The 92955-nt window shown below is 40.3% G+C and carries 84 protein-coding genes and 2 pseudogenes (1 of these 86 cut by a window edge); 63 read left to right on the top strand and 23 right to left on the bottom strand.

All coding sequences use genetic code 11. The features are described 5' to 3' along the window. From PSF67_RS02420 to PSF67_RS02300, 25 genes and pseudogenes are all read left to right on the top strand, one after another. The coding region (locus PSF67_RS02420; RefSeq protein ID WP_272676466.1) for a winged helix-turn-helix domain-containing protein at positions 1-445 on the top strand (445 nt) is incomplete at its 5' end. Beyond that, the gene (locus PSF67_RS02415) at positions 442-1806 is read left to right on the top strand and encodes a heavy metal sensor histidine kinase (protein WP_272676465.1); all 1365 of its coding nucleotides are present in this window, start codon (positions 442-444) and stop codon (positions 1804-1806) included. The genes PSF67_RS02420 and PSF67_RS02415, both read left to right, overlap by 4 nt. An 85-nt stretch (positions 1807-1891) precedes the next feature. Continuing rightward, entirely contained in the window at positions 1892-2902 is a 1011-nt protein-coding gene (msrP, locus tag PSF67_RS02410) for a protein-methionine-sulfoxide reductase catalytic subunit MsrP (RefSeq protein WP_195697835.1), read from the top strand. Beyond that, a complete protein-coding gene (locus PSF67_RS02405) occupies positions 2902-3510 on the top strand; it encodes a sulfite oxidase heme-binding subunit YedZ (protein WP_102138146.1) in 609 nt (202 codons plus the stop codon). The genes msrP and PSF67_RS02405 overlap by 1 nt, the downstream gene beginning before the upstream one ends. 874 nt (positions 3511-4384) lie before the next feature. Then, positions 4385-4705, top strand: coding sequence for a helix-turn-helix domain-containing protein (locus tag PSF67_RS02400; RefSeq protein WP_102138145.1), 321 nt, complete (start codon positions 4385-4387; stop codon positions 4703-4705). Positions 4706-4904: 199 nt separating this feature from the next. Then, on the top strand, positions 4905-5447 hold the full coding sequence (locus tag PSF67_RS02395; RefSeq protein ID WP_102138144.1) for a fimbrial protein: 543 nt from the start codon (positions 4905-4907) through the stop codon (positions 5445-5447). Positions 5448-5530: 83 nt separating this feature from the next. After that, positions 5531-6070 carry a fimbrial protein gene (locus tag PSF67_RS02390; RefSeq protein WP_166264108.1) on the top strand — a complete coding sequence of 180 codons (540 nt, stop codon included), beginning with the start codon at positions 5531-5533 and terminating at the stop codon, positions 6068-6070. Between the two features lie 70 nt (positions 6071-6140). Beyond that, on the top strand, positions 6141-8618 hold the full coding sequence (locus PSF67_RS02385; protein WP_102138142.1) for a fimbria/pilus outer membrane usher protein: 2478 nt from the start codon (positions 6141-6143) through the stop codon (positions 8616-8618). 83 nt (positions 8619-8701) lie between these two features. Next, entirely contained in the window at positions 8702-9412 is a 711-nt protein-coding gene (locus PSF67_RS02380) for a fimbrial biogenesis chaperone (RefSeq protein WP_229597622.1), read from the top strand. Positions 9413-9422: 10 nt separating this feature from the next. Beyond that, a complete protein-coding gene (locus PSF67_RS02375) occupies positions 9423-10037 on the top strand; it encodes a fimbrial protein (RefSeq protein ID WP_102138140.1) in 615 nt (204 codons plus the stop codon). Between the two features lie 2 nt (positions 10038-10039). After that, a complete protein-coding gene (locus tag PSF67_RS02370) occupies positions 10040-11161 on the top strand; it encodes a fimbrial protein (RefSeq protein WP_102138139.1) in 1122 nt (373 codons plus the stop codon). Positions 11162-11169: 8 nt separating this feature from the next. Further along, complete coding sequence (locus PSF67_RS02365) at positions 11170-11733, top strand: fimbrial protein (RefSeq protein ID WP_229597489.1); 564 nt, start codon at positions 11170-11172, stop codon at positions 11731-11733. An 11-nt stretch (positions 11734-11744) separates the two neighbouring features. Further along, entirely contained in the window at positions 11745-12764 is a 1020-nt protein-coding gene (locus PSF67_RS02360; RefSeq protein WP_272676464.1) for an O-antigen ligase family protein, read from the top strand. Positions 12765-12781: 17 nt separating this feature from the next. Continuing rightward, entirely contained in the window at positions 12782-13420 is a 639-nt protein-coding gene (locus tag PSF67_RS02355; RefSeq protein ID WP_272676463.1) for a Wzy polymerase domain-containing protein, read from the top strand. Positions 13421-13530: 110 nt separating this feature from the next. After that, positions 13531-13728, top strand: coding sequence for a DUF4762 family protein (locus PSF67_RS02350; RefSeq protein ID WP_102138136.1), 198 nt, complete (start codon positions 13531-13533; stop codon positions 13726-13728). 79 nt (positions 13729-13807) lie between these two features. Continuing rightward, a complete protein-coding gene (locus PSF67_RS02345; RefSeq protein WP_229597488.1) occupies positions 13808-14494 on the top strand; it encodes a DsbA family protein in 687 nt (228 codons plus the stop codon). Continuing rightward, positions 14491-15447: an ABC transporter gene (locus PSF67_RS02340; protein WP_272676462.1), complete on the top strand. Its 957-nt coding sequence runs from the start codon at positions 14491-14493 to the stop codon at positions 15445-15447. The genes PSF67_RS02345 and PSF67_RS02340 overlap by 4 nt, the downstream gene beginning before the upstream one ends. 6 nt (positions 15448-15453) lie before the next feature. After that, a complete protein-coding gene (locus tag PSF67_RS02335; RefSeq protein ID WP_231068762.1) occupies positions 15454-17655 on the top strand; it encodes a peptidase domain-containing ABC transporter in 2202 nt (733 codons plus the stop codon). Beyond that, the gene (locus PSF67_RS02330; protein ID WP_272676461.1) at positions 17652-18836 is read left to right on the top strand and encodes an efflux RND transporter periplasmic adaptor subunit; all 1185 of its coding nucleotides are present in this window, start codon (positions 17652-17654) and stop codon (positions 18834-18836) included. The genes PSF67_RS02335 and PSF67_RS02330 overlap by 4 nt, the downstream gene beginning before the upstream one ends. 5 nt (positions 18837-18841) lie before the next feature. Continuing rightward, positions 18842-20806: pseudogene (locus PSF67_RS02325) on the top strand (ABC transporter permease). A gap of 2 nt (positions 20807-20808) precedes the next feature. After that, entirely contained in the window at positions 20809-22221 is a 1413-nt protein-coding gene (locus PSF67_RS02320; protein ID WP_272676468.1) for an efflux transporter outer membrane subunit, read from the top strand. Next, positions 22218-23471: a beta-ketoacyl-[acyl-carrier-protein] synthase family protein gene (locus PSF67_RS02315; RefSeq protein WP_102138131.1), complete on the top strand. Its 1254-nt coding sequence runs from the start codon at positions 22218-22220 to the stop codon at positions 23469-23471. Before PSF67_RS02320 ends, PSF67_RS02315 begins: the two co-directional genes overlap by 4 nt. Further along, positions 23468-24277: a protein dehydratase gene (locus PSF67_RS02310; protein WP_272676460.1), complete on the top strand. Its 810-nt coding sequence runs from the start codon at positions 23468-23470 to the stop codon at positions 24275-24277. Before PSF67_RS02315 ends, PSF67_RS02310 begins: the two co-directional genes overlap by 4 nt. Positions 24278-24296: 19 nt before the next feature. Then, positions 24297-24548: an acyl carrier protein gene (locus PSF67_RS02305; protein WP_102138129.1), complete on the top strand. Its 252-nt coding sequence runs from the start codon at positions 24297-24299 to the stop codon at positions 24546-24548. Between the two features lies 1 nt (position 24549). Beyond that, positions 24550-25290, top strand: a complete 741-nt coding sequence (locus PSF67_RS02300) for an SDR family NAD(P)-dependent oxidoreductase (RefSeq protein ID WP_102138128.1) — start codon at positions 24550-24552, stop codon at positions 25288-25290. 135 nt (positions 25291-25425) lie between these two features. Here the strand turns inward: PSF67_RS02300 and PSF67_RS02295 are convergent, their stop codons facing one another. Both PSF67_RS02295 and PSF67_RS02290 read right to left on the bottom strand, forming a co-directional pair. Next, the gene (locus tag PSF67_RS02295; protein ID WP_166264124.1) at positions 25426-26766 is read right to left on the bottom strand and encodes an MFS transporter; all 1341 of its coding nucleotides are present in this window, start codon (positions 26764-26766) and stop codon (positions 25426-25428) included. Positions 26767-26834: 68 nt separating this feature from the next. Next, positions 26835-27713 carry an SMP-30/gluconolactonase/LRE family protein gene (locus PSF67_RS02290; protein WP_231068765.1) on the bottom strand — a complete coding sequence of 293 codons (879 nt, stop codon included), beginning with the start codon at positions 27711-27713 and terminating at the stop codon, positions 26835-26837. Between the two features lie 531 nt (positions 27714-28244). On the opposite strand from PSF67_RS02290, the gene PSF67_RS02285 reads away from it, so the two are divergent. The 4 genes from PSF67_RS02285 to dmsD all read left to right on the top strand — a co-directional run bounded on the left by PSF67_RS02285 (position 28245) and on the right by dmsD (position 32866). Beyond that, positions 28245-30689: a DMSO/selenate family reductase complex A subunit gene (locus PSF67_RS02285; RefSeq protein WP_195697826.1), complete on the top strand. Its 2445-nt coding sequence runs from the start codon at positions 28245-28247 to the stop codon at positions 30687-30689. Positions 30690-30700: 11 nt separating this feature from the next. Beyond that, the gene (locus PSF67_RS02280) at positions 30701-31318 is read left to right on the top strand and encodes a DMSO/selenate family reductase complex B subunit (RefSeq protein ID WP_102138125.1); all 618 of its coding nucleotides are present in this window, start codon (positions 30701-30703) and stop codon (positions 31316-31318) included. 1 nt (position 31319) lies between these two features. Continuing rightward, on the top strand, positions 31320-32171 hold the full coding sequence (locus PSF67_RS02275; RefSeq protein ID WP_272676459.1) for a DmsC/YnfH family molybdoenzyme membrane anchor subunit: 852 nt from the start codon (positions 31320-31322) through the stop codon (positions 32169-32171). 62 nt (positions 32172-32233) lie between these two features. Next, positions 32234-32866: a Tat proofreading chaperone DmsD gene (gene dmsD, locus PSF67_RS02270; RefSeq protein WP_272676458.1), complete on the top strand. Its 633-nt coding sequence runs from the start codon at positions 32234-32236 to the stop codon at positions 32864-32866. A 66-nt stretch (positions 32867-32932) separates the two neighbouring features. On the opposite strand, the gene PSF67_RS02265 is transcribed toward dmsD, so the two are convergent. The 15 genes from PSF67_RS02265 to yghU form a co-directional block, all read right to left on the bottom strand. Continuing rightward, positions 32933-34339, bottom strand: coding sequence for a cytochrome-c peroxidase (locus PSF67_RS02265; protein ID WP_239979444.1), 1407 nt, complete (start codon positions 34337-34339; stop codon positions 32933-32935). A 635-nt stretch (positions 34340-34974) separates the two neighbouring features. Beyond that, positions 34975-35820 (bottom strand): hypothetical protein, encoded by an 846-nt coding sequence (locus PSF67_RS02260; protein ID WP_231068768.1) that lies wholly within the window; start codon positions 35818-35820, stop codon positions 34975-34977. Positions 35821-35857: 37 nt separating this feature from the next. Then, positions 35858-36391 carry a fimbrial protein gene (locus tag PSF67_RS02255; protein ID WP_210848265.1) on the bottom strand — a complete coding sequence of 178 codons (534 nt, stop codon included), beginning with the start codon at positions 36389-36391 and terminating at the stop codon, positions 35858-35860. Positions 36392-36399: 8 nt separating this feature from the next. Next, a complete protein-coding gene (locus PSF67_RS02250) occupies positions 36400-36918 on the bottom strand; it encodes a fimbrial protein (RefSeq protein WP_306804475.1) in 519 nt (172 codons plus the stop codon). Then, a complete protein-coding gene (locus PSF67_RS02245) occupies positions 36915-37409 on the bottom strand; it encodes a fimbrial protein (RefSeq protein ID WP_272676457.1) in 495 nt (164 codons plus the stop codon). Before PSF67_RS02245 ends, PSF67_RS02250 begins: the two co-directional genes overlap by 4 nt. Before the next feature lie 11 nt (positions 37410-37420). Then, a complete protein-coding gene (locus PSF67_RS02240; RefSeq protein WP_210848263.1) occupies positions 37421-37903 on the bottom strand; it encodes a fimbrial protein in 483 nt (160 codons plus the stop codon). Positions 37904-37915: 12 nt separating this feature from the next. After that, a complete protein-coding gene (locus tag PSF67_RS02235; protein WP_231068770.1) occupies positions 37916-38431 on the bottom strand; it encodes a fimbrial protein in 516 nt (171 codons plus the stop codon). A 9-nt stretch (positions 38432-38440) separates the two neighbouring features. Beyond that, positions 38441-39043, bottom strand: coding sequence for a fimbrial protein (locus PSF67_RS02230; protein ID WP_210848262.1), 603 nt, complete (start codon positions 39041-39043; stop codon positions 38441-38443). A 30-nt stretch (positions 39044-39073) separates the two neighbouring features. Next, the gene (locus PSF67_RS02225) at positions 39074-39862 is read right to left on the bottom strand and encodes a fimbria/pilus periplasmic chaperone (RefSeq protein WP_231068771.1); all 789 of its coding nucleotides are present in this window, start codon (positions 39860-39862) and stop codon (positions 39074-39076) included. A gap of 98 nt (positions 39863-39960) precedes the next feature. Then, positions 39961-42483, bottom strand: coding sequence for an outer membrane usher protein (locus PSF67_RS02220; RefSeq protein ID WP_272676456.1), 2523 nt, complete (start codon positions 42481-42483; stop codon positions 39961-39963). 89 nt (positions 42484-42572) lie between these two features. Continuing rightward, complete coding sequence (locus tag PSF67_RS02215) at positions 42573-43010, bottom strand: fimbrial protein (protein ID WP_231068773.1); 438 nt, start codon at positions 43008-43010, stop codon at positions 42573-42575. A 167-nt stretch (positions 43011-43177) separates the two neighbouring features. Continuing rightward, on the bottom strand, positions 43178-43714 hold the full coding sequence (locus PSF67_RS02210) for a fimbrial protein (RefSeq protein WP_210848259.1): 537 nt from the start codon (positions 43712-43714) through the stop codon (positions 43178-43180). Between the two features lie 136 nt (positions 43715-43850). Further along, entirely contained in the window at positions 43851-44114 is a 264-nt protein-coding gene (locus PSF67_RS02205) for a helix-turn-helix domain-containing protein (RefSeq protein WP_210848258.1), read from the bottom strand. A 38-nt stretch (positions 44115-44152) separates the two neighbouring features. Further along, a complete protein-coding gene (locus PSF67_RS02200) occupies positions 44153-44419 on the bottom strand; it encodes a helix-turn-helix domain-containing protein (protein WP_210848257.1) in 267 nt (88 codons plus the stop codon). Positions 44420-44971: 552 nt separating this feature from the next. After that, on the bottom strand, positions 44972-45811 hold the full coding sequence (yghU, locus tag PSF67_RS02195; RefSeq protein ID WP_272676455.1) for a glutathione-dependent disulfide-bond oxidoreductase: 840 nt from the start codon (positions 45809-45811) through the stop codon (positions 44972-44974). A gap of 495 nt (positions 45812-46306) precedes the next feature. Here yghU and PSF67_RS02190 point away from each other — a divergent pair, with 495 nt between their 5' ends. The 7 genes from PSF67_RS02190 (at position 46307) to PSF67_RS02160 (ending at position 55254) form a co-directional block, all read left to right on the top strand. Beyond that, positions 46307-47824: a class I adenylate-forming enzyme family protein gene (locus tag PSF67_RS02190; RefSeq protein WP_102138113.1), complete on the top strand. Its 1518-nt coding sequence runs from the start codon at positions 46307-46309 to the stop codon at positions 47822-47824. 67 nt (positions 47825-47891) lie between these two features. Beyond that, positions 47892-49460, top strand: a complete 1569-nt coding sequence (locus tag PSF67_RS02185; protein WP_272676454.1) for an acyl CoA:acetate/3-ketoacid CoA transferase — start codon at positions 47892-47894, stop codon at positions 49458-49460. 26 nt (positions 49461-49486) lie between these two features. After that, positions 49487-50224 (top strand): 3-oxoacyl-ACP reductase FabG, encoded by a 738-nt coding sequence (fabG, locus tag PSF67_RS02180; protein WP_102138111.1) that lies wholly within the window; start codon positions 49487-49489, stop codon positions 50222-50224. Between the two features lie 9 nt (positions 50225-50233). Beyond that, positions 50234-51418: a thiolase family protein gene (locus PSF67_RS02175; RefSeq protein WP_102138110.1), complete on the top strand. Its 1185-nt coding sequence runs from the start codon at positions 50234-50236 to the stop codon at positions 51416-51418. Positions 51419-51547: 129 nt separating this feature from the next. After that, positions 51548-52888, top strand: a complete 1341-nt coding sequence (locus PSF67_RS02170; RefSeq protein WP_166264150.1) for an MFS transporter — start codon at positions 51548-51550, stop codon at positions 52886-52888. Between the two features lie 33 nt (positions 52889-52921). Further along, positions 52922-54073 carry a glycerate kinase gene (locus PSF67_RS02165; protein ID WP_272676453.1) on the top strand — a complete coding sequence of 384 codons (1152 nt, stop codon included), beginning with the start codon at positions 52922-52924 and terminating at the stop codon, positions 54071-54073. 26 nt (positions 54074-54099) lie between these two features. After that, positions 54100-55254, top strand: a complete 1155-nt coding sequence (locus tag PSF67_RS02160) for a CdaR family transcriptional regulator (protein ID WP_166264154.1) — start codon at positions 54100-54102, stop codon at positions 55252-55254. A gap of 9 nt (positions 55255-55263) precedes the next feature. Here the strand turns inward: PSF67_RS02160 and narL are convergent, their stop codons facing one another. After that, positions 55264-55923, bottom strand: coding sequence for a two-component system response regulator NarL (gene narL, locus PSF67_RS02155; protein WP_166264156.1), 660 nt, complete (start codon positions 55921-55923; stop codon positions 55264-55266). Between the two features lie 21 nt (positions 55924-55944). After that, complete coding sequence (gene narX / locus PSF67_RS02150; protein ID WP_272676452.1) at positions 55945-57687, bottom strand: nitrate/nitrite two-component system sensor histidine kinase NarX; 1743 nt, start codon at positions 57685-57687, stop codon at positions 55945-55947. 331 nt (positions 57688-58018) lie between these two features. Between narX and PSF67_RS02145 the strand changes: the two genes are divergently transcribed. The 19 genes and pseudogenes from PSF67_RS02145 (at position 58019) to PSF67_RS02055 (ending at position 79428) form a co-directional block, all read left to right on the top strand. Continuing rightward, positions 58019-59419 carry a NarK family nitrate/nitrite MFS transporter gene (locus PSF67_RS02145; protein ID WP_272676451.1) on the top strand — a complete coding sequence of 467 codons (1401 nt, stop codon included), beginning with the start codon at positions 58019-58021 and terminating at the stop codon, positions 59417-59419. A gap of 67 nt (positions 59420-59486) precedes the next feature. Then, positions 59487-63248, top strand: a pseudogene (locus PSF67_RS02140) (nitrate reductase subunit alpha). After that, the gene (narH, locus tag PSF67_RS02135; protein WP_272676450.1) at positions 63248-64789 is read left to right on the top strand and encodes a nitrate reductase subunit beta; all 1542 of its coding nucleotides are present in this window, start codon (positions 63248-63250) and stop codon (positions 64787-64789) included. The pseudogene PSF67_RS02140 and the gene narH overlap by 1 nt, the downstream one beginning before the upstream one ends. Beyond that, positions 64786-65508, top strand: a complete 723-nt coding sequence (narJ, locus tag PSF67_RS02130; protein ID WP_272676449.1) for a nitrate reductase molybdenum cofactor assembly chaperone — start codon at positions 64786-64788, stop codon at positions 65506-65508. The genes narH and narJ overlap by 4 nt, the downstream gene beginning before the upstream one ends. Further along, positions 65505-66182 carry a respiratory nitrate reductase subunit gamma gene (gene narI, locus PSF67_RS02125; RefSeq protein WP_004907792.1) on the top strand — a complete coding sequence of 226 codons (678 nt, stop codon included), beginning with the start codon at positions 65505-65507 and terminating at the stop codon, positions 66180-66182. The genes narJ and narI overlap by 4 nt, the downstream gene beginning before the upstream one ends. A gap of 1243 nt (positions 66183-67425) precedes the next feature. Next, complete coding sequence (locus tag PSF67_RS02120) at positions 67426-67956, top strand: fimbrial protein (protein WP_148241605.1); 531 nt, start codon at positions 67426-67428, stop codon at positions 67954-67956. 79 nt (positions 67957-68035) lie between these two features. After that, positions 68036-68587 carry a fimbrial protein gene (locus tag PSF67_RS02115; RefSeq protein WP_102138102.1) on the top strand — a complete coding sequence of 184 codons (552 nt, stop codon included), beginning with the start codon at positions 68036-68038 and terminating at the stop codon, positions 68585-68587. Positions 68588-68607: 20 nt separating this feature from the next. Further along, the gene (locus PSF67_RS02110; RefSeq protein WP_102138101.1) at positions 68608-71298 is read left to right on the top strand and encodes an outer membrane usher protein; all 2691 of its coding nucleotides are present in this window, start codon (positions 68608-68610) and stop codon (positions 71296-71298) included. A 35-nt stretch (positions 71299-71333) separates the two neighbouring features. Next, the gene (locus PSF67_RS02105) at positions 71334-72086 is read left to right on the top strand and encodes a fimbria/pilus periplasmic chaperone (RefSeq protein WP_102138100.1); all 753 of its coding nucleotides are present in this window, start codon (positions 71334-71336) and stop codon (positions 72084-72086) included. 13 nt (positions 72087-72099) lie between these two features. Further along, positions 72100-72681: a fimbrial protein gene (locus PSF67_RS02100; protein WP_102138099.1), complete on the top strand. Its 582-nt coding sequence runs from the start codon at positions 72100-72102 to the stop codon at positions 72679-72681. Further along, a complete protein-coding gene (locus PSF67_RS02095; RefSeq protein ID WP_272676448.1) occupies positions 72674-73228 on the top strand; it encodes a fimbrial protein in 555 nt (184 codons plus the stop codon). Before PSF67_RS02100 ends, PSF67_RS02095 begins: the two co-directional genes overlap by 8 nt. 43 nt (positions 73229-73271) lie before the next feature. Continuing rightward, a complete protein-coding gene (locus PSF67_RS02090) occupies positions 73272-73724 on the top strand; it encodes a fimbrial protein (protein ID WP_229597487.1) in 453 nt (150 codons plus the stop codon). Then, the gene (locus PSF67_RS02085; protein WP_272676447.1) at positions 73724-74254 is read left to right on the top strand and encodes a fimbrial protein; all 531 of its coding nucleotides are present in this window, start codon (positions 73724-73726) and stop codon (positions 74252-74254) included. Before PSF67_RS02090 ends, PSF67_RS02085 begins: the two co-directional genes overlap by 1 nt. Before the next feature lie 17 nt (positions 74255-74271). Further along, a complete protein-coding gene (locus PSF67_RS02080) occupies positions 74272-75114 on the top strand; it encodes an MrpH family fimbial adhesin (protein ID WP_195697809.1) in 843 nt (280 codons plus the stop codon). 14 nt (positions 75115-75128) lie between these two features. Next, positions 75129-75401: a helix-turn-helix domain-containing protein gene (locus PSF67_RS02075; protein WP_102138095.1), complete on the top strand. Its 273-nt coding sequence runs from the start codon at positions 75129-75131 to the stop codon at positions 75399-75401. A 362-nt stretch (positions 75402-75763) separates the two neighbouring features. Continuing rightward, positions 75764-76732 (top strand): siderophore ABC transporter substrate-binding protein, encoded by a 969-nt coding sequence (locus tag PSF67_RS02070; RefSeq protein ID WP_272676446.1) that lies wholly within the window; start codon positions 75764-75766, stop codon positions 76730-76732. Between the two features lie 3 nt (positions 76733-76735). Further along, positions 76736-77698: an ABC transporter permease gene (locus PSF67_RS02065; protein WP_102138093.1), complete on the top strand. Its 963-nt coding sequence runs from the start codon at positions 76736-76738 to the stop codon at positions 77696-77698. Further along, positions 77685-78668, top strand: a complete 984-nt coding sequence (locus PSF67_RS02060; protein ID WP_195697808.1) for an iron chelate uptake ABC transporter family permease subunit — start codon at positions 77685-77687, stop codon at positions 78666-78668. The genes PSF67_RS02065 and PSF67_RS02060 overlap by 14 nt, the downstream gene beginning before the upstream one ends. A gap of 1 nt (position 78669) precedes the next feature. Further along, positions 78670-79428 (top strand): iron ABC transporter ATP-binding protein, encoded by a 759-nt coding sequence (locus PSF67_RS02055; protein ID WP_102138091.1) that lies wholly within the window; start codon positions 78670-78672, stop codon positions 79426-79428. A 163-nt stretch (positions 79429-79591) separates the two neighbouring features. Here the strand turns inward: PSF67_RS02055 and PSF67_RS02050 are convergent, their stop codons facing one another. From PSF67_RS02050 to PSF67_RS02035, 4 genes are all read right to left on the bottom strand, one after another. After that, positions 79592-81058, bottom strand: a complete 1467-nt coding sequence (locus tag PSF67_RS02050; RefSeq protein ID WP_272676445.1) for a hypothetical protein — start codon at positions 81056-81058, stop codon at positions 79592-79594. Positions 81059-81274: 216 nt separating this feature from the next. Then, entirely contained in the window at positions 81275-81778 is a 504-nt protein-coding gene (locus tag PSF67_RS02045) for a RidA family protein (RefSeq protein WP_102138089.1), read from the bottom strand. 123 nt (positions 81779-81901) lie between these two features. Further along, positions 81902-83320 (bottom strand): NAD(P)/FAD-dependent oxidoreductase, encoded by a 1419-nt coding sequence (locus PSF67_RS02040; protein ID WP_102138088.1) that lies wholly within the window; start codon positions 83318-83320, stop codon positions 81902-81904. Between the two features lie 918 nt (positions 83321-84238). Next, positions 84239-84901 (bottom strand): DUF1028 domain-containing protein, encoded by a 663-nt coding sequence (locus PSF67_RS02035; protein ID WP_102138087.1) that lies wholly within the window; start codon positions 84899-84901, stop codon positions 84239-84241. 163 nt (positions 84902-85064) lie between these two features. Between PSF67_RS02035 and PSF67_RS02030 the strand changes: the two genes are divergently transcribed. The 8 genes from PSF67_RS02030 to PSF67_RS01995 all read left to right on the top strand — a co-directional run. Continuing rightward, positions 85065-86624 carry an ABC transporter substrate-binding protein gene (locus PSF67_RS02030; RefSeq protein WP_272676444.1) on the top strand — a complete coding sequence of 520 codons (1560 nt, stop codon included), beginning with the start codon at positions 85065-85067 and terminating at the stop codon, positions 86622-86624. A 51-nt stretch (positions 86625-86675) separates the two neighbouring features. After that, the gene (locus PSF67_RS02025) at positions 86676-87623 is read left to right on the top strand and encodes an ABC transporter permease (RefSeq protein ID WP_195697804.1); all 948 of its coding nucleotides are present in this window, start codon (positions 86676-86678) and stop codon (positions 87621-87623) included. Further along, a complete protein-coding gene (locus PSF67_RS02020) occupies positions 87620-89434 on the top strand; it encodes a dipeptide/oligopeptide/nickel ABC transporter permease/ATP-binding protein (RefSeq protein ID WP_102138084.1) in 1815 nt (604 codons plus the stop codon). The genes PSF67_RS02025 and PSF67_RS02020 overlap by 4 nt, the downstream gene beginning before the upstream one ends. Further along, positions 89434-90237 (top strand): ABC transporter ATP-binding protein, encoded by an 804-nt coding sequence (locus tag PSF67_RS02015; protein WP_166264184.1) that lies wholly within the window; start codon positions 89434-89436, stop codon positions 90235-90237. Before PSF67_RS02020 ends, PSF67_RS02015 begins: the two co-directional genes overlap by 1 nt. 30 nt (positions 90238-90267) lie before the next feature. Then, on the top strand, positions 90268-91038 hold the full coding sequence (locus PSF67_RS02010) for a FadR/GntR family transcriptional regulator (protein WP_272676443.1): 771 nt from the start codon (positions 90268-90270) through the stop codon (positions 91036-91038). 4 nt (positions 91039-91042) lie between these two features. Further along, positions 91043-92098, top strand: coding sequence for an osmoprotectant NAGGN system M42 family peptidase (locus tag PSF67_RS02005; RefSeq protein ID WP_102138081.1), 1056 nt, complete (start codon positions 91043-91045; stop codon positions 92096-92098). A 248-nt stretch (positions 92099-92346) separates the two neighbouring features. Then, positions 92347-92634 (top strand): type II toxin-antitoxin system TacA family antitoxin, encoded by a 288-nt coding sequence (locus tag PSF67_RS02000; protein WP_102138080.1) that lies wholly within the window; start codon positions 92347-92349, stop codon positions 92632-92634. Then, positions 92631-92955: the 5' portion of a GNAT family N-acetyltransferase gene (locus PSF67_RS01995; protein WP_272676442.1), read on the top strand. The gene runs 188 nt beyond the window's last position; 325 of the gene's 513 nt are visible here — the first part of the coding sequence; it begins with the start codon at positions 92631-92633; the stop codon falls past the right edge of the window. The genes PSF67_RS02000 and PSF67_RS01995 overlap by 4 nt, the downstream gene beginning before the upstream one ends.

Genomic DNA, 92955 nt, shown 5'->3' with positions numbered 1-92955 from the left:
GAACACTGCGCGGGATGCCGTTGATGACAGAATTAAAGGTTTAGAGCTTGGTGCCAATGACTATCTGGTTAAGCCGTTTTCGTTTTCTGAATTATTAGCTAGGGTTAAAAACCAATTAAAAGTTAACCAACCAGCCTCAACCACCATGACTATTGCGGATTTAAAAATCGACTTAACTCGCCATGATGTTGAGCGTGCGGGAAAGAAAATCACCTTAACGCGGCAAGAGTTTTCTTTATTGCTATTCTTCGTTCTACATTGCGATGAAATTTTACCTAGAACTTTAATTGCTAGCGAAGTTTGGGGCATTGATTTTGAAAGTGACACGAATATTATTGATGTGGCTATCCGTCGGTTGAGAAAAAAAATCGATGATGAGTTTGACGTTAAACTCATCGAAACCATTCGAGGGATGGGATACCGTTTAAATAGGCCTATAGAATGAAAAAGAAGTCACTTCGCTTCAAACTTATTTCTCTGTTTATCGTTCTTATGGTTACTAATGCTGGGGTGGTGACATGGGTTTTGTATCATTCACTCAAAAATGAACTATCTGAACAAGATAATAATTTACTGGTTAACCGTGCGGAGCAACTTGCTAAGCTCATCGCTGGTGGTATTGATATCAAAACACTTCCCATGTATTTCCAAAGCATGATGGACATGCGTCAAGACTTGATCCAAATTTCTGATGCAGCAGGGAAAATACTGGTTACTACCAAACAAGAGTTATTGGGCTCCCAACCTCTTCAGTTAGTCAACCTTGAGCAGCTAAATATCAATGCCATTAACCATTGGCAAACTGCTCAAGGTATCCCTATTTCTGCGGTTTATTTCTCGATGAATTCCCCAATAGGGCCGCTCCATGTCGTTCTTGGTAAAGTTTCTGTCGACCGTAGTGGCGTGTTGACTCAATATCTCATCCAAAGCGTAGTGATTTCTATTTTCTCAATTTTGCTGATGGGGCTACTCAGCTTATGGCTGTTGAAAAAAGGATTATCCGACATTCAAGCATTGAGCCAGATAACGGTCAAAACAGACGTTCACGCATTAAATGATCCAATTGATATTGACCAGTTACCACAGGAGTTGAAAGAGTTGGGCGAATCAATGAATACGATGCGCCAGCGGTTAAAGCATAATTTTGTCAAACTTACTCAATTTGCCGATGACTTGGCGCATGAGCTGAGAACCCCAATTAATGCGATCCGGGTACAAAATGAAATAACACTTCAGCGTTCGCGCAGTGTTAGCGAATATGAAGGGATGATAGTCAGTAATATTGAGGAGCTCGATAAACTGTCACAAATGATACAAAGTACTTTGTTTATTGCCCGTGCTGAAAATAAAAATATTACCTTAAATCGAGAAAACCTTTCTTTATATACGTTAGTTAACGATGTCTATGAGCTCTTTTCTGCCTATGCAGAAGAAAAACAGATTGAGCTGCATAGCGAGCCCTCATCCCTGACTCTTGATGCTGACCCTGTATTACTCAGCCGAGTTTTAGTGAATATTGTCTCCAATGCGATTAAATATTCTCACCCGGGCACCTGTGTCGTTACCCAAATTATAGCGCTGCCGCAACAGAGAGAAATTAAAATGACTAACCAAGGAGAACCTCTACAAAATAGTGATGAAATTTTCACGCGTTTTTGGCGTGGTGATAATGCTCGAACTACAGAGGGAACAGGACTTGGGTTAGCGATTGTGAAAGCGATAGTCGAATTACATGGCGGGTCAGTGAGTTTTGAGCACCATGCAGGAACCAGTACCATTACCCTGAAATTTCCTACAATTAAGTAAGATGACAAATTTGTCATCTTACTGTCAGCCACTTTTACTGCGCTTTCGGTATAACTAATTTCATATCCTTTTTGCTATGGAGCGCATGATGAAAAAGTTACCTAAAATTCCCACATCTCAAATCACGGATGAAACCCTCTTTTTTATGAAACGCCGTCAGTTACTTAAGGCTTTAGGCATTGGAGCTGCAGGTTTAACCGTTGCGGCGACAGCTAATGCCGGGCTGTTTTCTTGGTTTAACGACGATACGCCAACAACTCCGATGACGCCAAGAAAATCTCTGACATTTATTCAACCTGAAGAGTTTCAGCCATCTTTAACCCTCACACCAGAAGATAAAGTGATTGGTTATAATAATTTTTATGAGTTTGGGCTCGGTAAATCCGATCCTGCTGAGAATGCTCATACTTTAGTCACGGATGAGTGGACGGTGACAATAGACGGCGAAGTGAATCGTCCTCTTACGCTTAATTTAGATGATATAAACACTAAGTTTCCCTTAGAGGAGCGCATCTATCGCATGCGCTGTGTTGAGGCTTGGTCGATGGTTATTCCATGGGTTGGTTTCCCTTTAGCGAAACTATTGGCTTTAGTCGAACCCACTAGCAAAGCCAAATATGTGGCTTTTGAAACACGCTACGCACCAGAACAAATGCCAGGACAAAAAAGTCGTTATATTGGTGGTGGTTTATCGTACCCCTATGTTGAAGGGCTACGCTTAGACGAAGCCATGAATCCACTGACTTTGCTGGCGACTGGCGTTTATGGAAAGACATTACCCAACCAAAACGGAGCACCGATCCGGTTGGTCGTACCATGGAAATATGGCTTTAAAGGGATTAAATCTATCGTCAAAATTCGCCTTACTGAGCAAATGCCTGACACGACATGGAACCTATCAGCGCCGAGCGAATATGGCTTTTTTGCCAATGTGAATCCAGGTGTAAACCATCCTCGTTGGTCACAAGCCACTGAGCGTTTTATTGGTGCAGGAGGCTTAGGCCAAGTGACCCGACAGCCAACATTGTTGTTTAATGGATATGGCGAGCAAGTGGCAAGTTTGTATCAAGGAATGGATTTGCGGAGATATTATTGATGCCCCAAGACAATAAGTTCATCGTTGGATTAACCAAAGGGAGTTTTCACCTTATTGCTTTGCTCCCTCTAGTATGGCTAATTTTTTTAGTCGAGACCCAACGGCTTGGAGCCGACCCAGCTAAAGATATCCAACATTTTACAGGAATAGCTGCTTTGCGTTTGCTCATCATTATTGTATTGATCCCACTGGTTGCAAAATTATTGCGATTTACCGTATTGTTTCAGATGCGAAAATTACTGGGGGTATGGTGTTTTTTCTGGGCTGCGCTGCATTTAAGTAGCTATCTATTACTGGAAATTGGCGTAAATAATTTGGCGTTATTTTTCGAAGAGATTTTTTCGCGGCTCTATTTAGCAATTGGAGCGATAGCTTGGTTGTGTTTATTGTTAATGGCAGTTAGTTCATTCAACCGTATACGCCTTTATTTGGGCGTATGGTGGAAAAGAATTCATATGCTGCTTTACCCTACGCTCATATTGGCGCTTTGCCACTATACTTTGTCACTAAAAACCTTAACGCCTGAACCATTTATCTATTTAGCCGTTGTGGGGAGTGCGTTTGCTTATCGCATGCGGAGCCAGCAAACACAACGAATAAAACCTTAATAAAGGGTGACGCGCTTTAATCGTATTCTTTCCTGATACTATCAAATGCCAGTACTGAAGTTTCTCAGTATTAGGTATTTGGTATGTATCTCAATATTGTGTAAAGCAAATCTGTACATCGTTTTATGATAAGTGCTTGTCGTCTTGCTCATCCCCTTCTTGTGGTAACGGTTATATCGTTACTATTTGAATTGAACCCAAACTTAGTGTGACTCGGCTAAATTCTTATTTTTCTACAGGGATGAAATGTTTAAACGAATCTTTCATGTACACTTTATTAAAGTATAAAATTAACAAATATGAAATATAATATCTTAATACTCATTATCGGAGTAATAAATATTCTGGTTTTTTATATTGTGTTGGAATTTATTGGGTGTTAGTGATGTTTTCTATGGTCTATAATTCTGGTGATAAACTTTACGGTAATTTATAATTAATTTGTTGGTGTTTATAAATAACAAAGCTCAGATAAGTCTTAAAAAAAATTCATATAATTTACAAACGCAAAATTCGAGTAATGCTGCATTCTTAAGTTGTATTTTGCGATTGAAATTTCACCATAAAATACATCTCATTAGTAAAATCTGTGTTTCAATATTTTAAAATGTACCAAAATGTAATTTCCAATATGAGTAAATCTAATTTTGCATCCATAACATATTGTTATTTATATTATTAATTTTACTGTTGAGCTGTTTTGTTACATTTACTTCGTATTAATAGGGCAATAAATTGTTTTTAATAGCAATCAATTTGCCTTATCGATTATACAAAACAAATAATCAACCATATAATCATTAAAAATTTTAGGACGGTATCTATGGTTCAGATTGGTGCCTATAATTAATTTTTAATACAAAGGTTGAATTAAATGACTTATTTTTCTAATGAGATAAATAAAGAGATAGGACAGTATTTGAGAGGAATTAGAAAAGAGCAAAACTTAACTGGTGGAGAGTTAGCAAGAAGATTGAATATTAGCCAGCAGCAGATATCTCGATACGAGACGGGGAAAACAAAGCTAACATTTGAAATGATGGATACAATCCTAATCATATTCAATAAGTCTTGGAGAGATTTTTTTAACCACGTAATAGATAAATATGATAATGAAAGATTACAGTACACCATGAAAAATGGGAATAATTATTTTTCTATTTTAGATAAAGATATTAAGAAAATGTGGCGATAATTCGGTTAATAAATAGTTTAATTCGTTTAGTGAAGGGAAATTGTTAAACATAACTAATGTAATATATTAAAATGAAAACTTTATTAAAAATAATCATTAATTAATTTTAAAGTTAATGATTATTTTTATCTAAAGTTGTTATTAACAACTGTTACGTTGAAACATACATCATGTAAGAATTACACAGGATTAAATAATCATGAAATTGAATAAATTTGTAATGGGTGCCGTATTTGCATCAGGTTTTGCTTCATTCGCAGCAATGGCTGCTTATACTGGTACTCCTACTAACGGTACTATCGAATTTTCAGGTGAGTTAGTGAATTCTGCTTGTGGTTTAAGTCAAGAATCAAGTCCTGTAAAAGTTAACTTTTATCAGATCCCTATTTCTAATTTAAAAAATGGTGAGCGTGCAGGTAATATCAAGAAAGATATCGTTCTGCAAGGGTGTGATACTACCGTTGCACAAACAGCAACAGTAACTTACACACCATCAACTATTAACCCTAATGATAATACATTAGCAGCGTTCACTTCAGGTACTGCAAGTGGTGCTGGTATTGGTTTAAGAGACAATGGAAATAAAGATGTTGTTTGGGGACAAGCTTCTTCTTCTGTTAACTTATCTAATGGTAAAACTGCAATTCCATTCGTTGCTTATTTAAAATCTGATAATGCATCTAATGCAGTGACTCCAGGTAGCTTTGATTCAACTATCAATTTTAAAATTGATTACCAATAATTTGTAATTGGTTTTATATCAATGTGCGGAGTATTTAATACTCCGCATTAATAAAACCTACCAATAACTAAATGGTATTGTCCATGATAAGTCGGGTTGCAAAAATAACACTAGGCTCTAGTTTGTTATGGCCTCTATTAAGTTGGGGAATGACCGGCAATAACACCCCTGGTGATATTGTAATGCAAGGTGAATTAATAGAAGCCTCATGCACGATTGATCCTGAAAGCCGAGAGCTTTGGGTTAATTTTGGTGAAATTAGTGCCCGAGAGATTACCCCAGAAATCAATATTTTGGTGAGTAAGGATTTTGATATAAAGCTCGTTGGATGTACGTTGCCTTCTAATGACAAAGGTAGTGCATCGCGCGCGCAAATAACCATGATGGGAACCTCTGTTAATGATGACCAAATTTTACAAGTGAGTGGTGATTCAGAAGGATTTGGAATTCAATTTAGAGATTCTCACGGAGAAATACTTAAGCTTAATAGAAAAATGCCGGATTACACATTATTAGAAGGGCGCAATAGATTAGATTTTACTGCTGTTTTAGTTGCTTATCAAAAGCATATTAAGGCAGGTGATTTCGAAGGGGTTCTAAGGTTTAGGATGGATTATTTCTAAAACTAATAATTACATATAAAAGAGAATTGAACTAAATCTCTAGCCAACGAGTGAATACTGAGTAATTAAAATGATTATTTTAAATGGAAATATAAATAATATAAAAAGACTATTTGCAATATATATTGCAGTACTTTGCTATTCACCAAATATGTCTGCAAATGATCTTGTTGAGTTTAACGTTGACGTATTAGATGTTGGTGATCGTAACAATATTGATTTAACTCGATTCTCTAAAGATAACTTTGTATTTCCTGGGACTTATTTATTAGATGTCTATATTAATGGACAATCATTGTCGCAGCAGAAAGTCACTTATATTACCGATCCTCAAGATAGTGAAAAATCATTAGTTTGTTTTACTCCTAAGCAAATTGAAATGTTAGCGCTCAAAGAAGATGCGTTAAAAAAAATCCAAGCCATATCCCCTGAATGTTCAAATATTTTACCTATTTCAGGCGTTAAAATTAATAATAATGAAGGCAAACTGGATATCACTATTCCACAGGCATGGATGAAATATTCCGATCCTAGTTGGGTACCGCCTGAGCGTTGGGATTCAGGGGTTTCAGGCCTTATATTTGATTATAACCTGACAGGGTCAATTTCTCGTTCTTTGACGACAAATACAAACAAGCACTCATTGTCAGCATATGGCCAAACCGGGTTTAACTTAGGGGCGTGGCGCTTTAGAGCTGATTATCAAGCTAATTATAACGAGCGCGGTGATAGAAAATTCGATTGGAACCAGTTTTATGCATATCGTCCTCTGATCCACATGGCGGCTAAGCTGACACTGGGGGAAATTTATTTAAATTCTCAGGTTTTTGACACAATCCGCTTCACCGGTTTTAACCTGGCCAGTGATGAACGTATGTTACCACCGAATCTACGGGGATATGCGCCACAGATTAATGGTATCGCGAAAAGCAATTCAAAAATTGTTGTGACTCAAGCTGGGCGTGTCGTTTATGAAACGACGGTACCTGCGGGGCCATTCAGTATTCAAGATTTGCAAAGCTCCGTTCGTGGAACCTTGGATGTCAAAGTTGAAGGTGATGACGGCGAGGTATCGACTTTTCAAGTTGATACGGCAAATATCCCTTATTTAACGCGCCCAGGTTATGTGCGTTATAACGCTTCGGTCGGTAAGCCATCTCGATTTAATCACAAGCTTGAGGGGCCAATGTTTGCCACGGGAGATTTCTCTTGGGGACTGAGCAATAACTGGTCACTCATTGGTGGGCTACTTTTTGCTGGTAGGGATTACACCGCAATATCTGCTGGGTTAGGGCGTGATTTATCTATATTTGGTGCGCTTTCTGCAGATGTCACACAATCCATTAGCAGAATGCCAGGTGATAACACGCAAACGGGTTCTTCTTATCGCCTGAGTTATTCAAAATCATTTGATGAACTTAACAGTACGATTACTTTTGCGGGTTACCGCTTCTCGCAGGATAAGTTTAGAACGCTGTCGCAATATTTAGATGAGCGTGAGAACAGATATCTGGGTATTGGCCGTCAAAAAGAGATGTATACCGTGACAGGGAATAAAACTTTTTGGGCTGATGATCCTGATTGGAGAACGACGGTATTCCTAACTTATACCCATCAGACTTTTTGGGACCAAACATCCCAAGATAGGTATGGCTTATCTGTGGGTCGAACATTTCGTCTAATGGGTATCGATGGTGTCTCAACCAATATTGCGGCTTACCGTTCTGACTATCGAGGCCGACGTGACGATAGCATTTCACTTTCGGTTTCAGTACCTGTTGGTGATAGCCGTTGGGCAGGATACGACTTGCAAAACAGCGGCAGTAAGACCAGCCACATGCTCTCTTACAGTGATAACAGGGACATGAATAACTTATGGCGAGTTAGAGCCGGCCGAAGCAGCGATGATCGCGTGCGGTTTGATGGATATTATCAAAAACGGACGCAACTTGCTGAAGTTAATACCAATGTCAGCTATCAAGAAAGGCAAACGGCATCGATCAACGGGACATTACGCGGTGGTTTTACTGCTACCAAACATGGCTCTGCATTACATAACAGTACTGGTACAACGGATACAGCAAGAATTATGGTCGATACCAACGGTGTTGGTGGCGTGCCGTTTAACCATGAAAAAACGCGGACTAACTGGGCTGGTATTTCTGTTGTGCCTGACATTGTCAGCTATTACAGCTTCGACACACGTATTGATGTCGATAAGTTAAAAAATAACGTTGATACCAATAAGGCGATAGCAACATCGACATTAACAGAAGGTGCAATCGGTTATCAGCGGTTTGATGTAGCAGAAGGTGAAAAGCTCATCGCAACTATTCGTTATAACGATACGGTACCTCCGTTTGGTGCTGATGTGACAAACGCTGATGGTATTAATATTGCCATGTTAATGGAAAATGGATTGGCGTATTTGATGGCAGTAAATCCTAAAGAAACATTAACGGTATCTTGGGGCGGAAAAGCGCAATGTAAAATTCAACTGCCTGAAAAAATTAATTCGGGTATGTCAGTTTTGCTGCCTTGCCAATAATGTAATGACAGTTTGAAAAAGTATCTTATAAGGTAGAGAAAATGGCGATTCGTATAAATAAATGGGTAGGTGGTTTGCTAGTTATGATGGTTGGCGTAGGGCAATCATATGCAGGTATTTCACTAGATAGAACACGACTGATCATTAAAGGCGATGAAAATTCTGCGAGTGCTAATTTATCAAACACCAGCTCAAGTATTCCTTTTCTTGCTCAGTCATGGGTTGAAGATGCCAATGGGAAAAAAATTACATCGCCATTAGTTGTATTACCTCCATTACAACGCATTAATGGTGGGCAAAAAGGCGTTGCTCGTGTTTCAAAAACAGCCGAAATAGATAAGCTCCCCCAAGACCGAGAAAGTCTGTTTTATTTAAATGTGCGTGAAGTTCCACCGAAGCCTGATAAACCAAATGTTTTACAGCTAGCGATGCAATCGCGCATTAAATTATTTTATCGGCCGACAGCTATTATTCCTGAATCTAAAAGTGCGGTTTGGCAAGACCAAGTGACATTTTATAAACAGGGGAATAATTGGCGTGCTGAAAACCCAACACCTTATTTTGTAACCATTATTAGCCTGAATAATAAACTTGTGGCAGACGGCGGAAAAAAACTGACTGATTTTCCTGGCGTAATGATCGCCCCTAAATCTAATCTCGATATTAAGGTCAATAGCTCAGCTGATAGTTTCACCATGATGTATGTGAATGATTATGGTGGTCATCCAGAACTGAAATACAGTTGTAGCGGAAATACGTGTAAAGCGTTACCACCAGAACAACAGATTCGCTAGGAGTATTCATATGAACATTAGGTGCTTAGGGATCGTATTGTTAGGGCTAGGAAGTTTCTCTGCGGTTGCAGATATTGCGGATGAAAAACTATCACGCCAAACGTTGCTAGACGTTCATAGTACTGTGCATTTTACAGGGAGCGTTTATGCATCACCTTGTGTCCTCGAATTGGAGACTCAAGAGCAATATATTGATTTAGGTGAGATTAATGCTAGAGCGTTTCGTCGTATTGGCGATAGAAGCGCGCCTGTTGCATTTAATATTCGACTAAAAGATTGTCAGCGGGGAGCATCTAAGTCATTTGTGAATGCTGCTGGAGAGTCAACTCAAAATGCGCAGCGTTACTACCTAACAGGTGAAAGTGCTGTTTCATTGAGTATTGCAGGAGATTCGAATTTTTTTAACCCTGAGCTCGTGCGAGTTACAGGTGATATTCGAGGCGCAGGATTACGTATTTCCAGTAAGGAACATCAAAACCTAATGGTCAATCAGCCAACAAGCTCATGGGTGATCAAACCTGGTGATAACAACATTACACTTAATGCCTCATTAGAATCTACAGCACAGTCTGTTTCAGCGGGAACTTTTAGTGGGTTAATTAGGCTAAAACTGGAGTATTTATAACCATGTTTGTATCCAACAACAAAAAACTAAAAGATATGACTCTTGTGGCTGGTTTACTGACAATAGGGGCTTTCCCGTTATCTGCTTTGGGCTTTCCTCACGGCTCGGTTATACCTACTGGGGGGACTTATACATTCGAAGCAAGGATGAATAATCAGATACTTGTCAATGAGAAGGATGCCGAAACAGTATTCAATTTTGATGTAGGTAACTGGCCTTTTTTCGATATTTATTGCCAAAAAAAAATGAATACAGGAGGGTCTGGGAGTTCAGATCCTGATTCAGGAATGACATTTGATTTAATGTCAACCATTCCTACATCAATGCAAAACCCAGGGTATCTGAACCTTAATGAATATTTTGATGTAAAAGTTGAAATTCAAATTGGGGGAACGATTGGTCAGAAAGTTCCTGTTCCTGTTAAAGATATATGGAATGGGGGATCTGAGCCAATAGAGTGTATTCCACCGAGTGTCAATAGTCGTGATTATGGCGTCGAGTTACGGACGGGATCGAGCGGAACAATCACGTTTAGACTGAAAAAACCGATTATAAATGGTATTACCATCAACCAAGCTGAACTGGTACAGGTTTTTGCTAAAAAAGGCAGCCCAGCGAATGGCAGTACAGCTTATGCGTCAATCCCTTCAACTCGGGTTGTTTTAGGTGCAGGGATTATCACAGTTGCTGACGAGTGTACGATTAATCAAGGTAACCCAATTAATATTGATTTTCTTGATGTAGCAAATACGAGTGAACGGTTAAATGGAGTTAATTATGCTCAGCCCTTTAAGATCCCAGTCAAATGTAGCGGTGGGAGTTTTACGACAGGTGATTTAAATATCAAGCTGTCACTCTTACCAGGGGCGTCAGGTAGTGCGGATTTTAACCCTGCTTATTTCGGTACATTAAAAAATGGTGTGAAACGCACAAATCTTGGCATTGTGGTGACTGATAATGTGACGGGTACATTGGTAAAACCGAATCAAGCATACCAAGTGCCTAACTTTATTAATAACCAAGGTACTTGGAACTTAACGGCTGCGCCAATAGCAGCGCCTGGAAGTAGTGTGGAAGAAGGTGAGTTTACAAGTACCGGAACCATTCTTGCTGAATTCCAATGAGGCCGATCATGCGAAATAATAATCAGTTAAAACGTACAAAATATTTATTGTCGATTGGCTTATATTTATTAGTCTCGGGGGCGGTGAGTGCGAGTGTGATCCCGAGTAATATGGGTAGCTATTCATTCAAAGGCATGGTTGTTGCTACGCCATGTCAGATAGCGCCTGGAAGTGAGAAGGTCTCTGTTAGTTTTCAACAAATCTCGGTTAAAGAACTTTATAAAGAAGGCAAATCGAAACCTTTAAATTTCTCAATTCATTTAGCGAATTGTAATACGACTATATTTAAATCGGTGACAGTGACATTTAATGGAATTGAAAATGGGAATCTTCCTGACCATCTTGCGATTAGTGACCAAAGTGAAGCTAGCGGTATTGGTATTGGGTTATTAAATTTAAATGAAACACCCATAGAATTGAATACGCCATCACTAGCGCAAAACTTGGCAACAAATAATACGGAAATTCAATTTAAGGCTTATGTCGAGGCTGAGCCTGAAGCGAGAGTTAACCAAACTATTACTTATGGGAATTTTTATAGTACAGCATACTATACATTAAATTATCAATAACGAATGAAAATATGATTTTTGCAATAAAAAATAAAAATAATAAAAAAGAAAGTTATCCATGGGGGCTTTTAGGTTTTGTTATAATATTTTTTGGTATTATATTGCATATTTATTTGCCGAATATGGGCGGAACAGGTTTGTCATTACCATTTAATATAATTAGTAGTTTTTTTATTGCTTTTTTTATTATAGTGGTTAATATTACACAAATTAAAAATTCAAAATTATATTACTCTAAGTCGAGTAATTATATTACGCTTGGGTTGGTGTTATTATTATGTTTATGTTTTTTTTCACCTGAAGATTACCAGCTTAATGCATACTTGACTGCATATTGGTTATTGGGTGCGTTATTTTTTTATCAAGTTTTATTGCAAATAAATATTTCAGAATCCGTATTGAAAATAATTGTTTGCAGTGTATTATTTGCTGCTATTATTGAGAGTCTATATTCAATAGCACAAGTTTTTAAATTTTTCCCAATATCAGGGGATAGGCCATATGGCGTATTCCAACAAGTTAATGTTCTTTCTAGTTTTATTTGTGTTGGCATTGCCAGTGCAATAGGTATGTTTATTTTAATAAGAACCATCACATGGTATGCGTCTACTATTATCATTGTGAGTCTCATTTTAATGAGCACCGTATTATCGTTGTCTCAATCATTAACTGGATATTTAAATTTATTATTAATTGTTGTTGTTTTTTATTTTTTTGCAAAGTATCATCGTAAATATATTTTTTATTCTGTAATAGCGATTGTTATCGGTCTTATTGTTGGTTATGGAATAAAAGTTGCTTTTAATATTTCTGACTTTTCTGAAAGTAAATTACAGACATCGCATATTAGATGGGTATTGTGGCAGCATAGTTTATATTTATTCAGTGAGAATGTTTTATTTGGTACGGGTGTTGGTAGTTTTGAATCTGTATTTTTAGAGCGCTTTGGTGGTGGGTTACTAGAAACCAAAGTAAGGGGCATGTCACATCCACATAATGAGATATTACGTTGGATGGTTGAAGGGGGTTAGTTGGCATTGCTGCGATATTGTTAGTTATTATTGGTGGTGGGTATCTACTTTATTCTTCATTAAAAAATAAAAATAAAAATAATAATTATGTTTTTTTAGTTATTGCATTACCAATTGTTTTACACATGATGACAGAGTTTCCATTGTGGCTATCAATACCTCATGGGGTGGTACTGATACTGCTAATACGTTGTGCTGATATTCCAACTAAAAAATATCATTTGAATAAAGTTGTAGGGTATTGTTCTAAAATAGTTATTGCGTTAGGTGGTTTTTTATCAATGGGGTTGCTGTATTTTACTTTGCAAACGCAGCAATATTTAACCTATATAGAAAAAACAGGGCAACAGTTTCTTCTTTCGAGAAATGAGCCTGATTATAGCGAATGGAAATATTACTTAATCGATGATCGTTATAAATTAGATCTCAATATGGGATATTTATTACGCTATAATGAGACGCAAGACCCTTATTATTTGAATTTGTTTTCATCTTGGGCTGAAAGTTATTCACGTTCTTGGCTAGATGTTAATGTTTATTTTTCTTGGATCCTTGTTTTAAATGAATTAGGTGAGAGAGAGAAAGCGAAAAGTGTCAAAGAAAAAGCGATTTTTTTATTTGATAATAATGAAAAATTAGAAGAATTGAATTTTTAATTATTCATGTGGTACTTCATGTGTTAATTAAAAATCTAAAGAATTTATTGATGTCCATTATCAATAAATAGGGTGTTTTATTAATTTAAATCTATATAAAAGGAAATAACATGAAAAAGTTAAATGCTATCGAAGCTGCTGCTGTAATTGGTGGAACAGAACAAGTTTGTACTGATACTTATGAGAGCATCACTATTGGTGGAGTTAAATCTTGCCAATTAGTAACAACTTGTACTGATAAGCACGGTAACAAAACATACTCAGCGAAAGCTGTTGATGCACCAAACTGTGATGTAACAGCTCCATAATATTAAATTTAATTTTTATTAGTTGATACATGGGGAGCTATCCCCATGTATTTTTCGTACCTGAATGGAATTAACTGTTATGAATACTCGTTTTAAACCAATAACTATTACACTTTATACTCTATTTGTTATTATCGTTTCTTCACTCATGACGGTTTTGTCCTATCATATTTTTGTTTTTAATACTTTCTCAAATGATGATGCACAAGTTTCTTCTTTTATTGAATTTAATAGTGAACAAGCTCTGTTGAGTCCAATAAAAGAAAATAATAGCATCATAGAAGTTGTTTCTTATGGTTGCCATTATTGTGCAGTAAATCATGACAATGTCAGCCAATTCGAAAAAACACTCCCTGAGAATGTCAACTTTAAAGTCATTCATTTAGCCAAGGATAATAATCTAGGGCTGGCTGCCTATGCGCCTATTTTTGCGACATTGGAAGAGATGGGTGTGGAATCTCAATACCGTCAGGATCTTTATACTGCCGTTATCAGCGATAAGCTTGATTTAGCTAACAAAGATGTCTTAAACCAATGGTTAAAACAGCACAATATTGATTCTACTCAATACCTAAAAACCAGTGAAAGCCAAGCCGTTCAAGAACGTCTTAAATATATGCTTGAAATTAGCAAATTTTATCAAATCACTGGAACACCTGCCTTTATTATCAATAAACGCTATGTTGTTTATCAAGACCGCGATTTTGCAGACTTTACTACCTATATGCTTGAGTTATTAGATAAAAGTAATGAGGAGTTACGGTGATCCGGTTTTTCATTGTTTGGACGGTATTTACAGCGAAAAACTGTTTGATGCCGTTTAAAAAAGGATATCAAAAACTTAATCATAGTGGGCTTGCCTTTTTACGGTTGTTATTGCGTCGGGGCTATATCACATCGGTATTATTTGTTTCTAATTTATTATGTCGCGCTGGTTTATTAGGCCGTCAATATCGTAATCGTAATAAAGTCGCCACGGAAAACTTTCGTAGTTTAATGGAAACGAAAGGGCATATTGATATGAGCTGGATAGCTATTCGACGCTTCATTTTGGAAGAGGCAGCCACATGGGGACAAAACCAAGAAATCATGGCGCAAGTTCGAGTTTGTACCCTTGAACTTGATAGCGTTGTTGCGCCTTTGCACCAACAAAATAAACCCGTTGTACTTGCTCCGTTGCATATGGTTTCTGATGTTTTAGCCACAATGGTTGGGGCGGGGGTGACTCCTGGCAATGCGACGGTGGTGGTTTCGTCGAGCGCAGAGCAGCAAAAGTATAACGCTTCGGCACGTGAGCTAGGTCAGGTGAATTTATCTTATTGCTCTATTCATCAGGGAAATAAAGTATTAGCTAGCCAATTAATGACCACGATGACAGAAACGGCGACAGGGCAAAAGAATATGATTGTTTTCCCTGATATTACCCCTGATTACACGGTTCAAACTGAGGAAGGGGCGTCGAGCAAATTATCGTGCCATTTATTTAACCGTGCAGCAAAGTTACACAATGGTGTCGTGCGTTTATCCAGTGCGATTTCGGCACAGGTAGTTTTTTATCATCTGTACTACCAAAACGGTTTACAAATCAAAGTTTATCCGCCTGTTGCAGCAAAAGATGTTGCAACTCAAATGCCAGCCATTATTGAAAATGCAGTTCGTCATTATCCCAATGATTGGCTTTTATGGCATAGCCATTCACTTTATTTTATTAGCCATTAAATAATAATGAAAAATATTATTCCAAATTTTGTTTCTCAAGAAGAAACCAATGAATGTGGCTTAGCATGTATTGCGATGTTAGCACAAACCCAAGGCCTCAACGTTTCTCTTGAAACGCTGCGAGAGATGTATCCGGCATCGGATCATGGAACTTCTTTGATTGATCTCTCGTCCATCTTAGCTAATTACGGTGTTGCGACGACACCGGTGCTATTTGAGCACCAAGAGCTCAATAGCTTACCGCTTCCCGCTATTTTACATTACGGAGCAAACCATTTTGTGCTGCTTGCTTATCGTAAGGGAAATAACGTGTGCGTGATGAACCCTGCAATTGGGCAGCAATGGTTACCTTTCTCTGCATTAAAAGCGGAAATCAGCGGCTATGCATTAATTTTAGAGCCGGATACCGCGCTGGAAAGAATTGAATCGCTAGCACCAGAAGACAAAAATGATGGGGATGGGAAAAAAGCTCCTCATGCAATGAGCCTGAAAGAAACCTCAGAGATTCGCGGTGTTTATTGGTTGATGATATTCGCTTTTTTGGTTTCTTTAACGCTATTTTTAATGCCAGCCATGGTGAGCAATGCGATTAACCAAGCCTTTTCCGACGCTAAAAATGCCATTTTCCCTTATGGCTGGTTTATTGTTGCCTTTGTGGTTGCAACACTATTAGCCCTTGGCGTGAGAATGCTCAGCGAGCGTTTCGTAAAACACTTTGTGTTGATTAAAAGCGGGGTTGGCTTTTCCCGTTTATTGAGTAATCCATTGCGCTTTTTTGAAAAACGCGCACCCGGGGATGTTTTTAGCCGTTTTGTTGCTTGGCAGAGGGCATTAACCGAAAAAATTGAGCTGGATAACGGGTTACGAACGGATTGGGTTATTTGTGCAATCGCATTAGGTACCATGTTTTGGATTGCCCCCGTGTTAGCCGCTATTTCGGCTGCGGGTGTTACCGTGATGGGCTTAATTAGTGTATGGGCGATTATTCGTGACCGGTGGTATACCCAGCAGTTACAGCTAAAATCAGCAGAATTAAATGACTTTTTTATGGAGACGCTGCAAGGCATTCTGACCATAAAAACAGCAGGGATAGAAAATCAGCGTAAGGCGCAATTTGCATGGTTAAACCGTGAATTGTTTACCTGTATGCAACGCAGAAATGTGTATCAACAAATTAAAGATGGCATCTATCAATTAATCGGTAGTTTGGAGATGGTCATTTTTATGTTGGTGGTTCTACCTATGGTGGCCAATGAGTTAATTTCGTTGGGGGATTTCTTTGCTTATAGTTTCTTACGTCAAATTTTCACCAATTATGTGACGCGTATTTTTTATGCGATTATACATAAGTCACAACTGCATATTATTGATACACGCGCCCATTCTTTATTCCCTAAGAAAAGCGAGCAGGACACCGAACCATTCCACGAGAAACAAGCCTCAGTGCAAGGAAATGCACCACACTTATCTTTCAAGGGGATTCATTTCTGTTATGACCCTGCAAAACCGATTTTAAATAATGTGTCATTAGACTTACCTTCAGGCTCACAGGTTGCCATTGTTGGGGAATCTGGGGTAGGAAAAAGCACGTTATTACGCACCATTGCGGGTTTATTCAGCCCACAGCAAGGAATATGCGAATCCAATGGGGAAGCCGTCAGTGTGCAGCAGCTTACGCAATTGGTTTGCTTGCAAAGCCAAGAAGATATTCTATTCAATGCGAGAGTCTTAGATAACATTACGCTATTTGACCCTAATTTCCGTGAAAAAGATAAAAAAAGAGTCGAAGTGCTGCTCGATAAATTGGCACTCGGTGCAGTGATTAATCAATTACCTGGTGGAGTGAATGCGTTAATAAGAGAAAGCCATGCGGCACTGTCACTTGGGCAACGCCAACGTTTGTTATTAGCTCGTTCGTTGTACAGTGCCCGTCCTATTTTATTATTGGATGAGCCCACTGCCAATTTGGATGAAGAAACAGCAAAAATAGTCATGGCGACTATTCAATCACATTGCCAGAAAACAGGTAAGACATTGATTGTCGTCACTCACAGTGAAGAGCTAGCGGCTAATTTTGATGCACTTTACCGAATCGTGGATGGGAAATTAAGTCTTGAGATAAGCACCAATAAAGACCTTTCTGTCACCGCAGGCACGCCTCAATCTGAACCTTCTTTATTAGCGGTAATGGAAGGTACTCCCTTATGACCTCTCGTCACGTAACACCAATATTGGGTTTAACGGCCCGACGATTACGCACTTTAGGTGGGCTGGTGGCACTGCTTGTGTTGATCGTGGTGATCGGCCGTTTTGTTTGGCAACCACCCGCCCCTGTATTGTATGAAAACGTAATTTTATCGGTGGAACGTGGCGATATAGAAAAAATCGTTATGGTAACGGGGAAATTAAAGCCCTCAATGCAAGTTAACGTAGGGGCTCAGGTTAACGGGCAAATCAGAAAATTGTATGTAAAACAAGGCGACAAAGTAGTTAAAGGGGAGTTATTAGCAGAAATCGACCCGACTATCCAACAGTCTGAGCTCAAAAATGCAACTGCCCGGTTATCCAGTGCTCAGGCGCAAAAACGGGCTGCAGAAGCAACTTTAATACAGTACATCAAAGCCTATCGGCGTCAGGTAGTGATGCAGCGAGATGGTTCTGGTATTCGCAGTGAATATGAACAAGCGCAAGCACAATATGAGGCGCAATTACAGCAGGTTAATGTCAATGAGGCGTTAATCACGCAATCAGAAATGGACGTACAAACTGCACAAGCTAACCTCAATTTTACACGGATCGTCGCGCCGATCAGTGGTGAAGTGCTGGGTATTGTGGCGAACGAAGGGCAAACCATCGTTTCTTCACAGACAGCACCAACCATTTTAGTGTTGGCGAACCTGGATAAAATGCAGGTTCAGACACGAATTTCAGAAGCGGATATTCAAAAAATTAGCCCAGGCCAACCCCTCACGTTCTATGTGATTGCAGACCCGGAAACGCACTACGAAAGTACGATGGGGTATGTTCAACCCATTCCGCCCGAAGCGCTTGATGAAAATAACAATAATTCTGGAGGGCAACAGAACAGCGCAATTTACTACAACGGAACGTTCGAGGTTGATAACGCTGATCGTGCATTAAAGACATCAATGACAGCGCAAGTATTTATTCGTGTTGCACAAGTAAAAGATGCCATTCGACTCCCTACTAGTGCGCTGGGGCGTGCGATGGGTGCAAACCAATATGAAGTGACCGTGATCAAAAATGAAAAACCGGAAACGCGCACCATCAAAGTGGGCATTAATGACCGCCATTTTGTCGAAGTTCTTGAGGGAATTAGTGAGGGTGAACAAGTTGTTATTCAATCAGATAATGTGGCGAGTGAATAATGGCGATGACACGAAATGTATCTTTAACTCGTCCTCTGATTGAACTTCATCATGTTTATCGTGAGTTTTCAGCTGGTACACAAACCATTCCTGTTTTGAATGATATTTCGCTATCAATTAATCAAGGAGAGATGGTCGCTATCATTGGCGCATCAGGTTCAGGTAAATCAACTCTGATGAACATCATTGGTTGTTTAGATAAGCCCTCTCAAGGGGAAGTATTTATTAATGGGATTGCGGTTCATGAGGTGAATAGCGACCAACTGGCGGAATTACGTAGCCAATATCTTGGGTTTATTTTTCAACGTTATCACCTAATGCCCTACCTGACTGCAGAGGAAAATATTGCGATCCCCGCTTTGTATACGGCAATGCCAGAAGATGAGCGGAGCGCTCGAGTTGCTTTATTAGCAGAAAAGCTAGGGTTACAAACGCGCTTGGATCACAAACCTTATCAATTATCTGGTGGGCAACAGCAGCGTGTCAGTGTCTGTCGCGCCTTGGTCAATGGTGCGCAAATTATTCTTGCGGATGAACCTACAGGGGCATTAGATAGCGCTAGTGGTCACGCATTGATGGATATTTTACATCAACTTCATCTCGATGGGCACACTGTTGTGATTGTGACCCACGATAAAAATATCGCTCAGCAAACTCAGCGAATTATTGAAATTAGTGATGGAAAAATTGTTTCTGATAAGCAGAACCAAGCGCAGAAAGGCACAAAACAATGACACCAGCTTCCTACTGTTGAAGATAATGGCCGTGCATCGGTGTGGCGCAATATTATTGAGTCTATTCGTATGGCATGGCGGGCCTTACTCGGTCATCGCATGCGTGCATTTTTGTCGATGTTGGGAATTATCATCGGTATTTCTTCTGTGGTGTCATCAATGGCCGTGGGGGAAGGAGCAAGACGCTCCATCATGGATGAAATCGGGAAACTCGGCAGCACGACTCTGGAAATTCGCCCAGGCACTGGGTGGGGGGCTAAGCGGCCTGATATGGAGCGTGCGTTATCGTTAAATGATGTCAAAAGCCTAAAGCAGTTGCCATGGATTGAGTCTATTTCCCCCGTCACGAGTAGCATGACGATGGTCGTTAATAAAGGCTTGGATAACTCAATCATGCTTAATGGGGTTTCAGAAGAATATTTTGCGGCACAAGGGTTTCAGCTTTTACATGGTAGCTTATTCAGTACGCTCGATATGGCAGACAGTGAGCCCGTTATCGTGTTGGATGAAGGAAGCCGAGAGGTACTTTTTCAACCAGAAGAAGAACCATTAGGGCAAATTGTGCAAATTGGCCATTCACCATGGCGAATTATTGGTATTGCCCGTAAACCGGGGCCCAAAATGTCGAGTGGCTTTGTTATGGGGTGGGTGCCTTACTCATCCTTACAGCAACGTGTGGTCGGGGACAAACCCATTGAATTTATTTCGTTGCGTTTCCCTGAAAGCTTAACTTCTCAACAAGCTAAATTACAGGTTGAGCGTTTGTTATTACGCGAACATGGTAAAAAGGATTTTTTTATTCAGTCGGATGACCAGCTCGCAAATGCATTACAAAAAACATCCGATTCTATGTCATTACTGATCACCTCGATTGCTGCTATTTCCTTATTGGTTGGCGGCGTTGGGGTGATGAATATCATGCTGGTTTCTGTGACGGAACGAACTCATGAAATCGGGATCCGCCTTTCGGTCGGAGCGCGTCCTCAAGATATTATGAACCAATTTCTGATAGAAGCCGTGATGATTTGTTCGCTTGGCGGGTTTATTGGTATTGTCGGTGCATGGTTAGCGGGGTGGGTTTTTTCTTATCTCACCACTGAATTTACGATGGTGTTTACTCTGTTCCCTATTTTATTAGCGTGCGGTTTTTCCGCTCTAATTGGTTTTGTTTTTGGCTATTTTCCTGCTCGTCGGGCTGCCAAACTCAACCCAACGGAGGCATTGGCACGCGAATGAATATCAAATCGCTTTATATCATTTCTGCTTTATTTTTGCTAAATGGCTGCGGCAGTTTTACGCGTACGGAATACCAACGTCCTGAGCTCACATTGCCACAGCAGTGGGATGATAAAATACACCAATCCGGTGCAAATGACGTAGTGAAGTCAGTTCAGTCATTGAACCTAACTGAAAATTGGTGGGATAACTTTAAAGATCCTCAGCTATCTCAACTGATCAACCAGGTACTAGAGAATAATAATGATTTAGCCGCAGCGGCAATTAAGTTAAAGCTGGCGCGAAGTACGGCCGGGCTAGCAAACACTAATATAACCCCAAATGTCTCCCTTGGGGGCTCTGCAAGCAATACAAAATCTATTCGCAATGGAACCTCTCCTCAAGAGAGTTATAGCTCAAATCTAAACTTAAATTATGAAGTTGATTTATGGGGAAAGCTTGCACGTATTCGTGAAAAGAATGAGTGGGAAGCAATAGCAACCGAACAGGATTACCATGCAACAGCATTAGTGGTTATTAATACGACAGCACAATTATATTGGAATATTGCACTGTTAAATCAACAGATTGATAACCTGATAGCGAGCCAAAAGATTGCAGAAAAAAGTCAGCAGCAAATTAAGTCTTGGTATTTGGCAGGAAAAGTTAGCCAACTGGATTTTTTACAATCGCAGCAAACTGTGATTAGTCGAAAAAATGAATTGCGACGAATCATTAAAGAACGTGACAGTTCCCGTAATGCGCTAGCCCTATTGTTGAACCGCCCTGCAGAGCAGCATGCCAGTGAGCTCACCGCACTTAATCGAAATCAACGAATTGAAATTCTTAACGCGACACCGTTGTCCGTATTAGCACAGCGGCCAGATATTCAAGCTGCCGAGTCACGTCTTCGTTCCGCGCTTGCTGACTCTGACGCTGCTAAATTGAGTTTCTACCCGACACTGTCTTTGCAAGGTGCGCTTAATGCGGGTAGCCAATTGTTTTCTCAATGGTTTAGTGACCCGACACGAGTTGTTGGAGGTTCGATTTCTCTGCCTTTTATTCAGTGGAACACGGTGAAATTGACCATTGAACAATCCGACTTACAAGTGCAACAAGCTGCGGTGGCATTTCGTCGTGCGGCTTATACCGCATTATCAGAAGTCGATAACGCGATGGAAGCCCGTTTTGCCGCGGATGAAATTCGTCAGCAATTGCAACAGTCATTATCACTTAGCCAGCAGCGGTTAAAGCTCACTAGCAGCCGTTACCGAGCTGGTGCCGCGAATTATCAAACACTGCTTAATGCGCAAGATGACCTTTTAACTATTGAGAACACATTAGCTCAAAATCAATACGATTATCTTTATGCAACGCTGCAACTTTGGCTAGCACAAGGTGGCGGTAGCGCCCGACAAGAGGACAACCCATTATGAACCAAAAATCTCACTTTAAACGCGTTGTTGTCACAGGCTATGGGGCTGTCACTCCATTGGGGGATACGGCTTCAGCATGTTGGCAAGCGATTATGGATAAAAAGCTCGGTTATCGTTACGTTGATAAAACTGCGCAAAATATCCACAGTCATTTTTTAGGGCTTATTGATAATGAACCCAGCTTAAAAGGGGTTCCCGCGGCTATTCGTCGTCGTTTACCGCGCCATACGCGCTTAGCTTTGGGGGCCGCACGAGAGGCCATGAACATGGCCTTCGCAGACACGCCATTAACGGATTTATATGACCCTCTGATGTGTGGCGTCATTATGGGATCGGGGTGGGCAGGGCTTGATGAAAATTATATGTCGGTAAGTGAATTCGAAGCGACAGGGATGACCTCGCCTTTCAACTGTTTTTATGCAATGCCAAGTGTGACAACAGCGGCTTGCAGCCAGTTTTGGAACCTGCGTGGATATCAAAATACGACCATCGCGGCTTGTGCGACAGGCACTATTGCGATTGGTGATGCTTTTGACGCGATCCGTCATGGACGAGCCGATATGATGCTCGCTGGTGCAGGAGAGTCCTTGCGGACCGATTGTGCTGTATGGAATATCGATGTTCTTGGTGCTTTAACTCGTGAAGCGGAAGACCCGACTCGTGCATGTTGCCCATTCAGTGCGGACCGTAGTGGATTCGTGCTTTCTGAAGGTGCAGCCGTGTTGTGTTTAGAAGAGCGTGAGAGCGCTATTTCACGTGGCGCCACTATTTTGGGTGAAATTACAGGGTATGCGAATTTTTCTGATGCATTTGATTTTACATCACCAGCAGAAGATTGTGTCGCCCGAGTGAAAACCATTGAAATGGCTTTACAACAAGCGGGAGCCGCTCCTGAATCTATCGATTATATCAATGCCCATGGGACCTCAACGGCTCTTAATGACTTAAATGAAACAGAATCACTGAAAAAGGCATTAGGTGCGGCAGCTTATCAAATCCCAATGTCTAGTACTAAATCCTATACCGGACACTTAATTGCCGCTGCTGGTAGCTTTGAAACCATTATTTGCTTGCAAGCTATGGCACATGGCGTGATGCCTGCAACCGCTAACTTACATCACTCGGACCCGCAATGTGACCTCGATTATATCCCTAACGAACACCGTATTGGTGAAGTTAAGCGTGCACTAAACCTGAGTTTTGGCTTCGGTGGGGCAAATGCGGCGCTGATTTTAGAGAAAGCGTCATGAGGACATTACGTTATACCGTTGAGGATGCAAAACAGTGGGCATCATTTTCTGGTGATGATAACCCGATTCATTTTGATCTTGAATGGGTCAAAGCGAAGGGCGGAGAACAACTGAGTGTGCATGGCATGCGTGCACTACTCGATGTGAAACAATTTGCGAGTGAATCATTAAATCACGAACTATTGGCTTCACAAGAGGTTATCGATCCTGAGTTTATCAAATGTGTCGTGCGGTTACGCAATCCGTTATGGAACGATAAAGATTATCAATTAGTTGCACGAAATAAAGCGGGATCTGTGGCTTTACTCTCTTCTGATGAGCAACAAAATTGTTTAACTTGCCAATTGTCGGTCACCTCCCCACCGCGATTACATGAAATCGCAAATGAGATAACGATTTCGACCGCCGAACTTGTGAAATTGCAGTCAATATTCTCTCAGTTTTCCAACGAAATGTATGAATGGCAATTTATTGACGCAGTTTTGTTTTGGTACTTAATTCATGATAGCTCTTTATTTCAACAACAAGAGATCGCGCAATGGCTGCCAGCCGGCTCAACGTTGAAAGATATTTTTTGCCGTTATCCTATCGTACAAACCCACCAAGAAGTGGTTTTTGACCGTGCACTTCTGACTAAATGGGTTCCTATCACCTCTCCTGAACCTATTTACCTACGTATTTTACCCGCCTTAGTCATTGCGGATAGTGAGAGTGGTCGATTAGTAAGTATCAGTATCACTGCCCATTACGGGGAAAAAATAATAAACAATTCAATAACATTGAAAGTTAATTCAATAACTCAATAAGAATGCAAGGATAAAAAAAATGAGCCAATATCAAGAAATTTATATCAAAATTAGTGACATGATCTGTGACGCAAAAGATATAGAAGCAGAAGAGTTGAATGCGGATATGACTTTAGTCCAGTTAGAGTTTGATAGCTTAGATTATGTTGAACTTATGGTGCTTGTTAAACGTGACTTTAATGTTGTTTTAGATGCGGAATTTTTCCTAGAACATCCAGAAATTTCGGTAAAAGCACTGTGTGAACATATTGATAAGGAACCGAAATCTTAAAATGGCAAATAATCAATGGATACTCGTGACGGGAGGAAGCCGAGGAATTGGACTCGCACTGGTTAGTGAATTGCGACGCCACTGGAATGTAGTTTTTACTGGGCGTAACGTTGATGGTGTTAATGAAACACAAGCGAGTCTTGAAAACCCCGATTTAGATACATGGGTGAAAGGATCCCCGTGTGATGGTAAGAATGAAGCACAAGTTGACGCGCTTTCTAGCTCGTTATTGGAACAGTTTGGGGCTCCTACGGCTATTATTCATAATGCAGGTATCACTAGGGATGCCTTACATATTCATCAAGATGCTGAAATCTGGCGAGACGTGCTAGAGAACAACGTCATTTCCGTGATGAATTGGCACCGTAAATTATTACCTGCAATGTTGATGACGGGGAATGGCTCGATCGTATTGATGTCATCAATTACTGGGCTAAAAGGCAATATTGGCCAGACAGCTTATGCGGCGAGTAAGTCCGCGATGATGGGGTTGACGCGTTCATTGGCTCATGAAGTTGGGCGTTTTGGGTTACGTGTGAATTGTATTGCTCCGGGGCTTATTGATAGTGATATGACCCGTGCAATGCCTGAAGCTAAATTAAAAGCTATGTGCCAAAACATCCCGTTACGCCGCTTAGGGCAACCCCAAGAAGTGGCAGAGCTAGTTGAATTTTTGATTGGCGATAATAGCCAGTACTTAACAGGGCAAACATTGGTCTTAGATGGTGGCCTAACTGCGTAATGGATTGTTTTAATTACGGTTAGCAGAACAAATATTCACTCGATAATTTATATTTTATATTTCCCCTTAAACGTTTTAGTAAATTTCCGTTTAAGGGGTTTTTTTATGGGTTTAAACAACCTTATTTAAAGTGATTTATTCAGCTGTAGTATGGCTTTCATGCAGTGATGTGTGGGTAGTAAAGAGCTGTAATATGACACCAAGTAGTGCGCAGGCAGCCATTGCAAAGAAGGTATAAATATAGCCTAAAGAGCTATTCCAGCCTCCACCAAGATTAATTAACCAGCCCATTAATAGCGGGGATAATGCACCACCAATGAACATGGATGTGGTGATAATACCATTTGCAGTAGAAATGGATTGGTCATTGGCATTATCAGATGCCATAGCGTAGTAAATTGGCCAAACGGCATTAGCCACCAAGCCGAAGAACAGCTGTATAGCGATAATTTTTGGCATTGACGTTGCGAAGTAAAATAAAGCGATACCAATGCTCATCCATAAACCGCAAATGATTAAGGTTCTTTTTCGACCTAATATGTCTGATAGCCAAGGCCAAACAATTTGCCCGAGTACACCCGTTAATGTGAAGATGATACTCAGCCCCGCTGAAGCGGCTAAAGATAACCCAGAGACATGATATAAATAGGAGGGCAATACCATGCTGATCCCCATATAAACAATCTGAGTTAATAATGTATTCCCAGCTGTTAGTGCAATATTTCTATTTTTTAGTGTCTTAATAAAAATTTTAAATCCTTGGCCTTTTTGTACTTGAGTACTACTACTTTCTGCTGGTTTGGTCATGCCTGATTTTTCAATATGCTCATATAATATTGAGATCCGTGCTGCGGTTGAATATTTAGCCCAAAAAATCATAATAGGCAGTGCGACCACGAGTGGTATAAAGAAGCTATATCGCCAGTTCGCTTCGCCAAATTCAGAGATAATAAAACTTGCAACAACACCGCTTAATAAAGCTCCGATGGGATATCCAGTATGGTGTACACCAAGTGCAAAACCTCTTTTTTCTTTTGGCCACCATTCTGCCGTATTACTTACTCCAACAGGTTCACCCCAACCGGCACCGAGATTCACTCCAAATCTTAATAGGATAAAATAGGTTAAATTATGGCTAATAGCTTTAAAACCAGAAACAAATGAAATAGCGGTATAACCTAATACTAAAGGAACTTGAAAACGAGCACGTTTCCAACCTGAACCATATCGATCACTTAGAACTGAACCGGGTATATCTAAAATAGCGAGGGCTATCATAATAATAGCAACGATATTCCCCCATTCTTCAGGGCTTAAATTAAATTCCTGAGAAATAACAGGGCCTAGTCTTAATATCATTTCTCTATCATAAGCATTTAATAACCAAATAAGCCAGCAAACAAATAATGAGACCCACGAGAAACGATGTATTTTCTTAAATGATATTTTATTATTTGAAACATTATTTTTAATCATAATTGTAGCTCTTTTATAAGTATAATAATTTGTGAACCGTTGATATTCATTTTTGATTTAAACGTTATTTAACCCCCAAACCGTTTTTCAGGAATACCGGTCACACCAAGATTATGTATGGAGAAGACACTACCGCGTAATTGGCCATCTTCAGGAAAGCGAGGTAAAGGCGGCCTTGCCATCGATGTGACATATAAAATATCTAAGTTTTCACCTCCAAAAGCGACGCTGGTGACTTTCTTAACAGGCATTTCGATAATTCTGTCAATTTCGCCAGTAGGGCTATATCGAACGATTTTTCCTGCATATACAAGGGCATTCCAAAGATAGCCTTCACTGTCAACGGTCGCACCATCAGCAGCTCCACCCGATGAGGTGTTAACGGTACAGAATGTTTGGCGATTACTGATATTGCCTGTTAAGCCGTCATAATCATATTTCCATATTTCACCTGTCCATGTATCAGCAAAATAGAAAGTATCGCCTTTAGGCGACCAGCAAGGCGCATTTGAAACAATAATACTTTGTTCAATTTTATGAAGGGAATAGTCCGTATCTAGTCGATATAACGCACCTGACGGGGTCTCTTCTTGCATATCCATCGAACCGACAACAAAGCGTCCTTGCCTATCAACTTTCCCATCATTGAATCGATTATGAGGTTTATCACTTTCAGGTGAGTGCAGAAAATTTGTTTCTCCCGTAGCAAAATCAAGAAGATAAATTCCTTTCTCGAGTGCAACGATTGCGGAGTTTCCATCTTTACATAAAGCCATTGAACCAATTTTCTGCCTAACATCCCAGCTTTTAATTTCAGTTCCACGTTCCGTACAGGAAAATACACGGCCATCTAAACTGTCAATCCAATATAAGCGTTGCTGTTGAATATCCCAAACAGGGCCTTCCCCTAAATTATTCTTCAAATCTAATAATACGTTTATTTTCATTTTTACAGCCTTATTAATAATATCGATTGATTAAAAGGAATGTATCTAATTAATTTAGATATGATGTGATATATATGATTGGCTATTGGTTAGAGGTAATCTTAATAGTAGGGAAGTACTATTAAAATAATGTGAAGATAGCTGTATTTATTGTACGGCCAATTGTTAATTTGTTTGTTCATTTGCACAATAGAAATGAATGGCGCAATTTATTAAGTAAAAAATATTTATTAAATAAAAAGGCTTTAAAATAGTTAAATCAACTCAATTTAAGAAATAATCTCACTATATTTATTTTAATTAAATTAATTTTTAAAGATAAAAACTGGGATGGTTTTATTTTCAATATTATTTAATGATTGCTAATGGATAAAAACCATACTTTTTGTGCTGGATTGTTGATCGTGCACAATACCCCACGGTGCCTCGGTTATAGAATGGTAATTGGAAGTCGATAAATAAATTAAAGATAAAAATAAATTTCAAAAAAGCCATTTTAAAACGCTGAAGCAATGTTAAGTGAGGCAGATTATGAGTAAAGCATTATCTGAGGGAGTACTCCAATCGGAGATCAGCCGCAGGAAGCTAATGCAAACCAGTACCGTCGGGGGACTCGCACTTGCAAGTGGAGCGCTAAGTTTACCTTTTAATAGTGTTGCTGATACCAGTGAAACAGCACCCAAAACAGCCATACCTGAAGAAAAAATAGTTTGGAGCGCATGTACCGTTAACTGTGGAAGCCGTTGCCCACTGCGAATGCATATTGTTGATGGTGAAATAAAATATGTTGAAACCGACAATACCGGTGATGATGTTTACGGTAATAAGCACCAAGTTAAAGCCTGTTTACGCGGGCGCTCAATGCGCCGTCGTGTCTATAACCCTGACCGCTTGAAATACCCGATGCTGCGCGTTGGGGCGCGTGGTGAAGGTAAATTCAAACAAATTAGTTGGGAAGAAGCCTACGATTTAATTAGCGACAATCTAAAACGGATTATTGCCGATTATGGCAATGAAGCGGTGTACTTGAACTATGGAACAGGCACATTAGGTGGCACAGTCGCACGTTCATGGCCGCCAGCGAATTCACCAATCGCCCGCTTGATGAACTGCATGGGCGGCTATTTAAATCATTACGGTACCTATAGTACAGCACAAATCAGCTGTGCGATGCCTTATACCTATGGTAGCGGGGCGGGTAATAGCGTTTCTGATATCGAAAACTCCAAGTTGGTGGTTCTGTTCGGAAATAACCCTGCCGAAACCCGTATGAGCGGTGGTGGGATCACTTATCAACTCGAGCAAGCCCGTGAGCGTTCTAATGCAAGAATGATCGTGATCGACCCGCGTTATACTGATACAGCAGCAGGGCGTGAAGACGAGTGGATCCCAATCCGTCCGGGAACAGACGCCGCATTGGTGGCAGGGATCGCTCATGTGCTGATCACTGAAAATATGGTTGACCAACCTTTCTTAGATAAATACTGCGTCGGCTATGATGAGAAAACGCTACCCGCAGATGCTCCGAAAAATAGCCACTACAAGGCATATATTTTAGGGCAAGGGGATGACGGTGTAGAAAAAACACCACAATGGGCTGCGCAAATCACCGGTATTCCTGCTGATAAAATCATCAAACTAGCGCGTGAAATCGGTTCCGCAAAACCTGCTTATATTAGCCAAGGTTGGGGGCCACAGCGCCATTCGAACGGCGAGCAAACCGCACGTGCGATTGCGATGTTACCGATTTTAACCGGTAATGTGGGTATAAATGGGGGAAATACGGGGGCTCGTGAAGGGAACTATGATATTCCATTTGAGCGTATGCCAACGTTAGAAAACCCAGTTAAAGCAAGTATTTCTGTATTTTTATGGACCGATGCGATAGAGCGCGGCCCTGAAATGACCGCAACTCATGATGGGGTAAGAGGTAAAGATAAACTGGATGTTCCGATTAAGTTTATTTGGAACTACGCCAGCAACAGTTTAATCAATCAACACTCTGATATTAATAAAACGCATGACATCCTTCAGGATGATAAAAAATGTGAAATGATAGTAGTGATTGATAACCATATGACGGCTTCAGCGAAATATGCGGATTTAGTCCTGCCAGATTGTACCGCGTCTGAACAAATGGATTTTTGCTTGGATGGTGCTGCTAGTAATATGGGGTATGTGATTTTCGCCAGCCAAGCCATTGAACCACGTTTTGAGAGTAAAACGGTGTATGAAATGTGTACACAAATCGCACGCCGTATGGGGGTTGAAGAGAAATTTACCGAAGGGCGAACCCAAGAAGAGTGGCTACGCCATTTGTATGAAATCTCACGACAAAAGTTACCTGAGCTACCTGATTTTGAGACATTCCAGCAGCAAGGGATTTACAAAAAAATGAACCCACAAGGGCATGTCGTGGCACATAAAGCCTTCCGCGAAGACCCAATTGCAAACCCATTAAATACCCCGTCAGGAAAGATTGAGATCTATTCATCTCAATTAGCGGATATCGCGAAAACATGGACGCTCGCAGAAGGTGATTTGATATCAGCACTCCCAATGTATTCACCAGGCTTTGAAAGCCATGATGATAAGCTCACCGAAAAATACCCACTGCAATTGAGTGGTTTCCACTATAAATCGCGCGTTCACTCCACCTACGGCAACATTGATGTGCTTAAGGCCGCTTGTTTGCAAGAGATGTGGATCAACCCTATTGATGCAAAACGTCGCAATATTAAAGATGGCGACATAGTGCGTATTTACAACGATAGAGGGGAAGTGCAGATCGCTGCCAAAGTGACCCCACGCATCATCCCAGGGGTTGTGGCTATGGGGGAAGGGGCATGGTACGCACCTGATGAAAACAAGGTGGACCATGGTGGTAGCCTAAACGTCCTGACGACTCAGCGCCCGTCACCGTTAGCGAAAGGTAATCCGCAACACAGTAATTTGGTTGAAGTGGCAAGGGTATAGGGAGATAAATCATGACAACACAATATGGTTTTTATATTGATTCCGCACGATGCACCGGATGCAAAACGTGTGAATTAGCGTGTAAGGACTACAAAAATTTATCTCCTGCGGTGAATTTTAGACGCATTTATGAATATGCAGGGGGAGATTGGCAAGAAGATAACGGTGTATGGCATCAAAACGTATTTAGTTATTATTTGTCGATTTCATGTAACCACTGTGAAGACCCTGCTTGTGTGAAAGTGTGCCCAAGTGGCGCGATGCATAAACGTGAAGATGGCTTTGTCGTTGTTGATGAAAGCGTGTGTATTGGCTGCCGCTATTGCCATATGGCCTGCCCATACGGTGCGCCGCAATTTGATAGCGAAAAAGGGCATATGACCAAGTGCGATGGTTGCTATGAACGTGTTGCGGTTGGCAAAAAACCGATTTGTGCTGAGTCTTGCCCACTGCGTGCATTAGATTTTGGCCCCATTGAAGAGTTACGTGAAAAACATGGCAATTTGGCAGAGATTGCGCCACTACCTGAAGCGCATTATACCAAGCCCAATATTGTCATTAAACCCAATGCCAATAGCCGTCCTGTCAATGATACGACAGGCCATTTAGCCAATCCTCGGGAGGTATAACATGGGCAATGGATTACACGAATGGCCGCTGATTTTATTTACGGTATTAGGCCAAAGTATTGCAGGTGGCGTGATTGTGACAGGGCTTGCTTGGTTATCGACAGATGATAAACCCCAAAAACAGCGCATTGTGAATGCAATGTTGGCGTTATGGGTGTTGATGGGCTTAGGCTTTCTCGCATCCATGATGCATATGGGCTCACCGATGCGTGCATTTAACTCGATGAACCGTGTGTTTGCGTCATCATTAAGTAACGAAGTGCTGTTTGGCTCCATTTTCTTTGCTTTGGGCGGCCTATGGTGGCTGTTATCTGCAATGAAAAAAATGCCAACAGGGTTAGACAAAGTGTGGTTAATCATCACCATGCTGATGGGGCTGTTATTTGTTTGGGCAATGACTCGAGTTTATATGATAAGCACGGTGCCAACATGGAATACGCCACATACCACTATTGGTTTCTTTATGACTCTGTTTGTTGTCGGGCCAATTTTAGGCGCATTTTTATTACGCGTGGCTAAATTTCCGTTTAATAGTGGTAAGTTAGCAGCGATTAGTATCATGGCTTATATTGTGACTATCGCGTCAGTACTACTGCAAAGCGGAGAAATTGCATTAATTGCCACTTCTGTTCAAAAAGCAGTGGATTTAGTCCCTGATTTTGGTGTTTTACAAGTGATACGCTTAGTGGTGACCAGTCTTGGGTTACTGCTATGGATTTTGCCTGTTGTGCGACAAAATCAGCCTTCAGTATTGAGTCTACTTCTGGGTACCGTGCTGGTACTGATTGGTGAATTTATCGGTCGTGGGCTATTCTATGGTTTACATATGACAGTCGGTATGGCTGTGGCTTAATTGGTAAACCTTTCAGCGCAGGAGATGGTTTCCCTGCGCTGATAACTTCAGAGACAATCAATATGCAAGAAGCGCACTTTCTTGAGCACGTCGCAGTCACAGGGCGAGTTCTGGGGTCTTTATTTTATTTCTCACCAGAAAATGAAAACAACGCAGAGATTATTTCGATTTTACAAGAGCCAACTTGGCATGAAGAATGGCCATTTTCCTTACCTTCTTTAGCAAAAATTAGCCAGCTTTTACAATCCAGTGCTCAGGAGAATGAACCCCTCAGTGAAGCATGGCAGCGCTTGTTTATCGGGCCTTATGCTTTACCCGCGCCTCCTTGGGGCTCAGTCTGGTTAGATAAAGAAAAGATTGTTTTTGGTGACTCAACCGTTGAGCTGCGCCAATGGATGCGTACTAAAGGTGTTGAGCCAGTGACAACACAAAAAGAGCCAGAAGACCACTTTGGGCTGGTCTTGATGTTAGCGGCTTGGCTCGCTGAGCAAAATCGCAGAGCTGATTTAGAAGAGTTACTCGCTTGGCATCTATTACCTTGGTCGGCACATTTTCTCGAAGTATTGATAGATTCGGCTAACAGCGATTTTTACTGCGCATTGGCGATACTGGCCAAAGAAACATTGGATGGATATCAACAACAGTTAACATTGCCTGTATTAGAGAAAGTGGTGTTTTACAAAGATACGTTATAAATAAAAATAGCACCGCTATCATTTGCGCGGTGCTATTGGTTTTTCATATCAATCAGCTATTGATATTTACTGTTGTGAATCACTTTGTTGCACATATGGTGTATACACACCGGTTAAGCTTTCAAGAAAGGCAACAATATCATCGACATCTTTCTGTGGCAGTTCTTTACCGACTTGATAACGCAGCATCAGTTTCACGGCTTCATCTAAGGTGGCGACATCCCCACGGTGGAAATAAGGCGCTGTTAATTCAACATTTCTTAGCGTTGGTACTTTTTGGCGTAATTTATCACGCTCATCAGAGGTGACATTCATACGACCAATATCTTGTGCAGTGATTTCACCAAACTCATAGTCTTTTTTCAAACCAAGCGGTTCGAAGGAACGACCACCTAAGATCACACCACCATGGCAGGTTGCACATTTGTTTTCTTTAAATAACTGGTAGCCATGGAGTTGTTGCGCGGTTAATGCAGTCTTGTCGCCTCTTAACCAATTATCAAACGGAGAGTCTGGGGTGATTAAGGTTTTTTCGAACTCTGCAATCGCATCTGTGATGGTGTCACCCGTGAACCCTTCTGGGTAAACGGCATTGAAATCTTGCTTTAAGACAGGGTCTTTATCCAGTTTTTCAATGATTTCATCCCATGATTTTGATGCCATTTCGATAGGGTTTAATGGTGGGCCACCGGCTTGGGCTTGTAAATCAGGTGCTCTACCATCCCAAAACTGTTCGACATTAAATACCGAGTTAAACACCGTTGGCGCATTGATTGGACCTACTGCACCGCCAACACCAATTGACGTTTTACGGCCATCAACACCACCTGCATTGAGCGCGTGGCAGTGTGCACAAGAAATCGTGCTATCCCCTGACAGACGCGCATCATGATACAAGCGGAAACCTAATGCGACTTTTGCATCATCGACATCCAGTGATTTTGGAATTGGTTGAATTGGTTCATTGCGGTGCTCAGCAGCGGTATCTTGGCTGGTATAGTGTTCTTCCCGCTGTTTAGCTATCCAATTCAATAGGTTATCACGTTCTTCGTCACTGACGCTACTGGCCCAATGAAGTGCAACATAACGCGTTGGTGGCATGGTGTGGTTCTGCATAACCCACTCAATTTTATTTAATTCACTTTGCGGTACAGGTTCTCCTGCGATGAGTGCAGCGCGAGCGGCCTCAAGGTTGAATGATTTATAACCTAGCTGAATATCGTACTCCATCAGTTGCTTAGCAATGGGGAATGATGCGTAGGCAGGTAAATCAGTTGACGGCGTGTGACAGTAATCGCATCCTTTTTCAGCAAAGAATTTTAGGACTTGATTATTTTCTGCAATTTTAGATGTCTGAATGTCATTATTTTCTCTTCGTTGGTTATCGTGATACCACACATATCCAGATAACCCAAAATAACCGAGTAAAAGCAAAAATATGACAGCGACCGTAATGCGAGTAAGTTTTTTCATTACACTATCCTTGAAAGATTGCGGTCAAATATATTTAAATATTTTTTAATTAATATAATTCTACAGCCGGACTATGATGGATAAATAAGTCTGAGAGGTTCTTGATTTTTATCAATGATGGCCATCGGTTTAAGCGATTGCTGAAATAAGATTTGCCTATCAATAAGAAAATAATTAAAAAATTAATTTATAATTAATTTTTAACGCATTGAATTCAAAGGGAGTTATCTTGCTTTGATCTTATTGTAATAAATTTTAAGTTCAATTTAATTGCTTGGGTATTTATAAATGATAAATTTTAATTATTAAAATAAATTAAGTAAAACTAATCGAAAAGTTTAGTTTTCACCTTTTCAATTGTTGTGGACTAAATGCATATTATAAAATAAGAGAAATATAAATTATTTAAAAAAGCAATATTCCTGAAAATTATTGATTTTAGATAACCATAATATTGCTAAATAAAAAGTAATGATCCACATCATCATTGTGGAAGAGGGGGAATAACCCTCTTTCACTATTGGGCATTACAGTACAGGAATAGCTTCGCCTTTCTAGGTAACTATCAGTTAGTAGATTTATTATTGGCGGTTCTTATTGTACTTTATTTAACATTCACAGTAGTAATGTGTTTGCTAATTGAAAGAAAACAAAATAACTGCATTAGCGTTAAACTTACCTGCTGATGTGAACTTACCTGCTGTGGCTGCCTTAAAATTAAGTGACGCCATTTGCCCTCGTGCAACCAGTTTATTATTACTATCTAGAGCAGTTTGATTTACTGAAATATCAACAGGAAGATTACTTAAATAGGGGGTAGATAATAAGCTAGCCCTTACATCAACAATATTGGTGCAGGTAAAAGCGCCTGTAGCTTCTCCAGACCAAGAACCATTTTGGCCACTGACAGCGGAACCCAGATCAATACTCGTAGGGAAACTAAAATTACAAGAAGTGTTTGATGGAGGTACTACCCCACAGCCTGCATTAGGTAATAAAGTACCATAAGATGTCCCCCAGGTTGAGATTTGAAAAACTTGGAACCCATAACAAACTGAAGCGAAATCTGTATTTGGATAATTTCCCCACATTGTAGCAAGGGTTTGTGTATTAGCCGTTCCATATTGTAGCCTCCAAGCATTAAAAGCATCTATTGCTGTCCCATTATTGCGAATGATGACTTTTTGCTGCATGCCATAGGGTAAATTTATACCACCAAACGTTTTTGAGTCTGCACTAGAACCTCGATAATCATAGGGACCAACCGTTACAATACAACCGGAGGGATTATAACAAATGATACTATTGCTATCTTCACTCTGCCATCCCCACTGAATAGTGACATCATTACCATTTCTTTGGATAAATGATCCCCAACTTATAGAATAAGCATTTATGTTGTAAATGAAGGTTAATATAGTAATAAAAAATACCTTTATTACTATGACTTTATAGTTGCTAATCAATGCTGAAATTTTCATTTTCGAATACCTATAATTCAATGCGGATTTTATATATTCAGTTGTATTCTAGAAAGAATGTTAACGTTGATATAAAGGTTCCATATGAAATTGTTTTATTTGTTAATGCAGAAGGCTCTCCTTGAATAAAGGCTTTAAGTCTTATTTCGTTATTACCTGCTGACAATTTCTGTGTGTGATTTTTTGTGTTTATATCGATTTTTTCTCCGGTATCTGTCTCTAAACCAATTGCAATACCATTAGCTTGGCTTACTGGGTCTAATGCAAGATAACCAGATAAAAACGAGTTTTCATTTCCATTAAATGAAGCATTAATTTCGCGACCTAAAGATAAATCACAATTAATTAATCGAATACTAAATGATTCACTTAAAGTACGGTTATTCAAATAAAGATATTTATCTGCAATTGTCCCAAAATCTAATGTAATTAATTCATCTCCGGGGTATAAATCACAAGCATCTTCGACAAATATACCATCAAAATTAATTGTTTCGGCTACCGATGGTAACGAATGACATGTAAACACGGTTAAAAATAACAAGATATAAAATTTTATTATCGAGAACATTATGATTCCTATTGAAATGAAACGGTTAATGTCGCAATAGCATTGAATGTATCCCCAACCAGTTTAGTTCCTGCTTTTTTGACAATAACAGCGGATAAAGTGGGTAATGTCTCTTGGTCAATCACAAATGCTTTATTTAAAGTGATAGGTTGCCCATCTTTTTGAATTTGGATGCCTACATTATTTCCATTTTGGTCAGACTTTACTTGTAGTGTTGCATCATCAAAGCCTGCCCCTGCGGTTGCGCCAGATAATGTTAATGATATATTCCATGGCTGTGTTAGGTCACCATCGCAAATAAGTTCATAGGGAATTTCTTTTTTATATTGTATTCCATCAACCTTATTAACACCCACTTTACCAAATGAAACTTTTATAGGGTCACTATGACTTAATCGACATTTTGGCGGCATAATTAACGAGCCATCAAATCCCCAATTAGCATGAGCCATATTTGCTAAGAATATCAAGAGAAAACAAAATATCTGATACTGAAGTTTGTTATTTATTGAGCTATTTTTCATCATTGGTAATCCACATTAAGTGTTGCAAGTGCAGTGAAATCTCCACCATCAGTATCATCAAAACTTGAGCTAGTATTTTTTACTGGAGAAACTTCTAATGATGGTAATTCTAAATATTTAACATTTATTTTTTTATTAATATCTTGTTTTACACCATTGATATAAAAAACCAATCCTAGCTTTGTATTACTAGTTTTAAGTATCCCATTACTAAAGTTACTTGCATCACCCTGAATGCTTAAAGTTAGGTTGTTTTTTATTAAATTAGTACAGGTTAATTCAAGAGATAGATTATGTTTATAGTTCGCTCCATCAATCCTGCTTAATAAAATATCACCAAAATGAACCATCTCTTTTTGATTATTATTTAAAATACACTCTGGAGGGGTTGTTATTAAGTTTCCATTAATATTAACCCCAAATCCAATAGATTGAGCGCTATATAGAAAACTAATTAAATATATAAATAAGCTAGTTTTTAAATGATATCGCATTAGAATTCTCCTTAACTATAATCTATGAGCATAGTTATTGTGCCAGTAAAATTACCTCCATCCTGCAACGTCATCCCATTTGGTTTTACAGGTACGGCATAGAGTAAAGGATTATCACTATTATATTGAAAGTTAATAATAGAACCATTTGTTATCAGGGTATTGTTATGATAAATAGCAATACCTAAATTATCACGATTAGTTCTAACGGTATCTTTTCCATTTATAGTAATAGAGTTCCAATTTAATGTCATTTTCAACGCGTTATTATAAATTTTGGTACAATTTAACTCATAATCAATGAGCATTTTTTTATAAGAACCATCAATTAATGTTTCATGAATATCACCAAAATTAATGTCAGTTGTTGTAGCTCCATTTATTGTGCATTCGGGAGGTGATACAGCTAATACACCAGTGAAACTAACATTAAGTGTGGTTGAATGTGAAAAGACAGTAACAAATAATAAGCTATATAAAAATTTAGTTTTCATAAGGGGCTCAATTTATTGATATTCAATTTTCATAATCATTTCGGCGCTGAAATTCCCTGCATCGCTCAACATTGAACCATCAGGTTTTATGGGGACGGCATAGAAATAAGGCATGGCACCATATATAAAATGAATATTTGAATTGTTGGATACTATATCATTACCATGATAGATAGCGATGCCGAGATTATCTCTATTCGTTTTTATTGAATCAACACCATTGACTCTAAAATTATTCCAGCTCAATGTCATTTTTAATAAATTAGTCGACAGGTTCGTGCATTTAAAATTGTAGTCAATACTTGTTTTTTTATATGATTTCCCGTCAATAAGTGCTTGTTGCACCTCTCCAAAACTAATGCCAAGTGTATTACCTCCATCAAAACTACAACTAGGAGGCTCTATAACAGTGATGCTTAATCCAATATAAGCCATAGAAGCGACTGATTTATTAAGGCATATTGATATAAATAAAATGCTAATAAACACCTTTAATTTTAATAAAGGATTTAGATATGAAAGTTTCATATTTCACCTTTAGTCATATACTAATTGAAATCTTATATGTGCTTGATAATTACCTGCATTAAGATGGCTATTAATTCTCACCGGGGTAATGTAATAGGTTAGTTTGTTACTACCCATCGATAATAGCTTTGGTTTTGTAAAAATACCCGGTTTAATTATTTTAAAGTTTTCATCATTTAACTCGAGGGCAATACCTTCAGCACCATTTACTTTTATTAATTCGCTATCTGTATTATCTGATATAGCAAGAAAACGAATTCTTACGGCAGGCATGTCAGAGCTCCAAGTTATATTACCTTGTTGATCATGATTGCGGCTTTCACTCCTTAAACAATCTTCTAATTGAATATTGAAAGGAATAGGTGTGCCTTTATGCCCTAGAGATTTAAATGTTGAAGAACTATTTGTACCCAAATCTACTGTTTGGAATGCAGATTGCATGGCTAATCTACATGCACTTTCAGTAAGCACACCCCTAACTTGTAAAACACCATTGGCACCATCAACATCCCAATTATCAACTTTGCCAATATCAGTAGCTAATGTCTGAAAGGCAAGTGTACTGAAAATAATCCCTATTAAAGGAGCGCTATAACTCACTTTTTTACTCATACCTTCCTCTATTACTATTTAATAAATAGATTATTTATTACTTGGAGATACCTTGCATTCATTTGCTTGGCAGCTAAAACTAAGATTAGGGCGGCCACCATAGTCATTGATATATGTTAGTACTGGAGTATTGCCTAATGTAGCAACATCGACACCTAATGGCTGGCTATTTTTAGGAGCGATCATAATCGGCTCGAAGCCTTTTACTGTATCCCCTTTAATTTTTGTTGCTGCATCAATAATGGTTATATAATAAGGTGTTGGATTAAATGCAATATATTTACCGCCTTGCTGTTTTAAAACTAATTTTTCTTGCCATGGGTTATCGATATCATTTTTAGTTGGAATGATAGATGTTGGTCTATAAAAAAGTTTTATTCTTGTTTGCAATGCAAGTTGCAACGTATTTGCTTTATCAGTTCTCGGTGGTATCTCACGTAAATTAAAATAATATACTGACTCAATATCTTGTGGTAATTTTGCCACGTTAGCTAATGGTTGAATTCTTATTTGGCTTTTATCACCAGGTTCAACACGTTGAACCGGAGGTAATACGGTAAATGGGTCATTAATTTTTTCACCTTGTGCATTTTCAATCCAGCCTTGGGCAAGATAAGGTAATGTTTTATTCTCATTGCTAATATTTAAGCTAATAGATTTCTCATTGCCATTAATGATTGCTCGAGTACGGTCTAATGAAATAGCTGCATTTGCTGTTGAGATATTTATTAAAAAAACTGTTGCTAATATAATCTTAGAACTATTAACCAATTTTTGGATAGGATAGGTATCCTTTTTACTTACATTTAACTTATTCATAAACGATATAATCTCTTTAAGTTTAAAATGATGATGTTTATCATTTTTTTAATTTAAATCATTAATATTAATAATTTTCTAATAACATTAGTGAAGTGTTATTTCACACATGGTAGCAGCAATGTGTTTGCTAGATTTATTTCTGATGAAACGCTATCTGGCAATGTTATATTGCACTGTATTTTATCATCCCAAAAAACACTCAATTTTTCTTTAGGGTTTAAGCCTGACAAATAAACACTGCCTTCATCACTAATTATTCCAACTTGCTGCTTACGTGTATTTAATACAATGGCGCCAAATGGAGGTGCATTATTATCTGATAAGCGGATGTTTGCCATTGCACTATTACCCGCTATAACATCAAATTGGCGATAACCAATAGCACCCTCTGTTAATGTTCCTTGCTTTACAGAATGGGTAACCTCTGCGTTGCTAGGTAAAAGATTCAAATCCACATTGATATTACTACGGTAATAACTATTAACATCAGCAACAACCGCCTTACCAAAATAATTCGACCGTGTGACAATTCCATTACCACGCAAAGGAATATTCGCTACACCATTGGTATCAACAAAAACGCGCGAAGCGCCAAGTTGGTTACTTCTATGGAATGCAACCCCATGTTGCGTTGCCGTCAATCCACCTTGCAATGATAACCCGGCAGAACGATAACGATTCTGTTGGTATGTTGCATTTGCATTAAACTGAGCCATATCGCCTTGATGTGTATAGTACCCACCAAGAATTGCACCCGACCGTGCGATCCCAGTATTAATCTGGTAGTTGCTACGCTCATTAATACGGTCATAATAATTCACATTCTGTGTTGTATTACTTTTATCCCAGTTACTATTAAAGCTCACTGTAGAGGTTTCACCCCAAGGCATAGATAAAGCAATATAAACCCCATCATCATTTGTATTTCGATAGCTATTACGGAATGCGGTTAAGTTAACACTTAAGTTTTTAAATTTTCCGAGATCAAAATACTTTGCTAATGATAAACTATAGCGGTTATTGTCAGGTTGATTCCAATATGTTTGATGGTAAAAATTTAAATATGCACTCAGTCCACTGTCGCTAAACTGTTGGTTATAAGAAATGGTATACATTTCTTTGCTATTATATTGTCGAACACCACTTATTTTGGCATCGAGATATTCAGACATACTCATAAAATCTTTTTCTGAAAAACGATAGCCAGCAAAGGTAATTTGGCTATTATAATCTTCAAAACGTTTTGAATAGCTCAATCTGTAAGAATTACCTTTATAATTAGCTTCATTATTTGAGGTGATTTCTTTAATTTTTGCATGTGTTCTTGTCACATCAAATGAAAGAGCCCCAAATCGCATTAGATCGCGACCAATTCCCAAAGTCGTTGAGAGATATTTTTGTGAAGCAATCATACCGCCATATAGGGACCAACCATTATTAATCCCCCATGAATACTCACCACTGGCGAAACTATCACCATTAACACGATGATTGGAATCACTAGGCCGTCCTGCTGCAAATTTATAACGAACTTGCCCTGGGCGAGTAAGATAGGGAATACTTGAGGTGTTCACTGTAAAAGTTTGCGTTTTACCATTTTGTTCCTCTACCCTTACATCTAATTCACCCGATAAAGCATCATTAAGGTCTTGAATGCGAAAAGGGCCAGCAGCGACTTGAGTTTGGTAAATAATACGGCCTTGCTGACTAATAATGACGGTTGCATTACTATTTGCCACCCCAGTAACTTCAGGTGCATATCCCCTCAAATTGGGTGGTAACATATTAATATCAGTAATTAAACTGAGTCCTGTGAATCTGAAGCTATCGAAAATATCGGAGGCTAAGTAAGATTCACCGAATGTTAGTTTGGCACCTAACGATTTAACATCTCGAAAAATGTAAAAACGATTCCAATCGAAAGAATGCGTTGACTCAGAAGATGGGCGTTTTTCAAATCGTGATTGCCAATCAGCTCTGAATCTCCATGCACCTAAATTCATTCCTGCCACACCGTTACCATTAGTGGTATAGCTCGTACTTTGGTGACTACGTATTTGTTGATTTACTTGCGCGTTCAGATTGTAGTCAAATAAAGCACCCGATATCCCATCTTCCCAACGAGCGGGCGGATCCCAATTATCTGCCGTATATTCTAAATAGGCTTGAGGAATATTAATATAGAGTGTTGATGTCGATAAATCGGCCTTTGTAGTTGCACCAGATAAGCTGTTTAAATCTAAACAGGAGTTATCATGCCACCAGGTCAGTGATGATGATATTTTGGGTTTTAGCCCAAATTTCTCAACTAAGTTTGGGTCTAAGCATACTGTACTGTCATCAGTGTTTTCATCTGAATTATAATAAAAAATACTTTGTTCAGGTAATATGTTTTTGTTTACATGAACACTAAAAGTGTACTCTCCTGGCATAAAGTAGCCAGTTTTAGAGAATCGACTTAGATCAATATTAGCACGGTCATTTATATCTAAAATATCCGTATTAAATTCTATGTTAGTAGAGGCAAACCCAGTATTACAGATGATGGTTATCATGCTAGCTAATATATATAATCGACTAACTGATGATAATTTAATATGGATTTTATGATGCGCCATTATACTTGACCTTATTCAAACTCATTTATAATAAGAGAAAATATCTCCTATTTGGAAAGATGTTCATGTGGACAGAGTTATTTTTTATATCACTCATAATCTAATTTGTATTTTATTAGACTGAAATAATTACCTGATTTTAAACTTTTATTGTTTCTTTTTATTCGTAGTTTGTAATTTAAATTACGGCTGCCATCAGTTAACTCTTGTGACGACATTGCCTTTCCTGGATATACTACTTCACCACTAGTACTACTAATTTCAATACCAATCCCTTCAGCTTGCCCATTGGTAGTAAATAAACTACCATCATGAACTCCATCAAATGTTACTGTAAAATATTGCCAGTTTGGTTTTTTTGATTCAGGTCTCTCAAGTACACAGTTAATTAATCTAATTGAAAAATTTTTTGCATTGCTTTGGCCATCTCGAGTAATTTGAGATATAGATAAGCTTCCCATTTCAATGGTTTGGTCTTTGCTATTTATATCAATAGAACAGGCAGTTTCAATAATACTTCCATTCATTGTGATTAATGATTCAGCCGAACAATATGATGACAAACTAGTTTCTAATAATAGAATGAATGTCAACCATGAAAATTTATATAGCATATTTTCGCTCTATCATTATATTTAATGAACCTAAAAACCTATCCGTGTGTTTTTAGGTTGAAATTAGAAGGTTGCTAATTTTACTCGTATGATAAAGTGAAATCAGCTACAGAACTGAATTCACCTGCAGTGATAGTTGAAACATCACCACCATTACCTTTTAAATATGCAGAGAATTGTAATGTATTGCTACCATCTTGAATTTGTTGGAATGGTGTAGCTGTGTTAATAGTAACAATTTCACCATTACCACTAGTAATTTGAACACCAGCACCACTACCTGTACCAACGATACCTAAGGTTTTATTATCTTCATCAAATGATGCGGATGCACCAGTAAAGGTTAATTGAACACCTTTAGTTAAGCTGCTAACGTTACAGTTTTGCAGTGCGATATCAAATGTTTTAGGTGATGATTTTCCGCCATCGGCTAAAGCCATATTAGAGATTTGGCCTAATTCAATCGTTTGGTCAATACTTTCTGGTGCAATTGAACATGGTGCTTCAATAATCGCACCTTTAAACGTCACTTTACCGTGGCCTTGGTCAGCAGCATTCGCAGCAGAAGCTCCACCTAAAACTAATAAAGTTGCCATTGCAATACTTTTAATTTTCATCAATCTTTTCCTTTACGGTTAAATATATAAATATGATTATTGTTAATCTCATTATGTTAATTTCATAGTGAGATTAATTAATAACAATCAGAGTTAATTGTTATTAATTAATAACAGTGTTATCTGCCATTAAAGATTACAATAATGCTCTTGAGTCATTGATGTATAAAACTTCTTTTTCAATTTCTGACTTTAATTTAGATAAATCTAGATCAAGATGAATTGTTAATTCGATTAATTTTTCAAAGCTTAGTTTTGTTGTTCCTCGTTCATATCTTGATACTTGTTGTTGGCTTACATTTAGTTTCTCTGCTAATTCAGCTCCGCTAATTCCTTTCTTCTTTCTTAGTTTCTTTATTAAGCAGCCTAATTTTATATTTACATTTTCTTCATCATTCATTCGTACTACCTTAATATGAGAGGTAAAAATATAATGAGTTAATCTTTTTTAAAGAAATAACAAACATCAACTTTAAAATATATGGATATCAACATGATTTTAGATGTTGATATGTCACTAAGGCCATTTTCGTAACGTGATAATTGTTGTTGAGATATACCTATAATTCTGGCTAAATCAGACCCACTTAAGTGATACTCTGATCTTAGCTGTTTAATTTTTTTACCAATATTCTTGGCAACTATGTTTGTAATGTTTTTTTTGTTTTCTAAAACAGTTATGCAAGTGAAAATAGAGTCCTTCATTTATTAGGATACCGATTTAAGTTTCAGTTTTTGTATAGTCGTTTAATTTGTGAACATAGATTACTCTTGATAAAGGTAATTTCTAAATATAAATAACCAGTATGCTAAATCGAAAAAAACGATCAATTATAATATATGTATCTAATTACAAGCTAAACAAGTAATCATCTAATAGTGACTAGTATAATAAGTTGAATAATAAATAAAAATCTAAAACATTATTAATTGAGTGGTTATTTTTATAACATACTATTAATATAATTTTCTTTGAAATAAAATATCAATATAAGATTATTCTCACTAAAATAGTCGCGAAATTTGTATTTATAAAGATATTTATGTCCATTTTGAAACATTTATTTTGGAGGTGTACTAATAGAATTAGTATTATTTGTATAAATAAGACGATCTAAATATGATTTTTTACCTTCGTATTTAGATATTTTAATAGGGATATTTTATTTCAACAGTTGTGAACTTAACCAAGGATGGTGAATACTGAGACTTAAAATCGATAAATCTCAGTATTGATAAAGGTAATAAACTTATGACTTAGCTTATATCACTCGCATCGTGGCGTTCGCGTACTTGCTGTGCAGGATCACCTTGTAGGCGATTAACCCGTCGACCGCGCTGTACTGCTGGGCGTGCATAGACTTCATCAGCCCAACGAATGACATTTTTATATTCATGGACAGATAAAAACTCAGCGGCATCATAAAGCCAACCTTTCACTAATGCACCGTACCACGGCCAGATGGCGATATCAGCGATACTGTAGTTTTCCCCTGCAACATATCTATGTTCTGCTAAACGTTTGTCTAACACATCTAATTGACGCTTGGTTTCCATTGCAAAGCGGTTAATAGGGTATTCAAATTTTTCAGGAGCATAGGCATAAAAATGGCCAAAACCGCCACCTGCAAAAGGTGCTGAGCCCATTTGCCAAAATAGCCAAGATAAGGTTTCAGCACGTTCTGGTTGAGTTGTGGGTAAAAAAGCAGAAAATTTTTCAGCTAAATAGGTCAGAATCGAACCTGATTCGAATACTCGGATAGGCTCCTTACCACTTCTGTCGACTAAGGCGGGGATTTTTGAGTTAGGGCTAATTTCAACGAAACCCGAACTAAATTGGTCTCCTTCACCGATATTAATTAGCCAAGCATCGTACTCAGCCTCCTTAATGCCAAGGGCTAATAGCTCTTCTAACATAATAGTGACTTTTTGCCCGTTCGGTGTTCCTAATGAATATAGCTGTAGTGGGTGCTTACCTACAGGTAAAGATTTTTCGTGAGTTGCACCGGAAATTGGACGATTAATATTGGCGAATTTTCCGCCATTACCTTGCTCCCATTGCCAGACATTAGGGGGAATATAAGGGGTGTTTGCCATGAGTTAACTCCTTAACCGTTTTCAAAGATGGCGATTGCTTTCACATCATTTCTTTCATTATGACTGTGTTCCACTGTAGCAATCTCTAGTGAATTCACCACTATTATTATCTTATTGGGTTTGGTGAGAAGGCTAAATAGCACAGAGTGCAAGAGCAGATAGGGGATAAACGGGCTTGTTAAGTATTAACCCTGAACTCTTTTTCGTTTGTGAGTCGTTGTTTATACGCACAATGGAGGTTGAGTTCTTTATAGGAATTTCTGTGCCTTTTGGGTGGTTCGCCAATAACAAAAGGTAAATATTTTCATTTGTTATAAAAATCAGGGTGTGAAATGAGACCTAAATAAAAAAAACGTTAACAAATGGGTTGTGCAGATCACTAATTCAAATAAAAAAAGGGTGTGAATAATTTGTGAAGATTGGCACTAATTTATCGGAGTGTATTTTATACATTGATAGCATATCAGTCATATTCAGCGGTATCGGAGTGTGTCCATGCTTGTGCCAAATTCAAACATCTACCAAAGCTTATTACAGAGAGCAAAAGCGCAGCCAGACGCTGTTGCCATTGTATTTGAAGAGCAAAGTTGGAGTTATCGCCAATTACTTGTGAAAGTAAACCAAACAATGTTGTGGCTAACAACCACCGTGCAGTTGAAAAAAGGCGATCGAATTGTACTCGGCTGGGGTAATACGATTGAATTTTGCCAATTATTTTATGCCGCGGTAGGGCTGGGTATTCAGGTAATGCCCTTAAGTACCAAAATGAAAGAATTTGAAGGTAAAGAGCATTTATCCTGTATTAATGCCGATGCCATTTTTTGGGATGATACATACCAACCATGGCTGGCACAGCTCAGTGAAAAAGGAGTTAGCCTTTCTCAGTGGCGTAATTTAATCCTTACCGATGAAATTAATTTTATTAACCAAGTTGATGAAGAAGACCCAGCGGTGGTGATATTCACTTCGGGCACAACGGGAACACCGAAAGGTGCTGTGATCACGCACAAGAATATATTATCTGCTGTATATGCCTATCAGGAAACGTTAAAGTTATCTGAACACGATAAAACAATTTTGGCTGTACCGATTTATCATATTACGGGGCTCTCCGCTATTTTAGCATTATTTATTCATATTGGTGGTACGATCTATCTTCAGAAAAAATTTAATGCAAAAGATATTATCTCAACAATTGCAAGAGAGAAAATAACATTTCTACATGGTTCTCCAACTGTATTTATATTGTTAATTCAAAAAATAAAAGAAAATAAAAGTATTAATCTAGAAAGATTTAATTCATTAAAAATGATTGCTTGTGGTGCAGGGCATTTAAATGAAGGTACGATTAAAGAGCTTTCTTATATATTCGCCAAAACATCTATTCATTCTATTTATGGTTTGACTGAGACATCATCCCCTGCCACCATATTTCGTGAAGATATTCGTTATAGTGATAAGAAAGCGAGCTCAGGTACACCAGTTCCTGGATTACAGGTGGCCATACGTGACGATAACGGTAAAGATAAACCCGCTAATACGACAGGTAACATTTGGGTGAAGGGGGATGTTGTTATCCAACGTTATTGGCCTGACAGCCCTGCGAACACGACATCATTTAATGATGGTTGGTTTTTCACAGGGGATATTGGTTATAGGGATGATGATGGTTTTCTTTATATTCAAGATCGAATTAAAGACATGATTAACCGTGGTGGTGAAAAAATATATTCTATTGAAGTCGAAGATTTGATTTCTAATTATCCGGGTGTTAATGAAGTCGCTGTCATTCCAATTGAAAGTACCATTTATGGTGAAGAGCCTATTGCATTTATTATTCCTGAAAACCAAGTATGTTTAACCAGTAAAGAAATCATTGAATGGCTAAAAGACAGGGTGCCAACTTATAAAGTTCCAGTAAGAATTATGTTTACACGTAATTTCCCTAGAACGTGGAATGGGAAAATAAGTAAGAAAGATTTGAAATTACGATATTACTCTTTAAATAACTAAATTCTAAATTAGTTTTTAATTAATCAAAAAGGGGCTATGAAATATTAGCCTTTAGGTAGGTTTTATCATGAATAATAAATTTATTTCGAAACAAGATGCCGCTAAATTAATTAATAATGGCGATACGATTTGTACTGTGGGAATGACATTAACCAGTGCTGCTGAATCTATTTTATCGGAAATTGAACAACGTTTTTTATCCGAGGGTACACCAAATCAATTAACACTGGTTCATGCAGCTGGACAGTGTAACCGTATTCGAGGAAATCAACACTTTGCCCATGAAGGGATGGTGAAACGGATCATTGGTTCCCATTGGGGGTTAGCACCTCGATGGATGCAAATGATTAATGATAACCAAGTCGAAGCGTATTGCCTCCCTCAAGGGCAAATGGTGCACTTATATGGCGCAATGGCTGCAGGCTTACCGGGGCGCTTATCCAAAGTAGGGTTAGGGACATTTATCGATCCTGATCTTGAAGGCGGTAGGATGAACGCGAAAACGTTGGCTCTTCCTCCTTTGGTTGAAAAAGTGAATTTCAAAGGGGAAGAATGGTTATGGTACCCAGAAATTCCCTTAGATGTGGTGGTGATCAGAGGAACTCACGCTGATAGTAAAGGTAACCTCACCACCGATGAAGAAGCCATGGCCCTAGAGGTCTTGCATGCGGTACTGGCGGCTAAACGTTTTGGTGCCAAAGTGATTGCACAAGTGAAGTATTGCGTTGAAGAAGGGACTCTGCATCCCAAGCGTGTCACTGTTCCCGCAAGCTTTATTGACCACATTGTCGTGTGCGATAACCCTGAAGAAGACCATCGCCAATCCTCAAGCTGGTTTTTTGACCCAACTCTATGCGGTGATATTCGCACCCCTGTCCAACAAACTACGCCATTACCTTTGGATATTCGCAAATTGATTGGGCGAATTGCATGCCGTTATCTATATGAAAACTGTGTGATTAACTTAGGAACGGGTATTCCAAACGATGTTATCGGCTCAATTATTCAGGAAGAAAATGCAACTAAGCGCGTCGATATTACTGTGGAGTCAGGGATTTGGGGGGGCGTCCAAGCTGGCGGTATTGACTTTGGTATAGGCCGTAACCTGTCAGCGATGATTAGTCACCAAGACCAAATGTTGTACTACAACGGTGCAGGCGTTGATATCACGTATATGGGCGCAGGGGAAATGGATGCCCGAGGCCATGTCAATGCGACGTTGCTAGGCAATATTTGCCCTGGGGCAGGTGGGTTTATTGATATTACCCAAAATGCGCGGCACGTGGTGTTTTGCTCGACGTTTACCGCAAAAGGGTTAGATATTCGTTGTGAAAATGGGCAGTTAAATATTGTGCGGGAAGGGGATATTAGAAAGTTAGTTAACCAAGTACGGCAAATTTCATGGAATGCGGATGTCGCACGAAATATCAACCAAACCATGCATTTTGTCACGGAACGTGCAGTGTTCACATTAGGGGGGGAAACCCCAGTACTGGTTGAAATTGCCCCCGGTATTGACCTAGAGCGTGACATCCTTGCCCATATGGACTTCGTACCCGAAATTTCCCCTGATTTGAAGGTGATGTCTTCTTCATTATTTGAGGAAGCCCCTTTTGGTCTGGTTTCGTATTTATAGTTTCAATATTAAAGAGGAATTTATCCATGTTAGTACAAGATAAAGTCGCCATTGTGACGGGTTCTGCAAGAGGTATTGGTTTTGCTATTGCTCAGGTGCTTGCGGAAGAAGGGGCAAAAGTCGTTATTTCTGACTTAGCCATGTCGTCAGGTGAAGAAAGTGCAAAACAGCTACAAGAGCAAGGCCATCAAGCCATTTTTATTCCTTGTGATATTGCCAAGCGTGAAGAGGTCAATACCTTATTTTCTAAAACGTTAGCACATTTTGGGGCGATTGATGTACTGGTGAACAATGCGGGGATCAACCGAGATGGCATGCTGCATAAATTAACGGAAGATGATTGGGATAAAGTCATTGATATCAATCTGAAAGGGACATTTAACTGCATGCAAGAGGCTGCAAAATTAATGCGTGAGCAAGGACATGGCCGAATTGTCAATATCTCCTCGGCCAGTTGGCTTGGGAATGTTGGGCAAGCCAACTATGCCGCGTCTAAAGCTGGGGTTATTGGTCTGACAAAAACGGCTTGCCGTGAGTTAGCCCGTAAAGGTGTCACTGTAAATGCGATTTGCCCGGGGTTTATTGATACAGATATGACCCGTGGTGTACCTGAAAAAGTGTGGGACATCATGATCAGTAAGATCCCTGCGGGTTTTGCCGGGGATCCGCGCGATGTAGGCCAATGTGTTGCCTTTTTAGCCTCTGATAAAGCGCGTTATATCAATGGTGAAGTGATCAATGTTGGCGGCGGAATGGTGCTATAGGGGGAAATAATGAAACAAGCGAATGATATTGTCATTGTGAGTGGTGTGAGAACAGCAATTGGCACGATGGGGGGAAGTTTTGCAAATACGCATCAACATGACCTCGGAGCTGTGGTGATCCGTGAAGCTGTGAAAAGAGCAGGAATTGCCCCCGAAGATGTTGATGAAGTCATCGTGGGTAATGTTGGGCAAATCGCAGAAAGTGGTTTTATCGCACGTATTTGTCAGCTACGAGCAGGGCTCCCAAAAGAAACGACTGCATATTCGGTTAACCGTCAATGTGGCTCAGGGTTACAAGCTTTAGCTGATGGCATGATGCTGCTACAGACTGGCCAATCCGATGTTGTGGTGGCATGTGGTACAGAAAATATGACGATGCTGCCGTATTACTTACGCAAAGCGCGTTATGGCTACCGCATGGGGAATGATGTGCTCGAGGATGGGTTAACGTCTATCTTAACTTGGCCAGAAGGCCCTTATCACAACGGAATGACGGCAGAAAATGTTGCAGAACAGTTCAATATTACCCGTGAAGAAATGGATGATTTTGCATGGGATAGCCAGCAAAAAGCGTTAAAAGCGATTCAAGCGGGTTATTTTGCTGATCAAATATTACCCGTAGAAATACCTGAAGGCCGTAAAGGCACGCGTATTTTTGATACCGATGAACATCCGCGGGATACACCACGTGAAAAATTAGCAAAATTGCGCCCTGCATTTAAAGCTGATGGTGTGGTTACGGCAGCAAACTCTTCAGGTATCAATGATGGTGCTGCGGCATTAGTGATGATGCGTCGTGAAGAGGCGGAAAAACGTGGTCTGAAGCCAAGAATGAAAGTGGTCGATTGGGCTGTAGCAGGTTGTGAAGCGGCCATTATGGGCTTTGGACCCGCGCCAGCAACCCGTCGATTAATGGAAAAGCTCAAAATGGATGTAAAAGACATTGATTTAATTGAGTTAAATGAAGCGTTTGCTGCACAAGCTATTGCAGTCATGAATGATTTGTCTCTTGATAGCACTAAAGTGAATGTGAATGGTGGCGCAATTGCTCTGGGTCATCCTGTGGGTGCCAGTGGGGCTATTTTGCCTGTGAAGTTAATGTATGAAATGGAACGCCGCCAGGTTGCTACCGGGTTAGTGACTATGTGTATCGGTGGTGGTCAAGGGATATCAATGTTGTTCGAAAGAGAATAAGAAAAACTGCAAGCAGAAAGCCCGACGTGGGGCGTGGGGCGTCGGGCTGTTGCTGAAGTAAAACAACAGGTATGGGTCACTTATTGCCGAGAGCCGTACCTGTTTCACTACAACATGAGGATCTTATCTATGTTTTCTACAAATGCAAAGTTAGATTATGCAGCTCAGGGTAAAAAAACTAACGCAAAGATATATCGTAACCTGATGCCGTTGTTGATTTTAGCGTACATTATTAGCTTTATTGACCGAACCAATATTGGCATGGCAAAAAATGCGATGTCGATTGATTTAGGATTATCTGCAACCGCATTTGGTATTGGTGCAGGGCTTTTTTTCCTAACCTACTCGATTCTTGAGATCCCAAGTAATTTAATAATGGAAAAAGTGGGCGCGCGTTTTTGGATCACGCGGATTATGATCACTTGGGGGTTATTATCTGCGGCAATGGCGTTTGTGACAGGGCCGACTTCTTTTTATATCTTGCGGTTATTACTAGGAGCGGCTGAAGCGGGTCTATATCCTGGGGTCATTTTGTATATGACATATTGGTTTAGCCAAGAGGAGCGGGCTAAAGCAACAGGATTATTTTTACTTGGAGTCTGTCTCGCGAATATTATTGGGGCACCGCTGAGCGGCCTATTATTGAGTATGGATGGCTTATGGGGCTTCCATGGTTGGCAATGGATGTTTGTTATTGAAGGCCTGCCAGCAGTTATCCTAGCATTTGTTGTGTGGTTCGTGTTGCCGAATAAACCAGAAGATGCGAAATGGTTAGATGAAGATGATCGGAATTATATTAAATATAAACACGATCAAGACAAAAATAGCATTAGTGTGAGTAACAGTAAATTCTCACTCAAGGCGGCATTTAAAAATAAAGCCTTCATGATGATTGTTGCTATCTATTTCACTCACCAGTTCTCGGTCTATGGCTTAAGTTACTTCTTGCCTACTATTATAGGTGAGTATGGCAAATTGACGCCTATTCAAATTGGCTTATTAACAGCAATCCCTTGGATTTCAGCTGCAATTGGTGGCATTTTTGTGGCGAGAAAGGCCAATACACCACGACGTTCATCACGCATTCTAGTTTCAGGTTATGCAGTAATGGCGGTTGGGTTAGTGATTGGTGCCTTAGGCGGCCCAGTAGTCGGTTTAATTGGCTTTTGCTTAACTGCATTTATGTTTTTTGTGGTTCAATCGATTATTTTCTCACTTCCACCGACGTATATGAGTGGCAGCATGCTAGCGGGAAGTTTGGCATTATTGAACTGCTTAGGATTATTTGGTGGCTTCCTTGGCCCGTTTATTCTAGGATTTTTTGAAGATTATACAGGAACAGCCACTTCTGGATTATGGTTTGGTGTCGGTTTGTTAGTTATTGGAACGATTATTGCTTCACGAGTGAATACTAACGGTATGAGCGAGCCTGAATCACTACAAGTATCGGCTCCAGCGGAAAGCAAATAATTCAACATCGCCATTTACAATAGGAAAGTCTGCATGAAAATTGTTATCGCACTTGATTCCTTTAAAGGAAGTTGTTCTGCAAGGTTGGCATGCCAAGCCGTTGCTGAGGGTTTCAAGCGTGTATCCTCTGAGTTAGATATGACGTTATTACCCATATCTGATGGCGGAGAAGGTTTGTTGGAGTCACTGGAACATAGCCCCGTGCTTTCTGGTGTAACACCTTACATTTTTAGCTGTACTGGGCCTTATGGTAGTAAGGTTGATGCAGGGTTATTAGTGCTGGAGGAAAAAACTGCCTTTATTGAAATGGCGCAATGCTGTGGGCTGGAATTAGTTCAACGTGAACACCGTCGAGTTGAGAATGCCTCAACTTATGGTTTGGGTGAAATGGTCAAACATGCATTAGATATGGGCTGCTCTCGTATTATTATTGGGATAGGAGGAAGTGCAACTAATGATGGTGGTGCAGGATTTGCTCAAGCATTAGGTGCTCAGTTCTATGATAAAAACTCGCAGCTTATTGAGGCGCCAATTTGTGGTAAAGATCTCATTAATATTGCAAAGATTGATTTTGATAAATTTGATTCACGAGCCGTAGAAGTTGAATTTAATGTCTCTTGCGATGTTGAAAACCCTTTATTAGGCAAAAATGGTGCGACTTATGTTTATGGTCCCCAAAAGGGGGCCGACCAAGCCACACTCGACCAGCTTGAAATCGGAATGGCTCACTATGCGAAATTGATGTCAACAATAACGGGGAAAGATGTCTCACTGGAGGCTGGCAGTGGTGCAGCGGGTGGGTTAGGTGCGGGGCTTCGTTGGTTTGTTTCGGCAAAACTCGAAAAGGGAATTGATCTCGTTTTGGGGCTCCTTGGCGCAAAATCTTATATTCAACAAGCGGATCTAGTCATTGTAGGAGAAGGGCGGCTGGACAGCCAAAGTGCGAATGGTAAGGCTCCTGTGGGAGTGGCTCGTATGGCCAGCCATTATGGTGTGCCTGTCATTGCACTTTGTGGGGGGTATAGTGATGATAGCCGTATCCTATACCAACATGGCATTACTGCAATGTGGTCGCTTTGTCCGGGGCCGGTTTCCCTTGAGCAAGCAATGATAAATTGTGAGCGTTATTTGGCGGATACAGCTGAAAATTTGCTGCGTACCGTACTCGCAAATTCGAATACGTAAATAAAACCCTAAAGTGAGGCGGTAAGATGCTACTGACTGAAAAACTAGCCAATGATATTGTCACGCGTGCAATGGGAATTATCCATCACAACGTCAATGTGATTAATAGTCAGGGCGTGATTATCGCTTCAGGAGAAAAAAAGCGTATTGGTGAAACCCATGAAGCCGCAGTGGAAGTGATCCGCTGCGGCAAACGGATCACTATTTACAATGAAAATGAAGCGCGAGCTTATTCGAATGTGGCACCGGGGATAAACCATCCGATTGTTGTGGCAGATAAAGTGGAATTAGTTATTGGTGTGAGTGGTGATCCTGTTGTGATCCAGCGTTATGCCGAGCTCGCTATACTGACGGCTGAGCTGCTAATTCAACAAGAAATTGAGCGGCGTAGTATTAACTGGCAGCATCGTTTGCGTGACATGTTATTTGTCCAGTTTATAGAAAGCACAACGCCAGCACAGGGGCGCAGTGCATTACTAAAATTGCATAATTCCGGTTTTGCGTTCACTTTACCGACTATTCCTGTGATTATTAATATTGAAGCTATTCAGTACCGTCCTGAAATACTCGATACGATCATTACTGAATTATCCGCTATGGAGAAAAGTGATGTGTTATTACTCAATAGCCGCGAAATTTTGATGCTATTTCCATCAACACATTATCAAAATGAGTCATTTATTCCGAGCCTTCATTTCATTTTAGATAGCCAACTTAGCCAATATTACATTGGTGTTGGTGTTCAGGCAGATACACAGGAACATGTGAGAGATGCCGTTCATTTCGCACGTTCAGTGATTGAAGTTGGCCGGCTAACGGTTCCCGATAAACAAGTCTTTTTATTTAAAGAAATGGCATCTTTATGTCTCTTTAATGAATTGGAAAATAGCTATCTATTTAATTTCTTTTTAGATATTTGCCATAAAATATTGTTGCATGATTCGGGCGATATTTTGCTTGAAACCCTGGAGTTATTTTTATCGCAAAATGGCGAAATAGGTAGCACAGCGCAGCAATTAGGTATTCACAGAAATACATTAAGTTATCGGTTACAACAAATTAAAAAGCAAACTAGTTTGGACCCCACAAGGTTTACGGATCTTATTCAGCTATCTGTTGCTATGCATGGCTATCGTCGACGTTACCCAAAACAACAGCCATGGCTCGATGCATTAAGTTGAGGTGCTGTGTCATGACTTTTGTTGTAAAACCCAAATAGCGGCTTCAACACGCGATTTTAAATTAAGTTTCTTTAGTAAGTGTTTGACATGGACTTTGACGGTGCTCTCTGTGATTTGTAATTTATTCGCAATCATCTTATTTGATAGCCCCTGTGAGATTAAATCTAAGATATGCGTTTCTCTTGGGGTTAATGCGGATAGATTATGCTCTGTAGCGGCTCGGCTATCTCTTAAAGATTCAGCTAAAATGGAGGTAAGCGTTGGGCTAACGACCATTTTACCACTTGCTGCTTCTTTTAATGCAATAATGAGTTTTTCGGGTTCCATGTCTTTGAGTAAATAGCCATCAGCACCTCGTTTTAATGCATGAATTAAGTCTTCACCGTAATTGGACACTGTAAATAAGATAATTCGGCCTGAAAGTTCGCGGCTACGTAAATTATCGAGTACTTCAAAGCCATTCATACCCGGCATATTGAGATCTAATAGGATTAAATCGGGGTCTTGCTCTTCCGCAATTTTAATACCCGTTATTCCATCGTCTGCTTCACCAATGACCTTCAATGTGGGTTCTAAACTAATTAATTGTTTAACACCGTTACGTAGCATCGGGTGGTCATCAATCAGTAAAATGGTAGATTGCCCAGTCAGTTTATTGTCATTTTTCATTAATGAGTTACTCCAATTTAATTAGGCCACAGTCAGTGGAAATACGACATTAACCGTAGTGCCACCCTGAACTCTTGGGAAAATTTGATATTTCCCATTTAGGCTTAGGGCTCTTTCTCTCATAATAATCAATCCATAATGGTTATTTTTTGTTGGCTGAGGTTGGATCCCTTCCCCATTGTCTTCTATCGTCATGGTGATTAACCCATTATTTTCGATTAATGAGACTCGCGACCAGTTCGCATTAGCATGTTTGAGAATATTGCTTAAAGCTTCTCGGATTATCTGAATAATATGAATAGATTGATGTGGAGAGAGGCTTTTGGCTGGAATTTGGTAATCTAATTCAATTTGAAAACCAAGACGTTGGCTGAATTCTTGGATTGTGCTTTCTAAAGCAGGGAATAAGCCTGGTTCAGTTAATTTTAGCCTGAAGGTTGTTAAAAGTTCACGTAATTGGCTATAGGCGGAATTTATTTCATTGCGCATTTCGTTTAATAGTTCTTGGTGCTTAGTTGGCAATGTTTTAGGTTGCATTTGCAGATAACTAATTTGCATTTTGAGACAAGATAATGATTGTGCTATGGAATCATGTAATTCTCTCGCAATCGCCGAGCGTTCATCCATTATCAGTAACTGCTGTTGTTGTTCTAATTGGTGCTCCATCGCTAGCATTCCAGCAATTTGTTTGACTAGCATGAGCACTAAATTATTTTGCTCTTCAGATAATGGCTGGTTTATATCTATTTCAGCCAAAATCATGCCATAACGCTGTAAGTTATCGGAAATCTCCCATGATATTACTTTAAGGTGCTCAGCTTTTTTGGGTGACTTGAGGCAGTGTTCCTTGTTTTCAGGGCAATGAATTTCTTGAAAGCAGGCATTATTATTTTCTTCATATAGCCTCAATCTGATGTTTTGTAATGGCATTAAGCTTTTCAGTTCAGATAATACTTTTTCTAACCTGACGGATAGTGGCCCAATGGCATGTAAGGTGCGATTAGATTGGTATAAATAGAGTAATACGTTATTTTTATTTTGTAGATCAGCCGTTTTTTCGATAACTCGGGATTCTAATTGATGGTAACTCTGTGCGAGCTCATCCGACATTTGATTTAATGTTTGACCCAGGGAATTTAGCTCATCTTGTTTCTTGCCGACAGGGAAGCGCTGACTAAAATCTTGATGGCTAATCGCATTCACCATATGAAGTAACTTAAGCCAAGGTGTATAAATTTTCTTTCTAAAATGGCAGATAGCAAAAATAAGTAGCAATGAAACGAGGCTAATAAATACCATTTGGGTGATGGCTACATAGGTTATTTTTCGTTCTGTTTTTTCATCAATATTACGAACTAATGCATCGAGTTTATTAACGAAGGTAACGACCGCAAGACGTGCATCATTAGGAGAAACTGCATGGTTAAGTGCTGGTTTTAATTCTGTAACCCAATATTGATAAAGCTCAGCAAATTGCGGATTTAAATCTTCTATTTCGACAACTTGTGTCAGTTCATTGCTTAATAAATTTTTTTCAAGCTCACTAACATATACGTCAGAGTATTGGTTGAGTGGCACTAATGAAAGTAAATGATAGCTTTGCATCCGCAATGAGCCTGACTTATTAATTGCATGTGCATTTCCTTGCACACTAATAATCATACTATTTGAAATTGTCATGCCAATAATACCGAGTACGGCAATCAATAACATTAGACCAATAACTTGGTTAATGATTGAAAATCGGTGATAAGCAATAGACATAAGTGATCCTTTCTACTCTTTACGTTTATTCATTATTTTTGATAACGTAGATATTGTTTCTCTATTATATAAAATTGAATATGCCACTTCGGTATTACTCCTTAATATCCCATTGAATTATTCGCTTTAAATTCCAACACATAAAATTACGCAGTAATGAGTTTTTTTGTTTTAATTCAATTTGTTATTGTTTTGTACTCCTAATACCTCTCTAGTGGTTAACGAAAAAAATCACGCATATTTCATTTAAATCTCTCTTGATTTAGATCAGCTTCACAGTGGGCTATTCGCCACACACTGCGAGCAGAAATTGTATTTATCGGGGTGATTTATGTCTCAACGAGATAATGTTAATAACGTGGTTGCACAGTCAAATAACGGTGTTATACAGGATTGGCGTCCTGAAGATATTCGGTTTTGGCAGCAAACGGGGCAGCGTATTGCAAATCGTAATTTATGGATTTCTATTCCATGTTTATTGCTCGCATTTTGCGTATGGATGTTATTTAGTGCCGTTGCTGTGAATTTAAATAAAGTGGGTTTTAATTTTACGACAGACCAATTATTTTTATTAACCGCATTACCTTCCGTTTCAGGCGCTTTATTAAGAGTCCCTTATTCATTCGTTATTCCTATTTTTGGTGGGCGTCGTTGGACTGCTATTAGTACGCTATTTTTAGTGATCCCATGCATTTGGCTAGGTTATGCGATTCAAAACCCCGCCACGCCTTATCAAGTCTTTGTCATTATTTCCCTGCTTTGTGGTTTTGCCGGCGCTAACTTTGCATCCAGCATGGCTAATATCAGCTTCTTTTTCCCTAAGGCTCGTCAAGGTGGTGCACTTGGCCTGAATGGTGGGCTAGGCAATTTAGGGGTCAGTGTCATGCAATTGGTGGCCCCTTTCATTGTGGGTGTTGGCGTATTTACTTTCGTGGGGGGAACGGGAGCGACTCAACCTGATGGCTCAACGTTGTGGTTAGAAAATGCCGCTTGGATTTGGGTGCCATTTCTGCTGCTTTTTACTGTGATGGCTTGGTTTGGCATGAATGATTTAGCGGCGAATAAGGCATCTCTTAAAGCGCAGTTACCTGTTTTGAAACGGGGTCATCTATGGGTATTAAGCCTGTTATATCTGGCAACATTCGGCTCATTTATCGGTTTTTCTGCCGGTTTTGCTATGTTATCGAAAACGCAGTTCCCAGACGTCATTATTTTGAAGTTTGCCTTTTTTGGCCCTTTCCTCGGAGCTCTAGCTCGTCCAGTCGGCGGCATGTTGTCTGACCGTTTTGGTGGTGTGAAAGTTACATTACTGAACTTTGTGGTCATGGCGGTTTTCTCCGGCTTGCTATTTTTTACGTTACCAGAAAACGGCCAAGGAGGCTCTTTTGGAGCATTTTATGGCGTATTTATGGTGCTGTTTTTAACGGCAGGGTTAGGCAGTGGCTCAACCTTCCAAATGATCGCAGTCGTTTTTCGTAAATTAACCATGGATAAAGCCATTTTAAGAGGGGCTTCAGAGCAAGAGGCTCAAAAAGAAGCGGTAACAGAAAGTGCTGCGGCTCTAGGATTTATCTCTGCTATTGGGGCAATCGGTGGCTTTTTTATTCCAAAAGCGTTCGGAACATCATTAACACTGACGGGTTCGCCGGCAGATGCGATGAAAGTATTTTTTGTATTTTATATTTCCTGTGTGTTTATCACATGGCTGGTATACGGCCGTAAACACAAATAATAACAAGTCATAAAAATCAATTTTAGCAATGTACGGCGCCGGTCGCCGTCTCTTTGGAGGCAATCCGATGAGCAAGTTTTTAGACAGATTTCGGTATTTTAAGCAGTTGGGCGAAACCTTTTCAGGTGATCACGGGCAAGAGTTAAATGTAAACCGTGATTGGGAAGATGGTTATCGTAGCCGCTGGCAGCATGACAAAGTTGTGCGTTCCACTCATGGTGTTAATTGTACTGGCTCTTGTAGCTGGAAAATTTATGTCAAAAATGGGTTAGTGACTTGGGAAACTCAGCAGACGGATTACCCACGAACTCGCCCTGATTTACCTGACCATGAGCCGAGAGGATGCCCTCGAGGGGCGAGCTACTCTTGGTATTTATACAGCGCAAACCGTGTTAAATACCCAATGATGCGTAAGCGCTTACTTAAATTGTGGCGTGAAGCAAAAGCAGAGCAACAAGACCCTGTTGCAGCGTGGCTATCTATTATTAATGATCCACAAAAGGCACAAAGCTATAAACAAGCTCGTGGTCGCGGTGGTTTTGTTCGTTCAAGTTGGCAGGAAGTGAATGAACTGATTGCAGCGGCAAACGTCGCGACGATTAAAGAATTTGGTCCTGACCGCATTGTTGGCTTTTCACCCATTCCTGCGATGTCGATGGTTTCCTATGCCTCGGGCGCGCGCTATTTATCATTAATTGGTGGCTCATGCTTGAGCTTTTATGACTGGTATTGTGATTTACCGCCCGCATCCCCAATGACTTGGGGCGAACAAACTGACGTACCGGAATCAGCAGATTGGTACAACTCGTCTTATATTATTGCTTGGGGTTCTAACGTTCCGCAAACGCGTACGCCAGACGCACATTTTTTTGCAGAAGTGCGTTATAAAGGGACGAAAACGGTCGCGGTGACGCCAGATTACGCGGAAATTGCCAAATTATGTGACCATTGGTTGAACCCGAAACAAGGAACAGATAGCGCCATGGCAATGGCGATGGGGCATGTGATCCTCAATGAATTCCATGTAAAACGCGAAGCTGAATATTTCCGTGAATATGTGCGTACGTATACCGATATGCCGATGCTTGTCATGCTAGATAAGCGTGAAGATGGCTCTTATGCCGCAGGCCGCATGCTACGGGCATCTGATTTATATAATTCATTAGGCGAAGAAAAAAATGCCGAATGGAAAACTATTGCGATTGATGAAGAGACAGGCGAATTATGTGCTCCACAAGGTTCAATGGGATTCCGTTGGGATGGCGGTCAAAAATGGAATTTAGAACCGCGCGCTGGACAAGATGCACATAACATTAAAATGAAACTCAGCTTGGCAGATAGCTATGATGAATTTGTCGATGTTGGTTTCCCTTACTTTGGTGGCTTAGAAAGCGAGCACTTCCAGCATGTTGAACTTAAAGATATTTTATTACATAAACTGCCCGCTTAACGTATTCAGTTAGCTGATGGTAGCGAATCATTAGTTACTAGTGTTTATGATTTAATGCTAGCGAACTACGGCATTGACCGTGGTTTTGGTGATGAAAACTGTGCGGTTGATTACGATGATATGAAAGCGTATTCACCTGCGTGGGCGGAGAAAGTCACAGGGGTTAGCCGCCAAAATATTATTCGCATAGCGCGTGAGTTTGCCGATACCGCAGAGAAAACCCATGGCCGCTCTATGGTGATTGTTGGCGCAGGGATTAACCACTGGTATCACATGGATATGACCTACCGCGCGATTATCAATATGTTGATTTTTTGTGGTTGTGTAGGGCAAAGCGGTGGTGGCTGGTCTCACTATGTGGGGCAAGAAAAATTACGTCCACAAACGGGTTGGTTACCTTTAGCCTTTGGTTTGGACTGGCAGCGCCCACCTCGTCATATGAATAGCACTTCTTTCTTTTATAACCACTCAAGCCAATGGCGTTATGAAACAGTCGCAACAGAAGAGTTGTTATCGCCTCTAGCCGATAAGCAAGCCTTTAGTGGCAGTTTGGTTGATATGAATGTACGAGCAGAACGCATGGGGTGGCTGCCGTCAGCACCACAGTTAAATGTCAACCCATTAAATATTGCGAAGAATGCACAAAGTGAAGGGATGTCACCCACTGATTATACTGTTAAACAGTTGAAAGAAGGCAATATTCGCTTTGCTTCAGAGCAACCTGATGACCCTCAAAATTTCCCACGAAATCTGTTTATTTGGCGTTCAAATTTATTGGGTTCCGCAGGGAAAGGCCATGAATACTTACTGAAATACTTATTAGGAACTGAAAATGGTATTCAAGGCAAAGACTTAGGCCAACAAGGCGGCGTCAAACCAGAAGAAGTGGAATGGCAAGATAAAGCGGCAGAAGGGAAAGTTGACTTAGTGGTGACTCTCGACTTCAGAATGTCGAGCACCTGCCTGTTCTCGGACGTTATTTTACCGACTGCTACTTGGTATGAAAAAGACGATATGAATACCTCGGATATGCATCCATTTATTCATCCGCTCTCTGCGGCAGTTGACCCAGCTTGGGGATCCAAAAGCGATTGGGAAATTTACAAGGGGATTGCCAAAGCATTTTCTGAAGTCAGCGTTGGGCACTTAGGCAAAGAAACGGATGTGGTGACGCTGCCGATCCAACATGATAGTGCTGCTGAGATGGCACAGCCTTTTGATGTGAGAGATTGGAAAAAAGGCCAGTGCGAGCTTATCCCCGGAAAAACTGCACCGCACATTATCTGTGTTGAGCGTGACTATCCAAATACTTATGCACGTTTTACCTCTCTTGGCCCACTGATGGATAAATTGGGTAATGGGGGAAAAGGGATCAATTGGAATACGCAAGATGAAATTGATTTCTTGAAAAAACTCAATAAAACTCAGCCAGAGGGGGCTAATGCTGGGCGGCCAAAAATTGAAACAGCGATTGATGCCGCTGAAGTTATTTTAACACTCGCGCCTGAAACCAATGGGCAGGTGGCAGTAAAAGCATGGGATGCGTTAAGCAAAGTAACAGGCCGCGACCATACTCATCTTGCTCGTCATAAAGAAGACGAAAAAATCCGTTTTCGCGATATTGTTGCGCAGCCGCGTAAAATTATCTCTAGCCCGACATGGTCAGGGTTGGAAGATGAACATGTTTCTTACAACGCCTGTTACACCAACGTTCATGAAATGATCCCATGGAGAACGCTCAGTGGTCGCCAGCAGTTATATCAAGACCATGAATGGATGCGTGCCTTTGGGGAAAGCCTTGTGGTATATCGCCCACCGATTGACACACGAGCCGCTCAGCCACTTATGGGGAAAAAATCCAATGGGTTCCCAGAAAAAGCACTGAACTTTTTAACACCGCACCAAAAATGGGGGATCCACTCCACTTACAGCGACAACTTATTAATGTTGACGTTAGGCCGCGGTGGCCCAGTGGTTTGGCTTAGCGAAGAAGATGCCTGCGAGCTTGGTATCGAAGATAACGATTGGGTTGAAGCTTTTAACAGTAATGGTGCATTAACCGCTAAAGCGATCGTTAGCCAACGTATTCCTGATGGCATGATCATGATGTACCACGCCCAAGAACGGCTGATCAACTTGCCTGGATCTGAAATTACGGCTCAACGTGGCGGAATTCATAATTCGGTCACGCGTGTTTGCCCGAAACCTACGCATATGATCGGTGGCTATGCGCACCTTGCCTATAGCTTCAATTACTACGGAACAGTAGGTTCTAATCGTGATGAATTTGTGGTTGTTCGCAAAATGAAACAGGTTGACTGGCTGGATGGTGAAGGTGATGCCTACCAGCAGACCTTGAGCGGAAAGGAGAAAGCATAATGAAAATTCGTTCTCAAGTCGGCATGGTGCTAAACCTTGATAAATGTATTGGTTGTCACACTTGCTCAGTGACCTGTAAAAACGTGTGGACTAGCCGCGAAGGGGTTGAATACGCATGGTTTAATAACGTCGAAACTAAACCGGGTATTGGTTATCCCCATAATTGGGAAGACCAAGAAAAGTGGAAAGGAGGCTGGATACGCACTATTAAGGGTAAATTGGTTCCACGGATGGGGAACAAAGTGGGTGTTTTATCGAAAATCTTCGCTAACCCAGATGTACCTGCTTTGGATGATTATTATGAGCCGTTTAATTATGACTACGGCCATTTAAAAAATGCCAAAGAAGGCAAGCACGTACCAACCGCGCGCCCTCGTTCATTAATTACGGGTGAGCGAATGAGTAACGTGAAAATGGGACCAAACTGGGAAGATGATTTAGGCGGTGAATTCGCCAAACGAGCCCAAGATAAAAACTTTGAACATATTCAAAAAGAGATGTACGGGCAGTTTGAGAATACATTCATGATGTATTTGCCACGCCTGTGTGAACATTGTTTAAACCCAGCGTGTGTAGCGACCTGCCCAAGTGGGGCAATTTATAAGCGCTCAGAAGACGGTATTGTGTTGATTGACCAAGACAAATGCCGCGGCTGGCGCATGTGCTTAACCGGTTGCCCGTATAAAAAAATCTATTTCAATTGGAAAAGCGGTAAATCAGAAAAATGTATTTTCTGTTACCCACGTATTGAGTCAGGCATGCCAACGGTTTGTTCTGAAACCTGTGTTGGTCGTATCCGCTATTTAGGGGTATTGCTGTATGACGCCGATAAAATTGAGTCGGCAGCCAGTGTCGAAAAGGAAACCGACCTTTACCAAAGCCAACTTGATGTTTTCCTTGATCCCCATGATCCAAAAGTGATTGAAGAAGCGCAAAAACAAGGGATCCCATTAAGTGTGATCGATGCGGCACAGAAATCCCCAGTGTACAAAATGGCGATGGAATGGCGCTTAGCTCTGCCACTGCACCCTGAATACCGCACGTTACCCATGGTGTGGTATGTACCCCCTTTGTCACCAATTCAGTCAGTGGCGGATTCAGGGCTCTTAGCTAATAACGGTGTATTGCCGGATGTAGAAAGTTTACGCATTCCAGTGCAATACCTTGCGAATTTGTTGACCGCAGGGGATACCGAACCGGTGCTATTGGCGTTAAAACGTATGTTAGCGATGCGCCATTTCAAGCGAGCAGAAACCGTAGAAAACCAATGTGATACCAGTGCGTTAGAGCAAGTTGGATTAACACAAGTTCAAGCACAAGAAATGTACCGTTATTTAGCTATTGCTAACTATGAAGACCGTTTTGTCATTCCATCCAGTCATCGAGAATTGGCGCGTGAAGCATTTCCTGAAGCGAAAGCTTGTGGCTTTAGTTTTGGTGATGGCTGCCATGGTAGCGATAGCAAAGCGAATTTGTTTAATAGCAGACGCATTGATGCCATTGATATCACACCAAAAAATAATCAGGAGAAAGCACTATGATGGCACTAAAAGTGATTTCTCGGTTATTGGAATACCCTTCGGAAGCGCTTTGGTTACATCGCGATGAGATCATTGAAGCGCTAGAACAGGCTGATGAACTGTCTGTCACACGGGCTGTTCAACTGATGGTGTTTGTGCGTGAGTATCTCAATGAAGACTTACTCGATATGCAAGCGCAATATTGTGAGCTGTTTGATAGAGGCCGCGCAACATCATTATTGCTATTTGAGCATGTGCACGGTGAGTCCCGAGACCGAGGACAAGCGATGGTGGATTTAATGGCTCAATATCAGCAACACGGTTTACAAATTGATTGCCGTGAATTACCCGACCATTTGCCCATTTATTTGGAATACCTCACGGCATTACCGACCGATGAAACTATCGAGGGGTTACAGGATATTGCGCCAATTTTAGCGCTGTTAGGGGAAAGGCTAGAACAGCGAGAAAGCCGTTTCTCTGTTTTATTTGATTTTTTACTTGAGCTTTCCCATAGCGACATTGCTGCGGAGCAATTAAGCAAACAAGTAGCAATCGAAGTACGGGATGACACTCCAGAGGCGCTAGATGCGGTTTGGGAAGAGGAGCAAGTGAAATTTTTTGCCGATGAAAAAACATGTGGTAGCGAAGTGGCGGCACATCAACATCGCTTCGCCAATGCGGTGGTACCACAATACTTGGATCTCAGTGTGGGTAGCCATGTAGGAGTTCAAAAATGAATTTTATCAATCAATTTTTCTTCGATATATACCCCTATATCGCTGGGACGGTATTTATTGTCGGTAGTTGGTTACGTTACGATTACGGGCAATACACATGGCGAGCGGGTTCCAGCCAAATGTTAGATAAAAAGAACATGCGTTTGGCATCAAACTTATTCCATTTGGGGATTATTGGGATTTTTGTCGGGCACTTTTTAGGTATGTTAACGCCTCATTGGATGTATGAATCTTTTCTGCCAATGCATATTAAGCAATTAATGGCGATGATTGGTGGGGGCGCAGCAGGTGTGATGATGTTAATTGGTGGCGCGATGCTGTTGAAGCGCCGCCTGACGAACCCTCGCGTGAGAGCAACTTCATCCTTCGGTGACATTATGATTTTAACCTTGCTGGTGGTGCAAGTTTGCTTAGGGTTACTCACCATTCCATTCTCAGCACAACATATGGATGGTAGCGAAATGTTGAAATTAGTGGGATGGGCGCAGTCTATTGTGACATTCCATTGGGGGGCATCCAATTACCTTGAAGGTGTTGGCATCGTTTTTAAACTGCATATTGTGTTGGGGATGACGATATTTTTACTCTTCCCATTCTGCCGTTTAGTGCACATTTGGAGTGCCCCTATCGAATACCTGACTCGTCGGTATCAATTGGTGAGAAATCGCCATTAGGTTTGGTTCCACAAGGCGGTGGGCCAGTACATTGCTTTTATACAACTTGTTCTTGTGTAAACAACAAATATTGCTATTTTGGCACCCCATTTCATATGAGATGGGTTTTTTTGTTTTAAGTGGTGATTTACTTTGTATCGCCATATAAACATACTCTAATTTGGGTGTAGGTAATGCTAAATATAATGGTAAGTTATGCTCAGTCTTTATGGTGTTTTGACTTAAACAGCGGTTTCTATATTTGAGATATTATTATTAGGTCAGTAATGTAATTGTCGATAATAATTTATGGCATTACTTTTACTCATTTTTGGGATATCCTCATTTTCGCTATTTAACTTACCTTGATTTAGCTAATCAACTTAAATAGAGATTGGTTTATTTCTATTAAAGGTGTCTTGTTTTTCTATTTTAATCCTTCTGGTGGTATTTATAAAGTTATTGAAAGTTACTTTTAATTACTGTTTGAAATAATTTGAAATATTAAGGCTGTCTGGCTATCGTTTTTCATTTTATTTTCTATCAATTATTTCTATTTTTATTTTTATTTAAAAAGTGTTTTATTATATTAATGGCACCTAGGTGTTGTTTATATTGAATTCATGGTTGTTTTTAATCTATCATGATGATATTTATGGATTTATTTTTAATTTATTACTCATTTAAAATGTAACAATTGGTGAGTTTAGAAACATTATGAAAATATTTAATTGTTTTTTTTGGGAAGTTTCTGATTAATTATTTTTCGGTAAAATCTCGATTTAATATTTTTGAGTTAATTTCATGATTTCACTTTATCTCATCCCATTTTTTTTCACTAATAAGAACCCGTTTTATGAGTATAAAAAACTTTATTAATAATGATTGGGTTTATTTTATGGTTTTTTATTAAGAAAAGGTCAATTTAATTAGAAGCACATCACCAACTTATCCCGTAATGGTGTATTTAAGATGGGGTATGTTATGAATTATATATATATATCACTAACTTATAGTTAAGGTGTTTAATTAACCCTTAAATTTGACATAACTAAAATGTGGTATAATAATGGCAACGCATTGATGCATTGTTTAATTATTTCATTTATTAACTAATAGAGTTTGATAAATAGAAATAGTTATTGGTGTCAATCTTTAATATTTGCTAATCGAATATATTTTAAGAAAAAGTTGAAATAATCAGATTAATAATAACTCATTATTTTAATTTGTGTTGTCTTTTTATCTAATGGAAATGTATAAAATGAAATTAAATAAACTTGCTTTAGTATTAGGTTTAGGTTTAGCAGTAGTTGCTGGTTCTGCTTCTGCAAACCAAGGTGGCGGCCAAGTCACTTTTAAAGGTTCAATTATTGATGCTCCTTGCTCAATTCCACCAGGATCTCAAGCATTTGAAGTACCAATGGGTGCTATCGCAACATCTGCATTAAACGGTGGCGGTAAAAGTATTGCTCGTGACTTCAATATTCAATTAGAGCAGTGCGACATCACAACTCTGAAAACAGTTCAAACTACATTTACTGGTATTCCAAGTACTTCGGTAACTGATGGTTTAGCTATTGCTGGTACTGCGAAAAACGCGGGTATCGTGATCACTGATTTCAACGGCACCAAAATTGCTTTAGGTGCTAAATCACCATCTCAAACTTTATTAACTGGTGCGAACACATTGCGTTTCCAAGCTTATTTGCAAGGCGATGATGATGCAACAAACAAACCAGCTGTACCAGGTGAATTTGATGCAATTGCAACATTTGCTCTGAGCTACCAGTAATTGGTATAGCCCGTACAAGGATGTATGGGCACTAATTTTAATGCATTGAAATTGGTTATTAAGTTGAGATGGAGTCGCTATGAATCACTTTGGCATCATTGTCATGGTGCTTTCAGGAATGATATTTGCCCCGATAGTCAGTGCGCAAAATCAAAATTCTCGGGCACAAAGTCAGTTCAAAGGAACTGTTACTATGGGCGGTTCAATCATTGAGAGCCCTTGTGCAATAGATGCAGATAGCCGAGATCAATCAGTTAGCATAACGACTGTACCGGTTAGCCAGATAATTCACGACAGAGAAAGTCCAACAAGTGATTTCTCTATACGCCTTATCAATTGTGTTCTAACACCGGTAACTCCTGGAACCCCTAATTGGCAAACTTTCAATATTACATTTGATGGCCCAACTGATGGCCGTAACTTCGATGTTTTTGGGCATGCAAATGGATTGTCAGTAAAAATTTCTGATATGGCTGGAAATGTTGCAATACCTGGTAAGGCAATGCCTGATTTACCTATTAGCGCGGGGGAGACAACTCTGCACTATAAGGTGCGGGTAGTACCTAATAATAAACGCTTAAAACCAGGAAATTATCAGACAACTATCCGTTTTAAAATGGATTATTACTGAGTTATTACTAAGGGACTATTATGGCTCTGCGATTAAAAAGTAAAAATAAAGTATTTAATAACTCAGTAAGTTATTTTTTAACGCCTGTTGCTACCATGGTGTTTATAGCCATTGCTCATATAAATTTAGCTAATGCAAATAATGATAGTATTGAGTTTAATACGGATGTTTTAGATCTTCAGGATAAAAAAAATATTTCCTTAAATGAGTTCTCTCGCGCAGGTTATGTTATGCCTGGGAAGTACCCATTTAAAATTAATTTAAATAGTCGCGATTTAGCTGACATTTTTGATATTGAATATATCGCGGATCCTAATGATCCGGGTATGACTGAGCCTTGTTTAACGCCAGATGTTGTTGACCATATCGCTTTGCGCGATGAATGGAAACAAAAGGTTGAATTTGCTAAAAATGGCCAATGTTTAATTCCAGAAACGATCCCAGGAATGACAGTAAGTGGTTCTTTAGCCAAAGAAACGATCACCATTACTGTACCTCAGGCTTATATCGAATTTACCTCTGATAACTGGGATCCCCCATCTCGTTGGGATGAAGGTGTTCCCGCTCTGATCTTTGACTATAACTTGAATGCTAACTTAACAAGGCCTGCAGATTCAGCCAATACCCAGTCAGTTACTGGTAACGGTACGACAGGTTTTAACTTAGGCGCATGGCGTTTTAGAGCTGACTGGCAAGCAAGTTATAATCGAACGAATGGTCAATCCACAGATCGTAAATGGGATTGGAGCCAATATTATGCTTATCGAGCCGTCAAAGAGCTAAATGCAAAGCTAACGATGGGGGAGCAATTTCTTCGCTCAGGGTTATTTGACTCATTCCGTTATATGGGGGTAAGTCTTATCTCTGATGAGAGAATGTTACCACCTAACTTACGTGGCTATGCACCTGAAGTCACTGGTGTTGCGAGAACCAATGCAAAAGTGATTGTGACTCAGCAAGGGCGTGTCATTTATGAAACGCAAGTTGCTCCGGGGCCTTTTCGTATTCAAGATTTAAGTGATGCCGTTAGCGGTAAATTAGATGTACGTATCGAAGAGCAGGATGGCTCCATACAAGAATTCCAAATGAATACTGCCTCCATTCCGTATTTAACTCGTCCAGGCTCAGTGCTGTTTAAGATTGCCGGTGGCCGACCGAATAATATGGAACATGAAACAGAAGGGCAAGGATTCGTTACAGGGGAATTTAGCTGGGGGGTCTCTAACGGTTGGTCATTATTCGGTGGTGGTGTCGCGGCAGGTGACTATAACGCATTATCACTCGGTGTTGGTCGAGATTTACTCGCCTTCGGTGCAATTTCATTCGATATCACTGAGTCACGAGCAAAACTGAAAACAGAAAACAAAATTTATACAGGGGCGTCTTATCGCTTAAGTTATTCAAAACGTTTTGAAGAATATGACAGCCAAGTCACCTTCGCAGGATATCGATTCTCTGAACGCGACTTTATGAGTATGAACCAATATCTCGACCGTCGTTACAGAGGGGTGGAATTCGATAATAGTAAAGAGCTGTATACGATCACATTTAATAAGTATTTCACTAGTGCGGATCTGACTGCGTATCTGAACTATAACCACGAAACCTATTGGAATAAGCCTGCGGCAAAACGCTATAACATTTCTATTGCTAAATATTTTGATATTGGTCGTTTTAAAAACATCAATTTAAGTTTAACGGCATTCCGTAACAAATTTGATAATAGAAATAATGATGATGGGCTATATATGAACCTCTCCTTGCCTTGGGCTGATAGAGCGTCAATTAGCTATAACAACATGGTGACGAGGGATGGTAATTCACATACCGTCAGCTATTTCGATTCCGTTGATGATAAAACAAATTATCGTGTTGGTACTGGGGTTAGTAGTCGTGGACGTGGAACCATTGATGGTTTCTATACGCGTTATGCTGATTTAGCAACAGTTACGGCAAGTACCAGTTATATCAATGGCGATACCTCTTCAGCTGCATTTTCTCTACAGGGTGGTGCAACAGTCACAGGGCATGGTGCTGCATTACACCGCATTAACACGCCAGGTGGAAGCCGGGTGATGGTAGGTACTGAAGGTGTGAAAAATGTCCCTATTCAAGGTTTTGGGCCAACCACAGAAACCAACATTTTTGGTAAAGCAGTAGTCTCTGACATCAGTGATTACTACCGTACCAGTGCGCATATTGATGTGACTCAGCTGCCTGACGATGTGGAAGCTATTCGGACATCGCAGCCTATTACGTTGACTGAAGGGGCTGTTGCTTACCGCGAATTTGAGGTGTTAGCGGGTGTTAAAACGATGGTGAGATTGGCATTGGCCGATGGAAGTTATCCGCCATTCGGGGCTACCGTGAGAAATGAGAAAAATAGAGAGCTCGGTATCGTGACTGATAATGGCTCCGTATATATCTCCGGTGTCAATCCAAATGAAGTTTTAGATGTGCATTGGGATGGAAGTGCGCAATGCAAAATTCAGATCCCAGAAAATATTAAAACGGCGGAATTTAACTCACTGTTATTACCGTGTACAAGCAGCCCAGGTATTGAACCTGGATATATGCCTGCAAAAGCTGTTCCTGTTGGGCAACCAGCCCCTGTCTACAAACCTGCACCCGTTAAACAGGGCGTAGAACCGAGTCAGCGTTGGTTATTGAAGCCACCGGATATTGCTTACAGCGCAGATTATACCGAGTAACCCAAGTTGCTTGATTTTATAAATAGTTGGTACATATGAATATTAAGAAAATTGCATTTTTTACTACGACAATTACGTTATCTGCAGTGCTATGTGGACAGGCTTTGGCCGCTATTGCACTTGATAGAACACGCGTCATTTATAATGGGGCTGAAAAGACCATTAGCTTAAATATTAAGAATGAAAACACAGAGTTACCTTATCTTGCGCAGGGCTGGATTGAAGACGCTAATGGTAACAAAATTGAAAGCCCACTCACAGTGTTACCACCAGTTCAACGTGTAGAACCAGGTGAAGGTAGCCAAGTTAAAATTCAATCTCTTCCTGATATCGCGACATTACCTCAGGACAGAGAAAGTGTTTATTACTTTAACTTACGTGAGATTCCACCACGTAGTAAAGAAGCTAACGTATTACAAATTGCATTACAAACACGTATTAAGTTGTTTTATCGACCAAAAGCGTTATATGCCACTCGTACGGATTTAGAAAACCCATGGCAAGAAAAAATTACGTTAACGCGTAAAGGTGATGCCTACGAAGTCACGAATCCAACTGCTTACTTTGTCACGATTGTGGATGCAAGTTCAAAAGTGGGAGGAGATACGGTGAAGCAGTTTGAGCCTGTGATGATCTCACCAAAAGGTAACGGAATGCTTAAGGGTAGCGCAAGTGCTATGGGGGCAAAGCCAGTTCTAACTTATATCAATGATTATGGTGGAAGGCCTAAATTGACGTTTGGTTGCGCAGGTACAACTTGCAAAGTTGAATCTTCGACGGACAGATAACGGAGAACAATGTATGAAAAGGACTCTCCAGTTCAGCACTATCTTATTCAGCTTAGTTCCAGTGTTTACCTTTGGAATAAGTAGCTGGGATATTGATGGATTACACGGAACATTGACAGTAAATGGCATGATGACCGAGGCACCTTGTACGATGGATGTGACCAATTCAAAGCGCCAAGAAGTGTCTCTAGGGGAGATCCCTTCTTATTCACTCCGTAAACCTGGTGATAGAGCTGAACCAGTGTCATTTGAATTAGAATTTAGACATTGCATTCGTACAGAAAGCCGAATGAAAGACACGAGAACGGGCAGAGCGATTTGGGATGCAATGCAGCCCGTCATAACGGTTTCCTTTGTTGCCGTATCGGATAAACACTTTCCAGAAATGTTAAGTGTAAAAGGTGTCTCTGGCTTGGCATTAGAAGTGACTGACGCACAACGAGAAGATATCAGGCTAGGAAGCCGAGGTCGTCCACAATTCCTTGATGCACCGCAGGGGACTCTTCAATATTTTGTCACACCAGTGAGAACTCCCGAAAAATTGACGGAAGGAAGTTTCAGCGCCGTAATGGACTTTAAGGTGGATTATGAGTGATTTAAATAAGCAGCGGTACCTGCTGGCATCATGTCTCGTTGGACTACTTTTTACATCGGCCTCCTATGCAGGGTTACCCGATTCACGTATTAGCCCGTCGGGAAGTACACGGGCGACAGTCACACCCGGTATGATAACCGTACCGATTAAAGGGGTTGTTTTAGCACCACCCCCTTGCAAAATTAATGGTGGAAATATCATCAAAGTCAATTTTGATGAAATCATGAGTACGCGAATTGACGGGAACGCCTATTCGAAACCCATAAATTACAATATTGACTGTGAAAAAAGGCCAACGTCGCAAATGAAAATGACGTTGATTGGTATTCCTGCATCTTTTGATACTGGTGCAATTGAGACAGATCTTCCGGGTTTAGGGATTGCTTTTCGTTATAACGGAAGCAAGCTTCGATTAAATCAAGAAATCAAGTTCGTGTACCCAAATGCCCCTCAATTTGAAGCTATACCTGTTCATGACTTATCCACAACATTGACAAAAGGTGGGGTTTTTCATGCGGGCGTCACTATCAAACTTGATTATCAGTGAGGGAAAAATAATGCAAAGAATAATGAAAAGATTTCCGCTGATAATGGGTCTGCTAGTAATACCTGCTAGCGCTGCGATGGCGAACGATGTGGAATTTACGGGAACTTTATTAATTCCACCGCCTTGCACTGTTTTTGAAGATAAAGTCAACGTCATTGAATATAAAGATATTGGTTTACATAAAATAGATGGAGTCAGATTCACGAAACCTATTAATTACGCATTGAAGTGTGAAGACAATTTAAAAGGTTGGGATTTGATGCTGACAATCAAAGGAACTGCAACCGACTTTGATACGTCGGCTCTGGAAACCAATTTCCGAGATCTTGGCATGCGTATTACCCAAAATGGTTTAGGTTTTGAAATCAATAAACCGTTAAAGATTACGTATGGGCAACCGCCTGTTTTAGAAGTTGTTCCAGTTAAGAGATTGGGAGTTACGTTGCCTGAAGGAGGCTTTACCGCAACAGGGACATTGCTAGCGGAGTACCAATAATGAACAAACTAATTCAATGTGCAGTAGCTGGAGCCTTACTTATCGACGTTAGTACGGCTTTTGCTGTACCTGATAATTTAAGGATTATCGGTAATTTAGTGGAGGAACCCTGCACTATTTTACCTGGTGATGAAAACATCCCGATGGATTTTTTTGATACACCAGAAAAAAACTTTTATGCCTATGGTGAAACTCCACCTAAAGAGTTTGTGATTAAGCTGTCTGATTGTGACACAACGATTGGTAAATTTGTAGAAGTCACTTTCTCTGGAACTCTGAATCTAGCGCTTCCTGGTTTTTTAGCATTATCAACAAGTAGTGTCGCATCTGGTTTTGCGGTGGGGCTGCAAAATTCAGATAAAACACCACTGGCTCTTGAACAGAAAGGCTCGAAGCTAACGTTACAAGATGGCGCTAACCAATTGCGGTTCTATGCCTATTTAAAAGGTGAACCGGATGCTATTGCAGATAAGACAATAAAAGTAGGGCCTTACAGTGCTGTAGCAACATTTAAATTAGATTATGAATAATAAGGCTGTGAACTAATATGAAAGTTTTTTTATCGCTATTAATTGGTGCAGTCATGTTTTCATCTACTGCATCAGCTTATGTTTTTTCCTATATCACTGAATCAAGACCCGGTAGTAACCCAAATAACGGAGATGCAGATTATAAGTATGTGATTGCCCGTTGGGATCCTGAATTGCCAAATACGCCTAATCCTTGCTTTAGGTGGTCGAAATGCTATCTCACCATAAGCCATAAGCATACAGCTAATGGAACACCAGGTGCGGCAACCGTCGAGTTGGCTGAAATTTCTAGGTATGAATATATGCGTGACGTTCAGAATATACCCGGTGTTTTGGCAAAGGCGACAGCTCCAGCAACACAGTGGGCTGTTCATACCGGGGTTAGGCTACAGAATAATCAGGAATGTGTGGGGCTGTTTTACCAAGATCGCACAGGGGTTACAAGTAACGGTGGGTTAATTCCCGGCTCATTATGTGGTATTGCGCCTCCACCAATTGGAGCTTGTAAGATCAACAATACCGTCCCGGATATCAACTTTGGCCCAATTAGTGAAGCCGATCTCGCTGGCCAATCAAAACAAGTGAACATTAGTGTGACATGTAACTTATCGATGGATGTTTTGGTGGTTGCAACTGGTGTTAACGTGACAAATGGTCGTGTAAATCTACGGGCGGATAATAGCTTATATGCGAATTTGTATTTAGGTGGGAACGATACACCTGGGGAAAATGGTTACAAAATCCATGTGCCTGCAGGTGGAACAAACTCGGTCACCCTCAAAGCCGTGCTAGGCACTAATGGCCGAGTTCAAGCTGGTCAGTTTGAAGGTGCTGCAGCCCTTATTTTAACTGTGCCTTAATAAATGGTGAAAATATGTATTCAGAAAATGGTAGTGAAAAAATCCATTATATGGTAGGTCAGAGGATCTTAGAAAAGCGTAGAGAGTTGGGATATACAGGCTTTCAGTTAGCTCAGTTGCTAGGTGTTAGCCAACAACAGATCTCGCGTTACGAAAGAGGCAAAATTAAAATTGACCTGTTTCATCTGTTCAAACTTGCATTTTTAATGGGAACCCCAATCGATTGGTTCCTTGAAGATATTAGCTCCCAGCTTAATAAACATGGGAACTTGGATGATATACAATAATGAGTTTTTAAATGATTAGTGGTGATAGGTAGGTTGAGATTACGGTTTTGTATTGTCTTTTGTACAAATGAGTAGGGCATCAAGGTTTAACTGTAAATTCAATCTATCTATCAATATATCCATCTTCAAGTCACCGTTTCCTCATCTTAATTCCTTAATATTTTCCCTATCGTTTTACTTTTGCAATTCTCTTAATTATCCACCAATAGAATGAAATTGATGTTTTTGTGCGTTGTAACAACTTTTTAGCGAATGCAAATGCAAACTAATATCATTTGCGCTTATTTGCGTGTAATATACGCTAAATTATGGGTCACCAAATTTAATCATCAGTACTTTTATCGATGGACGGAGGAAATTAGATGTTTGTAAAATCATTAGTTTCGGGTATTGCTTTGTTATCAGCATTAGTATTAGCGGGTTGTGATAACGCGAAAGACACATCAGAAACAGCTCAAGTTGCAGAAAAACAAACTATCACAGTAGAACATGCCCAAGGCAAAACTGAAATTCCTCGTCATCCGCAAAAAGTTATGGTGATGAACATGGAAACACTGGACATCATGGATGCACTCGGAGCCCCGGTTGCTGGTGTTCCACAAACCAACGTTCGCTTCCCTGAATTCTTAACGAAATATAGCGGCTCTGAATACGTCAATGGCGGAACATTATTTGAACCTGCTTATGAAACATTAAGTAATGCTAAACCTGACCTGATTTTAGGTGGTAGCCGTGCTCGTGATGCCTATGACAAACTCAGTGGTGTTGCTCCAACTATTTCATTAGACATTGATAACAAAAACTTTATTGGTAGCTTAACTGAGCGTACTAATGAGCTTGGCGCATTATTTGGTAAAGAAGAACAAGCCAAAAAACTGATTGCTGACTTCAACACAAAAATTGAAGGTATCAAGGCTAAAGCACCGACAGCAGGTAAAGCGATGGTGATCTTAGTCAGTGGTGGTAAAATCTCCGCGTATGGCCCAGGCTCACGTTTTGGCTTTATTTTTGATGTGTTAGGTTTCGAACCGGCTTATGTATTTACTGAAAACACAGGGCGTCACGGTAATATCGTTAATGCAGAATTACTGGTGAAATTGAACCCAGATTGGTTATTTGTTATCGACCGTGATAGTGCGATTGGTAAATCTGATGCTCAGCCAGCCGCTGAGGTACTTGATAACGCATTAGTGAGAAAAACAGCAGCATGGGAAAAAGGCCAAATTACTTACCTTGACCCAACTGCCGTGTATATCGCGGGTGGGATCCAAACCTACTCTAAACTAATGGACGACATCAATACAGCACTAGAGAAGAGCCAAGCAAAATAACCGATGAAAACGCTTTATCTTTTTTGTGGAATTATCGCGTTATTGGTTTTAGCGGTATTAAGCTTGTTTATTGGAGCGGGTGACGTGTCACCCGTTTCGCTTTTCACCGACCCAGAGATGCAAGACATCTTTTTTATTAGCCGAATTCCCCGAACCATATCCTTGATTTTAGCCGGTAGCGCGATGAGCGTTGCAGGTCTAATCATGCAATTATTAACGCAAAACCGTTTTGTGGAGCCTTCTCTTGCAGGAACAACCCAGTCAGCCAGCTTAGGTTTATTGGTTGTCATGGTACTTTTCCCAGCAGCGAGTATTATGACCAAGATGGTGGTCGCCAGCGGTTTTGCACTCCTTGGTACCATGCTGTTTATGATGCTATTGCGCCGCGTAATTTTAAAATCTGCACTAATCGTCCCTCTGGTAGGGATTATGTTAGGTGCAGTGATTAGCGCATTAACCATCTTTACTGCTTATTATTTCGACTTATTGCAATCTCTTGGTGCATGGATGAGTGGTGACTTTTCTAGCATCATTCAAGGTCGATATGAACTCTTGTGGTTAGTAGGAATATTAACGTTAATTGCTTGCTGGATTGCAGATAGCTTTACGGTTGCCGGTATGGGACGTGAGTTTTCAATTAATGTTGGCCTAAATTATCGCAAAGTGATGACTATCGGTTTATCGATTATCGCCTTAATCAGTGGTGTGGTGGTCGTGGTGGTCGGGGCATTACCTTTCCTAGGCTTAATTATTCCAAATCTGGTGAGCTTAGTGATGGGCGATAACATACGTAAAACCATTCCATGGATTTGTCTTGCTGGTGGTGGCTTAGTTTTACTCTGTGACATTATTGGGCGCTTAATTCGCTATCCATTTGAAATCCCTGCAAGTGTGATTTTAGGTGTTGTTGGCGCGGTGATTTTTTTATATTTATTGTTGAAGCAACAACGTTATGCAAAAAGTTAACTCATCAATAGCGTTGCCTAGGAAAGGGGTAACTCCGTTGCAAAGAATATGGATACTACTGGCATTGTCATTGTTATCCATTGTTCTTTATATGACGGTCAATTTGGGCAGTAATCTTGCCTACATTTTGCCGCACCGAGGCTATATTGTTCTCACCATGATCGTGGTGGCTTTTGCCTCAGGGGTTTCAACAGTTCTCTTTCAAACTATTGCTAATAATAAGATATTGACTCCATCTATCATGGGATTGGAAGCATTATTTATATTATTACAAACCATTTTTGTCTTCTATACCGATAGCTTTCCATCCTCTTGGCTATTGAATATTGGTAAGTTTTTATTAGAGTCCACTCTACTCGTGCTGTTCTCTGTACTGCTTTATCGCTGGTTATTTGTGTCAGTTAAAATGAATATCAACCTAGTATTGATGGTGGGTATTATTCTTGGCACATTATTTCGCAGTGTAGCGACATTGCTACAGCGCTTAATGGATCCCAATGAGTTTTCCATTTTACAAAGCCGGATGTTTGCCACCTTTACCAAAGGGACACCTGAGCTCATTCTATTCACGCTGCTTATCACTGCGGTCGTGGGCATTTTATTGTGGCGTATGCGCTATTGTTTCGATGTTATCGCGTTAGGGCAAGCCAATGCGGTGAACTTAGGGATTAATTATCGCCAGCAAGTCACGGTTATCTTGTTGCTTATTTCAATCTTGGTTGCTGTTTCGACGGCACTGGTTGGCCCTTTAACATTCTTAGGCTTGATGGTCGCGAACTTAGCTTACTTAGTGGCTGGCAGTAGCCAACACCGCTATTTGCTACCCGTTTCCTTTCTACTTGGTGTCATTGCACTGGTTGGTGGTCAATTGATCCTTGAATATGGCCTAAATATGGCGGGGACATTATCGGTTGTTATCGAGTTTGTCGGTGGAATATTCTTTATTTATATGGTGTTAAGAAGGTTTTAGTATGATTGAAATTAGTCAGATATCGAAAAGTTATCAGGATACTAAAGTCTTAGATAACGTAACAACAACAATTAAAAATAGCGGTATTACCTCAATCATCGGGCCTAATGGTGCAGGTAAATCAACACTGTTGTCGATTATCGGGCGTTTGTTACAGCCCGATGACGGTGGCTATGTCAAAGTGAATGAACTTGATGTATCAACAACTCCGAGTGATAAACTCGCAAAATGTTTATCTGTTTTGCGCCAAGAGAACCAATTTGCGAGTCGACTAACGGTTGAAGAGTTGGTCGGTTTTGGGCGCTACCCGTATACCAAAGGTCGTTTAACCATTGATGATAAAAAGAAAATTGATGAGTCACTCTCTTTTCTAAACTTATCAGATTTACGTCACCGTTATTTAGATGAATTATCGGGTGGTCAACGTCAACGGGCCTATGTGGCAATGGTTTTATGCCAAGATACAGAATATGTTTTACTCGATGAGCCATTGAATAATCTTGATATGAAGCATGCCGTGATTATGATGAAACTGCTGCGTAAAGCCGCAGACGAGTTGGGAAAAACGATTATTTTAGTTATCCATGATATTAACTTTGCGTCAGTTTATTCTGACTACATTGTTGCACTGAGAAACGGCCGTTTGTCTTATCACGGTAAGCCTGAGGAGATCATGAAATCTGAAATTATTGAGGATATTTTTGATACCCCGGTTGATATTAAGAGGGTGGATGACCAGTATATTGCTCTCTACTACTAAATTTTCGTCATCCTTCGAGCTGTAGCGGTGTTGGCTATGCTCGCTACCCCGGGCCACATACTTTTGTATGCTCCTAGGGATTAGCTTCTCTTGCCGCCTTGCTACAGTTCGAATGATTTAGAAAATTAAATGTTAGAATATTTTTTATAAAAAGGGGTAATCTTCACTGCGGTGAAATTTCAATGTCTTCATCGGTTGTCAGCAAGTCCAGTGATTGCAACATTTCTAAGCGTTTTATCCCATCGGCATTTACCACTAAACGCGCCAGCTCATTGTAGGTTTTTTTATTTATCGTGATGCGACGGCAAAGGTAAATATGGTAAACCTTTTCTCCCATAATCGCGGGCTCATCATCATTGACGGTTAACTCTTCATAACTAATATCAATGTGTTTCAAAAAATCAGAAATATTGAACCGAGTAATATCGGCGATAGAAGATTGGTTCTTTTCGAAGACGGATTGGCGATTATGCAGTAGCACATCCTTTCGGTAATACAGTATGTCTTCCATACGTTGAACATTGACCAAATTAACCCAATGGGATTTTTGCCGCATTTCACGGATATCGGGTGAAAGCATCGCTTCATTGATAAAACGAAAGGACTCCTTACAGATACCAACAGGTGCTTTAATACCTTCCCGATAAATACGCAATTGGCGGTCAGGGATCCATTTTTGGAATAGCCGATACAATTGCTCCCGGCCAACTTCTTTTAGCCTATCTTTGAAGATATAGCCGATGATCATCGCTAAAAATAAGTTGGCACTTAAAGCACCATATTTTCCTTGCCAGAAAAAGGCGATAACAGTCGCGAAAATCATTGAAATTGCAGCTGCAATACCATAGATAGAGTGTAGTAGAAGAGGAAGTCCCCGTTTATGACGAATTTCTAAATAGAGATAACGATTAATATATTTTTTCAATAAATTGCGGCGGTATGTGACTAATTCAGCATCCGTTTCATCACTGGGAAAACAATCAGGATACTGCTTTTTCAAATAACGCATCTCTTGGTACCAAAAATGACGTATTTCTTCGCGTAACGGTATTTGTTTATCTGCTAATAAATCACGTAAATAATTCATGGTGTAATACGTCATAAATTCGTCACAATAAGAAAAAGCATTGGAATGGATAGCTTCTTCAATTTTGGCTGACGGAATGGCTAATTCCCGATAAGCACAGAAACATTTGGCGATATTTGCCATGAACTCAGTCAAATATTCGGGAGTCTGCCGTTGGGGAGTTTGGCTTACCATTTTAATGTTCAAGCGGATCGTTCTTTTGAACGTTAAAGCATAACGTTTTAGCCTATTTTCATATTCGTCCAATGAAGGTAAGTTTTGTGGGTTATATTGCTGTAGCCACTGCTTTAGCTCATTCAATGCCCCGTTTTCATCAGTAAGTGATGATAATTTTACTGTAAGTGGGCGTAGCCGAATATAGTTCTTTAGGCTGCGCTGGAGGTTTGATGCTGCATAGAGGTCAGGGTTAATCTGTAATGATGAAGGTAAAAAGAAAAAAGTATCTACTTGGTAACGGATCTCTTTAGACTTACGTGGAAACAACACTTTTTGTTTGATTTCAAACTGCTTTTTTCCATGGATCTTGAGAGACTCTTTAATCATACATTACCTTGTCTTATACCATTACTAACGTTTACGATTGATAATCGCAGCATAGCACGTTTATTTATTGAAGAACTTTAAGCAATAGCATACAGGAAACGAGAGTAACAATCTGTGAGAGGATGTTGAAAGATATGGCAATAGAAGAAAGGCAAGTAATATAACGAGGCACATTGCTATGCCCCATTATCGTTTAGTTATTCGTTATCGAATAACTTATTTTTTTGCAGCTGGGCGTACCGCTGTCACTTCGATTTCTACTCTCCAAGCTGGATTAGCCAGTTTAGCGACTTGGAAGGTAGAACGAGCTGGCAGATTAGTTACTTTCTCAGACTCATAGAACTTGTTGTAACCAGCCATAAAGCCAGCAAAGTCCATAGTACCTTGAGTTTCTTCACCACCAACTAAGAATACTTGCATTTTAACAACGTCGTTCATGGTCAAACCCATACCTTCAAGGTTAGCTTGGATTTGTTTTAACACGTTGATAGTTTGTGCTTCGGTATTACCATAAGACTCTAAAACGCCTTCTTTAGCGTCTGCAGAGATTTTAGAAGGTACTTTTCCGCTCAGGAAAATAAGGCTGTTGCCCGCACCGATTTCTACTGATTCAGAGATAGGGAATCCTTTCACTGGAACGCGTTTAACATCATCAGCTGCATTCGCACTTGCTACACCTAAAATCAAAGGCAGAGAAAGCAATAAAGTTTTATAGCGCATGTAAACTCCTTAACATTATCAAAGTAAATAGGATCTATTAATTTTATCAAAAATTAAACTTTCATTTAACTTTAAACTATTCACTAATAGATCCACAGTAAAAATCGCTATTTTTCCCGTTTTTTAGTTAAAACGAGAAAGTTTGTACGGCGTTGGGTCGATAAATGGTTTTTCGCCCATTAATAATTCAGCCGTTAATCGACCAGATGCAGGGCTTTCTGTCATACCCCAGCCTGTTGCGGTGTTGATGACTAAACCTGGATACTGCTCGACTGTTGAAATAATTGGAATTTCATCATCCGTTGGCGCAACGGTACCACCCCAACGTTCAACCACTTTGGACTCTTTAAATACTGGGAATTCTTTTCTCAGTCTTTCCAGAACGCCATCTAAGTGTTCGTTGTTTGGTGTATTCGTTGCTGTACGGAACTCTTCGAATGGTGTCTTCTCATCTAAGTTCCAAGATGTTGCCATCATGAAGGAGTTGAATAAGTCTTTACCAATAGAGAACTCTAATGGTAATTCTCCACCGCCTAATACGTGCAGGAATCTTGGTCCTAACAGGAAGCTGTCTTTAACGATAGAGCTGGTAAAGATACGTGGAGCAACCGCGTAGGTGCCATCAGCTTGTTCACGGAAGTGAATACCATTAGGTAAGTGTACGTTACCTTTTGGTGCACCTGGTACGCCAGTAATACGTTGTTGTGACAGGTAAACGTTCAGTGTTGGAACGTCAATACCTAAGTTACCCATGAACAGACGCGACCAAATACCACCCGTCAGAACAACACGAGAAGTTTTGATTGCACCTTTTTCTGTGACAACATCAGAGATTTTACCGCCTGCAGTTTCGATACCACGTACTGCACAATTGGTGTAGATGCGGATACCGATTGATTTTGCGTAGTTTGCCATGGTTGGTGTGACAACTTCTGGGTCAAGGCTACCTGAGTCTTCTTCAAATCCACCAATTTTCCATGGAGTTTGTGCATCAACCAGACGATTAGCCAGTTCAGTACCTTCAATCATACGGGTACGTAATGGGGTATCGAAACCTGGGTTTTCAGATGCAGATTTTATCCACGCTCTTGAAATTTCTAAATCTTCTTCGCTAGAAGGTACTTCAACACGGCCTTGAACACGGTAGCTGGTGTCAGCACCGATTTTTTCGTTCATTCCAAGCCATTGAATTTTCCCGTAGTGGTGTAAAGGGAAAATCGCTGGGGAGGTCTTGTAGCTGATGATTTGGCTGTATGCACGGCCTGATTGCTCACCGCCGACAACACCTTTTTCACAGATAACAACATTAAGACCTTTTTCTGCAAGGTTAATTGCAGTCATGATCCCTTGAAGGCCAGCACCGATGATGACTGCATCTGCAGACTCAGGTAATTTGCCTTCAGTACCAGCAACAGCAGGTACACGTGATTTAGTCGATTCAAAACGACCTTCACGATTGATCATAGGAACAACTGCAGCACCCCCTGCTAGAACTCCAGCAGCACCAACCCCTAATAATAGCTTTCTTCTCGAGATTTTCATCTATAACCTCAATAACAATCTTGTTTTTTATATAGTAAATAATTTCAAATTGAGATGATGATCTTATCATATATTTTGTAATTGTTAAGTGCCGGTAGCATTTGTTAACAAAGATCATTGAAATGAAATGTGACGTAAATTGATGTGCTCAGTGCTGTAAAGGCTTTGTCGGTGATTACTTTATTTTAGAGATGTAAGAATTAATATTTTTTTAATGTTAATGTCATTAAAAGTGTACAGGTGTAAATATGATAATTTAACTTAAGGTTAATAATTGATGAGGGGATCAAAGAAGGAGATTAATATTTCACCATAGATGAAAGTTCTGAATATCCCTTAAGTTATAAAATGAGAAATATAATATATAAATGGAATTTTAATGACCTCTTTGAGTTATTTTTGTTCATTTGATTATTAATTATCCATCTGGTAAGACCTACAAAATTTAAGTTTATTTAATATTGCTTGGCTGGCCTATCTAAATATCATTCATGATATTAATAGTAAGGGTTGTTTTTAACGTGTTGATAATGTTGTTCATTCTATTTTTTATGTGTAATACATAAGCAGAAGAAAATAACCTAGCATTTACTAAGGTTAATTAACGTCATCATTTATGAGATAGAATTAGACAGACTCAAAGAGATAGGTATTTTCTATTATCTTTAATGTTGTAAAAATAACCATTTATTTTTTGATGGCTATCAGAGATAAAAGTTAAGAGAATGTATAACAAGAATAGATAATTAAGATTAAGTAATGAATTGGAAATTGAATAAAAAGCTAAATTGATTGTAATAAGAAAAAATACAGCGTGATTCATGTGGTTAATTGTCATTTAGCGGATGGCTATTTTTTATTTTAGGTACATATCATTCAGTTATTTTACTTTATTAGTCGATATGCACCATGATAGGTTCAATTATTAGTGATATATTCATTCCCTGTAGGAATTTGTGCGAAAAAATTAGCATAATCCTCGGATCGGACTTGTTGAAGAATGGTGACAAGCGCGGATAACGGTGCTTCAGACCAGTCACAGCGAATATCGATATCTGCATATTGTCGGTTATTCCATATTTTTAATGCAGCTGAACGGATCCCCCGGTAGTCACCGCCTTCATCTGCACCTGCTTGCATGGCAATCAGTAGCCTATCAGCCAGATCTTGATGGGCGTTTTTATAATAGCTTTGATGTATGGCATCCAGAACCTGCTCACCAGCTAACATATTTCCAGCAATGGCGAAGTTGGGCTCCGATAAACTTCCACACCAAGGTAAGCAATCTTGTCCCGTCCAATCGGCTGTACCACCGTGGTTATCAAGAATAATCAATTGCCGTTGTTCGCAGCCAATATCTTGTGTCACTAGGTAATCTAAGCTTTTATTCGCATTATGACCTTGTTGCAAATATTCAATACCTGTTAGTCCTGCAATAGGGTTTGTCATTGCTTGAGTGGCGATTGCACCTGTTTGGCTTTCACCATGTAAGACTAATGCACCAACAGCAGGGCCACCTGTTGCCGTTGCTGCGCCTATTTTTCCTGTCACTGGGCAGCGCGCCACAATTGAAAATGTCATTTTACACCTCATAAATTAGACCTTGATCAAATTTATCATCATAAATTCTTGCTTGAAATATAATTTATCATCATAAATAAAGAAAAAGATAAAATTATTAACAAAATTGACACAAATCACACTTCACAATCATATAGCAATGTCAGCACCCGGGGAGGCGCGAATGAAGATGCGTTTATGTAGATGGATAGCCAGTCTTTGGCTTTTATGCTTTATTTCGCTACCGACATTGGCGGTGAATCATCCTAATGTCTTGTTATTAGGGCAAGTTGCTGAGCCGCAGTCATTAGACCCACAAGTGGCGACAGCAGCGAATGATTCCCGAATTTTGGTTAACTTGTATGAAGGGTTAGTTCGCAATGCCGATGGCACATTAACGCTTGAGCCTGCTTTAGCCCAGTCATGGTCTATTAGTGACGATGGCCTCACCTATACTTTCCATTTACGCGAAGATATAAAATTTCACGATGGCAGCCCATTCAATGCGGATGCCGTCAAATTCACGTTTGAACGAATGCTGGATAACCAGCACCCGTACTACCATACAGGGCCATTCCCATTATCGTTTTTTTTCTCCGCGATAGACAAGATAACGACCCTGGATGACAGAACCGTCGTTTTTACCTTAAAAGAGCCGTTTGCCCCGTTTTTATCGAACTTAGCGACACCGGCAGGGCTGATTGTTTCACCTACAGCAGTAAAACAATACGACAAAGACTTTAGCCGCCATCCCAGTGGAACAGGGCCTTTTAAATTTGATGAGTGGACCGCAAACCAAAGGGTGGTCGTATCCGCGAATGAAAACTATTGGGATGGAAAACCCAGTTTAGAGCATGTGGTTTTTCGGCCTATTACTGACGCTAATACTCGGGTCGCAGAAATGTTAGCAGGGGGGATTGATGCCATGGTTGAGGTACCCGCTGATAATGTCCCGCTATTTGTTAATGACGACCGCTTTGATGTTTATGAAGCGGTAGGGCCTCATGTTTGGTATGCCATGCTCAATGCGTCTCAACCACCGTTTGATGATGTGCGTGTGAGGCAAGCCGTTAACTATGCGGTAAATAAAGACAATATTGTGAAATATATTCTTCAGGACTCTGCGGGGGTAGCACAAGGGCCCATCCCATCGGCATTTGATTGGGCATTTGATGCAGAAACAAAGGCTTATCCTTATGACCCTGAAAAAGCACGCCAATTGATAGCAGAAGCAGGGGCTCAAGGGCAAAAAGTTATTTTTTATGTCACGGAAGGGGGCTCAGGGATGCTAGACCCGATCCCCATGGCAACCGCCATTCAAGCTGACCTGAAAGCGGTTGGGTTATCTGTCGAAATCCAAACTTTTGAGTGGAATACCTACCTATCCAAGGTCAATGCAGGCCTCAAACAAGCACACATGGCTGAAATGGCATGGATGACGAATGACCCAGATACTTTACCCTTTTTAACCTTACATAGCGCCTCTTGGCCAGATAAAGGCGGGTTTAATTCCGGTTATTACAGTAACAAGCAGCTTGATAGGTTATTAGACAAAGCTCGAGTCACCAATAACCTCGAGGAGCGCGCCCAGCTATATCGGCAAGTACAAAAAATTGTTCATCAAGATGCACCTTGGCTGTTTGTCGCGAATTGGAAGCAAAATGCGGTCGCGAATGAGCATGTTAAGCATTTCAAATTGCAGCCTAATTTTAATTTATTACTTAAAGACGTTCGTAAAGATTGATTAATGTGAATTGATTATTCAATTAATCATTTGATTTTATGGGGAAAAACTATGTGGTTATACTGTTTGAAACGCGTTTTAGCGACCATACCCATACTGATTGGTTTGACGTTAATTGTCTTTTTTATCATGGCAATGATCCCTGGAGACCCAGCTCAAGCGTTGCTTGGCCCTTGGGCGACTCCTGAAAATGTGGCGAGAGTCAAAGTTGAGCTTGGGCTCGATAAGCCGTTATATCAGCAATATTTTATTTGGATGAATAATTTAATTTCGGGTGACTTTGGCCGCTCATTTGTCCTTAACCGTCCAGTTGTTGATGAGGTTTTAGAGCGATTTTCTGCCACGTTAATTTTGGGCGGAAGTGCGTTGTTACTCAGCTCAATTCTAGGGCTGCTGGCGGGGGTCTTTTCTGCCATTCGTCAGTTCAGTTGGAGTGATCGGTTTATTACACTCGCTGTTTTATTGGGTATATCAATGCCATCTTTTTGGATAGGCTTACTGATGATTATGCTTTTTTCTGTTCAATTACAATGGTTTCCGGCATCTGGAATGTATGATATTTGGCAAGGCGGTGGCCTGAGCGATTTATTACATCACCTTGTTTTACCTGCTGTAACGCTTTCATTGGTTGCGACAGGAGTGATAGCGCGTTTGACACGTACGGCAATGTTAGAAGTATTAAGGCTCGATTTCATTCGTACCGCCAGAGCTAAAGGGCTGAGCGAACGCAGAGTGATTTTCCGCCATGCATTTCGTATGGCGCTGGTTTCAGTCATCCCAGTCATTGGTATCCAAGCGGGTTTCGTTTTTGGTGGTGCGGTGTACATTGAAACCGTTTTTCAGTGGCCGGGGCTAGGCGCCATGCTAGTCAAGGCAGTAGCAACCCGTGACTTGTTTTTAGTCCAAGGGGGCGTATTGATTGCGGCAGCGTCCTATGTCTTTATCAATTTGCTTGCGGATGTTGTGCAAGCCATGTTAGACCCGAGGTTGAAATCATGAGCCAGTCTGTGACCCCTGTTATTCAGCATCGTCATCGCCAATCGATCGGCTCGTTATTATTGGCGAACCGTCTAGCAACGTTGGGGCTATTTATTTTAGTTATCATTATGCTCTTGGCATTTTTAGCCCCTTGGCTCCCCCTTGCTGATCCAGATAAAACCGATTTAGTGAATCGGCTACTTCCCGCTTTTTCTCCTGATCATTTATTAGGGACAGACCATTTAGGGCGAGATATTTTGTCTCGATTGCTGTGGGGAACCCGAGTATCCCTATTGGTCGGTATCTCAGCAACGCTCATTGCGGCAATATTCGGCACCCTGATTGGCTTGGTGGCTGGCTATGTAGGCCATCGCACCGATACATTATTGATGCGTTGTATTGATATGCTTATGGCATTTCCATACATACTATTGGCATTAGCGATTGTCGCAGTCCTTGGGCCAGGGTTACTCAATGCGTTATATGCTATCGCATTGGTCAATATTCCCTTTTTTGCGAGAAATATTCGTGGGTTAACGGTGGGTTTGCGTGATAGGGATTTTATTCAAGCAGCAAGGCTGTCAGGTAAAAACCACCTACAAGTGCTATTAACGGAAGTGTTACCGAATGTCTTGCCAATTATTGTGGTTACCATGTCAACGACCATCGGTTGGATGATCTTAGAGACGGCGGGCTTGTCATTTTTAGGGCTAGGGACTCAGCCACCGAATGCAGATTTAGGTTCAATGTTAGGGCAAGGGCGCGCACAAATGTTTGTCGCTCCTCATGTGGCATTGGTACCCGGTATTATGATCTTTCTTATTGTGATTAGCTTTAACCTGTTAGGGGATGGCGTGCGTGACATTCTTGATCCCCGGTTAAAATCAGGGGCTCTACAGCGCTCACAACCGATGACACAGACTGATAGAGTTAATATTCCTGCGAAAACAGGGGATAAACAAGCGGTATTAGAAGTCAAAGAGTTGTCAGTCGCTTTTCGCCAAGGAAATCAATTACGTCCGACTGTAAAAGGGATTAGTTTTACCGTTGGGGCGGGGGAGTGCTTAGGGTTAATTGGGGAGAGCGGCTCAGGTAAGAGTGTTACGGCTTTGTCTGTGATGGGGCTGCTAGCATCGCCTCCTGCGTTGATTACCGCGGGGGGGATTTATGTAGAACATGAAGAAATGTTGTCATTGCCATTATCCGTTATGCAGCGCCGTCGTGGTGCGAAGGTGTCCTATATTTTCCAAGACCCACTGACGACACTCCATCCGCAATTTACCATTGGTGTGCAATTGCGTGAGGCCATCACTGCTCACCAGTCTTTGTCACTCTATGAGGCGAAAAATAAAGCTATCGAATTATTGGATAGTGTTGGGATCCCTGATGCGCAAGAACGTTTTGATGCCTATCCCCATGAACTCTCGGGCGGGCAGCGCCAGCGGGTAGGGATCGCGATGGCGTTGGCCAATGACCCGGTGTTGATTATTGCCGACGAGCCGACCACCGCATTAGACGTCACGGTCCAGGCGCGTATTTTAGAGTTACTCAACCAACTACGCCGTGAACGCGGTGTTGCGCTCTTATTTATTACCCATGACTTCGCGGTTATTAATCAAATTTGCGACCGTGTTGCGGTGATGCAGCAAGGTGAGATAGTCGAAACGGGGGATACGCAAACGGTATTACGTCAGCCTCAGCATCCTTACACACAACGTCTGATCGCCAGTGTACCGAAGTTAGGGGAAGGGCGTGGGTTTTTAAAGCAGGTTCAACAACTCTATGGTCATCAGCCTAATGGTAATGATTTAGCATCAACGCAGGAGGCTTAATGAAAAAAGTGATTGAGGTTAATCAGTTGGTGAAAACCTTCGGGCAGCCGAAGAGCCTATTTCACCCCCGAGGGCGCCAAGTTCATGCACTAAAAAACATTTCATTATCGCTCTATGAAGGCGAAACACTTGCTGTTGTAGGGGAGAGTGGTTCTGGAAAAAGCACCTTAGCGCGTATTTTAGTTGGGTTGGAGCGTGAAACCTCGGGGGAAATTACCGTATTAGGGCAGACTCGAGCCGAGTGGCTGCAGCAAGGTGCTCGTGCGTTTGGGCAAGCTATTCAGTATGTTTTTCAAGACCCTGTCGCATCTTTGAACCCACGTAAAACGATTGGGGAAACATTAACGGTTCCCTTGAAATACTTAAAGCACATGAATGCATCACAAAGGGCGAAACGCTTGGCGGAATTACTTGAGGCCGTCAATATGCCAATTGACGCGTTAGCTTGCTATCCCCATGAGTTTTCGGGAGGACAGGCACAGCGGCTAGCGATTGCGAGAGCCTTAGCCGCAGATGCGCGGATATTAGTCCTTGATGAGCCAGTTAGTGCGTTGGATGTTTCGGTGCAAGCGCAAGTCTTGTTGTTATTAGAACAACTTAAACAACAGTTTTCGTTGTCGTATTTATTTATTAGCCACGATTTAGCGGTAGTGGAATCGATAGCAGATAGAGTTGCCGTACTCTATTTAGGGGATTTGCTAGAATGTCGAGATACCCGCAGCTTATTTGCCGCGCCGGAGCATGAATATACGCGAAATTTATTGGCGAGTGCCCCACGTATTCGTGTTGATTCAGTCGTTTAGAAAATAATTTAAACCAGTTGAGAACCTAATATGAGCACCAATAAGCCGAAGACAATAGAGCCAGTACGTATTAAGCGGACTGATGAAATCGTCAATGCAATAAAAGAAACTATCATGGCCGATAACCTCATACCCGGTGACCGTTTGCCACAAGAAAAAGAACTGATTGAACATTATAACGCCAGCAAAAGTACGGTGCGAGAAGCACTGAAATCATTAGAAGTTCAAGGATTAATTAAAACGAAAACCGGGCCGGGTGGTGGCGCGTTTATTGATTCCATGACTGAATCCCGAGCAATGAGTTTGTTATCGAACTATTTGTTTACGCGGGATATATCAATCAAAGATATTTATACGCTACGTAAATTACTCGAACCAGTGGTTGCCGTTAGTGCGATTGACAACATTGATAATGAGGGTATTCAAAAGCTGTACGATACCATCGCCATTTATGACCATGAACCCGTAGATGAAAACGAACGCTGGCAACAGCGGATGGCCGAACTGGATTTTCATGCCGTGGTTGCCAGCTATTCCGACAACGTTTTATTAGTGTTTATTTGCCATTTTTTACAGCGTTTACTCAAAGATTTAGCGGTTTGTAAGGATATTTATTTAAAACCTGAGCCTGTCGATAGACGCCAAGGCATTGAATACCAATATCAATTAATCGAAGCATTACGCCGTAAAGATGCCGCAAAAGTCCAATCGGTGATGGAAGCTCATATGGCTTACGCAGAACAAGCCATGTTAGCGCTGCAAGCCACATTGCAAGAACGTTTTTTAAGTGAAGATAGGTAATATAATGATAGATAAAGTATATCTGACCTCTGTATTAAAAACATTGTTATGTACGCCTAGCCCGGTTGGTATGACGGAGCAAGCCGTGGCGCAAACTCACCAATGGTTGACTGAGTTGGGGTTCACACCGAAATACACACGCCGTGGGGTGTTATATATCACGCTTGGCTCTGAAGAGCCTAAACGTGCATTAGCCGCCCACCTTGATACGTTAGGGGCGATGGTGACACAACTCAAACCGAATGGGCGTTTGGCTCTGCGTAATACAGGTACATGGGCAGCGCGTTTTGCGGAAGGTGCAAGGGTGACGGTATTTAGTGACAATCACCAATATCGCGGCACGATTTTGCCATTAAAAGCCTCTGGGCATCGCTTTAATACTGAAGTTGATACCCAAATAGCCGATTGGGATAATTTAGAAATTCGCCTTGATGCCCCCTGTTATAACTTCGCTGATTTGCAATCCCATGGCTTAAATGTCGGTGATATTGTTGCGGTTGATGCGCAACCCGAATTCATTGACAACGGTTTTATTGTTTCTCGTCATTTAGATGACAAAGCTGGCTGCGCGGTGATGTTAGCTGCATTAAAATCACTGGTGGATGATGGCATTGTGCCAGCGGTGCCTTGCCAGATGATGTTCACGATTTCAGAAGAGGTCGGTATTGGCGGAACACACGGTTTTGGTCCGCAGGTTCAAGAATTATTAGCGATTGATAACTCTGTTTCTGCCCCAGACCAAACCACACGGGATGACGCACTCACTTTAGCTTTTCGTGACAGAACCGGGCCGTTTGATTTAGCCATTACACGGCATTTATTGCAGCTATGTCAGCAGTATGATATTCCTCACGTCCGCGATACGTTTAAACATTATCGTTCGGATAGTGCCGCCGCGATTGATGCAGGGTGGGATATTCGTGCGGCTTTAGCCTGTTTTGCTCTAGACAGTTCCCACGGCTGGGAAAGAACGCATCTTGACTCATTAGTCGCGCTTGCGACGTTAGTAAGACGCTATATTGAAAGTGATTTAGTGCCATTACCGGGGCAATCATTATAAAGCGAATAATGTGCGGTTGATGGTAAAAAGCCCTCTTCTCATTAAGTGACCCCTAATAATTGGTTGCCCAGCTATTGGGGGATTTCACTCATGTCAGTTTTTTGATTTTTTTATTAATTTCACTGTTAAATCAATGTGATATTTACGTCATAAATACATGGTACGACAATCTTGTATTTACAATGTAATGACAACGACATTACATTTCTGTATGCTTAGCTGAGTAAGCAATCAATTGGGAGGTCGATATGTCGACTCAAAATGATGTTGCCGTGACTCGCTCATCTCTTAACCTGAGAATAAAACCGGAAGACAAAATCCTGATCGACCGTGCTGCGAATGCTGTGGGAAAAAACCGTACCGAATTTGTTCTGGAAGCAGCGCGGCGTGCAGCTGAAGAAACGCTGGCCGATCTGCGGGTGATTAACGTCAGCGCCGAGGTTTACCAAGAATTTATCAGCCAGCTTGATGCTGCGCCGAGTAGTAATGAGGCATTGAGGAAAACGATGATGTCTAAATCCCCTTGGGAGGAATGACATTGAAGCTAACAGCGCCAGAACCACTAAAAACAGGCCATTTACTGGAAGGGTTTTCCTCTGGTGAAGAGGCATTGGATCTCTGGTTAAAAAACCGGGCAATGAGTTATCAAAACTCAGGGGCCTCGCGCACTTTTGTGACCACTTCGGATAACCAAGTAATGGGTTACTATGCCTTGTCCACCGGGGTTGTGAGCACCAATCAAGCCGTTGGGCGATTTCGCCGCAACATGCCCTCTGACATTCCCGTCATCTTACTCGGCAGGCTAGCTGTAGATACAAGGGCGAAAGGTCTTGGAGTTGGTAGGGGGTTAGTTAAAG

The sequence above is a fragment of the Providencia sp. PROV076 genome (genome assembly GCF_028483405.1).
Lineage (GTDB): Bacteria > Pseudomonadota > Gammaproteobacteria > Enterobacterales > Enterobacteriaceae > Providencia > Providencia huaxiensis.
Note: the sequence above shows the minus strand (reverse complement) of the source record. Positions and strands in the feature narration are given on the sequence as shown.

What these genes read in the sequence shown, in the direction of transcription:
- PSF67_RS02220 (WP_272676456.1), bottom strand. Translation starts at nt 42,483, where the DNA reads ATGGCGCATCATAAAATCCATATTAAATTATCATCAGTTAGTCGATTA.
- PSF67_RS02085 (WP_272676447.1), top strand. Translation starts at nt 73,724, where the DNA reads ATGAACAAACTAATTCAATGTGCAGTAGCTGGAGCCTTACTTATCGAC.
- PSF67_RS02330 (WP_272676461.1), top strand. Translation starts at nt 17,652, where the DNA reads ATGACCTCTCGTCACGTAACACCAATATTGGGTTTAACGGCCCGACGA.
- PSF67_RS02215 (WP_231068773.1), bottom strand. Translation starts at nt 43,010, where the DNA reads ATGAATGGAAGTATTATTGAAACTGCCTGTTCTATTGATATAAATAGC.
- PSF67_RS02000 (WP_102138080.1), top strand. Translation starts at nt 92,347, where the DNA reads ATGTCGACTCAAAATGATGTTGCCGTGACTCGCTCATCTCTTAACCTG.
- PSF67_RS02095 (WP_272676448.1), top strand. Translation starts at nt 72,674, where the DNA reads ATGAGTGATTTAAATAAGCAGCGGTACCTGCTGGCATCATGTCTCGTT.
- PSF67_RS02115 (WP_102138102.1), top strand. Translation starts at nt 68,036, where the DNA reads ATGAATCACTTTGGCATCATTGTCATGGTGCTTTCAGGAATGATATTT.
- PSF67_RS02200 (WP_210848257.1), bottom strand. Translation starts at nt 44,419, where the DNA reads ATGAAGGACTCTATTTTCACTTGCATAACTGTTTTAGAAAACAAAAAA.
- PSF67_RS02145 (WP_272676451.1), top strand. Translation starts at nt 58,019, where the DNA reads ATGTCTCAACGAGATAATGTTAATAACGTGGTTGCACAGTCAAATAAC.
- PSF67_RS02310 (WP_272676460.1), top strand. Translation starts at nt 23,468, where the DNA reads ATGAGGACATTACGTTATACCGTTGAGGATGCAAAACAGTGGGCATCA.
- PSF67_RS02025 (WP_195697804.1), top strand. Translation starts at nt 86,676, where the DNA reads ATGTGGTTATACTGTTTGAAACGCGTTTTAGCGACCATACCCATACTG.
- yghU (WP_272676455.1), bottom strand. Translation starts at nt 45,811, where the DNA reads ATGGCAAACACCCCTTATATTCCCCCTAATGTCTGGCAATGGGAGCAA.
- PSF67_RS02370 (WP_102138139.1), top strand. Translation starts at nt 10,040, where the DNA reads ATGTTTGTATCCAACAACAAAAAACTAAAAGATATGACTCTTGTGGCT.
- narH (WP_272676450.1), top strand. Translation starts at nt 63,248, where the DNA reads ATGAAAATTCGTTCTCAAGTCGGCATGGTGCTAAACCTTGATAAATGT.
- PSF67_RS02060 (WP_195697808.1), top strand. Translation starts at nt 77,685, where the DNA reads ATGCAAAAAGTTAACTCATCAATAGCGTTGCCTAGGAAAGGGGTAACT.
- PSF67_RS02305 (WP_102138129.1), top strand. Translation starts at nt 24,297, where the DNA reads ATGAGCCAATATCAAGAAATTTATATCAAAATTAGTGACATGATCTGT.
- PSF67_RS02055 (WP_102138091.1), top strand. Translation starts at nt 78,670, where the DNA reads ATGATTGAAATTAGTCAGATATCGAAAAGTTATCAGGATACTAAAGTC.
- narX (WP_272676452.1), bottom strand. Translation starts at nt 57,687, where the DNA reads ATGTCTATTGCTTATCACCGATTTTCAATCATTAACCAAGTTATTGGT.
- PSF67_RS02365 (WP_229597489.1), top strand. Translation starts at nt 11,170, where the DNA reads ATGCGAAATAATAATCAGTTAAAACGTACAAAATATTTATTGTCGATT.
- PSF67_RS02045 (WP_102138089.1), bottom strand. Translation starts at nt 81,778, where the DNA reads ATGCGCTATAAAACTTTATTGCTTTCTCTGCCTTTGATTTTAGGTGTA.
- PSF67_RS02030 (WP_272676444.1), top strand. Translation starts at nt 85,065, where the DNA reads ATGAAGATGCGTTTATGTAGATGGATAGCCAGTCTTTGGCTTTTATGC.
- PSF67_RS02080 (WP_195697809.1), top strand. Translation starts at nt 74,272, where the DNA reads ATGAAAGTTTTTTTATCGCTATTAATTGGTGCAGTCATGTTTTCATCT.
- PSF67_RS02380 (WP_229597622.1), top strand. Translation starts at nt 8,702, where the DNA reads ATGATGGTTGGCGTAGGGCAATCATATGCAGGTATTTCACTAGATAGA.
- PSF67_RS02015 (WP_166264184.1), top strand. Translation starts at nt 89,434, where the DNA reads ATGAAAAAAGTGATTGAGGTTAATCAGTTGGTGAAAACCTTCGGGCAG.
- PSF67_RS02230 (WP_210848262.1), bottom strand. Translation starts at nt 39,043, where the DNA reads ATGAGTAAAAAAGTGAGTTATAGCGCTCCTTTAATAGGGATTATTTTC.
- PSF67_RS02315 (WP_102138131.1), top strand. Translation starts at nt 22,218, where the DNA reads ATGAACCAAAAATCTCACTTTAAACGCGTTGTTGTCACAGGCTATGGG.
- PSF67_RS02185 (WP_272676454.1), top strand. Translation starts at nt 47,892, where the DNA reads ATGAATAATAAATTTATTTCGAAACAAGATGCCGCTAAATTAATTAAT.
- PSF67_RS02235 (WP_231068770.1), bottom strand. Translation starts at nt 38,431, where the DNA reads ATGAAACTTTCATATCTAAATCCTTTATTAAAATTAAAGGTGTTTATT.
- PSF67_RS02385 (WP_102138142.1), top strand. Translation starts at nt 6,141, where the DNA reads ATGATTATTTTAAATGGAAATATAAATAATATAAAAAGACTATTTGCA.
- PSF67_RS02240 (WP_210848263.1), bottom strand. Translation starts at nt 37,903, where the DNA reads ATGAAAACTAAATTTTTATATAGCTTATTATTTGTTACTGTCTTTTCA.
- narI (WP_004907792.1), top strand. Translation starts at nt 65,505, where the DNA reads ATGAATTTTATCAATCAATTTTTCTTCGATATATACCCCTATATCGCT.
- PSF67_RS02255 (WP_210848265.1), bottom strand. Translation starts at nt 36,391, where the DNA reads ATGTTCTCGATAATAAAATTTTATATCTTGTTATTTTTAACCGTGTTT.
- PSF67_RS02050 (WP_272676445.1), bottom strand. Translation starts at nt 81,058, where the DNA reads ATGATTAAAGAGTCTCTCAAGATCCATGGAAAAAAGCAGTTTGAAATC.
- PSF67_RS02275 (WP_272676459.1), top strand. Translation starts at nt 31,320, where the DNA reads ATGGGCAATGGATTACACGAATGGCCGCTGATTTTATTTACGGTATTA.
- fabG (WP_102138111.1), top strand. Translation starts at nt 49,487, where the DNA reads ATGTTAGTACAAGATAAAGTCGCCATTGTGACGGGTTCTGCAAGAGGT.
- PSF67_RS02335 (WP_231068762.1), top strand. Translation starts at nt 15,454, where the DNA reads ATGAAAAATATTATTCCAAATTTTGTTTCTCAAGAAGAAACCAATGAA.
- dmsD (WP_272676458.1), top strand. Translation starts at nt 32,234, where the DNA reads ATGCAAGAAGCGCACTTTCTTGAGCACGTCGCAGTCACAGGGCGAGTT.
- PSF67_RS02295 (WP_166264124.1), bottom strand. Translation starts at nt 26,766, where the DNA reads ATGATTAAAAATAATGTTTCAAATAATAAAATATCATTTAAGAAAATA.
- PSF67_RS02345 (WP_229597488.1), top strand. Translation starts at nt 13,808, where the DNA reads ATGAATACTCGTTTTAAACCAATAACTATTACACTTTATACTCTATTT.
- PSF67_RS02005 (WP_102138081.1), top strand. Translation starts at nt 91,043, where the DNA reads ATGATAGATAAAGTATATCTGACCTCTGTATTAAAAACATTGTTATGT.
- PSF67_RS02250 (WP_306804475.1), bottom strand. Translation starts at nt 36,918, where the DNA reads ATGATGAAAAATAGCTCAATAAATAACAAACTTCAGTATCAGATATTT.
- PSF67_RS02350 (WP_102138136.1), top strand. Translation starts at nt 13,531, where the DNA reads ATGAAAAAGTTAAATGCTATCGAAGCTGCTGCTGTAATTGGTGGAACA.
- PSF67_RS02020 (WP_102138084.1), top strand. Translation starts at nt 87,620, where the DNA reads ATGAGCCAGTCTGTGACCCCTGTTATTCAGCATCGTCATCGCCAATCG.
- PSF67_RS02175 (WP_102138110.1), top strand. Translation starts at nt 50,234, where the DNA reads ATGAAACAAGCGAATGATATTGTCATTGTGAGTGGTGTGAGAACAGCA.
- PSF67_RS02160 (WP_166264154.1), top strand. Translation starts at nt 54,100, where the DNA reads ATGCTACTGACTGAAAAACTAGCCAATGATATTGTCACGCGTGCAATG.
- PSF67_RS02360 (WP_272676464.1), top strand. Translation starts at nt 11,745, where the DNA reads ATGATTTTTGCAATAAAAAATAAAAATAATAAAAAAGAAAGTTATCCA.
- msrP (WP_195697835.1), top strand. Translation starts at nt 1,892, where the DNA reads ATGATGAAAAAGTTACCTAAAATTCCCACATCTCAAATCACGGATGAA.
- PSF67_RS02100 (WP_102138099.1), top strand. Translation starts at nt 72,100, where the DNA reads ATGAAAAGGACTCTCCAGTTCAGCACTATCTTATTCAGCTTAGTTCCA.
- PSF67_RS02075 (WP_102138095.1), top strand. Translation starts at nt 75,129, where the DNA reads ATGTATTCAGAAAATGGTAGTGAAAAAATCCATTATATGGTAGGTCAG.
- PSF67_RS02065 (WP_102138093.1), top strand. Translation starts at nt 76,736, where the DNA reads ATGAAAACGCTTTATCTTTTTTGTGGAATTATCGCGTTATTGGTTTTA.
- PSF67_RS02400 (WP_102138145.1), top strand. Translation starts at nt 4,385, where the DNA reads ATGACTTATTTTTCTAATGAGATAAATAAAGAGATAGGACAGTATTTG.
- PSF67_RS02265 (WP_239979444.1), bottom strand. Translation starts at nt 34,339, where the DNA reads ATGAAAAAACTTACTCGCATTACGGTCGCTGTCATATTTTTGCTTTTA.
- PSF67_RS02395 (WP_102138144.1), top strand. Translation starts at nt 4,905, where the DNA reads ATGAAATTGAATAAATTTGTAATGGGTGCCGTATTTGCATCAGGTTTT.
- PSF67_RS02165 (WP_272676453.1), top strand. Translation starts at nt 52,922, where the DNA reads ATGAAAATTGTTATCGCACTTGATTCCTTTAAAGGAAGTTGTTCTGCA.
- PSF67_RS02105 (WP_102138100.1), top strand. Translation starts at nt 71,334, where the DNA reads ATGAATATTAAGAAAATTGCATTTTTTACTACGACAATTACGTTATCT.
- PSF67_RS02035 (WP_102138087.1), bottom strand. Translation starts at nt 84,901, where the DNA reads ATGACATTTTCAATTGTGGCGCGCTGCCCAGTGACAGGAAAAATAGGC.
- PSF67_RS02070 (WP_272676446.1), top strand. Translation starts at nt 75,764, where the DNA reads ATGTTTGTAAAATCATTAGTTTCGGGTATTGCTTTGTTATCAGCATTA.
- PSF67_RS02405 (WP_102138146.1), top strand. Translation starts at nt 2,902, where the DNA reads ATGCCCCAAGACAATAAGTTCATCGTTGGATTAACCAAAGGGAGTTTT.
- PSF67_RS02260 (WP_231068768.1), bottom strand. Translation starts at nt 35,820, where the DNA reads ATGAAAATTTCAGCATTGATTAGCAACTATAAAGTCATAGTAATAAAG.
- PSF67_RS02210 (WP_210848259.1), bottom strand. Translation starts at nt 43,714, where the DNA reads ATGAAAATTAAAAGTATTGCAATGGCAACTTTATTAGTTTTAGGTGGA.
- PSF67_RS02040 (WP_102138088.1), bottom strand. Translation starts at nt 83,320, where the DNA reads ATGAAAATCTCGAGAAGAAAGCTATTATTAGGGGTTGGTGCTGCTGGA.
- PSF67_RS02390 (WP_166264108.1), top strand. Translation starts at nt 5,531, where the DNA reads ATGATAAGTCGGGTTGCAAAAATAACACTAGGCTCTAGTTTGTTATGG.
- PSF67_RS02110 (WP_102138101.1), top strand. Translation starts at nt 68,608, where the DNA reads ATGGCTCTGCGATTAAAAAGTAAAAATAAAGTATTTAATAACTCAGTA.
- PSF67_RS02245 (WP_272676457.1), bottom strand. Translation starts at nt 37,409, where the DNA reads ATGCGATATCATTTAAAAACTAGCTTATTTATATATTTAATTAGTTTT.
- PSF67_RS02120 (WP_148241605.1), top strand. Translation starts at nt 67,426, where the DNA reads ATGAAATTAAATAAACTTGCTTTAGTATTAGGTTTAGGTTTAGCAGTA.
- PSF67_RS02415 (WP_272676465.1), top strand. Translation starts at nt 442, where the DNA reads ATGAAAAAGAAGTCACTTCGCTTCAAACTTATTTCTCTGTTTATCGTT.
- narJ (WP_272676449.1), top strand. Translation starts at nt 64,786, where the DNA reads ATGATGGCACTAAAAGTGATTTCTCGGTTATTGGAATACCCTTCGGAA.
- PSF67_RS02190 (WP_102138113.1), top strand. Translation starts at nt 46,307, where the DNA reads ATGCTTGTGCCAAATTCAAACATCTACCAAAGCTTATTACAGAGAGCA.
- PSF67_RS02225 (WP_231068771.1), bottom strand. Translation starts at nt 39,862, where the DNA reads ATGAATAAGTTAAATGTAAGTAAAAAGGATACCTATCCTATCCAAAAA.
- PSF67_RS02280 (WP_102138125.1), top strand. Translation starts at nt 30,701, where the DNA reads ATGACAACACAATATGGTTTTTATATTGATTCCGCACGATGCACCGGA.
- PSF67_RS02205 (WP_210848258.1), bottom strand. Translation starts at nt 44,114, where the DNA reads ATGAATGATGAAGAAAATGTAAATATAAAATTAGGCTGCTTAATAAAG.
- PSF67_RS02285 (WP_195697826.1), top strand. Translation starts at nt 28,245, where the DNA reads ATGAGTAAAGCATTATCTGAGGGAGTACTCCAATCGGAGATCAGCCGC.
- PSF67_RS02290 (WP_231068765.1), bottom strand. Translation starts at nt 27,713, where the DNA reads ATGAAAATAAACGTATTATTAGATTTGAAGAATAATTTAGGGGAAGGC.
- PSF67_RS02090 (WP_229597487.1), top strand. Translation starts at nt 73,272, where the DNA reads ATGGGTCTGCTAGTAATACCTGCTAGCGCTGCGATGGCGAACGATGTG.
- narL (WP_166264156.1), bottom strand. Translation starts at nt 55,923, where the DNA reads ATGAAAAATGACAATAAACTGACTGGGCAATCTACCATTTTACTGATT.
- PSF67_RS02010 (WP_272676443.1), top strand. Translation starts at nt 90,268, where the DNA reads ATGAGCACCAATAAGCCGAAGACAATAGAGCCAGTACGTATTAAGCGG.
- PSF67_RS02300 (WP_102138128.1), top strand. Translation starts at nt 24,550, where the DNA reads ATGGCAAATAATCAATGGATACTCGTGACGGGAGGAAGCCGAGGAATT.
- PSF67_RS02170 (WP_166264150.1), top strand. Translation starts at nt 51,548, where the DNA reads ATGTTTTCTACAAATGCAAAGTTAGATTATGCAGCTCAGGGTAAAAAA.
- PSF67_RS02375 (WP_102138140.1), top strand. Translation starts at nt 9,423, where the DNA reads ATGAACATTAGGTGCTTAGGGATCGTATTGTTAGGGCTAGGAAGTTTC.